We start from the raw sequence: 100,568 nt of genomic DNA, 5'->3' as shown, positions 1-100,568 counted from the left end.
CTGCGGGAACTTGGTGCGCACCGGGTATCAGGAGGGAGCGTCGGCGCCGGGTCGGTCGCGCAATCGGTAGCACGGCTGGCGAGAGCTGGAGACCCGGGCCCCAGCCGCGACACCTGCGCGAATGCAGCGCTAGCGGACGGGCAAGAACGCCGGCGGGGCGCGGGTCACCGCGCCACGTACTTACTTAGAGAGGCTCGGCCCCGCGCCCCGCTTCCCGCACTTCCTTTCAATGGCCAGACTGCAAAAGCAGGGCGTGGCGAGGACGGACCGCGCCCTGGGTATGCTGGCGTCTCGAAATCGCCGCCCTGTCCGCTTGCGTCAAATCCGCGCCTGCCCGATGCTGGGCGCCAACGACAAGCGACAATCAGGACAACGGGAGCCCCCTTCATGACCAACCACCTGCGCTTCTTCATCAATGGCGAATGGGTCGATCCGGTCGTGCCGGCGACGCTCGAGGTGATCGATCCGTCGACCGAAGAGGCCTATACAAAAATCTCCGTCGGCTCGAAGCCCGATGTCGACCGCGCGGTGGCGGCGGCCAAGGCGGCGTTCCCGTCCTTCTCGCAGACCAGCAAGGCGGAGCGGCTCGATCTGCTGAAGCGTATCCTTGCGGCCTACAACGACCGCTTCGAGGAGATCGCCCAGGCGGTGAGCCAGGAGATGGGCGCGCCGATCACCTGGGCGCGCGAGGCGCAGGCCTGGGCCGGTCGCGCCCATATGGAAGCCACCATCAAGGCGTTCGAGGACTACGACTTCACGGAGAAGCGCGGCACCACCATGGTGGTGAAGGAGCCGATCGGCGTGTGCGCACTGATCACGCCGTGGAACTGGCCGCTCAACCAGATCGTCTGCAAGGTCGCGCCGGCGATCGCCGCCGGCTGCACGGTGGTGTTGAAACCCAGCGAGATCGCGCCGATCAGCGGCATCGTCTTCGCCGAGGCGGTTGCCGCCGCCGGCACGCCGAAGGGCGTGTTCAATCTCGTCAACGGCACCGGCCCGGATGTCGGCCAGGTCATGGCCGGCCATCCGGACGTCGACATGGTCTCCTTCACCGGCTCGACACGCGCCGGCATCATCGTCGCCAAGACCGCGGCCGATACGGTCAAGCGCGTCGCCCAGGAGCTCGGCGGCAAGTCGGCCAACATCATCCTGCCCGACGCCGATTTCGCGGTCGCCGTGCAAAAGGGCGTCGAGGGCTGCTTCGGCAATTCCGGCCAGTCCTGCGACGCGCCGACGCGCATGCTTGTGCCGGCCGGCCGTCACGACGAGGCGCTGGCGATCGCCAAAAACGCGGCGGAAACCTTCAAGGTCGGCGACCCGCGCGCCGAGGACACGCAGCTCGGTCCCGTCGTCAGCCAGCTGCAGTTCGACAAGGTGCAGCGGCTGATCGACAGCGGCATCGAGGAGGGCGCGACGCTGGTGACCGGCGGCCCCGGCCGGCCAGAGCATCTCAACCGCGGCTATTACGTGCGCCCGACCGTGTTCGGCCATGTCCGTCCGGGCATGAGCATCGAGCGCGAGGAGATTTTCGGACCGGTGCTGTCGGTGATCTCCTACGAGGACGAGGACGACGCTGTGCGGATCGCCAACGACACGGTCTACGGGCTCGCCGCCTATGTGCAGTCGCAGGACATCGGCCATGCGCGAAAAGTCGCGGCGCGGCTGCGCGCCGGCCAGGTGTCGATCAACTATCCCGACTGGGACGTCTTCGCTCCCTTCGGCGGCTACAAGCAGTCCGGCAACGGCCGCGAATATGCCGACTGGGCGATCCACGACTTCCTGGAGATCAAGGGCATCGTCGGCTACGGCGAATGAGGCAGAGGATTCGCATCTTAAGGGAACAGTCAGCCCGTGTTGCGTTCCAGGCCCTCTCGTGCCCAGCGCCCTCGCGCATGGCGGGTAGCGGGGACCGGCGGCATGCGCTAGATACGGCGCTTTCCGTCTCGCGAGGAAAGACATGGCCGCCACCGCAGAGGACCTGATCGACCGCCGCAGACTGCGACGCAAGCTAACCTTCTGGCGCGTCGTGGCGCTGGCGATCGCGGCCATCGCGATCGTCGCCGCGGCGTCCGCCTATTACGGCGACGGCTTCGCCGGCAAGTCGGCCAGCCACATCGCCAAGGTCAAGATCGAAGGCACGATCCTGGAGGACGAGGACCTGATGGAGCGGCTGGACGACATCCGCAAGTCGTCGGCCGTCAAGGGCGTCATCCTGTCGATCGACTCGCCCGGCGGCACGACCGCGGGCGGCGAGGCGATCTTCGACGCGGTCAGGGCGCTTGCGGCGGAGAAGCCGGTGGTGGCGCAGGTCGGCACGCTGGCGGCGTCGGCCGGCTACATGATCGCCAGCGCCTCCGACCATATCGTGGCGCGGCAATCCTCGATCGTCGGATCGATCGGCGTGCTGGCGCAGTTCCCCAATTTCAGCGGCCTTATGGACAAACTCGGCATCACCCTCGACGAGGTCAAGTCGTCGCCGCTGAAGGCCGAGCCGTCGCCCTTCAACCACACCACCGAGGAGGAGAAGGCGATGATCCGCTCGATGATCCTCGACAGCTACGACTGGTTCGTCGGCCTCGTCTCGGATCGCCGCGGCATGTCGCGGGCCGAGGTGCTGACGCTCGCCGACGGCTCGGTCTTCACCGGCCGGCAGGCCCTGGAGAAGCGGCTGATCGACGGCCTCGGCGGCGAGAAGGAGGCGATCGCCTGGCTCACCGGCAAGGGCGTTTCGGAGAACCTTCAGGTGATCGAGTGGGAGCCCACCGACAGCGGCAGCGGGTTTCTGTTCGGCCGGGCCCTGACCGACGCGGCCGGCAGGGCGATGGGTTTCCCGGGCGCCGGTGCCGACCTGCTCAAGGAGACCGGAGCGGACCGCTTGTTCCTTGACGGCCTCGTATCGGTCTGGCACCCTTGACTGGTTTCCGGCCAGCCTAAAACATCAGCAAAATCATTCGCATGCTTTTGGATTCATCTGTTTGAAGGGGGACAGCTCATGATCAAATCCGAACTCGTGCAGATCATCCACGCCCGCAATTCGCACCTCTTCCTGCGCGACGTGGAGAACATCGTCAGCGCCATATTCGACGAGATCACCGAGACGCTGGCCGAGGGCAATCGCGTCGAGCTGCGCGGCTTCGGCGCGTTCTCGGTCAAGAACCGGCCGGCGCGCACCGGGCGCAACCCGCGCACCGGCGACACGGTCGAGGTGGAGGAGAAGTGGGTGCCGTTCTTCAAGACCGGCAAGGAACTTCGCGAAAGGCTGAACTCCCAGAAATAAGGACGGGACCAGCCGAACGGCAGCGGAAGATCATGGTCAATCGCCTCATCCTCGTCGTGGTCCTCGTGCCACTCGCCATCGTCCTGATCGCGCTCGCCGTCGCCAACCGGGGCCTGACACCGTTCACGCTGGATCCGTTCAATCCCGGCAATCCGGCGCTGACCGTCCAACTGCCGCTGTTCTTCCTGATGTTCGCCGCGCTGGCCGTCGGCCTCGTCATCGGCAGCTTCGCCACCTGGTTCAGGCAGGGCCGCTACCGCAAGCTGGCGCGGCAGCGCGGGCTGGAAGCGCAGGCGGCGCACGACGCCGCAAGCCGCCAGGCGCAGGCCGCCAGGGCCTCGGCGGCACTGCCCGGGCCCAGCCGCTAGAGCGAAATGCGATCCAGATGAAACGGCATTCTGCTCTATCTCTTTGTTTTGCCGCATGATCTTTGTCCGAAAAGTCTGCAACTTTTCGGGATCATGCTCCAGGATGGTGCGGTCCCAGGCGCAAGGAGACCGCGCATGCGCATGATTTCGGCCGAAGAGGTCGACCGCTCGCTCACCTTCCCGGGGCTCGTCGAGACGCTTCGGGACGCCTTCCGCGCCGGCGCGGTGCAGCCGGTGCGCCACCATCACACGGTCGAGCGGCCGGACGGCGCGGCCTCGACCCTGCTCCTGATGCCGGCCTGGACCGACTTCAACGCCGCAGGCACCTCGGACGGCGGCCATGTCGGTGTGAAGATCGTCACCGTCTCGCCCGACAACAACGCCATCGGCAAGCCGGCGGTGATGGGGCTCTACCTGCTGCTCGACGGCAGGACCGGCGAACCGCAGGCGCTGATCGACGGCCAGAGGCTGACGCAGTGGCGCACCGCCTGCGCCTCGGCACTCGCCGCCACCTACCTGGCGCGCGACGACGCCTCGAAGCTGCTGGTGGTCGGGGCCGGAGCGCTCAGCGCCTTCCTCGCCCGGGCGCATTCGGCCGTGCGGCCGATCCGCGACATCCGCATCTGGAACCGCACCCCGGCCAATGCCGGGAAGGCCGCGGAGGCGCTGCGGCGGGACGGTTTTGCCGCGGCCGCCGCCGCCGATCTCGACGCGGCGCTGGGCTGGGCCGACATAGTCACCTGCGCCACCATCTCGACCGAGCCGCTGGTCAAGGGCGCGCTTCTCAAGCCCGGCACGCATGTCGACCTCGTCGGCGGCTTCACGCCCTCGATGCGCGAGGCCGACGACGACGCCATCTCCCGCGCCAAGGTCTATGTCGATACCCGCGCCGGAGCGACCAAGGAGGCCGGTGACATCGTGCAGCCGCTGCAGTCGGGCGTTCTGAAGCCGAACGCCATCGTCGCCGACCTGCACGAGCTCGCCCGCGGCGAAAAACCCGGACGCGGTGGCGCCAAGGAGATCACGCTGTTCAAGTCGGTTGGGGCGGCGCTCGAGGATCTTGCGGCGGGCGTGGCGGTGTTCAGGGCAGCAAGCGCAGAATAGGCGGCGCCTAAGGTCAAGCCACCCTTGACGCATCAAAGGGTCGCGCGGGAACCTTGGCGCCGCACCAAGGTTCGGCATCATGACCCTCGGCTGGCCCCTTTTTCTCTGGTCGCTCCTGACCGCCATCGTCGCCGCGCTGAGCTTCGGCCCGTCCTTCGCGCATGTGCTGGAGTCCGTGCCCCGCATCCAGCTCTGGTCGCCGGAGCTGTGGCGCGAAACCACGGTCTTCAACCAGCAGTACCGCTTGTTCGCAGTGGTCGGCGCGCCGGTCGACCTCCTGGCGATCATCACGCCCGCCGTGCTCACCTTGATGCTGCGCGGCCAGAGCCCGGCCTTCGGCCTGGCGCTCGCCGCGACCGTCCTGTTCGCCGCCGCGCTCATTGCCTGGATCGCAATCGTCCTGCCCGCCAACAACATCCTCGCCACCTGGAAGCCCGGCCCGATGCCGGAGAATTTCGAGACGATCCGGCGGCAGTGGGAAACGGGGCACATGGTCGTGGCGGCGGCAAAGTTGGCAGGACTGGTCGCCCTGTTCTCCGCCCTGCTCACCATCCAGCGCAGCCCGTAGCCGCCTTTGTTGCGCCGTCCTGCCGGCTGTGGCAGAAGCGACGGCATCTTCCAGCGAGGCGATCGTTTGAAACCAGCGCGTCACAATCGCGGCGACGACCGGCGCCAGCAGGGGCAGGCAGTTCGCCCGCCCGAGCGGCAAGCAGAGGCACAGCCGCGCCCACGCCGCGAAGGCATGCTGCCGCCCGAGCGCCTGCCGGTGATCCTCGAAGTCCTGCCCAATGACGACTACGCGCTGCTCGATTCCGGCGATGGCGAGAAGCTGGAACAGTACGGCGCCTACCGTATCGTCCGCCCCGAAGGCCAGGCGATCTGGCGCAAGGCCTTGCCGGAGGGCGAATGGCGCAAGGCCGACGCGACTTTCACCGGCGACACCGACGAGGAAGGGCTTGGCCGCTGGCGCTTCCCGAAACAGCCGCTCGGCGAGACCTGGCCGATGCGTCACGACGGCATCGACTATCTCGGCCGTTTCACCTCGTTCCGCCATGTCGGCGTGTTCCCGGAGCAGGCCACGCATTGGGATCACATGGCCGGGCTGATCGGCGGCGCGAGGCGGCCGGTGAAAGTGCTCAACCTGTTCGGCTATACCGGGCTGGCCTCGCTGGTGGCGGCGAAGGCCGGCGCGGAGGTGACGCATGTCGACGCCTCGAAGAAGGCGATCGGCTGGGCGCGCGAGAACCAGGAGATGGCACGGCTCGGCGACAAGCCGATCCGCTGGATCTGCGAGGACGCCATGAAGTTCGCCGAGCGCGAGGAGCGCCGCGGCAGCCGCTACGACATCATCCTGTTCGACCCGCCCGCCTATGGCCGCGGCCCGAAAGGCGAGGTCTGGCAGCTCTTCGACGACCTGCCGAGGCTCGCCGACATCTGCCGGTCGATCCTGACGCCGAAGCCGCTCGCCGTCGTGCTCACCGCCTATTCGATCCGCGCCTCCTTCTTCGCCATCCACGCGCTGATGCGCGACACCTTCGCCGGCATGGGCGGCCGCGTCGAATCGGGCGAGCTGGTGATCCGCGAGAAGGGCGCCGGGCGGGCGCTTTCCACGTCATTGTTTTCCAGATGGGTTGCGGGATGAGTCGTTCACCCCTGAGCAGCGCCCCCTCCACCACGCTTCGCGTGGTCCCCCTCCCCCGCTTCGCAGGGGAGGAACCAGCGGCGCCGTTCGATCCTCCCCCGTTTACGGGGGAGGGGGACCACGCGAAGCGTGGTGGAGGGGGCGCATCATGACCGGCCAACTGCGTGTCGGGCGCGTCAAGGAAGTCACCAGCCTGTCCAACCCGCTGGTGAAAGACCTGAAGGCGCTGGCGCTGAAGAAGTTCCGCGACCAGCAGAACGCCTTCATGGCCGAGGGCCTGAAGCTCGTCATCGACGCGCTCGACCTCGGCTGGCGGGTGAAGACGCTGGTCTTCGCCAAATCCGCCCTCGGCAACCCGGCCGTCGAGAAGGTCGCGGCACGCACGGTGGCGGCCGGCGGCGACGTGCTGGAGGTCTCGGAAAAGATTCTCGCGGCGATCACCAGGCGCGACAATCCGCAGACGGTGGTCGGCGTGTTCGAGCAGCGCTTCCTGAAGCTGACCGACATCCGTCCGGCACCGGGCGACGTCTGGGTGGGGCTCGACCGGGTGCGCGATCCCGGCAATCTCGGCACCGTGCTGCGCACCGTCGATGCCGTCGGCGCCAAGGGCATCATCCTGGTCGGCGACACCACCGATCCGTTCGGGCTGGAGACGGTGCGGGCGACCATGGGCTCGATCTTCGCCGTGCCGGTGGCGCGGACGACGCAGGAGGCCTTTCTCGCCTGGCGCAAGGGCTTTGCCGGGCTGGTCGCCGGCACGCATCTCAAGGGCGCCGTCGATTACCGCAGCGTCGACTATGCGAAGAAGCCGGTGCTGCTGCTGATGGGCAACGAACAGCAGGGCCTGCCGGACGCGCTCGCCGAGACCTGCGACAAGCTGGTGCGCATCCCGCAGGCGGGCCGCGCCGATTCGCTCAACCTCGCCGTGGCGACCGGGGTGATGCTGTTCGAGATCCGGCGCGCCGCGCTGACGCTTGCAACGGACGAGGCCTGATGCGCGCACCTTCATGGCACATCTATGCGGGGATCGCCGCCGCCGGCATCGCCCTCGACCAGTGGATCAAATGGCTGGTGGAAACGCGGCTGGCCATGCACGACCCGGTGGAGTTGCTGCCGTTCCTGGCGCTCTACCGCACCTACAACACCGGCGTCGCCTTCTCGATGTTCTCCTGGGTCGGCGACCGCGGGCTGGTCGCCATCTCCATCGCCGTCATCGCCTTCGTGCTCTATCTCGCCCTGCGCTCCGACCCGCGGCAGGTGCTGGCGCGGCTGGGCTTCGCGCTGATCGTCAGCGGCGCCATCGGCAATGTGATCGACCGCGCCATCCACGGCCACGTCATCGACTACATCTTCTTCCATACCCCGGTCTGGTCGTTCGCGGTCTTCAACCTGGCCGACGCCTTCATCTCGGTCGGCGCCGCCGCGGTCGTGCTTCAGGAGCTGCTCTCCTGGCGGCAGGCGCGAAAGGAAGCTCCGTCGGACGATGGATCAGGCGGGCGCCAGACGTAACCGGCCGGCGGAAATGCTCGCGCCGCACCCTTAAAATGGCGGAACGCTAAAATGCGAGCGAATTGCAGAAAGCTTCGGGAACGACACCGGAGTAGAATAACCGGATGACGGCCCCCATCGTCCACAGCACCCTCGAAGGCAAGAGCATGGACGGCGGCGTCGAAGCGCCGGTCCTGCCGCAGGCCGCGCCTGTCGACCCGCTGGCCGGCTCGCTGCCGACCAAACCGCAGCTCGTCGTGCTGCAGACCGCCATCGTCATCGCCGCCCCCCTGCTCGCGGCAGCCGCCTATTTCCTGAATGCCCAGGCCGTCCTGGTCATGGGTTTTCTGGCGCTCGGCGCCGTCGGCCTGGCAGTGCTGGTGCGCGGCCTCGGCACCCGTCGGCGGCCGCAGGCGGAAGCGGCGGAGACGGCAACGCCCGCCCGCATCGAAAGCCTCGCCGACCGCATGTGGGAGATGCATGAGAGTGAGGAGCATTTTCTCGGCCTCATCGATGCGCTCGGGGACCTCGTCATCCATCGCGATCGCGACGGACGCATCGTCTATGCCAATCGCGTCTTCGCCGACCTGGTCAGGCGGCCGCAGGACGAGCTGGTCGGGATGCGGCTCGCCGATCTCGGCATCGAGGTCGGCATGGTCCCCGACGCCGCCTTCGCCGAGGGCGAATGCCTGAGCTCGACCGACGTGTCTATCCATACGCCCGCCGGAACGCGCTGGTTCTCCTGGATCGAGCTGTCGGTGCGCGATCTTGCCAGCGCGGCTGTGTCGCACCGGGCGATCGCCCGCGACATCACCGGGCGCAAGCGGGCCGAGGCCGCGCTGATCGGGGCGCGCGAGCGCGCCGAATATGCGAGCCTCGCCAAGTCGCGTTTCCTGGCGACGGTGAGCCACGAGATCCGCACACCCATGAACGGCATCATGGGCATGGCCAAGCTGCTCGCCGACACCAATCTCTCGGCCGAGCAGAAGACCTATGTGAGCGCGGTGTCGACCTCCGCCAGCGCCCTGCTGGCGCTGATCGAGGACCTGCTCGACTTCTCCAAGATCGAGGCCGGACGCTTCGTGCCGGAGCCGCAGCCGATCTCGCCGCGCGAGACGGTCGAGGGCGTGGTCGAGCTGCTGGCCTCGCGCGCCTTCGCCAAGGGCATCGGCCTCGGCTGCCATGTCGCGCCGGACGTGCCGCATACCATCACCGCCGATCCCGGCCGGGTGCGGCAGGTGCTGCTCAACCTCGTTGGCAACGCGATCAAGTTCACCGAAACCGGCGGCGTGCTGGTGACGGTGTCGCTGAAGCCCGGTCCTGACGGCATGGAGATGGTGCGCTTCGCGGTTGCCGACACCGGACCGGGGCTGCGCAAGGAGGACATGGACCGCATCTTCGAGGAGTTCGAGCAGGCCGACACCAGCTCGACGCGCGTCCATGGCGGCGCCGGGCTCGGCCTCGCCATATCGCGCCGCATCGTCGAGGCGGTGGGCGGCACGATCACGGTTTCCAGCGACTACGGGCTCGGCTCCGAATTCGCCTTCGAGCTCCCGGCGCTGGAGGCGACTGCCGGCCTGGCGCGCGGCCTGGTGCTGGAGGGCCACCGCTCGGTGATCCTGTCGAAGAACGAGGTGGAGTGCGACGCGATCGCCCGCACCATCCGCGCCTATGGCGGCACCGTCGACGTCGCCTATTCGATCGACCAGGCGCTGGAGCTGGCCGGACCCTGCGACGCGCTGCTGGTCGACGCGGCGCTGGAATCGCCGGACGGGCGCGTGCTGAAGCGGCTGAAGCAGGCGGGCTTCTCCTCGAGCCAGGCGATCACCCTGATCGCGCCGACCGACCGAGGCGCGCTGGGTGACTTCCGCGCCAGCGGCTACGTGACCTTCCTCGCCCGGCCGGTGCGCGGCGAGACGCTGCTGCGCGTTCTGCTGTCGGGCGCCGCCGTCGCCTCCAGCATCGCTCCCGCGTCCGTCGTCCGCAGGCCGGCCAAGGGCCGCAGCGCCCGGTTCTCAGGCCTGTCCGTCCTGCTCGCCGAAGACAACGAGATCAACGCGCTGCTCGCCCGCACCACGCTGCAGAAGGCTGGCCACCGGGTCGAGGTCGTCGGCAACGGCAAGGCGGCGGTCGAAGCCGTCACCAGCCCGCGCAAGGATCGGCACGACGTCGTGCTGATGGACCTGCACATGCCGATCATGGACGGGCTGGAGGCGATAGCCCTGATCCGCCGCCACGAGGAGGAGAACGACCTACCGCCGGTGCCGATCATGGTGCTGTCGGCGGACAGCCAGGAAAAGACCCGCCACGACGTGCTCGCCCACGGCGCCAGCGGCTTCGTGACCAAGCCGATCGATCCCGACGCGCTCGTCCATGCCGTCGAGCAGCGCATGGTCTGAAGCCGTCTCAACGACGGCCGAAGCCGGCGAAGATAACCTAAATGTCAGCGGCCATGAGCTTGAGCGCGTGCAGCCGTCACGGTACTTTCATACATCTGTTGCACAGCGCCAGTATCTCGAAGCCGTGCCGGCTGTTCGAAGGAGAATCACCCGTGCAAACAGCTGTTCCGTCGGTCGATGTCGCCATGGACGTGAAGGGGCTGGTTCCCGGCGTGGAGCCCCGGCCCGGCATTGCCGGCCGCACGCTCGGCCGCATCGGCCCGCTGGAGGCGCGGCTCGCCCGCGACGATGCCGAGATCGCCGCCGCCCAGGAGGTGCGCTATAGCGTCTTCTACGAGGAGCTCGGCGCCGGGAGCAACCGGCTGCAGGTGCTCGACCGCCGCGATGCCGACCGTTTCGACGCCGTGTGCGATCACATCCTGGTCTTCGACCAGTCGCTGCCCGGCCCGGAGCACAGGCGCATCGTCGGCACCTACCGGATGCTCAGGGAGGAGGGCGCAGCGCTGGCGGGCGGCTTCTACTCCGAGGACGAGTTCGATCTCGGAGGATTGATTAGCCGGCATCCGGGCAAGCGTTTCCTCGAGCTCGGCCGCTCATGCGTGCTGCCGCAATACCGATCCAAGCGCACGATCGAGACGCTGTGGCAGGCGATCTGGGCCTATGTGCTGCACCACGACATCGACGTGATGGCGGGCTGCGCCTCCTTCCATGGCAGCCTTCCGGCCACCCATGCCGAAGCGCTGTCCTTCCTGGCGCGGAACTGCCGCGCGACGCCGGAGTTCGACGTCAGCGCCCTGCCCGGCCGCTACGTCGGCATGGACCTGATGCCGGCCGAGGCGATCAACGCCAAATCGGCATTCTCGCGCATGCCGCCCCTGATCAAAGGCTATCTGCGGCTCGGCGCGCGCATCGGCGACGGCTGCGTCGTCGACCGGGATTTCGAAACGGTCGACGTCTTCGTCGTGCTGCCGGTCAAGGAAATCCAGCAGCGCTATATCAGCTACTATACCCAGGAGCCCGGCCGTCTCGCAGCGTGACCCGATCGAGGAGGATACGCTCGCACCCGCCTTAGTGCGGCTGCGCAAGGCGGCGGCCGCGCTTCCCGGCATCGTCGAAAGCACCTCCTACGGCACGCCCTCGCTCAAGGTCGGCAAGAAGTCGATCTGCCGGGTGAAGGACCCGCGGACGGTCGTCGTCATGTGCCCGCTGGAGGAGAAACCGGCGCTGATGGAAGCGGCGCCCGACATCTATTTCGAGACGGACCACTACAAGGGCTGGCCGGCCATCCTGGTACGCCTGGACGCCATATCCGATCGGGAACTCACGCATCGGCTGGAATGCGCGGTCAGGTTCCAGACACGGAAAAAGCGGTCCGGCCGGGGCTGACGCCAGTCGCGTTTCCCCCGCCATCGAAGCGTCATAGAAGTTTCATCGGGGCGACACCCGCCTGTCACCCGCAAGCCCGAGTTTCCGCGCGCCTGTTCAAAGCCATCCGGAGACAGCCATGAACCCCGTCAGCAAGAAAATCACCCGTCGCGCATTGTTGGCGACCACCGGAGCGGCCGGCCTGGTCGGCCTGTCGGGTCTGGCCATGCCCTATTACTCGCGCGCCAACCAGCGGCCGAGCTTCACGCACGGCGTGCAGTCCGGCGACGTCGACGTCAATTCGGCCATGATCTGGACCCGCGTCGACCGTCCCGCCAGCGTCGCGTTCGAGGTGTCCACCACCGAAAGCTTCGCCAACGCCGTAAAGCTGCCGCCACTCGGCGCCCTGCCGGAAAGCGATTTCGCGGTGAAGCGCCTGCTGACCGACCTCGCCTCCGACCAGGAGATATTCTACCGCATGGTCGCGGCCGACCTTTCCGACATCAATACCGTGTCCGAGCCGATCGTCGGCCGCTTCCGCACGGCGCCGGCCTCGAAGCGCAACGTCCGCTTCGCCTGGTCCGGCGACACGGTCGGCCAGGGCTGGGGCATCGACGACAAGGGCATGTACAGCTACGCCACCATCCTCAAGCATCAGCCCGACTTCTTCCTGCACTCCGGCGACACGATCTATGCCGACGGCCCGCTGAAGGAGGAGGTGGAGCTGAAGGACGGCACGAAGTGGGTGAACAAGGTCGTCACCGACGAGAAGCGCAAGGTCGCCGAGACGCTGGACGAATTCCGCGGCCAGTGGAAATACAATCTCATGGACGAGCATGTGCGCGCCATGAACGCCGCGCTTCCCACCTTCTTCCAGTGGGACGACCACGAGGTGACCAACAACTGGTCGGCCTCCAAGGACCTTTCCGCCGACGACCGCTACACGGAAAAGTCGGTGCCGCTGCTTAACGCGCGCGCCGCGCGCGCCTTTCACGAGATGACGCCGATCCGCTTTCAGCCGGCCGAGCCCGGCCGCGTCTACCGCAAAATCGCCTACGGCCCGCTGCTCGACGTGTTCTTCGTCGACCTGCGCTCCTATCGCGGTCCCAACGGTCCTGCCATGGAAGACGAGATGACGCCGGCCTCGCGCATCTTCGGAGAGGAGCAGATGCGCTGGCTGAAGCGCGAGCTCGCCAATTCGAAGGCCACCTGGAAGGTTATCGCCTCCGACATGCCGATCGGCATCATCGTGTGGGACAACGCCAAGGACAAGAAGGGCGCGGAAGCGATCGCCAACGGCGACAGCGGCGGTCCCAAGGGCCGCGAGCTGGAGGTGGCCGACCTGCTGCGCTACGTCAAGAACGCCAGCATCGACAACGTCGTGTGGTTCACCGCCGACGTGCACTACACCGCCGCGCATCACTACACGCCGGAAAAGGCGAAGTTCCAGGACTTCACGCCGTTCTGGGAATTCGTGTCGGGGCCGATCCATGCCGGCACCTTCGGGCCGGGCGAGCTCGACATGACCTTCGGCCCCGAGCTGAAGTTCGTGAAGGCGCCGACCGCCGAGCAGGGCCAGAACCTGCCGCCCTCGGCCGGCCTGCAGTTCTTCGGCCTGGCCGACATAGACGGCGCCAGCGAGCAGATGACGGTGCGGCTGATGGATCGCGACGACAACGAGCTCTACAAGGTGACGCTCGATCCGGTGCGGTCGGCGTAACGTCGCAGGCATAGCGGTTGGGGGGTAGACCCCACTCCGTTTAGCCTTTGGGTTCGCCGCGGTCCAACCGACGCGCAGGCCGGGCCACAGCGTCCTGGAGAAGACGCCGCAGGAGATCGTGCGACATAATCGATGCCGCCGCCGCAGGCGGCGTCGAGCGCCTGGATCGGCGGAACCGCCGCGCCTCTCAGGGACGCACTCCAGCACGGGTAGTTATTTGCACTCCGATCCGGAGGGCCAATTCTCGGCGGGGGCATCCAACAACTGGATTATTGCCGAGGCATAAGCACACGTATATCGTGCACAACGACGAGGTCAGCGCGCGAGCAGGCTCCCCGTTCAATGTCGCTTTTCTTTTAGGTTTTCCGGCTCGCGTCGCCATCAGTTTCGGTTCCGGGGAGATTCCTGTCATGTCCGTCAACGTAAGCTCGCTCATCCGGGTCTCGGTCGACGGCAGCGGCACGAGCGCCAACAACATCGCCACCGGCGGCGTGATGTCGGGCGACGGCCGCTTCGTCGTGTTCCAGAGCACCGCTACCAATCTGGTGGGCGGCGACGTCAACGGTTTCTTCGACGTCTTCCTGCGCGATACGCTGACCGGCACCACGACGCTGATCTCGTCCGCGACCGGCGGCACGCAGGGCAACAACGTCTCCAGCGTGGCGGCCATCTCCGATGTCGGCCGCTACGTGTTCTATAACAGCATGGCGACCAACCTTGTCGGCGGCGACACCAACGCCGCATTGGACATCTTCATGCGGGATATGTGGACGGGCGTGACAAGCCGCGTCTCGACCGCGTCGGACGGCAGTCAGGCAAACGGGGCCAGCCAGAATGTCAGCGTCACCGGCGACGGCGCCGTCATCGGCTTCCAGAGCACCGCCGACAACCTGGTGGCCGGCGACAGCAACGGCTTCAGCGACGCCTTCGTCAAGAACCTGTCGACCGGCCTCGTCACCCGCATCTCGGTGGCGAACGACGAGTCGCAGGCCAACGGCAACTCCCTGGTCGCCCGCCTGTCCGACGACGGCAACCGCGCCTCCTTCGTCAGTTCCGCCAGCAACCTGACGACCAACGATAGCAACGGCGCCGTCACCGACGTCTTCGTCCGCGATATCGCCGGCGGAACCACCACCCTGGTCTCGGCCTCCACCGGCGGCGGTTCGGGCGACGGTCAGTCTTTCGCCGCCTCGATCTCCGGCAATGGCCGCTACGTCGTGTTCGAGAGCAACGCGACCAACCTGGTCGCCGGCGACAGCCACGGCGCCACCGACATCTTCGTGCGCGACCTGCAGACCAACACCACCACCCGGGTCTCCACCGCCACCGACGGCAGCCAGGGCAACGACTTGTCCATCCAGGCTGTGATCTCCGGGGACGGCCGCTTCGTCGTCTTCATGAGCGCCGCCGACAACCTGGTGCAGGGCGACACCAACGGGCTGCGCGACATCTTCCTGAAGGACATGGTGACCGGCTCGGTGACGCGCCTGTCCGTCGCCGCCGACGGGAGCGAGCTCAACGACATTTCGAACACGCCCTCGATCTCGGCCGACGGCCGTTACGTCACCTTCCAGACGCAGGCGACCGACACCGGCGTGGGCGTCGACGGCAACGGCACCGGTTTCGACGTGTTCCGGGTTTCGCTGGTCGCGTCGGCGGGCGCCGACCGCATGATCGGCTCCGACGGCAACGACAGCATCGACGGCCTGGCGGGCAACGACATAATCACCGGAGGGTTCGGCAACGACGTTCTCATCGGCGGCGCGGGCGCCGACGCCCTCACCGGCGGCGGAGGCGTCGACACGGCCGACTATTCCAGCTCCGCCGCCGCGGTGATCGTCAATCTCGCCGCCGGCACCGGCACAGGCGGCGACGCCCAGGGCGACACGCTGTCGGGCATCGAGAACGCTATCGGCGCGGCGTTCGCCGACCGGTTGACCGGAACGGGGGCCGGCACGCTCGACGGCGGGGCCGGCAACGATGTCCTCGACGGCGCGGCGATCCTGAACGGCGGGGCCGGCAACGATACTTTGCTCGGCGGCGCGGCGGTCGAGACGCTGAATGGCGGGGCCGACGACGACACCGTCAGTTATACCGCTTCCTCGGCGGGCGTGACGGTCGATCTCGGCCAGGCCGGGCCGCAAGCGTCGTCCGGCGATGCCAGCGGCGACACGCTCTCCGGCATCGAGAATCTGAGGGGTTCGCTGTTCAGCGATACGCTCACCGGCAACGACGGCGCCAACATCCTGCATGACGGCGGCACCGGGCCGCTCCCCAACGACGGCGTGCCCGACACGCTGATCGGCAATGACGGCAACGACACCTACATCGTCTATGCCGCCGCCGCCCTGATCGTCGAGATCGCCGGCGAAGGCCACGACCGCCTCGCCGCCGGCGTCGATTTCGTGCTGGCCGCCGGCGTCAGCGTCGAATACCTCAACACCACCTCGCTCACAGCCACCTCCGCCGTCGACCTCACCGGCAACGAAATCCGCCAGTGGGTGCGCGGCAACAACGGCGACAACGTGCTCGACGGCGGCGGCGGCATCGACACGCTGTTCGGCATGGGCGGCGCCGACGCCTTCCGCTTCTCCACCGCGCTGGGAGCCGGCAATGTCGACCGCATCGCCGACTTCAGCGTTGCCGACGATTCCATCCATCTCGACGACGCCATCTTCACGGCGCTGACCACGCTGGGCACGCTCGACGCCTCGGCCTTCAAGGACATCGCGCTCGCAGCCAGGGACGCCGACGACCGCATCCTCTATAACTCCACCACCGGCTCGCTGTTCTACGACGCCGACGGCTCGGCCAGCGCCTTCGCCCCGGTGAAGTTCGCCGCGCTGTCGCCCGGTCTTGCGCTGTCGGCGGCCGACTTCGTGGTGGTCTGATGACGCATGGCCTTGAATCCGCCTCCGATGCGCAGGCGCAAGTCCCGCGTTGCAGCCACAACAGCCCCGGCACGGGCGCATAGGTTCCGCCACACCGCAGCATGGCAGGCCCCTTTCGCATTTGCGAAAAATCCGTTAAGAGCCGCGCCAATGAAGCACGGCGCCTGAACGAATTGCGGCGTGCCCCTTCCCGAGCAAGGTCTTTATGAAACTTCGCAACATCGCGATCATCGCGCACGTCGACCATGGCAAGACCACGCTGGTCGACGCGCTGCTGAAACAATCCGGCTCCGTGCGCGACAACCAGCGCGTCGCCGAGCGCGTCATGGATTCCAACGACCTGGAGAAGGAGCGCGGCATCACCATCCTTGCCAAGGCCACCTCGGTCGAGTGGAAGGACACGCGCATCAACATCGTCGACACGCCCGGCCACGCCGATTTCGGCGGCGAGGTGGAACGCATCCTCAACATGGTGGACGGCGCCATCGTGCTGGTCGATGCCGCCGAAGGCCCGATGCCGCAGACCAAGTTCGTGGTCGGCAAGGCGCTCAAGGTCGGCCTGCGTCCGATCGTCGCCATCAACAAGATCGACCGGCCGGACGCGCGCCATGTCGAGGTGGTCAACGAGGTGTTCGACCTGTTCGCGGCGCTCGACGCCACCGACGAGCAGCTCGACTTCCCCATCCTTTACGGCTCCGGCCGCGACGGCTGGATGGCCGAGGCGCCCGAGGGGCCGAAGGACGACGGCCTCGCGCCACTGTTCGAAATGGTGCTGCGCCACGTGCCCGCTCCCACCGTCCATGCCGGTCCGTTCCGGATGATCGGCACCATCCTGGAAGCCAATCCCTTCCTCGGCCGCATCATCACCGGCCGCATCGAGAGCGGCTCGATCAAGCCAAACCAGGCGGTGAAGGTGCTGCATCACGACGGCGGCCTGCTGGAAAATGGCCGCATCTCGAAGATCCTCGCCTTCCGCGGCATCGAGCGCCAGCCGATCGAGGACGCCCATGCCGGCGACATCATCGCGATCGCCGGCCTGTCGAAGGGCACGGTGGCCGACACCTTCTGCGACCCGGCCGTCACCGAGCCGCTGGCCGCCCAGCCGATCGACCCGCCGACCGTCACCATGTCGTTCATCGTCAACGATTCGCCGCTGGCCGGCACCGAGGGCGACAAGGTGACCAGCCGCGTCATCCGCGACCGCCTGCTGCGCGAGGCGGAAGGCAACGTCGCGCTGAAGATCGAGGAATCGGCCGACAAGGACTCCTTCTACGTCTCCGGCCGCGGCGAGCTGCAGCTTGCCGTGCTGATCGAGACCATGCGCCGCGAAGGTTTCGAGATCGCCGTGTCGCGCCCGCGCGTCGTCATGAAGAAGGACGACGACGGCCAGCTGCTCGAGCCGATCGAGGAAGTGGTCATCGACGTCGACGAGGAGCATTCCGGCGTCGTCGTGCAGAAGATGAGCGAGCGCAAGGGCGAGATGGTCGAGCTGCGCCCGTCCGGCGGCAACCGGCAGCGCCTGGTCTTCCACGCGCCTACGCGCGGCCTGATCGGCTACCAGTCGGAGCTTCTGACCGACACGCGCGGCACCGCCGTGATGAACCGCCTGTTCCATGCCTACGAGCCCTACAAGGGCGACATCGCCGGCCGGACCAACGGCGTGCTGATCTCCAACGAAGCCGGCGAGGCCGTCGCCTACGCGCTGTGGAACCTGGAGGATCGCGGCCCGATGGTCATCGACCCGGGCGTGAAGGTCTATCAGGGCATGATCATCGGCATCCACTCCCGGGACAACGACCTGGAAGTGAACGTGCTGAAGGGCAAGAAACTCACCAACATCCGCGCCGCCGGCAAGGACGAGGCGGTCCGGCTCACCCCGCCGGTGCGCATGACGCTGGAACGGGCGCTGGCCTGGATCCAGGACGACGAGCTGGTCGAGGTGACACCGAAGACCATCCGCCTGCGCAAGCTGCATCTCGACCCGAACGACCGCAAGCGCTTCGAGAAGCAGAAGATGAGCGGCGCGGCGTAGGGGGCCGGTCGGCAACCGACCCACTTGGCTTCGGTCGTTTTGGGAACGCGGCTATTCGCGTTCCCCCAAAACCGTCTCGTAGTCCATGGCGCCATGCAGCACATGGATGATTTCGATCCTGTCCTCCGTGCCACGATAGAAAATCAGGTAGTTGCGGTGTACCTTTCGCCGGAGTTTTCAGCGCTCGTATCCTACGACAAATGGATACGCACGCGGCCGCTGCCTGATCTCGCGAAAGCTCCGCAAGAACTCCTTCACGAGACGAGCCGCGGCTCGCGGATTATCCGTCGAGATATGGTCGGAAATTCGCTCGATATCTTCTTTCGCATCGTCGGTGACGACGAGCTTCATTCGCCGGCCATGCGAAGATATTTCTGCTCAAGACGGTCCAGGAATATCTCAGCATCCTCCACCCTCCCGGCATCGGCCGACGCAAGACCACGCTCTAGGGCGGCGTGAAGCGTATTGAGGCGCGCCTCGCGCTCCTGAACCAGCCGCACGCCTTCGCGCAGCACTTCGCTCTTGGAATTATAGCGCCCGGTAGCGACCAATTCAGTCACCACCTGTTCGAGCGTCTCACCCAGTTCAGCGCTGATCGCCATCAGGTTGCCTCCTGCTACCCAGACAGCCAATAACTATTATGGGTCGTTTTGGAGTTCAAGCGGGATCAGTATCGGCTGCTAAGCCGCCAGCGCCTCGCGCACGCTGTCGATGATGTAGCCCTGGTCGTCGGCCTCAAGATAGGGGTGCATAGGCAGGCTGAAGACGTCCTCGGCCACCCGGTCGCTGACCGGCAGGCCGTTGCCGGCGACCGGGAAATGCTTGTAGGCCGTCTGCCGGTGCAGCGGCTTCGGATAATAGACCGCCGTCGGCACGCCCTTGTCCTTCAGCCGCGCCAGCACGGCGCCGCGATCCTTGCCGCGGGCCCGGATCGTGTACTGCGCCCAGGTGGAGGTGCAGCCGTCGAGCACCGCCGGCACGACGGCGACGTCGCGCAGCCCGTCATTGTATGCTGCGGCGATGCGATTGCGCGCGACGATCTCGTCGGGGAATATCTTCAGCTTCTCGATCAGGATGGCGGCCTGCAGCGTGTCCAGGCGACCGTTCATGCCGATGCGGACGTTATCGTATTTGTCCGTGCCCTGGCCGTGGACCAGCAGCGAGCGCAGCACCGCATCCGTCTCGTCGTCGTCGGTGAAGATGGCGCCGCCGTCGCCATAGGCGCCGAGCGGCTTGGCCGGGAAGAAGCTGGTCGCCGTCATGGCGCCAATGGTGCCGACCTTACGATCGCGATAGGTGCCGCCGAAACCCTGCGCGGCATCGCTGATCAGCCACATGCCCTCGTTCGCCACGATCGGCTCGATCTCGGCATAGTCGGCCGACTGGCCGAACAGGTCGACGGAGATCACGCCGGCGAGCGACAGGCCGTCCTTCTTGGCCTGGGCGATCGCCGTCTTAAGGCTCGCGGGATCGAGGTTGAATGTATCCTCGTGGATGTCGACGAAGAACGGCGTGGCGCCGAGCATTGCGACGACTTCCGCCGTCGCGGCGAAGGTGAAGCTCGGACAGAACACAGCCTGCCCCGGCTTGATGCCCTTCGCCATCAGGCAAAGCGTGAGCGCATCGGTGCCGTTGGAGCAGCCGATAGAATGTTTCGCGCCGCAGAAGGCGCTGAGCGCCGCCTCGAATTCTGCGACCTCGGGGCCGAGGATGTAGGCGCCGTGGGAGAGCACGCGCTGGATCGCCGCGTCGACCTTCGTCTTGATCTTTTCCTGCTGGGCAACGAGGTCGATGAAGCGAAGCGGCTTTCGTGTCATGAAGAGTTCCGGACCGTGTTCGAATCGCACTGGCGGCCACCGGCTTGAGACGGCGCGGGCCGTCCTATCGCCGGTCTGCACCGCCAAGTCAAAACACGTGCATTTTCCGGCCGATACGTTGCGTGTAGGCGTGAGGACCGGTCGCACCGGGCCTGCGTTACGCCTTGACCACGTTGGCGGACGAGACGCCCTTGCGCTCGCAGACGTTGCGGGTGTCGACGACCAGCCGGCTTTCGGCGACCAGACGGGCGTAGTCGACCGCGTCGTGATCGGTCGCGATCAGCGTGAGGTCGTAGCCTGCGAAGGAGGCATCGGCGGCAACCGAGCCGCGGCCGGCATATTCGGGATGCTCGCGGGTCATAGTGATCTGCGGCACGTGCGGGTCGAGGTAATCGACTTTCGCGCCGCGCTCCTCCAGCAGCCGGATCAGCGTCAGGCCGGGGCTCTCGCGGATGTCGCCGACATTTTTCTTGTAGGCGAGCCCGACCAGCAGCACCCTGCCGCCCTTCAGCCCCTTGGCGAAGCGGGCGTTCAGTGCCTCCATGCAGACGGTGACGACGTGGCCCGGCATCGCCGTATTGATCTCGCCGGCAAGTTCCACCAGGCGGGTCGACATGTCGAACTCGCGTGCCTTCCAGGTGAGATAGAAGGGGTCGATCGGGATGCAGTGGCCGCCCAGCCCGGGACCGGGATAGAAGGGCATGAAGCCGAACGGCTTGGTCTTGGCCGCGTCGATGACCTCCCACACGTCGATGCCCATGGCGCCGTAGATCAGCTTCAGCTCGTTGACCAGCGCGATGTTGACGGCGCGAAAGATGTTCTCGGTGATTTTCACCGCCTCGGCGGCGGCGGTGGAGGACACCGGCACCGTCTTCACCACGATCTGGTCGTAGAGCGCGACCGCCAACTCCAGCGCGATGGGGTCGGCGCCGCCGACAACCTTGGGGATCGACTGCGTGCCGTAGTCGGGATTGCCGGGGTCTTCGCGCTCCGGGCTGAAGGCGACGAAGAAGTCGGTTCCGCTCTTCAGCCCGCTCTGCTCCAGCGCCGGAACCAGCAATTCCTGCGTGGTCCCTGGATAGGTCGTCGATTCCAGCACGACGAGCTGGTTATTGCGCAGATGCGGCACGATCGAGCGCGCCGTATTCGCCACATAGGAGAGATCCGGCTCCCGATGCTTGGTCAGCGGGGTGGGCACGCAGATGACGATCGCGTCGGCGCCGGCAACAGCGGAGAAGTCGGTCGTGCAGGCGAGCCGGCCCTCCGCGATTCTCCCGGCGAAATAGGCCGGGTCGAAATGCCGGAGATAGGCGACGCCCTCATGCAGCATGCGGATCTTGTCGGGATCGATGTCGATGCCGATGCCGGTGAAGCCCGCCTCGACCACCGCCTTGACCAGCGGCAGGCCGACATAGCCCAGTCCGATGACGGCGACGGTCGCCTGCCGGTCGCGGAAGGCCGAGAGAAGTGCGTCTGCCCGTTGCCGTGCCAATCCTAAGCCCTCCTGGGAGCCTGCCGAAACGCGCCTTCATGCTCGACTCGGCCCTGCGAGGCAAGGCCGCCGCCATCGTATCGTCTTCAATCTCCGGAGAGCAGCCGCGTCTTGAGCGATGCCGGTCGCCACGACGGCCGCGGTCGGCGGCCGGAGGAGCATGCCGAAACTTGCCCGTGCATGAGCCTTCGATCCAAGCTATGTGTCTGAAAAGATCAAAGATCGAAGTCCGGGAGAAATCAGCCAGATGCACGTCATGATCATCGGAGCGGCCGGTATGGTCGGCCGCAAGTTCGCCATGCGCCTTGCCCAGACGGGGCGGCTGGGCGGCACGGAGGTTGCGCGGATGACGCTGGTCGACGTGGTCGAGCCGGCGCTGCCCGGCGGCAACGTACCGGCCGTCGCAGCCGTCACCGATCTTTCGGCTCCCGGCGCGAGCGAGAAGCTGGTCTCGACCCGGCCAGACGTGATCTTCCACCTCGCGGCCATCGTGTCGGGCGAAGCCGAGACCGATTTCGACAAGGGCTACCGCATCAACCTCGATGGCACGCGTTTCCTGTTCGAGGCGATCAGACAGGAGGGGATCAAGGCGCCTTACCGGCCGCGCGTCGTCTTCTCCTCGTCCATCGCGGTGTTCGGCGCGCCGTTCCCCGAGGCGATCGGCGACGAGTTCTTCACGACGCCGGCGACCAGCTACGGCACGCAGAAAGCGATCGGCGAGCTGCTGCTCGCCGACTACAGCCGGCGCGGTTTCCTCGACGGCATCGGCATCCGCCTGCCGACCATCTGCATCCGGCCAGGTAAGCCGAACAAGGCGGCCTCCGGCTTCTTCTCCAACATCCTGCGCGAGCCGCTGGTCGGCGAGGAGGCGGTGCTGCCGGTTTCGGAGACGGTGCGCCACTGGTTCGCCAGCCCGCGCGCGGCCATCGGCTTCCTCGAGCATGCGGCGACGATCGAGCTTGCGCCGCTCGGCCAGCGCCGCAACCTCACAATGCCCGGCCTCTCCGCCACCGTGGGCGAGGAGATCGAGGCGCTGCGCCGCGTCGCCGGCGACAAGGCGGTGAAGCTGATCCGGCGCGAACCGAACGAGGCCATCGCCCGCATGGTGGCCGGCTGGCCGGGCCGCTTCGACGCGGGGCGGGCGGAGGCGCTCGGCTTCCGCGCGGAAACCTCGTTCGACGCGATCGTGCGCGCTCATGTCGAGGACGAACTCGGCGGCAAGGTCGGCTAGCGGCGGCAGGGCCGTTCCGTTCAACGGGTGCTCGCATGAAGAAAGTCGTCGCCATACTCGGCACCTTCGACAGCAAGGGCGTCGAATACGCCTTTCTCAGGCAGCAGGTCGAAGCGCAGGGCGTGGAGACGCTGACCATCGACGTCGGCGTGTTCGGACCTTCCTTCACGCCGGATGTCGCGGCGGCCGAGGTGGCGGCGGCCGGAGGCGGCGACCTCAAAACGCTGGCGGCGAAAAAGGATCGTGGCGAGGCGATGGCCGTGATGAGCAAGGGGGCCGCCGTCGTCGCGGCGCGGCTCGCCGCCGAAGGCCGTATCCACGGCATCGTCGCCATGGGCGGCGGCGGCGGTTCGTCGATCGCCGCGGCGGCGATGCAGGCGCTGCCGGTCGGCTTCCCCAAGCTGCTGGTGTCGACGCTGGCGGCCGGCGACACGCGCCCGCTGGTCGGCGTCAAGGACGTCACCATCATGCCGGCGGTCGTCGACATCTCCGGCATCAACCGGCTGTCGTCGCAAATCCTCGCCAATGCCGCCGGCGCCATCGCCGGCATGATCAACGCCGGGCGCACCGGACCGCGAGAGCAGAGGCCACTCATCGCCGCCACCATGTTCGGGGTGACGACGCCCTGCGTGACCAAGGCGCGCGAGATCCTCGAGCAGGCCGGCTACGAGGTTCTGGTCTTCCACGCCACCGGCACGGGCGGGCGCACGATGGAGGAACTCATCCACGCCGGCTTCATCGCCGGCGTGCTCGACATTACCACGACGGAACTGGCGGACGAGCTTGCCGGCGGCGTGCTCAGCGCCGGACCCGACCGGCTGGAAGCGGCCGGCGCGGCCGGTATCCCGCAGGTGGTGTCGGCCGGCGCGCTCGACATGGTGAATTTCGGCGCGCCCGAGACCGTTCCGACGAAATATGCCGGCCGCGCCTTCTACCGGCACAACCCGCTGGTGACGCTGATGCGCACGACCGCGGAGGAGAACGCAGAACTGGGCAGGAGAATCGCGGCAAAGCTCAACAAGGCCGAGGGCCCGACCGTCTTCATGATCCCGCGGCGCGGCGTGTCGTCCATCGACGTGGAGGGCAAGCCGTTCCACGACCCGGCCGCCGACGCCGCCCTGTTCGCCGCGCTGAAGGCCGGTCTGAGCGACACGGTGCGAGTGGTCGAGCTCGACACGGACATCAACGACGATATTTTCGCCACCGAGGCGGCGCGGCTGCTGATCGAGGCGATCGAGGCTCCGAGATCATAGCAGCCCCCCAGGCTCGGCTCGACCGTCCTACGGAATATCCTCCGGACGCCGGCCGGGCCGATTGCGGTAGGCCGGAATGCGCCAGCCGAACCACAGCGCGCCGCCGCGCACGGCGAAAGCCGTGGCGAAGGCGAGCAGCGCCGAGGCAACGTCGGGGAGGCCGCCGAGATCGGCGAGCGTGAAGACGGCGGCGCCGGCCAGGGCGGCGGTGACGTAGATTTCCGGGCGCAGCAGCACCGAGGGCTCGCCTGCCAGAAGATCGCGCAGGATGCCGCCCAGCGTCGCCGTCAGCATGCCCATGACAATGGCCACGATGGGCGATCCGGTGGCCGCGAGCCCCTTGGCAGCGCCGAGCGCGGCATAGGCAGACATGCCAACTGCGTCCAGCCACAGCAGCAGCCTGTAGCGCGACTCGAGCCGGTGCGCAGCGAAGAAGACGAGCACGCCGCTGCCGGCGCAGACGAGCACATAAGCGTGGTCGAGCACCCAGAAGACAGGGACGTCGAGGATGAGGTCGCGGACCGTGCCGCCGCCGATGCCGGTGACGCTGGCAAGGAACAGGAAACCGACGATGTCGAGCTGCTTGCGTGAGGCGGCCAGGGCCCCTGTCGCGGCGAACACGGCGACGCCGGCATAGTCGAGGACCTGAAGCCAGTTCATGCGATCTTGCTAGCGCAGCGGTGGCAGCCGCGCCAGATCAAGGAACGAATTGCGAAGCGAATAGCGAATAGCGAATAGCGAATAGCGACAGTCGTCTGTTGAAGCGAAGGGTCAATCCCTATTCGCTATTCCCTATTCCCTATTCGCTATTCGCTATTCGCTCGCTCACGCATCCTTCTCGGCCTGCTCGTTGATGGGCCCCGGCTCGGTCGCGCCTTCATTGGCGGCAGCGCGCGGGCCGCCCTTGGAGACGCCGACCATGGCGGGGCGCAGCACGCGCTCGCCGATCGAATAGCCGGGCTGCACCACCTGCACCACCGTGTTGGCGGCGATGTCGGGGTTCGGCACCTCGAACATGGCCTGGTGGAAATGCGGATCGAACTTCTCGCCCAGCGGCTCCAGCCTCTTCACGCCGTGACGCTCCAGCGTCGACAGCATCGAGCGCTCGGTCATCTCAACGCCCTCCACAAGGGCGGCGAGGCTGGGGTCGGCCGCCTTCGCCTCCGGCGCGACCGCCTGCAGGGCGCGGCTCAGATTGTCGGAGACCGAAAGCATGTCGCGCGCGAAATTGGCGGCGGCATAGGTCCGCGCGTCCTGAATCTCGCGCGCCGTGCGGCGGCGCAGATTCTCCATCTCGGCGGCGGCGCGCAGCGCGCGATCCTTCAGCTCCTCGTTCTCCTTCAGCAGCCGAACCAGCGCCTCGTAATCGCCATCCTGGCCAGCTGCCGGCGCCGCTTCGGCAGCCTGCTCGACCGCGACGCCTTCCTCGAGCACGCGTTCGTCTTTAGCCTGATCGCTCATTCTCTTTCCTGTTCCTGCAAACCGTTCGGATTTGCGCCGGATATCGATGCTGCCCGGGCAAAAATCAAGGGCTTATGAAAGCGTCAGGCGCAGCAGACCTGCTTCCGAGAAGGCCCGCAAGCCGCTTGCTGCCGGCAATTCGACTCAAATTTTACGCAATTTTTACCATGCCGGGAACGCAATCCTACATTGCAGGAACCATTCGAGACTGCACGGGTTCCTTTGCCAACAACAGGTTAGCGACGTCATGTTTGGCAAAAACGAAAAGAAACCCGGGGATGTGAAGTCAGAGTTCCGCCGCCAGATGCGGAGCGCCCAGCTGCGCCGCTTCGTCGGCACGCTCCCCACCTATGCCGTCGATCCCGAACTGCCAGAGCGCTTTGTAAAGCTCCTGCACCAGCTGGATCGAGCCGTCGAAGAGGCGGACGCCGGCCGGCCGACGCCGGCCGCCCAGCCTCAATGAGGAACGGCCGGCGGCCGTCATGCCGCCTTCGCGTCAGCCCCTGCTTCATGCGGCGCGGCGCGTGTCGGCCATCAGCACCTGCCCATGCGATATGTCCGTGCCGAGGACCTTCAGGCACTCGCGCATGAAGGCCGCGAGGCCCGTCCAGCCCTTGGCGGAGACGAGATTGCCGTCGACATGGGCTCCGGTCGGCGTCACGTCGATGTATTTGCCGCCCGCCAGCGTCACTTCCGGCTCGCAATACTGAAGCGCGGCGACCTCCTTGCCGCGCACCACGCCATCCACCGCGATCAGGATCTGGACGCCGTGGCAAATGGTGAAGATCGGCTTGCCCGTCTCGTGGAAGTGGCGGACGATCGCTTGCACTCTGCTGTCGATGCGGATGTATTCCGGGCCGCGGCCGCCGGCGCAATAGACGGCGTCATAGGCAGCCGGATCGACCTCGGCGAAGGTCTTGTTCAGATAGTAGTCGTGGCCGAGCTTTTCCGTATAGGTCTGGTGGCCCTCGAAATCATGCAGCGATGTTTTCAGCACCTCGCCCGCCTTCTTGTCGGGGCAGACGACGTGCACCGTATGTCCGACGGCGTGCATCGCCTGCTCGAACACGAAAATCTCGTACTCCTCGCTGAAGTCGCCAACGAGCATCAGTATTTTCTTGCCAGGCATCCTCATCCTCCCAGTCCGGCGCATTTACTTCGAGCATCGAAATAAACGGCATCATGGTATGTCGGGAAAATGCCGAATGCAATCTGGTCTGACCAGATTGCGACCATGAAGCTCGTCGACCTACAGAGATCGCTGCGGCGCCGATCCAGCCCGGATCAGCGCGACCGCCGCCAGGAGTACCCCGCACCCTTGGCGGGCGCCCCGGCCGGCGTGGCCGTCGGCTGGTAATAGAGGTCGAGGCCGCCGACGCGACCCTCCTCCAGCCGGCGGATCAGCACCGGATGGCTGATCTCGAATTCGTCGAAGCCGAGACGCAGCATGTGCGGCAACTGGTCTACCAGAACCTGGCCGGTCGCCCGGACCGCACCGGCAAAACGGTGGCGGCTGCGCAGCAGCTCGGCCTTGGAAAAGCTGCGGCCGTCGTTGAAGGCCGGGAAGGCCAGCGCCACCAGCGACAGGTCGTCCAGCAGCCCGGCGATCTTCTCCACCGGATCGGCCGGCATCAGCAATACGCCCAGCCGTTCCCTGGCCGATTTGCGCACCACCGGATCGAGGTCGAGGAACACTTGCAGCGGCAGGATGAAGCGGCCGTTGCCGGCAAGCGCCTCGGCGTTGTCCGCATGCTGCCACTCGTCCTCGCGGAACCCTTCGGGTGTCCACAGGCGCGGCACCGGCACGGCGGTCTCGTTCTTCGCTTCGGTCATCAGGGCGAGCATATGGCGTATTCTCGGCTTGGTTTCCAGTCTCGCCGAAGGACGAAACGGCCTGGCTGCAAGAGTTTCGGTTATCTTAGTGAGCCGCCGTCGTGAGCGCCTCGCCCAGGCCCGGCAGATGGATGCCGCACTCGGTCTTGCCCTGGCCGGCCCAGCGGCCGCTGCGTGCGTCCTCTCCCGGCTTCACCGGCTGAGTGCAGGGAAAGCAGCCGATGGAGAGATAGCCGTAGGCCACCAGCGGGTTCTCGCGCAGCGCATGCGCGCGCATGTAGTCGGCGAGATCGCTCGTGCCCCATTTCGCCAGCGGATTGATGCGGACGCGCGGCCCGACCGCCTCGAACGCCGGCAAGGCAGCGCGGGTCGCCGCCTGGAAGCGTTTTCTGCCGGTGAACCAGGCGCGGAAGGGCGCGACGCCGCGCGCCATGGGCTCGACCTTGCGGATCTCGCAGCAGCCGTCGGTGTCCGATTGGTGCAGCTTGCCGTCCGGATCGAGCCGGTCGAGCGCGGCCTGGTCCGGCGTGACGATGCGGATGTCGGTGAGCCCGAGATCGGCGGCAAGCGCGTCGCGGTAATCCAGCGTCTCGCCGAAATGCTTTCCGGTGTCGAGGAACACGACCGGCAGCGAGGCATCCACCTCGGCGATCATGTGCAGCAGCACGGCGGAATCCGCGCCGAACGACGACACCGCCGCGATGGCGCCGGGAAAGCCGTCGCGCGCCGACCAGGCGATGATTTCCTGCGGCGACAGCCCGCCGAAACGGGCATCGAGATCGGCCGCCTCGGCGGCCGCGATCTCGTCCTCAGGCTGCCTTGGCTTCGCCGCCATAGAGCGCCTCCTTGAACGGCGCCGGGCCAAGGCGGCGGTAGGCGTCGAGGAAATTTTCCGAACGGTCGAGCCTGTGGGCGAGATAGGTCTCGACCACGGTCTCGATGGCGTCGGTGATCTCGTCCGGGCCGAAGCCGCGGCCGATGATCTCGCCGACGGCGGTGTGCTCGTCGGCCGAGCCGCCCAGCGTCACCTGATAGAGTTCGGCGCCCTTCTTCTCGACGCCCAGGATGCCGATATGGCCGACATGGTGATGGCCGCAGGCGTTGATGCAGCCGGAGATCTTCAGCTTCAGCTCGCCGATGTCGCGCTGCCGCTCCAGCGACGCGAAGCGGTTGGAAATCTCCTGCGCCACCGAGATCGAGCGGGCGTTGGCCAGCGCGCAGTAGTCGAGGCCGGGGCAGGCGATGATGTCGGTGATCAGGCCGGAATTCGGCGTCGCCAGCTCGATCTCGACCAGCGCGTCGTAGACGGCCTTCAAATCGGCGCGCGCCACGTGCGGCAGGATCAGGTTCTGCTCGTGGCTGACGCGGATTTCACCGAAAGCGTATTGGTCGGCGATGTCGGCCACCGCCTCCATCTGGCTGTCGCTGGCGTCGCCCGGCGCCTCGCCGATGCCCTTGAGCGAAATCGTCACGGCGGCATAGTCGGGGTGGCGGTGGGTGATCACGTTCTGGTCGACCCAGTCGGCGAAGCTCTTGGAATCGAGCCGGGCGAGCTTCACGACCTCGTCTCCTTCCGGCCTCGCGGCGAGTGCCGGCGGCGCGAAATAGGCGTTGATCGCGGCGATGTCCGCCTCGGGCAGCGTCAGCTCCTGGTCCTTCAGCGCCGCCCACTCGGCCTCGACCTGGCGGGCGAATTCTTCCGTACCGGTTTCGTGCACCAGGATCTTGATGCGCGCCTTGTACTTGTTGTCGCGCCGTCCGTAGAGATTGTAGACGCGCAAGATCGCCGTCGCGTAGGAGAGCAGGTGCTTTTCGGGGAGGAAATCCCGGATCTTCTTGGCGACCATCGGGGTGCGGCCCTGGCCGCCGCCGACATAGACGGCAAAGCCCAATTCGCCCTCGGCGTTCTTCTTCAGATGCAGGCCGATGTCATGCGTCTGGATGGCGGCACGGTCGCGCTCTGCGCCCGTCACCGCGATCTTGAATTTGCGCGGCAAATACGAAAATTCCGGATGCACCGACGACCACTGCCGCAGAATCTCGGCATAGGGGCGCGGATCGGCGACCTCGTCGGCGGCCGCACCCGCGAAATGGTCGGCCGTCACGTTGCGGATGCAGTTGCCTGATGTCTGGATGGCATGCATCTCGACGCTGGCGAGATCGGCGAGGATCGCCGGAATGTCCGACAGCGCCGGCCAGTTGAACTGGATGTTCTGGCGCGTGGTGAAGTGGCCATAGCCCTTGTCGTACCTGCGGGCGATGTGGGCCAGCATGCGCAACTGGCCGGTGTTCAGCGTGCCATAGGGAATGGCGATGCGCAGCATGTAGGCGTGGAGCTGCAGGTAGACGCCGTTCATCAGCCGGAGCGGCCGGAACTGCTCCTCGGTGATCTCGCCGGCGAGACGCCGCTCCACCTGATCGGTGAACTCGGCGACACGGGCGTTGACGAAATCAGTGTCGAACTCATCGTAACGGTACATGGTCGTGCTTCCGTGGGCTCCTCGGCCCTGTCATGCGGCCGTTCTGGCCTGTTTTCCGAGGTCGAGGCGGTTGGTCGGGCCGGTGGCGCGGATGCGCTCGCGCAGGCGGACCGGGCGGATCAAGCCATCGACCAGCTCGACGTCGATCAACTCGACGTCGACGACCTCATTGTTGGCAAAGGCGGCCTTGCCGGCAGCCTCGAGTTCGGCTTCCCCGGCCTTGTCGCCGGCGACATCGGCCTCGGCGATGGTCTCGGCCCAGGTTTTTGCCGGGGAGAACCACACGGCCTCGCCGTCGGTCAGGCGGTTGGCGGTCAAGACCTTCATGACTGCACCTCCTCGACCGCGGCACTAGACGGAACGGGGCGGTAGGCCGCCAGTGGCTCAGAGCGCGAGAAATCGGCGCCGGCGACCGCGTCGCCGATGATGGTCATCACCGGGCCGCCGAGATCGTCGCGCGCTTGCAGCGACGGCAGGTCGGCCAGCGTTCCATGGAACCGGCGGCGGTCGCGCAGGCTGGCGTTCTCGACCACGGCGACGGCGGTATCCGGCGACAGGCCGGCATCCATCAGCCTTCCGGCCACGTCCGCAGCGACGGAGCGGCCCATATAGACGGCGACGGTGGCGCCGGAGATCGCCAGCTTCGCCCAGTCCGGCAGCGAATTGCCCTTGAGATCGTGGCCGGTGGTGAACACCATCGAGGAGGTCACGCCGCGCAGCGTCAGCGGCAGCTGGAAATCGGCGGCGGCGGCGAAGGCCGAGGTGACGCCCGGCACCACCTCGAACGAGATGTCCGCATCGCGCAGCGCCTGCATTTCCTCGCCGGCGCGGCCGAACACCAGCGGATCGCCGGACTTCAGCCGCACCACGCGCTTGCCTTCGCGGCCGAGCCGCACCAGCAGCGCGTTGATCTCGGCTTGCGTCTTGGAGTGACAGCCCTTGCGCTTGCCGACCGGCAGCCGCTCGGCGTCGCGCCGACCCATGGCGATCACCGCCTCCGGCACCAGCGCGTCATGGACGATGACGTCGGCCTCCATCAACAGGCGATGCGCCCGCAAGGTCAGCAGATCCTCGGCACCCGGACCGGCGCCAACCAGCGCGACGTGGCCGCAATCAGCGCCGCGCGCGGCCAGGAGCCGGCCGGCGGCCACGCGTGCCTCGTCCTCGCCGCCGGCTTCGAGCGCTTGGGCCGGCGCTCCGGAAAAGAAGGCATGCCAGAAGGAGCGGCGCGCCAGCCCCTTAGGGAACAGTTTTTCGGCCGCGTCGCGGAAGGATGCGGCAAGCGCCGCCAGTACGCCGAGAGTCGGCGGCAGCATGGCGTCGATGCGTGCCCGCACCATCTGGGCCAGCACCGGCCCGGCGCCTTCGGTGCCGACCGCCACCACCAGCGGTGCCCGGTTGACGATCGCCGGCGTGTAGAAATCGCAGAGATCGGGACGATCCACCGCGTTGACCGGGATGCCGAAGCGGCGTGCATCATCCGATATCCGGCGGTCCAGCGCCTCGTCGCCCGTGGCAGCAAAGACCAGTGCCGCGCCTTCGAGCCGCGCAGGGTCATAGCCGGCTTCGACGAGCTCGGCGCCGTTTTCGACGACCCATTGCCTCAGGGCAGGCTGGACATCCTCCGCCACCACGACGAGCCGGGCATTCGACTGGCCGACGAGCCGGGCCTTGGCGAGCGCCTCGTCGCCGCCACCGAGGACGATCACGCTGCGCCCCTCGACCCGCAGGAAGACGGGAAAGGCGTTGAGCTTGGCGAACGGCTGCGACATGGGCGCGAGGGTTTCCTGGCTGGAATTCAGACTTGTAGTCCCGGGCATCGGGTTTCTAAAGAAACACACTCGCGCGGCCATTTGCAGCAGGCAATCGCTTTTTCGCGACCGCGAAGAGAGGAAGAATATTTTTCCTCCACCGTGGGTTTTTGGCACGTTTTTGCGGAGAGGAACCTTGGCCGATGGGGTCGCGTTGCTCCACAGGGCGCATTTCGGCGCCTCGACCTATCGAAGGAGAAGCAGATGGCCGCGTCCAGACTGAAGCATGGTGCATGGGTGGTCGTAGCCGACGGCGAGAAGGCCTTGTTCCTGGAAAACAAGGGAGACGGGCTGCATCCGAACCTGGAAGTCATCCGTGAGGTCGCCGAGGCAAATCCACCGACGCGCGAGCAGGGATCCGACAAGCCAGGGCGCTTCAACGACGGTCCCTCTCCCCACCGCAGCGCCGCCGAGGATACCGACTGGCACAGAATGGCCAAGGAGCGCTTCGCCGACGAGATCGCGGAGAAGCTCTACAAGGCGGCGCATCGCGGCGATTTCGACGAAGTGATCCTTATCGCGCCGCCCTTCGTTCTGGGAGAAATACGCAAGAAGCTGCACAAGGAAGTGGAGACGATGGTGGTGGCGGAATATCCGAAGACGCTGACCAACCATCCGGTTCCGGAAATCGAAAAGATGCTGATGGCGGCGTGAGGACGAAGCTGGCCGGGCAGGATGCGCATTTTCTGAAACGAGGCGCAACATACAGTGAATGTTCGCGCAGGAACCGGGTTCCGGAGGGTTCGTTTCAGCCAATGACGCACCTACCAGGAGGCAATGATGAAAACGCTTCTATCCGGGTTGATGGCCACAGCCTTGGCTGCCTCATTCGCAGTAGCAGTGCCTGCGCCGACCAATGCCGCCACGGCATTCATTCCGATGGCGGAACAGGGGCGCACGGACGTGCACAAGGCGTCCCACACCTATCGTCACTGGCAGCGGCAGCAGCGTCGTGCAGAACGCCGTGCCTATCGACGGGCCGAGCGCCGCGCCTACCGGCGATACGCACGTGATCGTTGCTACTACTACGGCGACTGCTACCGCGGCCGGTACTACGGCCGCAGCTACGGATTCGGACCGCGCTACTATCGGCCGGGCATTTCGCTGCACTTTGACCTCTGACGGGCAGCGACTTGGCTAAACCGACCAGGAGGGAGGAGGCCAGAGCCGCGCAACGCGCGTTGCGCGGCTCCCGTTGACAATCCCGGTTCCGATACGGGACGTAGCCGCCAGGCCGTGCTTGGCGAGGCACCGCGTTCGTCGAGACATGGCCGCGGTCCAAATTCGCGCATCGGCTCGACGCCGTCGCGCAAAAGCGATTCTCATACAGAATTAGCATTCCTCATGCGAAATTCGGCAAAAGCGACTCTCAAGGGTTGCACACCAGCCGATCTGCACACCATATTGGAAACGTGGCGCTTTCGGCGCTTCTCCCCCATTGATCTCGCCCAGAAAGGCCCACCTCGCCGATGCCACATGACACGCCCCTGATCGCCACCATCGTCGCAGGTCTGGGGCTTGCATTCGTCTTCGGCGCCATCGCCAACCGGTTCAAGGTTCCGCCGTTGGTGGGCTATCTCATCGCCGGCGTTCTGGTCGGGCCGCACACGCCGGGTTTCGTCGCCGATCGCGAGCTGGCGCTGGAGCTCGCCGAGATCGGCGTGATCCTGCTGATGTTCGGCGTCGGCCTGCATTTCTCGCTGAAGGACCTGCTCTCGGTACGCGCCATCGCCGTGCCCGGCGCGGTGGTGCAGATCGGCTTCGCCACGGCGCTCGGCGCCGGGCTGGCGTGGATGATGGGGTGGACGCTGGGTGCGGGCCTAGTCTTCGGCCTAGCACTCTCGGTGGCGAGCACCGTGGTCCTGCTCAAGGCGCTGCAGGACCGGCGCATGATCGAGACCGAGCGCGGGCGCATCGCCGTCGGCTGGCTGATCGTCGAGGACCTCGCCATGGTGCTCGCGCTGGTGATCCTGCCTGCCATCGCCGGCCTGCTCGGCGGCAACGGGCCGGAAACCGACCACAGCCTGCCGGCGGCGGCGCCGCTGTTTTCCGGGCTCGGCGTCTGGGGCACGCTCGGCATAACGCTCGCCAAGGTGGCCGCCTTCGTCATCGTCATGCTGGTGGTCGGGCGCCGGGTCATTCCCTGGCTCCTGCACTACGTCGCCCATACCGGCTCGCGCGAGCTGTTCCGGCTTGCGGTGCTGGCCATCGCGCTCGGCGTCGCCTTCGGCGCGGCCAAGCTGTTCGGGGTGTCGCTGGCGCTCGGCGCCTTCTTCGCCGGCATGGTGATGAGCGAATCCGAGCTGTCGCACCGCGCGGCGGAGGAATCGCTGCCGCTCAGGGACGCCTTCTCGGTGCTGTTCTTCGTCTCGGTCGGCATGCTGTTCGATCCGCTCAGCCTGCTGCGCGACACCTGGCCGATCCTCGGCACGCTGTTCATCATCGTCATCGGCAAGTCGATCGCCGCCTTCCTGATCGTCGTCGTCTTCCGCTATCCCATCGCCACCGCGCTGATTATCTCGGCCAGCTTGGCGCAGATCGGCGAATTCTCCTTTATCCTCGCCGAGCTCGGCGTCAGCCTCGACCTGCTGCCCGAGCAGGGCCGGGATCTGATCCTCGCCGGCGCGATCCTGTCTATCCTGCTCAATCCGCTGGTGTTCGCCGCCGTCGATTATCTGAAACCCTGGATCGAAAGCCGCTTCCCGCCCCGAACCGGCGCGGCAGAGGCAAAGGCGGCGGGACCTGCCACCGAGGCAGGCCAGCTTGCGACCCCTTCGGCCAAGGAAGACGACGGTCCGCCGCCGCAGACGCAGCTCACCGACCATACGATCCTCATCGGCTACGGCCGCGTCGGCAGCCTGGTCGGGCAGTCGCTGCGCGAGGCCGGCCTGCCCTTCCTGGTCGTCGAGGACGGTGACAAGACCATCGCCCGGCTGCATGCCGACGGCGTCGAGGTGGTGGAAGGCAACGCCGCCAATGCCGAGGTCTTCGCCGCCGCCAACCCGGCCGGCGCCAAGCGACTGGTGCTCGCCATTCCGAACGCCTTCGAGGCCGGCCAGATCATCCTGAGGGCGCGTGCCGCCAATGCCGGCATCGTGGTGATCGCCCGCGCTCATTCCGACGCCGAGGTCGAGCACCTGAAGGGCCTCGGGGCCGACACCGTGATCATGGGCGAACGTGAGATCGCCCGCGGCATCGTCGAGCTCATCGTCGAGGGCAGCGCGCCGCGACCGCCCCTGCCGGGCGACGAGACCGGCGCGGATTCGCCGGTGCCGGACGCAGCCGGCGAAAAGACGGACGACGATCCGGCGCCGGGGAAGAAAGGCGAGGGCCCGATCACATCTTAGGCATCCTAGGGTGGAATGAACGGGATGGGCCATCCATCCCGGCCCAGTTCTATCGGGCATGATCCTGTCTCAAAGACCACCATTTTCGGATCGCGGTTCAAGCATGGTGGCGGGTTGTTCGATCGAGACCCCTCACTACGACAGCGATCAGGGAGGGCTGCCGTGTCCGAAGCGAAGCAGGACCACTATGACGGCGGTTGCCTGTGCGGATCGGTGCGCTTTCGCGCCTACGGTCGCGCGGGCAAGCCGCACACTGCTCGTGCACGATATGCCAGCGGCACACCGGGGCACCGACCGCCGCCTGGGTAGAATTTCCGCGCGATGCGGTGACGTGGACGGGCCCCGGCGGCGCGCCGGCCACCTTCCGCTCCTCCGCCTATTCCAGCCGCGCCTTCTGCGTCCGGTGCGGCAGCACGATCGGCGCAATCGACGACGAGCCGGTGGTCGCGCTGCTGACCGGCGTATTCGACGAACCGGGGAACCCGGACCTCATGCCGGCGTCGCACAGCTATCCCGAAAGCCAGCCAGGATGGTGGCACGTCGAGGCCAAGCTGCGGGAAGACCGCTGAACCGGCCCGGATCGGGATCAGACCTCGACGGTCGCCAGGCGTCCAGCGATCACCGCGGCCAGCCGCCGCGCCACCTCCTGCTTGCTCATCTCCGGCCAATCGTCGACGCCGGATTTCGAGACGATGCGCACGCGGTTGCGGTCGCCGCCCATGGCACCGCCTTCCGCGCTGACGTCGTTGGCGACGATGAAGTCGGCGCCCTTGCGCTTCAGCTTGGCCTTGGCGTTGGCGACGAGATCCTGGGTCTCGGCGGCGAAGCCGACGACCAGATAGGGCCGACGCGCGTGGTGGCCGATGGTGGCGAGGATATCCGGGTTCTCCACCATGCGCAGCACCGGCGGGCCTTCGCCGGCGACCTTCTTGATCTTCTCGCCGGCGGCCGCGTCGCTGCGCCAGTCGGCGACGGCGGCGACGAACACGGCCGCATCGGCCGGCAGGGCGGCCTCGACCGCCTGCATCATCGCGCGCGCGGTCTCGACATGGACGGTCCGCACACCGGCCGGATCCGGCACGTTGACCGGGCCGGACACCAGCAGGACCTCGGCGCCGAGTCCGGCGAGCGCCTCGGCGATGGCGTGTCCCTGCTTGCCGGACGAGCGGTTGGCGATGTAGCGCACCGGATCGATCGGCTCGTGCGTCGGACCCGAGGTGACGATGATCTTTCTTCCGGAAAGCGGGCCTGGCGCCGACACCAGTACTGCCTCGACCGCAGCCACGATCTCCAGCGGCTCGGCCATGCGGCCCTCGCCCGCTTCGCCGCTCTCGGCCATCTCGCCGCGATTGGGGCCGACGAAGGCGACGCCGTCCTTCGCCAGTGTGGCGCGGTTGCGCCGCGTCGCCGGATGATCCCACATCCTCGGGTTCATCGCCGGCGCCATCAGCACCTTCTTGTCGGTGGCGAGCAGCACGGCGGAGGCGAGGTCGTTGGCGAGGCCGGTCGCCAGCTTCGCCATCAGGTCGGCGGTGGCGGGGGCGACGACGATCAGCTCGGCCTCGCGCGACAGGCGGATATGGCCGACGTCGTGCTCGTCGTCGCGGTCGAACAGGTCGGTGAAGACGCGGTCGGCCGTCAGGGTGCCGACCGAAAGCGGCGTGACGAATTGCTGCGCCGCCGCCGTCATCACCGCCCGCACCGCGGCTCCGCGCTCACGCAATCGGCGGATCAGCTCGAGCGTCTTGTAGGCGGCGATGCCGCCGCCGACGATCAGCAGGATGCGCTTGCCGGAAAGGGTCATAGCGGTCCTCGCCCCGAATTCAGGCCGACTTCAGAGCCGGCTCGACATCGGTATGGATGAAATCGTCACCTTTGAACAGCAGCGGCAGGCGGCGGGTCCTGGCGAGCGCATAGGAAAAGCAGTCGCCCATGTTGAGGTTGGCCCGATGGCCGGAGCCGCGGCCGAAGCGGGAATAGGCCGACTTCGCAGCTTCGAGTTGCGTAGCGTCGAACGCGACGATCTCGGCTGCGATCAGGTTCACGATTCGCTCCAGCCTGGCGGCTCCTTGCGGTATCGACTCCCGACGCGCTACGCAAAAGCTCTCGTGAAGCGTCGCAGCACTTACGAAGCAAGAAGGCTCCCGATCGACGAAAGCCTTGTAGTTGTCGACATCGTGCTCGGCATTCAGGATGGCGATGTAAACGGAGCTGTCTATGACGTAGCCGTTCAACGGAAACTCTCGTTCCACATTTCATCCGTTACGGCTTTTTGGTCGAGCGCCTCCTCCGGCTTGACGCCAAGCTGCGTCAGCTCATCGAAGATCGATCTCTCCCGCGGCGTTCGCGCACGCTTCTCTTCCAGTATTTCGCGAGCCTTCTGCTCCATCGACATGCCTAGCCGAGCCGCGCGCTCCCGCAGCTTGCGTTTAGCCGTGTCATCCAGGTTGCGCACCGTCAGGGTCGCCATGCTTCATTCCTGTGATCGTGCCGGCCCGGGCTCATCGGCCATTTCCTCGCCTTCGGGCGGGAAGCCGCGCCGGTCGAACCCTTCCGTCGTAGACAGTCCGAGCGCGGCGGAAAGCACGTCGCGCGCTTCCTGCTCCATCGAGACGCCGCGGCGAGCGCCGCGCCCGCGCAGCCATTGCAGGGTGCTTTCGTCGACATTGCGGATCGTGATCCTGGCCATGGAGCGCTCCGTCAGCTCAAATATAGAGCCGCACCTGCGTGACTGCAATGACTGCGATGCAGTCATTGCAGTCATATTCCGAGACGCGTGCTGGCTGGACCTCTCGGCGGCCGCCTCAACCAAGCTCCCAGGCGATGACCACCAGCGCCGCCGCGATCACCCACAGCGCCACACGGCCCCAGCGGCTGTAGCGCGCCTCGGCCTTGCCTATGGCGCGCGCGGTCTCGGCATCGAAACGCAGGCCGTTCTCCGCCATCGCATCGATCTCGCGGGTGAGGCGTTCGGCCCGCTCGGCGAGGTCGGGGGCCTGCCTGGCCAGCGACAGCAGGGCGGAAGCGCCCTCGCGGGCGTCGTCGAGCAGGCCGCGCGGCCCGAGATTCTGGCGGATCCAGTCGCCGACGACGGGCTCGGATGTCTTCCACATGTTGAAGGCCGGATCGAGCTTGCGCGCCACGCCCTCGACCACCACCATGGTCTTCTGCAACAGGACCAGCTCCGGCCGGGTCTCCATGTCGAAAAGCTCGGTGACCTCGAAGAGCAGGGTCAGGAGCTTCGCCATTGAGATCGTCTCGGCGGACTGGCCGTGGATCGGCTCGCCGATGGCGCGGATCGCCTGGGCGAACGCCGAGACGTTGTGCTTGCGCGGCACGTAGCCGGCCTCGAAATGCACCTCGGCGACGCGGCCGTAGTCGCGTGTGATGAAGCCGTAGAGGATTTCCGCGAGGAACCGCCGCTGCTTCTTGCCTAGACGGCCGGTGATACCGAAATCGACGGCGACGATGGTCCCGGACGCATCGACGAACATGTTGCCCGGGTGCATGTCGGCATGGAAGAAACCGTCGCGCAGCGTGTGGCGCAGGAAGGACTGGACGAGGTTCGCCGCGATCGCCTGGAGGTCGTGCCCGGCGGCACGCAGGCTGTCGATGTCGCTGAGCTTGATCCCGTCGATCCACTCCGTGGTCAGCACGTCGCGGCCGGTGCGCTCCCAGTCGACGGCGGGCACGCGAAAGCCGGGATCGTCCTTGGTGTTCTCGCCAAGCTCTGAATAGGCGGCCGCCTCCAGCCGGAAATCCATCTCGACCTTGGTGGTCTGGGCGAGCGTCTCGGTGACTTCGACCGGACGCAGCCGGCGCGCCGAGGGGATGTAGCGCTCCTGCAGCCGCGCGGCGAGGAAATAGCTCTCGAGATCGCGGAAGAAGGCGCGCCGCACCCCCGGCCGTATGACCTTCACCGCCACCTTGACCGGTTCGCCGCCGCGCATGACCTCGGCGGGGTGGACCTGGGCGATCGACGCCGCCGCCACCGGCTCGCCGAAGGAGACGAACAGGTCGTCCACCTTCCGCCCCAGCGAGCCTTCTATGGCCGCTCTCGCCTGGTCGGCCGGAAAGGTCGCCATGCGATCCTGCAGCTTGGCGAGATCGAGCGCGATGTCGTCGCCGACGACGTCCGGCCGCGTCGCCAGGAACTGGCCGAGCTTCACGTAGGAGGGGCCGAGCCGCGATACCGCCTCCGACAGTCGCTCGGTACGGCCACGCTTGCGGGCGCCGCGGCGCGTGAAGAACGTCGTCAGCCGCCAGGCGAGCCGCGGCGTGCCCGAAAGCTCGTCGCCCGGCAGCGCGGCGAACACGCCCTCGCGCGTCATCACCCAGCCTGCCCGGACCAGCCGGAAACCCGCTCCGATCGAACTCATGCGGGGAGGACCGTCAAAGCTTCCAGCCGGAATGCAGGGCGGCGATACCGCCGGAATAGTCGCGCCAGGTGACCCGGTCGAACCCGGCGCGCCGGATCATGTCGGCGAAATTCGCCTGATTGGGGAATTTGCGGATCGATTCGACCAGATAGGCATAGGGTTCGGCCTCGCCGGTCACCATCCTGCCGATCTGCGGGATCGCCCGGAACGACCACGCCTCATAGACGCGATCCAGCAGCGGCATGTCGACCTCGGAGAATTCGAGGCAGAGGAACCGGCCGCCCGGCTTCAGAACGCGATAGGCCTCGGCCAGTGCGGCGTCGATATGCGGCACGTTGCGAATGCCGAAGGCGATGGTGTAGGCGTCGAAATTTCCGCCCGGAAAGGGCAACTCCTCGGCATTCGCCTCGACGAAGTCGACGCTGTCCTCGAGGCCGCGCTTCTTCGCCCGTTCGCGGCCGACCGCCAGCATCGAGCCGTTGATGTCGAGCACGGTCGCCGCCGCCTGGTTGTGGGACGCCTCGACGATGCGGAAGGCGATGTCGCCGGTGCCGCCGGCGACATCGAGCACCGCCCAGCCGGGGCGGCGCGGCGGGTTGAGCCAGGCGACCATGGCGTCCTTCCACAGCCGGTGCAGGCCGCCCGACATCAGGTCGTTCATCACGTCGTAGCGGTTGGCGACGCGGTGGAAAACGGCGTCCACCAGCGGCTGCTTCTCGTCTTCGCCGACCTCCCGGAAGCCGTAGGAGCTTTCCATGCCCCCGGCGGCGGTTGTGCGCTGCTGTGCCATAAACTTGAACCGTTCTGCGGTTTAGGAACCATACCCGATGCACGTTGGGGGCGCTATTGTCCAGCCTGCGTGAAGACGCCGCGATTCGTTCGAAGGACCGGAGCATGCCGCTCACCGCCGAAATCCACTGCCACGTCGAGGGCGCCGCGGACCCGGGCCTGGTGATCCTGCAGGCGCGCAAATACGGCAAGGACGCCTCTCCCTACATCCGCGACGGATCGTTCGTCTGGCATGATTTCACCTCGTTCCTGCAAGCCTACGATTTCGCCGCGGACCTGTTCCGCACCGAGGAGGACTACGCCCGCCTCACCGAGCACTACCTGACGAGCCTGGCGCGGGACGGCGCCATCTATTCGGAGGTCTTCACCTCGCCCGACCATGCGCGGCGCGCCGGCCTATCGCCGGAGGCATATACCAACGCGCTCGGAGAAGGGATTTCGCGGGCGCGCGACAAGACCGGCATCGAAGGCCGCATGATCGTCACCGGGGTGCGGCATTTCGGCGTGGATGCCGTCGAGGCGGCGGCGCGCTTCGCCGCCAAGTGCGGCCATCCGCTGGTGACCGGCTTCGGCATGGGCGGCGACGAGCGGATCGGCGACCTCGAGGATTTCGTGCGCGCCTTCGAGATCGCCCGCGAGGCGGGGCTCGGCATCACCGTCCATGCCGGCGAGTTCGGCGGCTGGGAAAGCGTGGCTGCGGCGCTCGATCACATCCGGCCGGCACGCATCGGCCACGGCGTGCGCGCCATCGAGAATTCTGACCTTGTGCGGCGCATCGCCGCCGAAGGCGTGGTGCTGGAATGCTGCCCGGGCTCCAACATCGCGCTGAAGGTGTTCGAGGGCTTCGCCGCGCACCCATTCCCCGCCCTGCTCGCCTCCGGCTGCAAGGTGACGCTCAATTCGGACGACCCGCCCTATTTCTGGACGTCGCTGAGGAACGAGTACGATCTCGCCGCCCGACATTTCCGCATGACGGAAAAGCAGCTTTCCGCAGTGACCCGCACCGCGCTCGAGGCGGCTTTCGTCGACCGCAAGACGAGATCGGCGCTGCTGGCGAGGCTGGACGGCAGGGCAAGATAGCACCCGGCCGGGGAAATCGCGCGCTCCGGCATTTCTTCGGCGGGCGAGCCCCGTTAGTATTCCGCCCAGGCAAGCGCGGAAGGTTTTTGTCATGGGCGTCACGGTCGTCGATCACCCGCTGGTGCAGCACAAGCTCACCATCATGCGCAACAAGGAGACGTCCACGGCGAGTTTTCGCCGGCTGCTGCGCGAGATCTCCCTGCTGCTCGGCTACGAGGTCACGCGCGACCTCGAACTCACGACCATGACCATCGAGACGCCGATCGAGACCATGGAGGCACCTATCCTGGAGGGCAAGAAGCTGGTGTTCGCCTCGGTGCTGCGCGCCGGCAACGGCCTGCTGGAAGGATTGCTCGACCTCGTGCCGGCGGCACGCGTCGCCCATATCGGCCTTTACCGCGATCACGAGACGCTGGAGGCGGTCGAATATTTCTTCAAGGCGCCGAGCGACCTCGGCGACCGGCTCGTCATCGTCGTCGATCCGATGCTGGCCACGGCCAACTCGGCGATCGCCGCGATCGACAAGCTGAAGGCGCGCGGCGCCACCAATCTGCGCTATCTCTGCCTGCTCGCTGCACCCGAGGGCGTCGAGCGCTTCACCAGGGCACATCCCGACGTGCCTGTGTTCACCGCCTCGATCGACCGTCAGCTCAACGAGAAGGGCTACATCGTGCCGGGGCTCGGCGACGCCGGAGACCGGCTGTACGGGACGAAGTAGGCTCGGCGCAAATTAACCTCCGGTTCACGCAAGCGACAGGTTCATCGGGGCAAGGGCGCAGCAATTAAGGACGTGCTTCGGTTGTCGGCGTAAACAGGCAGCGTCAACCGGGCCTTCCGATGCTGCGCAAGACCCTTATCTTCGCCGCCTTATGCGTCGGCACGTCAGCCTCCGTGCCGCTGTTCCTTCAGGGTGGGCCTGAGACCATGAAGGCGCTGCTTCCACCGGAAGCTGAAGAGCCGGTGGCAGCGAGCGCATTGGTGCGGATTGAAACCAAGCCGACCGCCGTCCCGCTGCCTGCGTCACCCAGTGGGCGCAAGGTCGAGATCGCCGCGGACCCCCGCGGCCACTATCTGGCCGATTTCCGCATCAACGGCCGCAAGGTCGAGGCGCTGATCGATACCGGCGCGACGGCGATCGCGATGAACCTGACCACCGCACGGAGGCTGGGCGTCGCCCTGCGCCCGTCCGACCTGACAGGCGCCGTGAGCACCGCCAACGGCAAGGCGCGCGCCGCCGCCGCCATGCTGGAGCGCGTCGAGATCGGCCGCATCTCGGTGGAGAACGTCCAGGCGGTCGTGCTGGAGGACCGCGCCCTGGACACGGTGCTGATCGGCATGACCTTCCTCAACCGGCTGAGGACTTTTCGGGCCGACCAGGGCAGGCTGACGCTGGCGCAGTAGCGATCACCCCTCCGTCGGCGGAACCCGCCGGACCACCGGGTCCTTCATAGCCGGCTTGCCTGGACCGACGTCGTAGGCAGCGAGGATGGCCGCCGCCGCCGCCTCGGCCGCCGCCTCGGTGCGGGCATGCACGAGCGCGAGCGGATCGCCGGCGTCGACCTGTGCCCCGACCGGCAGCAGCCGCGTAACCCCGACGGCGTGGTCGATACCGTCCTCCGGCCGGGTGCGGCCGCCACCCAGCGCCACCACCGCCAGGCCGACGTCGCGCGTCGCGACATGCGCGACATGGCCCGCTTGCCTGGCGGCGACAACCTTCTCCACCGGCGCGCGCGGCAGGTGGTCCGCGGACCTCGACACGAAATCGGCCGGGCCGCCCAGCGCATGCACCATGCGGGCGAAGCGCTCGGCGGCGCTGCCGTCGCCGAGCGCGGCGCGCGCCCGGGCAAGACCGTCGGCCTGCGACGATGCCAGCCCGGCCAGCACCAGCATCTCGGCCGCCAGCGCCAGCGTGACCTTCTCCAGGCGCGCATCGCGCACGCGCCCGGTGAGGAAATCCACCGCGTTCGCCACTTCCACGGCATTGCCGGCGGCCGAGGCCAGCGGCTCGTTCATGCCGGTGATCAGCGCCGAGCTCTTCAGGCCGGCGCCGTTCGCCACCTCGACGAGGCTTTTCGCCAGCGCGGTGGCGTCGCGCGATCTTTCCATGAACGCGCCGTTGCCGACCTTCACGTCGAGCACCAGCGAGGACAGCCCGGCGGCGAGCTTCTTCGACAGGATGGAGGCGGTGATCAGCGGGATCGACTCCACCGTCGCCGTGACGTCGCGGATGGCGTAGAGGCGCTTGTCGGCCGGCGCCAGCGCCGCCGTCTGGCCGATGATGGCGCAGCCGGTGTTTCGCACCGTCTTGCGGAAAAGTTCGGTATCCGGCTGGCTGACATAGCCGGGGATGGCGTCCATCTTGTCGAGCGTGCCGCCGGTATGGCCGAGGCCGCGCCCGGAGATCATCGGCACATAGGCGCCGCAGGCGGCGACGATCGGTGCCAGCATCAGCGAGACATTGTCGCCGATGCCGCCGGTGGAATGCTTGTCGGTGACCGGGCCGGGCAGGTCGGACCAGTCGAGCACGGCGCCGGAATCGCGCATGGCGAGCGTGAGGGCCACCGCCTCGTCGCGGCGCATGCCGTTGAAGAACACCGCCATGGCGAAGGCCGCCGCCTGGCCCTCCGAGACCGCGCCGGAGGTGAGGCCGGCGATGAAGTCGGCGATCTCGGCCGGCGCCAGCACCTTGCCGTCGCGTTTGTGCCGGATGATTTCCTGGGGAAGCATCAGCGTCTCCCTCCCCATCGAGGGGAGGGTGGCCGCGAAGCGGCCGGGTGGGGTCGGTGCGGCAGCGCGCCAACGTTGCTTTGCGCCGGAGCACGGCCGCTTGTACCCCACCCGCCTCGCTTCGCTCGGCACCCTCCCCTCGAGGGGGAGGGAGACGCTGCGGCCATCACGGCAGCCCCTCCTCGAACATCTTGCGCAAAATCGTCGCCAGCCGCCTGCCGCCGAGCGGCGCCATCTCCTTGGTCTCCTCGTGCGACAGTTCGGCACCGGTCATGCCGGCAGCGAGGTTGGTGACGACCGAGCAGGCGGCGACCCGCAGGCCCAGGAAGCGCGCAAGAATCACCTCGGGCACGGTCGACATGCCGACGGCGGTGGCGCCCATGACGCGGGCCATGCGGATCTCCGCTGGCGTCTCGAAGGACGGACCGGAGAACCACATGTAGACGCCCTTCTCCAGCGGCGTGCCGGTCGCCGCGGCGGCGCGCACCAGGGCCGCCCGCAGGTCGGCGTCATAGGCTTCGGTCAGGCCGACGAAGCGGCGGTCGGTCGGCTCGCCGATCAGCGGATTGGCGCCGGCGAAATTGATGTGGTCCTCGATCAGCATGACCGAGCCGGGCGCAATGCGCGGATCGAGCGAGCCGGCGGCGTTGGTGAGGATGAGCGTATCGATGCCGATGGCGGCGAGCGTCTCCAGCGCCGGGCGCATGACGGCGGCGTCGCCATGCTCGTAATAATGGGCGCGGCCAGCGAGCAGCAGCACCTCGGCGCCGCCGAAGCGGCCGGAGACCAGCATGCCGGCATGGCCGGTGACGCCGCCCTTGGGGAAACCCGGCAGATCGCCATAGGGAATCTTCAGGGCATCCTCGACCTCGTCGACGAGATCGCCGAGGCCGGAGCCGAGCACCAGCGCGACCTTCGGCATGCGGCCGGCGAGCCGCTCGACCAGCGTGGCGACCGCGTCCGTCATTTCAGGATTTTTCCTTCGAAGCCATAGGGGAGCATCTGGCCGATCGTGACGGTCTCGACCACGCCGGCATCGTCGCAGAGATAGAGTTTTGCCTCTGCCCCGGCGAACTCGGCGAGGCGCTGGCGGCAGCCGCCGCAGGGCGTGATGCGGGCCATGCGCTCCGCAACCACGGCGATCTCGGCGATCTCGCCACCGCCGCCCATGATGTAGTGGCCGAGCGCGGTGGTCTCGGCGCACCAGCCTTCCGGATAGGACGCGACCTCGATATTAGCGCCGGCAAAGACGCGTCCGTCGGTCGTGCGAATCGCCGCGCCGACGGGGAATTTCGAATAGGGCGCGTAAGCCTTCGCCATCGCTTCGCGCGCGGCGAGGAAGAGGTCATGAGACATGGCGCGCGCCCGGCAAAAATGTCCGCAAAGCGCCCCCTCCACCACGCTTCGCGTGGTCCCCCTCCCCCGTAAACGGGGGAGGATCAAGCGGCACCGCCGGATCCTCCCCTGCGAAGCGGGGGAGGGGGACCACGCGAAGCGTGGTGGAGGGGGCAAAGAACAGCATCACCGCTCCTTCACATAAGGCACACCGCCGGCGCGCGGCGGGATCGCCTTGCCGATGAAGCCGGCGAGCAGGATGACGGTGAGGATGAAGGGCAGCGCGTTGATGAACTGCACCGGCACCCTGCCGACCAGCGGCCATTCGGCGCCCTGGAAACGGATCGACGCGGCGTCGAGGAAGCCGAACAGCAGGCAGGCATACATGGCCGGCACCGGCTTCCACTTGGCGAAGATCAACGCGGCCAGCGCGATGTAGCCCTTGCCGGCCGTCATGTCCTTCACGAAGCCGGCATTCTGCGCCACCGCCAGATAGGCGCCGGCGGCACCGGTGAGCACGCCGGTGAGGATCACGGCGCGATAGCGCAGCCAGGTCACCGAGATGCCGGCCGTGTCGACCGCCGCGGGGTTTTCGCCGACGGCGCGCAGGCGCAGCCCGAAGCGGGTCCGGAACAGCACCCACCAGGTGACCGGAACCATCAGGAAGGCGACATAGACCAGAAGAGAATGGCCGGACAGGAGCTCGGAATAGATGATGCCGAGCACCGGCACGTCGCGCAGCGCGTCGGCGCCGGGCAGGATGATCGGCTCGAAGCGAGCCGGCCCGGAGAGTGGCGGCGTCCGCCCGCCCTGCTGGAACCAGGCCTGGCCGAGGATGATGGTGGAGCCGGCGGCGATAAAGTTGATGGCGACGCCGGAGACGATCTGGTTGCCGCGATGGGTGATCGAGGCGAAGCCGTGGACCAGCGCCAGGAAGACCGCCGTGAGGATCGCCACAAGCAGCCCTACCCAGGCCGAGCCGGACACCGCGGCGGCGGAAGCGCCGGCGAAGGCGCCGGCGAGCATCTTGCCCTCCAGTCCGATGTCGAAAATGCCGGCGCGCTCCGAATAGAGGCCGGCAAGACAGGCGAGCAGCAGCGGCACCGAGACGCGGATGGTGGCGTCGAGAAGCTGGACGAGCGCGTCGATCATCTCAGGCACCCTTCCCCTTCGGCGCCGGAACGCCCATGCTGCGCGGGCTGATCGAGGCAAAGATGGTCTGGATGGCCGGGCGGAACATGTGCTCGAGCGCGCCGGCGAACAGGATGACCAGGCCCTGGATGATGACGATCATGTCGCGGCTGATGTTGGGCATCTCGAAAGCGAGCTCGGCACCGCCCTGGTAGAGCATGCCGAACAGGATCGCCGCCGGGACGATGCCGGCGGGATGAGAGCGGCCCATCAGTGCCACGGCGATGCCGACGAAGCCGGCGCCGGCGACGAAATCCAGCGTCATGTGATGCTGGTCGCCCATGATCGGGTTGAGCGCCATCATGCCGGCGAGCGCGCCGGAGATCAGCATGGCGACGATGATGATGCGGGCCTCCGATATGCCGGCATAACGCGCCGCCTTGGGCGAGAAGCCGAAGGTGCGCATCTCGTAGCCGAGCTTGGTGCGCCAGATCAGCACCCAGACGACCCAGGCCATCAGCAGCGCCAGCAGGAACGAGACGTTGAGCGGCGCGGAGCGCACCGACAGCCCCACGGCCTCCAGCAGCCAGGCGAGCTTCGGCAGCTGCGCGCCGTCCAGGAAGTCGCGCGTCTGCGGCGCCATCGAGCTGGCCGGCTTCAGCGGTCCGACCAGCAGGTAGACCATCACGCTGGCGGCGATGAAGTTGAACATGATGGTGGTGATGACGATGTGCGAGCCGCGCTTGGCCTGCAGGTAGGCGGGAATGAAGGCCCAGGCAGCCCCCATGGCGGCCGCGGCGAGGATCGCCAGCGGGAAGGTCAGCCACCAGGGGAGCACGCTGTCGAAGCCGAGCGAGACCAGCGCCACGCCGAGGCCGGCGATATAGGCCTGGCCTTCGCCGCCGATGTTGAACAGGCCGCAGTGGAAGGCGACCGCCACGGCAAGGCCGGTGAAGATGAAGTTGGTGGCGTAGTAGAGCGTGTAGGCGATGTTCTGGCCGGAACCGAAGGCGCCCTTGACCAGGATGCCGGCCGCTTCCAGCGGGTTCTCGCCGACCAGGAGCACGACCACGCCGGCGACGAGGAAGGCGACGAACAGGTTGATGACCGGGACAAGCCCGTAGTCGGCCCAGCGCGGCAGTCTTGCGAAGGGTGCGCTCATTACTCCGCCGCCTCCCGCTTCTCCACCCCGGCCATCAACAGGCCGAGCTCGCCTTCGCTGGCGTCCGGCCCGCGCTCGCCGACGACGCGTCCGGCGAACATCACCAGGATGCGGTCGGACAGCGAGCGTATCTCGTCGAGCTCGACCGAGATCAGCAGCACCGCCTTGCCCTGGTCGCGCAAGGCGATCAGCCGCTTGTGGATGAATTCGATGGCGCCGACGTCGACGCCGCGCGTCGGCTGGCCGACGATCAGCACGTCCGGATCCTGCTCGATTTCGCGCGCGAGCACGATTTTTTGCTGGTTTCCGCCGGAAAAATTGGCGGTTTTAAGCCGATCATTGGCCGGACGGATGTCATATTTGGCGATTTTTTCGCGCGCGTCGGCGTGGATCGCCTCGATATCGAGGAACGGCCCGCGCAGATAGTGCGGCTTGTCGTGATAGCCGAGGATGGAGTTCTCCGCCTCCTCGAAGGCGAGCACCAGGCCGACATGGTGGCGGTCCTCCGGCACATGCGCCAGGCCGCGGTCGCGCAATTCGCCAGGGTCGGCATGGCCGGTCACGTCGATCGGCCTGCCGTCGAGCAGCACGGTGCCCGATTGAGCCCGGCGCGTGCCGGCGATCGCCTCGATCAGCTCGGACTGGCCGTTGCCGGCCACGCCGGCGATGCCGACGATCTCGCCGGCGCGCACCTCGAAGGAGACGTCGTCGACCATGACGACGCCGCGCGAATCCTTCACCGTCAGGTTCTTCACCGACAGTTTTACGCCTGCCGGCTTCGCCTCGCCCTTCTCGACCCGCAGCAGCACGCGGCGGCCGACCATCAGCTCGGCCAGTTCCTCCACCGTCGTCTCGGCGGTCCTGCGGGTTGCGACCATAGTGCCCTGGCGCATGACCGAGACCGTATCGGTGATCGCCATGATCTCGCGCAGCTTGTGGGTGATCAGCACGATGGTCTTGCCCTCGTCCTTCAGCATTTTGAGGATGCGGAAGAGGTGGTCGGCCTCGGGCGGAGTCAGCACGCCGGTCGGCTCGTCGAGGATGAGGATGTCGCAGCCACGGAACAGCGCCTTGAGTATCTCGACACGCTGCTGCAGGCCTACCGGCAGCTCCTCGATCACCGCGTCGGGATCGACCTCCAGGCCGTAGTCGCGCTCCAGCCGCTGCAATTCGGAGCGCGCCTTGGCGATCGACTTGTTGAGCAGCGGCTCGCCCTCGGCGCCGAGGATGACGTTCTCGATGACGGTAAAATTCTCGACCAGCATGAAATGCTGGTGAACCATGCCGATGCCGGCGGCGATGGCGTCGTTGGGGGTGCGGATGGCGGTCGGCTGGCCGCCGACCCGGATCTCGCCGCTGTCGGCGTGATAGAAGCCGTAGAGGATCGACATCAGCGTCGACTTGCCGGCGCCGTTCTCGCCGATGATGCCGTGGATGGTGCCGCGTTCGACCTCGAGGTTGATGTCGCGGTTGGCCCGAACGGCGCCGAAGCTTTTGTTTATGCCGATGAGCTGGATTGCCGGCTCAGCCATCCACCTGTCCCGCCTCTTGATTTTTTATCGTTTGGTCAAATCGCTAGCACGCCCGTCGTCCCGTGCCAATCGCCCACCGTCCGCCTACTCTCGACAAATCGGCGGGGGGTTGTCAATTTCGGACGGAACTGGAGGGCCGGCCTGCATCGGCCATGCCTCCACTGAACCCCGCGGAGAGACCATCATGACAGGACGGGACGACCGCCTCACGGCGCTGGAAATCCGCGCCGCCGAGCAGGAACGGACGATCGAGGAACTGTCCGGCCAGATCGCCGGACAGTGGAAGGTCATCGATCGCATGCAGAAGACGCTCGACCGGCTGGCGGAGCGTTTCCTGGCGCTGGAGGAGCAGGTCCAGCCCGACGTGCCGGTGACCAAGCCGCCGCATTGGTAGGCGGTGGCTTGGCTTCCCTGTCCTCGTCGGCCGAGTGGACATCAACCACCCGCTCATCCCGCCGCCGGCTCCCACAATTCGATCGGGTTGCCCTCCGGATCGTGGATGCGGCAGAAGCGGCCGACCTCGGAGTTCCATTCCGCCCGCGTTTCGACGGCAATGCCGGCAGCCTTCAGATCGGCCATCATGGCGTCGAGGTCGTCGACCCGGAAATTGATCAACCACTGTTTCTCGCGGCCGAAATAGCCGGTGTCCTCGGCAAAGGGCGCAAAGATCGTATGGCCGGCCTGCTGCGTCCATACGGTTTTGGCGATGTCGTCCACGCCGAGATGCGTCTCGTACCAGGCGGCGAGCGCCTTCGGGTCGCGCGACCGGAAGAAGAAGCCGCCGATGCCGGTCACTTTCGTCATGCGTCCGCCTCCTTTGGCGCGGCCGCCCGCCGACGCGCCGCCCATGGAACCGCCGGGCCGGCTCGTTGTAAAGGGCATGGCCGGGCCGGCGCTTTTGCCGGCGCCTTCAAAGGCCTGTCACAGAGCCTCCGTAGACACGCGGTCAACGCGGACGAGCGATCACAGGAGAGGCATATGCAACGGCGTGACTTCCTCATCGGCAGCGTGATCGCCGCGGCGGGCGCGGCAACCATGCGGAGCGCGTCCGCGGAGACAGCCGCCCTGCCCGCGGCGGACCCGGCGACGCCGGCGACCGACGGCGCCTACTGGACCGCGGTGCGGGACCTCTACGAGGTCGACCGGTCGATCGCCAATCTGGAGAACGGCTATTGGGGCATCATGGCGCGGCCGGTGCTGGAGGCCTATCTGGAGAACACGCGGCGCGTTAACCGGGAAAACTCCTTCTATGCCCGCAGCGCCTTCGGCGCCGATTTCGAGACTGTGCGCCTGCGGGTCGCCGCCGCGGTGGGCGCCCAGCCGGAAGAGGTCGCGCTGACGCGCGGCGCGACGGAAGCCCTGCAGACGCTGATCGCCGGCTACAACAAGCTGCAGCCCGGCGACACGGTCCTCTACGCGGACCTCGACTACGACTCCATGCAGTATGCCATGAACGCGCTCCGGGACAGGCGCGGCGTCGAGGTGAAGAGTTTTGCCATTCCGGAGCCGGCGACCAGGGAGGCCGTGCTCGAAACGTATCGGACCGTGCTCGAGCAGACGCCGAAGGCCAAGCTGCTGCTGCTCACCCATCTTTCGCACCGCACCGGCCTGGTGATGCCGATCCGCGAGATCGCCGACATGGCGCGGGCAAAGGGCATCGCCACGATCGTCGACGCGGCCCATTCCTGGGGGCAGATACCGTTCGACGTTGCCGATCTCGGTGCCGATTTCGTCGGCTTCAACCTGCACAAATGGATCGGCGCGCCGGTCGGCATGGGCTTCTTCCACATCCGGAAGGACCGGCTGGCCGACATCGACATCCATCTGGCCGACCAGGACTGGCCGGCCGACGACATCCGCTCGCGCATCCATACCGGCACGATCAATTTCGCCGCGGCGCTGACCGTGCCGGCGGCGCTCGACCTGCACGAGAGGATCGGCGCGGCGGCCAAGAACGCGCGGCTCGTGCATCTGCGCAACTACTGGGTCGAGCGCATCCGGCCGATCGAAGCCTTCGATATCCTCACACCGGACGAGGCGGGCATGCATGCCGGCATCACCTCGTTCCGCGTCAGGGGCAAGACCTCAAAGGAAGACAACACCGCCCTGGTGGCGAAGCTGCGCGACGAATTCAAGGTGCTGACCGTGCGCCGCGCCGGCGTGGCCGCCGGCCAGTGCATCCGCGTGTCGCCGGCCCTCTACACGACCGAGGCCGAGGTCGACCGGCTGGTGGAGGCGCTGACGACGATCGGCGCTTCCTGAGGAACGGCTCCCCCGATCGCAAGGGACTTGGGCGGCCCGTCACGGCGTGGGCTGCCCGACCGCCTTGTCCATCAAGACCAGCGCTTCGCCGTCCACGCTCATGCGCTCGGCCACCCGCCATCCCAGGCGCGATAGAACGGCTCGGCCTCGTCCGTATAGAGATGCAGCGTGCGGCAGCCGACCTCCGCCGCATGGAACTCGACCGAACCAACCGCGGCCAAGCCCCCAAAAAGGGCCGCGCGACCACGAGTCCCGCGAGCCAGGGGCTCAGGTCGTGGAGGGAGCCGATCTCCTCGCGCACGAAAAGGCACGTGCCGACCGGCCGTCCGCCGCCATCCGCGACGAACGCCGCCTCGTAGCCGTCGCCGCCGAGCAGATCGAAGAGCCCGGCGACGTCCTCGTCCAGCGAGCGCTTGCCGTCGGCGAAGAAAGCTGCGTGCCTCAGCCCCGCGGCGGCCGGCACATCGGCGGAGGCGAGCCGGCGCACAAAGGGCCGGGAATCGAGATTCATGCGGAAAGCCTCGACGGATCAAAAGCAAACCGCCGGGTTTTCACCCGGCGGCTGTTGTCGGTCGAAACGATGGCCGATCAATACGGACAGGCGTTGTCCGACATGTAGTCGTGCACCTTGATGGTGCCGGCGATGATGTCGGCCTTGGCCTTCTCGGCGGCCGCCTTCATCTCGGCGGTCACGAGGTCCTTGTTGTTGTCGTCCATGGCATAGTCGACGCCGCCTTCCTTGAGGCCGAGATCGTTGAGGCCGGCGGTGAACTTGCCGTCCTTGGCGTCGGTGAAGGCGTTGTAGACCGCGACGTCGACGCGCTTGACCATGGAGGTGAGGATTTTTCCGGGCTGCAGGCCGTTCTGGTTGGAATCGACGCCGATGCCGAGCTTGCCGGCATCCGCCGCCGCCTGCAGCACGCCGACGCCGGTGCCGCCGGCCGCCGCGTAGATCACGTCGGCGCCCTGGTCCATCTGCGACTTGGCGATCTCGCCGCCCTTGGTCGGATCGTTCCAGGCCGCCGGCGTGTCGCCGGTCATGTTCTGGATGACGTCGGTCGCGCCGGCCGCCTTGGCGCCGCCGACATAACCGCAGCCGAAGCGGCGGATCAGCGGGATGTCCATGCCGCCGACGAAGCCGACCTTCTTCGACTGGGAGGCGAGCGCCGCGAGCACGCCGACCACATAGGAGCCCTCCTGCTCCTTGTAGACGACGGAGCGGACGTTCGGCTTGTCGACCACCATGTCGATGATGGCGAACTTGGTGTCGGGGAAGTCGGCCGCGACCTTCTCCAGCGCCGCCGCCCAGGAGAAGCCGGCCATGACGATCGGGTTGTTGCCGTCCTCGGCGAACTTGCGCAGAGCCTGCTCGCGCTGGGCGTCGTTCTGGATCTCGAAATCGCGGTACTCGATGCCGGTCTCGGTCTTGAACTTCTCGGCGCCGTTATAGGCCGACTCGTTGAAGGATTTGTCGAACTTGCCGCCGAGGTCGTAGATGATCGCCGGCTTGATGTCCTGCGCGAATGCCGGGACGGCATAGGCGGCTGCGGCCAGGAGGCCTATGAGAATACGCTTCATGTGGTCCACACCCTGTCGGTTTTTCTTTGGTTGACGCCGCCGAGGCCCTCCCGAACCCGGACGCCGCGGCGTGCGGCAGACGGAACCCCGTCCGCTTGGCGGCCACTCTGGCATGGCGCCGGGCAAAATTCACGAAGAATCTTGACCGTTTGGAAAACGTTGCGTCAGGGCCGCCGGGGCCGGTTCAGGCGGTCGTCCGCGGCATCGGGCAGGACACGCCGGTACCGCGCAGGTTGCAGTAGCCGTAGGGGTTCTTCGCCAGATATTGCTGGTGCTCCTCCTCGGCGAAATAGAACGCCGGGGCCGGCGCGATCTCGGTGGTGATCCTGCCGCCGCCGCCGGCGGCGAGCGCGGCCTGGTAGGCATCGCGCGATGCGGTCGCGGCGGCATGCTGCGCCTCGCCGAAGCTGTAGATCGCCGAGCGGTAGGTGGTGCCGACGTCGTTGCCCTGGCGCATGCCCTGGGTCGGATCGTGGTTCTCCCAGAACGCCTTGAGCAGGTCGGCATAGGAGACGATCTTGGGATCGAAGACGACCAGCACCACCTCCGTATGGCCGGTCAGCCCGGTGCAGGTCTCCTGATAGGTCGGGTTGGGCGTGATGCCGCCGGCATAGCCGACCGCCGTCACCCAGACGCCGTCCATCTGCCAGAACATGCGCTCCGCACCCCAGAAGCAGCCGAGGCCGAACAGCGCCGTCTCCAGCCCGTCGGGATAGGGACCCTTGAGCGGACGTTTCGAGACGTAGTGCCGGGTCGCTGTCGGTATCGGCTTCATCCGCCCCGGCAGCGCTTCGCCGGGTTTCGGCAGCGTCAGCTTCTTGTTCAGCATGTCGCTCAGGAAGAACATTCGGATCGTTTCCTTCAGGATGTGGTCAGACGGCCCAATCGGCCGTTGGTCGCCGCGGGCGGCGGCCGACGGCGTAAAGCAGCAGGGCGAGGACGGCGAAGACGACGAAGCCCGGCAGGCTGAGGATCGGCACGACCAGCACGTCCCAGACCAGCGGATGCAGGGTTTCGGCCACCCTCGCCTCGGCGGCGGCGAGGCTCGCCGGTGCGGCGGCGGCCCAGCTGGCCGCAAGCGGCGTCAGCACGAGCGCCGAGGCGGCAATGGAGCGCGTGGCGTCGAGCACTGCCAGGATCACCGCCACCGACAGCGCGAACATGGAAAACAGGCGGAACAAAAACCGTATCATGCTGGCCCGGGCATCGCTTGCACCGCAGAGATATTCCTCATCTCCCATGGCTTCAATGCGGCGCGACGGATTCACGCTGCCGGCATCGCAAAGAGGCGGCAGGGCCGACCGCGCCGGCGAATGCTCCTCCGCTCCCGGCCCGGAGCGACGGCGCCATCGGCCGTCGCGGTGCCCGGGAACCCGCCGGCTCCCGGGCCGCGCCGCCGCGTCATCGTGGCGGCACAACACGGCTTGGCATCGGCCGCGAGATCGACTAGATGAGCCCGGCGTCCGACCGGCTCAGCCGGCACGGCGCGGAGAGGTGGCCGAGTGGTTTAAGGCGCACGCCTGGAACGCGTGTATAGGGGAAACTCTATCGGGGGTTCGAATCCCCCTCTCTCCGCCAAGGGCACCGTGGGCCACCATAGCCAGATATGTCGCGGCTATGCCGCTCCGTCCGGACTGCACAGCTGACGCATCTTTTTCAAGTCGACCTCGGCCGCCGGATTATAGACCATCAGCTTGAGGTCGGGCCGGCCATCGATCGCGAAGGAAGAGAACTCGAAGGTGATCTCCCCCACCGCCGCGTGGCGGATCGTCTTCGCCCCTTCCCCGGTGGCCTGCACGTCGTTCTCTATCCACATGCGGGTGAATTCGTCGCTTTTGCCTGAAAGTTCGGCGACGAGCTCCGCGGCCCGCTCGTCCTCGCCCACGCGAGCGGTTTCCGCGCGGAAGGTTGCGACCAGAAACCGCGCCACAGGCTCCCAGTCGAGCTGGGCGGCGCGGGTCGCTGGATCGAGAAACATCCGCCGCAAGATGTTCCGCTCGCCGGGAGGCAGCGCTTCGTAGTCCGTGAGAGCGAGTTGCGCTGCGCGATTCCAGCCTATGATGTCCCAGGTCGAGGTCGCGACGGTCGCCGGGATCATCGGCATGGCGTCGAGGAATCGTTGCAGCCGCCACGAGATGCCCTCGCGCGCAGGGGCATGGGACTTCGGTGGACGACCGATGCCGACCAGGAACAGATGCTCGCGTTCCGCTTCGGTCATCATGAGCGCTTCGGCAAGGCTGTCGAGCACGCGCGGCGACGGTGCGCCACCGCGCCCCTGTTCGAGCCACGTGTACCATGTCGTGCTGATGTGAGCCCGTTGGGCGACTTCCTCCCGCCGAAGACCCGGTGTCCGGCGCCGGCCTCCGAAACCGAGCGCGGCGGCGTCAAGCCGCTGCCGACGATCCTTCAGGAACGCCCCTAGGCGTTTTCCGTCGTCGATGATGTTCAGCCTGTCAGTCATTATACCGGTATAAACACACATATTTTAACAGGATAGAGTTTGGCCGATATTCTCCCCCGGAACAAGAAGGAGATTGGCCATGAAAGTGTTCGTCACCGGCGCAACGGGATTTGTCGGCGCAGCCGTTGTGAGGGAACTGCTTGCGCATGGGCACCAGGTTCTGGGACTTGCCCGTTCCGACCGCAGCGCGGAGGGGCTCGGAAAGATAGGCGCGGAGGTCCTTCGCGGTGACCTCGAAGTGCCCGAAACGCTCCGTCAGGGCGCCGAGATATCGGATGCGGTCATTCATACGGGCTTCGTGCATGATTTCTCACGTTTTGCCGAAGCGTGCGCGATCGATCGAATCGCGATCGGGACACTCGGCGCAGCCATCGAAAACACGAATAAACCACTCGTCGTCACGGCCGGTGTCGCCTTCCTGGATGCGGCGGGTCCTGTCGCGGTCGAAGCCGATCCAGCTTTCCCGCCTTCGGACACTTATCCCCGGGCGTCCGAGGCGGCGGCCAGGGCTCTTTCTGATCGCGGCATCCCGACGAGCGTCATGCGCCTGCCTCCATCCGTGCATGGCAAGGGCGACCATGGCTTTGTCCCGATGCTGATCGACATCGCACGGCGGAACGGGCGATCGGCCTATATCGGAGACGGCGAAAACGCCTGGCCGGCGGTGCATGTGCACGATGCCGCCCGCGCCTTTCGGCTTGCTGTCGAACGCGGCGCGAGCGCCGAGACATACCACGCGGTGGCCGAACAGGGCGTCGCGTTTCGGAAGATCGCGGAAACGATCGCGAACGGGCTCGGCGTTCCCTGCGTGTCGTTGTCGGAAGAAGAGGCGCGCAAGCACTTCGACTGGTTCTTCGGCTTTGCATCCATAAACCAGCGCGCCTCCAGCGATTGGACCCGAGCCTGTCTCGGCTGGAGTCCCACAGGACCCGATCTTCTGACGGACATCGCGCAGGCGGGCTATTTCACAGTCGAAACCCGCTGATTTGGAAGATTGTCGTCATTCATGGAGGGCTAGGGCGTAGACGGAGTTCCGCGTTTCACCGTTTTCGGCCTGCCAGGGGCCGCCGTGTCCAGCCCGTTGAGAACGACTTCCGTCACCAAACGCCGCCAAGTTCGTCAGAAGGCCACCTTGGTGAGGTGTTGCGAGATGTCCCACAGACGTGCGGCGGCCGCGGTGTCTAGCGCCTGTGGCGGTATCTTCGCTGCGGCCGGATATCCCCGCCCTTCGCTCAGCCGGTCCGGGCCGTAATAGGCACCGCCTTTGGCGTCCGGCGACGTCGCGGCAAAGAGCGTGGGGAGAGCGCCCTGCGCTGCCGGCTGAAACAGGAACCACAGAAACGTGCGCGCCATGCCGGCGGCACTCCAGCGGCCCGGGGCGTTGTGGAGAAGATCGGTGCGGGAAAGGCCGGGATGCGCGGCGATGCCGGCGACGCCCCACCCGCCGGCCTCGCTCCGGCGTTGCAGCTCGAAGGAAAACATGAGGCAGGCCAGTTTCGACTGGCTGTAAACCGGCATCGGCCTGTAGGTCTTCTCCGCATTCAGATCGTCGAAGTCGATCGCCCCGTTCCGGGCAGCGATGCTCGAAAGCGTGACCACCCGCGCGGCCTTGCCGTTGCGCAGGAGCGGCAGGAGCTGGCCCGTAAGTGCGAAATGACCGAGATAGTTGGTGCCGAACTGCAGCTCGAAGCCATCCGAGGTCTGCTGCCGCGTGGGCGGCACCATCACGCCGGCATTGTTGATCAGCAGATCGAGACTGTCTCTTTCGCGCCGCAGCCTTTCGCCGAAATCCGCGATGGATTCGAGGTTCGCCAGGTCGAGCCTCTCGAAGCGCACATTCGCACCCGGTGCGTCATTCCGGATTTTCGCGACGGCGGTTGCGCCCTTCCCGGGGTTGCGGCCCGCGATGATGACCTCGCCGCCGGCGCGCGCCAATGCCAAGGCATCCTCGAACCCCAGCCCTCCGGTGCCGGTGACGATCGCCGAGCGGCCTTGCTGCGAGGGAATGTCGGATGTCGTCCACCTTGCCATGGTCTTGCCTTTTCATAAAATCGCACCTGGTGTAAAATTATTATCGCACTCAGTGTAATTTTTCAAGAGACTGATCGGATGAGGACAAACAGCCGGCCGGATGCTCCCTGCGAAGGATTGCGGGAGCGCAAGCGCCGCGAGACGCTGCAACGCATCACGGAGGCCGGAATTCGCCTGTTCATCGAGAAGGGCTATGAAGGAACGACGCTCGACCAGGTCGCGGCGGCGGCGGGCATTTCCCGGCGGACGTTCTTCTATTACTTCAAATCCAAGGACGAGATCCTGCTATCCCTGCAGAGTGGCGTGAGCGACATGCTGCTCGACGCGTTGCGGGACGTGCCTCGCGACAAGCAGCCTCTCGACGCGATCCGGGATGCGGCCGTGAAGGTCTGTGCCCTTGTTCCCGCCGACGACATGATCGCCATCGACCGTCTGATGCGTTCCAGCGACGCCGTTCAGGCTCGAAAGCAGGCCAGCTATGTCCAGCAGGAGAAGGCTCTTTTTTCGGCCTTGCGGGAAAGATGGCCGGCCCCGGAGCGGGAAACCGGCCTCAGGCTCGTTGCCATGCTCGCGATCGGGGCGATGCGCCTGTCGACCGACGCCTTCAGTCGGGAAGGCGGTCGGCGCCCGATCGTGGATCTGCTGCACGAAGCGTTTGACGCCCTGGAGGCCGAAATTCGCCGTTTGCCGCAGTAGATGGCCGACTTCTGCCGGGCCAAACCTGCCGTGCGCCGCCATGCCCAACGCCACGGCGGCTGCGCCCGCCTGATACGGAGATCATGACTCCCCGGCGCGGGCGTCCCAGCCCAGCATCGCCAGTTCGGCCACCGCTTCCAGTTCGCCGCGGCTGGCGCCGTCGCGGGCGAGGATCGACATGCCGTTCTGGACGGTCTGCACGAAGCGGGCGAGCGCGTGGATGTCGGTCGAGGCGGCAATCTCGCCTTCCGATATCGCCTGCTGCAGGCGCGCCTTCAGCCGGTCGAGCGTTTGCGCGCGGGCGGTTCTCACGAGGTCGCCGAGTTCCGCATGACCCTCGCTGCCGACCGCCGAGAGGGTCACCATGCAACCGCGCGGGATGTCGGCGAGACAGCCGGTCAGGGCCGCGGCCGAATCCATCAGAAGCGACCTTACCGCTTCGCGGGCGGTGCCGGCGGAGCGGAAATTCGCCCACGCAAACGTATCGTAGTTCTCGCGGTAGTGCCGCAACGCCTCGGCATAAAGCGCCTCCTTCGAGCCGAATGCCGCGTACAGGCTCGGTGATCCGATGCCCATCGCCTGGGTGAGGTCGGCGATCGACGTCGCCTCGAAGCCCTTGCTCCAGAACAGGCGGGTTGCCCGCGCCAAGGCCGCCTCCCGGTCGAAGCCGCGCGGCCTGCCGCGGCCGCGGGTGGAGGCGGCCTCTCCAGTCTGTCGTGTCTCGTCCGATTTCTGCATCAATCGATATATAAATCCATTGACGCCGCGCGGCAACGTTCCTAGCTATTTCTGTGTCAATTGATACAGAAAGGCTGATCATGACCGACCTGAATGGAAGACGCGCCCTCGTAACGGGGGCCTCGCGCGGCATCGGTGCCGCCATCGCATTGGCACTTGCCGACAAAGGCGCGGATGTCGCCATAACCTACGAGCGCTCGGCCGATCGCGCCGCCGAGGTCGTCCGGGCGATCGAGGAGAAAGGCCGCAAGGCCCTTGCCATCCAGGCCGACAGCGCCGATCCGGCGGCCGTCAAGCGCTCGGTCGAACAGGCCGCCAAGGCGCTCGGCGGCCTCGACATTCTCGTCAACAATGCCGCGATCGCGCTTTACGACGCGATCGCCGACGTCAGCGTGGATCGCATCGATGCGCTGCTGAACGTCAACGTGCGCTCGCCCGTGCTCGCGTCGCAGGCCGCCATCCCGCATCTCAAGCAAGGCGGGCGCATCGTCACCATCGGCTCGGCCGGCGCCGAACGCATCGTCGGCGACACGGGCACGGTGTACTACATGACCAAATCCGCGCTGCACTCGTTCACGCGAGGCCTCGCGCGCGAACTCGGGTCGCGCGACATCACCGTGAACCTGGTCCAGCCGGGATCGACCGATACCGACATGAACCCGGCCGACGGCGCCTCCGCCGACTTCCAGCGCTCTCTCAGCCCGCTTGGCCGCTATGGCCAGCCGGAGGACATCGCTGCCGCCGTGGCCTTCCTTGCAAGTCCCGCCGCGCGCCACATCACGGGGACCGTGCTCACCGTGGATGGCGGCCAGACCACCTGAGCGCTTGCCGTCCAGGCAGTTCCGCGGCGGGTAAGGAGGCCGATGCCGGCTTGCGCCTTCCGGCACGGTGGAGGTCGGCCGGCGCTTCGGGCTGCCGGACCTGCCATCGTCCGAAATCGTGCTGCACTCCACGCTCACCGACACCAGATCGCGCGAGGCGTTGCGCACGCTAGCGGCGGCATTCCGCGAGCATCGCGGTGCCGCCTCCCGACGACGGATCGCCGGCGGACGAGTTCACTTTCCCGGCAGCTCCGCCGCCGGCCGAGGCCTTCCTAAAGATTATGTTACTCGATCGTGCGGGCCCTATCATGCGATAAGGTCCGGCCACCTACGCAGTCGTCCGGGGAGACCCATTGGACCCACTCTCAGACGTGCTGTCGCTGCTGAAGCCTCACAGCCATCTGTCGGCCGGTTTCGACGCGGGCGGAGAATGGTCGATCCGGTTTTCCGATCAGCACGACACGATCAAATGCTACGCCGTCGTCTCCGGCGGCTGCTGGCTGTCGGTGGAGGGCGTTTCGGAGCCGGTGCGCCTGGAAGCGGGAGATTGCTTCGTTCTGCCGAGCGGGCGACCGTTCCGCCTCGCCAGCGACATGGCACTGGCCCCGGTCGACGCCAAGACGGTCTTTCCTCCCCGGCGGCCCGGCGGCGTCGTCACGGTGAATGACGGCGGCGGATTGTTCCTGGCCGGCAGCCGTTTCGCCGTCCGCGGCAATCACGCGGGAATCCTGCTGCGGATGCTGCCGCCCATCGTGCACATCCGCAGACAGTCGGAACAGGCGGCGCTGCGCTGGTCCGTGGAGCGGATGATGCAGGAGATGCACGAACAGCAGCCCGGCGGCTACCTGATCGCGCAGCACCTCGCCCACATGATGCTCGTCCAGGCCCTGAGATTGCATCTGGAAAAAGGCTTGAACGGCGGCTCCGGATGGTTCGCCGCCCTGGCCGACAGGCAACTCTGCGCGGCGATCACCGCGATCCACACCAATCCGGCACATCGCTGGACGTTGCGGGAGCTGGCCGGGCGAGCCGGCATGTCGCGGTCGATCTTCGCCCTGAAATTCAAGGAGATGACCGGCGAAACCGTGATGGAGTATCTGGCGCGCTGGCGAATGCTGCTGGCGGGGGACAGGCTGGAAAACTCCGGCGAACCGGTTTCCACGATTGCCTTGTCCCTCGGCTATGAATCCGAAAGCGCCTTCAGCACCGCCTTCAAGAGGGTGATGGGGTGTACGCCGCGGCAATACGGACATGGTCGTAAGATGCCCGCGCCGGTCTCCGTGAACGGCAGCGACGCGGGCTCTCGCCACCTGAATCACCTGAACAGCTGATTTCGGGACCGCGGCCCTGGCGGGCTCGCCTTCCCGGGGAGCAAGAGGCACGCTCAGCCGGGATCGTGTCGGACCGCCGGCAGCGCGAGAACGTCTCGGCGCCGGTAAGGCGAAATTCCGGACGATCGCGAAGAAAAGCCAGACGTTGCAGAATTGGTCGTGCGGCACCGTGCCCCTATCGTGGGCCGCGTTGATTTTCCGCGAGCGATGCCTTGCCTGATGAACCATCTGCCTACGGCGATACCCGCGCCATGCCCGGGAGCCAAGCAGGCATGCCGCCAACCGCCGCGGCCGCGCTCCCGACGCCTCTCGCGCCGCGCCGATGGTTCCGGACACCACGATGACCGTCGGCATGCCCGATGCGGCCCGGCGCGCGGCGATCATCGCCTATCTCGAAAGCCGATAGCCCAAAGCCAACAGCTTCAAGGAGACGCATTCATGACCGCGTTCACGATCAACGGCCGAAAGGTCGACGTCGCCGCCGAGCCCGACACGCCGCTTCTTTGGGTGATCCGCGAGCATCTGAAGCTCACCGGCACCAAGTTCGGCTGCGGCATCGCGCTTTGCGGCGCCTGCACCGTTCATGTCGACGGAGCGCCGGTTCGCTCCTGCCAGACGCTGCTGCAGGATGTCGCCGGCAGCCAGGTGACGACGATCGAAGGGCTCTCGGCGGATGCCAGCCATCCGCTGCAGCAGGCCTGGATCGCCGAGCAGGTGCCGCAATGCGGCTACTGCCAATCGGGCCAGATCATGCAGGCGGCCGCGCTTCTGGCAAGCAATCCGCAGCCGACCCGCGAAGAGATCGTCGAGCACATGGACGGCAACATCTGCCGGTGCGGAACCTACGGGCGGATCATCAGCGCCATCGAGCGCGCCGCGCAGGAGGCCTGAGCGATGACGAAACCATTCGAACTCCGCACCACCGCCCTGTCGCGGCGCAGCTTTCTGCTCACGGTCGGCGGCGCCGGCATCGCAGTGGCATTCGGCGGCCTTCCCTCGCCTAGCCTCGGCGCCGAAACCGCGGCGGCGGCGGGCGGCTTCAAGCCCAATGTCTGGGTGACTGTCGGCGCCGACGGCATTGTCACCATCATCTGCCCCGCCTCGGAGATGGGTCAGGGCGTCATGACGTCGCTGCCCCTGCTCATCGCCGAGGACATGGACGCCGACTGGGACAAGGTCCGCATCGTCCAGGCGCCGTCCGACGCGGAGAAATACGGCAATCCCGGCTTCTACGGCATCCAGCTCACCGGCGGCAGTGAGACCATGCGCGGCTATTACCAGCCGCTGCGCCTGGTGGGCGCGCAGACGCGCAAGATCATGCTGACGATCGCCGCCTCCCGGCTGAACGTGCCGGCGGGCGAGCTCACCACCGAACCGAACAGGGTGGTGCATACGCGGTCGGGACGCTCGCTGGGCTATGGCGAGATCGCCGCGACCGGCGAGCTTCCCGATCCGCTGCCGGAGGCGACAGAGGCCGACCTGAAGCCCATCGACCGGTGCCGTTACATCGGCCGCATGGATATCGGCCGCATCGACGTGCCGGCGAAGGTCGACGGCTCGGCACGGTTCGGCATCGATGTCGAGCTGCCGGACATGCTCTACGGCACGGTGCTGCGGGCGCCTGTTCCGGGCGAGCAGCCGGAGGCCATCGACGATGCCGCGGCGCGCGCCGTCAAGGGCGTCACCAAGATCGTTCCGCTACCTCACGGCGTCGGCATCATCGGCGAGAGCTACGACGCCGCCCGGCGGGCCAGGGACCTGCTCGAGGTCACCTGGAGCAATTCCTCGCGGGTCCGGCGCTACGACAGCCGCCGCCTCGCCGAGGCCTACCGCGACGCCGGCCGCGATCTCGCCCAGCCGGGCGTCGCCGCGCACAGCGAGGGAGACGCCGTCGCCGCGATCGCCGGCGCGGCGCGTGTCATCGCCGCCGACTACGTCACCGATCATGTCCACCACGCGACCATGGAGCCGATGAACGCCACCGCGCTGGTGGCGGGCGACACGGTGGAGGTCTGGGCACCGACCCAGGGACCGACCGCGACGCAGGGTTTTGCCGCCGAGGCAGCCGGGACGACGCCGGACAAGGTCAAGGTCCACACCACGCTGCTCGGCGGCGGTTTCGGCCGCAGGGCCGAGGCCGACTTCATCATCGACGCCGTGTCGCTTGCCAGGGAGGTCGAGGGCTGGCCGGTCAAGGTGATCTGGAGCCGCGAGGACGACGTCCGGCACGGCAAATACCGGCCGCTCGCGGCGCAGCACGTCGAGGTCGGCCTCGACGCGGCCGGCAACATCGTCGGCTGGCGCCATCGCGTGGCGGCGGACTCGATCTTCGCCCGCACCATGCCGGAGATGTTCGAAGGCGACGGCGGCCTCGACACGGTCGTCACCGACGGCACGATCTTCAACTACCGCGTCCCCGCGCATCTGGTGGAGTTCATCCGCCAGGACAATGGCAGGGACGTCGGCTTCTGGCGCGCCGTCGGCTATGGCCAGAACAATTTCGGCGTCGAATGCGTCATCGACGAGGTCGCCGCCGCCAAGGGTGTCGACCCCGTGGCCTTCCGCCTGGAACTGCTCGGCGACCAGCCGCGCGCGCAAAAAGTCATCGAGGCCGTCGCGGCGATGGCGGAGTGGGAGCGCCCGCGCGACGGCCGGGCGCTCGGCCTCGCCTATACCGACGCCTTCGGCGCGCATTGCGCGCAGGTCGCCGAGGTGTCGCTCGACCGGGAGAGCGGCGAGATCCGGGTGCACAATGTCTGGTGCGTCGTCGATCCGGGGGTGGCGGTCCAGCCGCTCAACATCGAGGCGCAGGTCGCCGGCGCCATCGTGCACGGCGCCAGCCACGCCCTCTACGAGCAGATCAACATCGTCGACGGAGAAGTCCAGGAATCGAATTTCGACACCTACCGGGTGATGCGCATGTCGGAGATGCCGCAGATCCACGTCAGGGTGACGCCGACCCCCGAGAACAGGCCGGCCGGCATCGGCGAGGTCGGGCTTCCGCCGACCGGCCCCGCAATAGCCAACGCCGTGGCGCGGCTCACCGGCGGCGTGCGGCTGCGGCACTATCCGTTCCTGCCGGAGAGGGTGAAGGCGGCGCTCGGCGCCTGATCCGTCCCGGCTCCTGCCTGTCCCGCGCGGCCGGCCGTCACGACGGCGTGACGTGACTTTCGACGCGAAAGCTGAAACACCCGTCGCCTCGAATCGACAACGGAGTCGGCAGATGCGGCGGTTTCTCTTCCTGACGGCGTTTTCGGCGATGCCGGCGATCGCCGCATGCACGGCCGACAGCGGCGCCGACATCTACGGTCCGCCCTGCGCCATCCGCGCCTACGAAGCCGGCTTCTGCCCGACCCCGGGCGCCCGCGTGCCGGTGACGGCGGAGCGGGGCCCCATATCGCGCACCGCCTTCGGCGGCGCCCAGGGCGAAAGGCATCGCAGCTACTGACGCTGCCTTTCGACCTCCGGTCCGGTGCCTAGTAGGTCTTGGCGCCGTTGACCATCAGGCGGACCATGTAGAGCGAGGTGGTGCCGCAGATGTAAAGCACGTTGCGCTTCTCGCCGCCGAACACGCAATTGGCCACCCCCTCCGGCACCTTGACCTTGCCGATCAGCGTGCCGTCGGGATGGTAGCAGTGGATGCCGTCGGCGGCGCTCGTCCAGATGCGGCCCTCGGTGTCGAGCCGGAAGCCGTCGAAAAACCCGGCGGTGCAGTCGGCGAAAACGGCGCCGCCGGAGACCTTCCCGGCGTCATCGACATCGAAGACGCGCATATGCGCCGGGTTCTCGTCACCATGGCTGCGGCCGGTGTCGACGACGTAGAGCTTGCTCTCGTCGGGAGAGAAGGCGATGCCGTTCGGCCGCACCATGTCGGTGATCACCGCCTCGACCTCGCCGCTCGCCGGGTCGACCCGGTAGACATGGCAGGCTCCGATCTCGCTCTCGGCCTTGTCGCCCTCGTAGTCGGTGTCGATGCCGTAGGTCGGGTCTGTGAACCAGATCGAGCCGTCCGACTTCACCACCACGTCGTTGGGCGAGTTCAGGCGCTTACCGCGCCAGCGGTCGGCGATGGTGACGACCGAGCCGTCATGCTCGGTGCGGCTGACGCGCCGGCCGGAATGCTCGCATGTGACCAGACGGCCCTGGCGGTCGACGGTGTTGCCGTTGGAATTGCCGCAGGGGCTGCGGAACACGCTGACATGGCCGTCGGTCTCGTCGTAGCGCAGCATGCGGTTGTTGGGGATGTCGGACCAGACGAGATAGCGCCCGGCGGCGAACCAGGCCGGACCTTCCGCCCAGCGGCAGCCGGTGAACAGCTTCTCCACATGGGCGCTGCCGTTGAACAGCCGCCGGAAGCGCGGATCGAGGATTTCGTAGTAGTCGCTGGCGGCCATGGTCTCCCTCCCCTTGTCGACGTCGGCCGCACCCTAGCAACGGCGCTTTCCGGAAGCGAGCCCACCCTTGCCGATATGCACATGGGCGGCCGTGTCACGGGCACGGCCTTCGCCCTGCGGAATCGCAGAGGGTGAGCGCGGTCGACCGCGTCTCCAGCGGATCGATGTCGAACCCGACAAGCCGCGACATCAGGATGCCGAAGACCAGGGCCATCAGAAGGACGACGGCAAGACGCAGAACAGGCATGGGACACTCCCCTCGAATGAGGAACCCATTGTCGGCCGGGGCGGCTGAACGGGAGCCCGCCGCCGCGTTCAGCATCGGTTCAAGGACATTGCCGAAACGTTAATCCAGCCTGTTCGCGCCGCTCGACTGCTCCCGCAGCCCTGAGCGGGAGGTGTCGGCGAATTGCCATTCCCACGAGCCGGTCCTATGTGTTGGAACCTTTTGGCTCGCTCGGTTCCGGACGCCCATGGCACGCGCCTTCCTCTTCGTTCTCGATTCTTTCGGCGTCGGCGGCGCGGCGGACGGCGCACGCTTCGGCGACGACGGCGCCGATACGCTCGGTCATATAGCGTGCGCCGCGGCCGCCGGCGGCGCGGACCAGCAAGGCCTGCGCAGCGGACCGCTGGCGCTGCCCGTCATGGCCTCGCTCGGGCTCGGCGAGGCAGCCCGCATCGCCAGCGGCAGCAATCCGTTCGAAGGGGCGCGGCTGCGCGACGGCGCCTTCCATGGCGCGGCGGAAGAAGTCTCGATCGGCAAGGACACCATCACCGGACACTGGGAGATCGCCGGCGTGCCCGTGCCCTTCGCCTGGGGCTATTTTCCCGAGACCGTGCCGGCCTTTCCGGCGGAGCTGACCGAAGCGATCGTCCGCGAGGGCGGGGTGCCCGGCATCCTCGCCAACCGCCATGCCGCGGGCACCCAGGTCATCGAGGATTTCGGCGAGGAGCACGTCCGCACCGGCAAGCCGATCTGCTACACCTCGGCCGATTCCGTGCTGCAGATCGCCGCGCACGAGACGCATTTCGGGCTGGAGCGGCTCTACCGCTTCTGCCAGACGGTGCGGAAACTGGTCGACCCGCTGAACATCGGCCGGGTGATCGCAAGGCCGTTCTTGGGTGAGACCGCCGCCACCTTCGAGCGCACCCCCAACCGCCGCGACTATTCGGTGCCGCCGCCGGAGCCGACCGTGCTCGACCGTCTCGTGGGGCGGGGGAGCAAGGTGATCGGCATGGGCAAGATCGGCGACATCTTCGCCCATCGCGGCGTCAGCGAAATGCGCAAGGCAGCCGGCAACCTGGCGCTCTTCGACAAGACGCTCGCGGCCATGGACGAGGCGGGCGACGGCGACCTGGTCTTCGCCAACTTCGTCGATTTCGACACCGATTTCGGCCATCGCCGCGACGTGCCCGGCTATGCCGCTGCGCTGGAAGCCTTCGACCGCCGCCTGCCCGAGGCATTCGCCAGGCTGCGGGCCGGCGACCTGCTGCTGCTCACCGCCGATCATGGCTGCGATCCGACCTGGCACGGTACCGACCACACGCGCGAGCGCGTGCCGATCTTCGGCCTGCTGCCGGGCGGCAAAGGCGGATCGGTCGGACTGCGCAAGACCTATGCCGACATCGGCGAGACCGTCGCCGCCCATCTCGGCCTGGACAAAGGTCCACACGGAACCCCCTTCGCGAAGGCTATCGCCGACCATGCCTGAACTGCCCGAGGTCGAGACGGTCCGGCGCGGCCTGCAGCCGGTGATGGAAGGCGCCCGCATCGCCAGCGTGGAGCTGCGGCGCGGCGACCTGCGCTTCCCCTTCCCCGAGCGTTTCGCCGAGCGCCTGGCGGGAAAGCGGATCGCCGGGCTCGGCCGGCGGGCGAAATATCTGCTGCTCGACGTCGAGGGCGGGCCGGCGGTGGTCTGCCATCTCGGCATGTCCGGCTCGTTCCGCATCGAATGCGACAAGGACGTATCGGTACCCGGAATATTTCATCACGAACGGTCGAAAGCGGCGGCGCACGACCACGTCGTCTTCCACCTCGACCCGCCCACGGGCGGGGCGGCGCGCGTGATCTACAACGACCCGCGGCGCTTCGGCTTCATGCTGCTCGCCGAGGATGGGGCCGCCGGCCATCCGATGCTCGCCGGCCTCGGTCCGGAACCGACCGGCAACGCGCTCGACGGCGCGCTGCTGCGCGAATTGCTGCACGGCCGGATCGCGCCGCTGAAGGCCGCACTGCTCGACCAGCGCACCATTGCCGGGCTCGGCAACATCTATGTCTGCGAGGCGCTGTGGCGCGCCGGCCTGTCCCCGCTGCGCGAGGCCGGCAGCATCGCCGGGCGCGGCAAAAAGGCGGCGGTGCGCACCGACACGCTCGCCGACGCGATCCGCGCGGTCATCGCCGAGGCGATCGAGGCGGGTGGCTCGTCGCTGCGCGACCATATCCAGACGGACGGCTCGCTCGGCTATTTCCAGCATTCCTTCTCCGTCTACGACCGCGAGGGCGAGCCATGCCGGCGGCCGGGCTGCGGCGGGCACGTAGAGCGCGTCGTGCAGTCGGGCCGCTCGACCTTCTATTGCCGCTCCTGCCAGAAGTAGGCTAACCCCCGGTCCATCAGAGAGGAGAGATCGCATGGCGTATGAAACGATCCTGGTCGAGACGCGGGGCAAGGTGGGTCTGATAACCCTCAACCGCCCGAAGGCGCTCAACGCGCTCAACACCGAGGTGCTGACGGAGCTGCTCGCCGCCGCCCGCGCCTTCGAAGCGGACCCGAGGATCGGCGCGCTTGTGCTGACCGGGTCGGACAAGGCCTTCGCCGCCGGCGCCGACATCAAGGAGATGCAGTCCCAGACCTATGTCGACATGTATCTCGGCGATTTCTTCAGCGGCTGGGAGGATTTCACCCGGCTGCGCAAGCCGATCATCGCGGCGGTCGCCGGCTACGCGCTCGGCGGCGGCTGCGAGCTCGCCATGATGTGCGACTTCATCATCGCCGCCGACACGGCGAAGTTCGGCCAGCCGGAGATCACGCTGGGCGTCATCCCCGGCATGGGCGGCTCGCAGCGGCTGACCCGCTTCGTCGGCAAGTCCAAGGCCATGGACATGTGCCTGACCGGGCGGATGATGGACGCGGCCGAGGCCGAGCGTTGCGGGCTGGTGTCGCGCCTGGTGCCGGCGGGCGAGCTGATCGAGGAGGCGCTGAAGGCGGCCGACAAGATCGCCGGCTTCTCGCTGCCGGCGGTGATGATGGCCAAGGAAGCCGTCAACCGCTCCTACGAGACGACGCTCGGCGAAGGCCTGCGCTTCGAGCGCCGGCTCTTTCACTCGCTGTTCGCCTTCGAGGATCAGAAGGAAGGCATGGCCGCCTTCGCCGAAAAACGCTCGGCGAATTTCCAGAACCGGTGAGTCGGGAGGCGGGCCGGAATCGGCGTTGACGGGGCGGCAAAGCTCCTCTATAAGCCGCGCCAGATGAGGGGGTGGCCTGGAGCCGCCCGGTTATTTTGTTGTCTAGGTGATCTTGCCGGACAACCATCACGAGATACGAGAGAGGCACCATGGCCAATACGTCTTCGGCCAAGAAAGCTACGCGCAAGATCGCCCGTCGCACCGCGATCAACAAGAACCGCCGGTCGCGTGTGCGTACCTTCGTGCGCAAGGTCGAAGAGGCGCTGGCCGCCGGCGACCAGGCCGCCGCGGAGGCCGCCTTCCAGGTCGCGCAGCCCGAATTGATGCGCGCCGCCACCAAAGGCGTGCTGCATCGCAACACGGCTTCCCGGAAGGTCTCGCGCCTGGCGCAGCGCCTTAAGACCCTTTCCGCCTGACCTCCACACACGCTTCGCGAGCATGCCGACCCGGCCGCTAAAGGCCGGGTTTTCGTTTGTCATCTAACATCCCGGATCACCCGCCGACCCCTCGTCGACGGGCGGCGCGACGTGCCGGATGCCGACGCCGCGGCGCGCGCGCGGCCGCTGCTGTTTGCCCCGCACCGCACAAAAATCGGCATCCCGTTGCGGCAGGCGTCGCAATTTGGTCAAAATCCAAAATCCAAGCGTTTTCAGCCTGTTAGTATGATATTATCCACAGGCTGTCCACCACCTGCGGGGATTTTCGGAGGTTTGGGCTATCAGGAAAAAAATTAAAAACTATTTCGCCGACACGCTCCTTCCGAAGACCGCCGGACGGAAGGTGATGATTCATAAGGTCTTGGCCGCGACTTTCGTCTCGGAACGGCCGGAATTCAGCACTTTCGTCGTCGGCTAACTTTAAAAAACAGTTGGCTCGGACCTTGCGGGGCGCCCCCCCGGTTTTGTAAAGTCTCCCTATTGAGAAGACAGGCCTGCGGCCGACCAATCCTAGCAAATGCGGCGGGATGCACAACGCGGAGCGATTCCGTGTTGAGGATGCATGCGTCTTCTCGAGCGACTGACGAGTGGGGTAGCCAACGCGTTTGGGAACGGGTGCGCTTCGGCCTCTGGCCGGAGGGTGCTGGTTGTTGCCCGAGAAGCAGGATCGGTGCGGACCGGTCCGCGCTGCGGTCGGGTTTCAGCACGAGAGCGGTCCGGGGTTCTGCCGCGGATCAAAATGCGGACATTCGTGCCGGCGCGGCGGGCCCCGGCGGCGATACGAGGAAGGAAAGTCGAGGTGGACAACATGCACGGCGGCGCTGGAGGAGAGGCCAAGTCGGGTTTCCTTCTCCCGACGAATCGAGCCGAAGACAAAGGCATGCTGGCAGCGGACGGCGCCGACAATGTCTTCGAACGGGTCAAGACCCAACTCAAGGCGCGACTGGGAAGCGAGGTCTATTCGAGCTGGTTCGGACGCATGAAGCTTGCAGAAGCTTCGAAGGGGCTCGTGCGCATTTCCGTTCCCACCGCCTTCCTCCGGTCCTGGATCAACGGGCACTATCTCGATCTTGTGTCCGACATCTGGAGGCAGGAGGACGCTAGCGTCCTGAAGGTCGAGTTCATCGCGCGCACCGCCACCCGGGCTGCGCTTCCCGCGCCGGAGGCCGACGCCCCGCGCAAGGCCGCGCGGCAGATCCACTCGGCACTGTCGGCCGGCACCACGGCCATGCCGGCCGCGGCGCGCGACCAGCCGCGCCGCCCGCTTTCGGACGCGGAAACCAGGTCGAGCGTGCTCGGCTCGCCGCTCGACCCGCGCTATACTTTCGAGTCTTTTGTCGAAGGCTCGGCCAACCGGGTGGCGCTGGCCGCCGCAAAGGCGGTCGCGGAATCGGCCTCGCGCTTCAATCCGCTGTTCCTGCATGCCTCGGTGGGGCTCGGCAAGACGCACCTGCTGCAGGCCATCGCCGCCGAGGCGGTGCGCCAGAACGGCAAGTCGCGCGTCGTCTATCTGACCGCGGAATATTTCATGTGGCGCTTCGCCACTGCCATCCGTGACAACAATGCGCTGACGCTGAAGGAGCAACTGCGCGACATCGACCTTTTGATCATTGACGACATGCAGTTCCTGCAGGGCAAGTCGATCCAGAACGAGTTCTGTCACCTGATCAACATGCTGCTGGACAGCGCCAAGCAGGTCGTGGTGGCGGCGGACCGGCCGCCCGCCGAGTTGGAATCGCTGGAGCCGCGCGTGCGCTCCCGCCTCGTCGGCGGGGTGGCGCTGGAGATGGCGGCGCCCGATTTCGCGATGCGTCTCGGCATGCTGAGGCTGCGCCGGGCCGCGGCCAGGACCGAGGACGGTGCCGGGGAAATCGGCGACGAAATCCTGGAGCATGTCGCCCGCACCGTCACCGGCAGCGGCCGCGAGCTCGAAGGCGCCTTCAACCAGTTGCTGTTCCGGCAGAGCTTCGAGCCGCAGATCACCATCGACCGGATCGACGACATCCTGCGCCACATGTACCGCTCCGGCGAACCGAAGCGGCCGCGCATCGAGGACATCCAGCGCATCGTCGCCCGGCACTACAACGTGTCGAAGACCGAGCTGCTGTCCAACCGGCGCACGCGCACCATCGTCAAGCCGCGTCAGGTTGCCATGTACCTCGCCAAGGTCATGACGCCGCGCTCGCTGCCGGAGATCGGCCGGCGGTTCGGCGGCCGTGACCACACCACGGTCCTGCACGCGGTGCGCAAGATCGAGGACCTCTCGGGCAGCGACAATTCGCTCGCCCAGGAGCTCGAACTGCTGCGGCGGCTGATCAGCGACCAAGCCTGAGCGCATCCGCGGCCGCGGCCGTTTTCCACACAAGCCCACGGAACGGCCGCCAGGCCGTTCCGCGGGCTTGCCATTGCGAGTCTTTTGCTGTCAGTCTGTTCCGGAGTCCCGCCATAACAGGCGGTTCGGCGGTGACCCTCCGCCGACTGTCAGTGTCAAGCAAATCGAGCCGGTTTCGTCATGCGCGTAGTTCTGGAACGCTCAAATCTCCTCAAGTCCCTCAACCACGTCCACCGCGTGGTCGAACGCCGCAACACGATACCGATCCTGTCCAACGTCATGCTCGCCACGGAAGGCAGCAGCCTCGAGCTGAAGGCGACGGACCTCGACCTCGAGATCACCGAGGCGACGGCGGCGCAGGTCGAGCAGGCCGGCGGCACGACGGTGCCGGCCCACCTGCTCTACGAGATCGTCCGCAAGCTGCCGGACGGTGCCGAGGTGATGCTGCGCACCGACGATGACGGGAATTCCATGTCGGTGGTCGCCGGGCGCTCCAACTTCCGCCTGCAATGCCTGCCGCAGTCGGATTTCCCGCAACTGACCGCGGGATCGTTCTCGCACTTCTTCAGGATGGATTCGGCGGCGCTGAAGAGGCTGATCGACAAGACCCAGTTCGCGATCTCCACCGAGGAGACCCGCTATTACCTCAACGGCATCTACCTGCATGCCGTGGAGGTCGACGGAAAGCTGAAGCTGCGCGCGGTGGCGACCGACGGCCACCGGCTGGCGCGCGCCGAGATGGATGCGCCGACCGGCACGGAGGGCATGCCCGGCATCATCATTCCGCGCAAGACGGTAAGCGAGCTGCAGAAGCTGGTCGACACACCGGACGTGGTGGTGACGACCGAATTGTCGGATGCCAAGATCCGCTTCACCATCGGCGGCGTCGTGCTCACCTCCAAGCTGATCGACGGCACCTTCCCCGACTACCAGCGGGTGATCCCGATCGGCAACGACAAGCGGCTGATGATCGACCGGGAGAGTTTCGCCCGCGCCGTCGACCGCGTGTCCACCGTCTCCTCGGAGCGCGGCCGGGCGGTCAAGATCTCGATCGCCGACGCCCTGGTGACGCTGACCGTCAACAATCCGGATTCCGGCAGCGCCACCGAGGAGCTGGCCGCGGACTATTCGGCCGACCCCATGGAGATCGGCTTCAACGCCAAATATCTGCTCGATGTCGCAGCGCAGCTTTCCGGCGAAAACGCCCGCTTCATGCTGGCGGACGCCGGTTCGCCGACGCTGATCCACGACACGACGGATGACGATACGCTCTACGTGCTGATGCCGATGCGGGTGTGAGCCGGACCGACCTGTCGCCTCCCATGTCCGACCATCCGGCGCCGGTCCACCTGACCAGGCTGCGCCTGACCGATTTCCGCAATTACGAGACGCTCGACCTGCCGTTCGAGCCGCGATCGGTGGTGTTTTCCGGCGACAACGGCGCCGGCAAGACCAATCTGCTCGAGGCGATCTCGATGCTGGCGCCCGGGCGGGGCCTGCGCCGCGCCACCTACGAGGAAATGGCGCGCGAGGGCAGCGAGGGCGGCTTCGCCGTCCATGCGGCGCTCGACGGCCCTTTCGACACCGTCGAGATCGGTACCGGAACCGTCGGCGCGGCCGGGTCCGACGGCGGGCGGCGCATCCGCATCAACGGGGCGCCGGCGAAATCCGCCGAAACCCTGCTCGAATGGGTGCGGGTGGTCTGGCTGACGCCGGCGATGGACGCGCTGTTCACCGGGCCGGCGGCGGACCGCCGGCGCTTCTTCGACCGCATGGTGCTGACGGTCGATCCGGGCCACGGCCAGCGCGCGCTCGCCTTCGAGAAGGCCATGCGCGGCCGCAACCGGCTGCTGGCCGAAGGCGGCCGCGACCAGGGCTGGCTGACGGCGATCGAGGCGCAGATGGCGGAAGCCGGCGTGGCGATGGCGGCGGCGCGGCTGGAGCTGCTCGGCCTGCTCGAGGCGATGATCGGACGCATGCCCGGCTCCGGACCGTTTCCGCAGGCCGATATCGGGCTTTCGGGAACACTCGAGGATGAGATCGCCAAGCGCTCCGCGACCGACGTCGAGGAAAGCTACCGCGAAAGCCTGGCGGTGGCGCGTATGCGCGATCAGGCGGCGGGCCGAACGCTCAAAGGCCCGCATCGCTCCGACCTGCTGGTACGGCACCGGCAGAACGCCATGGCCGCCGAATATTGCTCCACCGGCGAGCAGAAGGCGCTGCTCGTCGGCATCGTGCTGTCGCATGCGCGGCTCGCCGCGGACATGGCGGGCCAGGTGCCGCTGGTGCTGCTCGACGAGATCGCCGCGCATCTCGATCTGCGCCGTCGCGCCGCGCTGTTTTCGATCCTCGATGACATAGGCTGCCAGACCTTCATGACCGGAACCGAGTCCGCCCTGTTCTCGGCCCTTGACGGCAAGGCGCAATTCCTGAGCGTCGAGAAGGGCAGGGTAAGCGAGCGCGGATAGCACGATGCCCTCAGGCCAGGAAAGCCGGCGGCACGTTTGGGCGTTCGCTAATATCGGTCGGGCTGCTAAACCGGGGTCGGGGTGATTCGCGACGGGGAACTGCGTATGGAGCGCCTGTCGGGGCGTTTTATTCTGCTCTGGGGCTGGCGCCGTGCGCTGGCGGCGTTCCTTGCCGGCGCGTTCGCGGTGCTGGCGCAGGCTCCCTACGATTTTTTCGCCGCCGGTTTCGTTTCCTTCCCGGTGCTGGTCTGGTTGCTGGACGGTGCGTCGCCGCCTGTCGGGGCCACCTTCCTGCGCCGCCTGCGCCCGGCCTTCGCAATCGGCTGGTGGTTCGGCTTCGGCTATTTCCTCGCCGGCCTGTGGTGGATCGGCAGCGCCCTGCTGGTGGAGGCCGAAAGCTTCGCCTGGGCCCTGCCCTTCGCGGTGCTCGGCGTACCGCTGCTGCTGGCCTTCTTCTACGGCTTCGCGACGGCGCTGGCGCGGCTGCTGTGGAGCGAGGGCATCGGCCGCATCGCCGCGCTCGCCTTCGGCTTCGGGCTCGCCGAATGGCTGAGGACGTTCCTGTTCACCGGCTTTCCGTGGAACGCGATCGGCTACGCCGCCATGCCGGTGCCCGTGCTGATGCAAAGCGTCACCGTGGTCGGCCTTGTCGGCATGAACGCGCTCGCCGTCTTCGTCTTCGCCATGCCCGCCCTGCTTTCCGGCGCGCGCCACCGCAGGATAGGGCTGGCGCTCGCCCTGTCGTTATGCGTGCTGCATGCCGGCTTCGGCATTTACCGCCTGTCCACGGTCGATCGGCCCGACCAGCAAAAGCTTGCGGTCCGGGTCGTCCAGCCCTCGGTGGACATGACCGTGAAATGGAACCCGGAAGAGCAGGACAAGGCTTTCTCCGACCTGCTGCGCCTGAGCGCCGAGCCTGCCGCCGCCGGGCGCGACAGGCCCGTGCTGATCGTCTGGCCGGAGACCTCGGTGCCGTTCCTGTTCACCGACAGACCCGACGCGCTGGCTGCCATCGGCGACACGCTGGCGGACGGACAGATGCTGCTTGCGGGAGCCGTGCGCACCGAAAGCGACGGGACGCGCCGGATGGCGATCGACTACAATTCCGTCCTGGCGATCGATTCCTCCGGAGAGATCGTCGACGCCGTGGACAAGGTGCATCTTGTTCCCTTCGGCGAATACCTTCCCTTTGCAGACTTCTTTGAGCGCATCGGCCTCAAGCAAATCGTCGCCGGCCCCATGAATTTCGCACCCGGAACCTTGCGAAAGGCCATCGACATTCCCGGCGGGTTGGCTGCCGTGCCGTTCATTTGCTATGAAATCATCTTTCCGCAACTGGTAGCAGTTGACGTTACGTCAGCGAATATTATTGTGAACGTCACGAATGACGCATGGTTCGGAGACACGCCTGGGCCCTATCAGCATTTCAGGCAGGCGCAACTCCGCACCGTCGAAACGGGACTGCCACTCGTGCGCGCAGCAAATACAGGCATTTCCGGCGCCGTCGACCAATACGGCCGAGTGATCGACGCCCTTGCGATCAATGCTCGTGGATACTTTGATATAGACCTTTCCATAGCCGCGCAGGCCGTTCGGCCGGCGCTTCCGGCCGCTACCATCGGCCTCGCCATTGTTGCCCTATTCGGCCTGCTTGCGGCAGGCACCTCCGCCAGCCGCCGCTGGCTGCCGAACTGATCCGCAGGCAGACGGACCAACTGCAGACTCGACACCGTATAAAAACCTTAAGTCGCTAACCAGCGAGGGGAAAAATGAACGGGAGAGACAGCAAGAAAAAGCCGAATCCAACGGATATTCACGTCGGAAGCCGTATCCGGCTCCGCCGGAACATGCTTGGAATGAGCCAGGAAAAGCTCGGCGAGACGCTGGGAATAACATTCCAGCAGATCCAGAAATACGAAAAGGGCACCAACCGCGTCGGCGCCAGCCGCCTGCAGGCGATCTCGGAGGTCCTCGGCGTGCCGGTGTCCTTCCTGTTCGAGGACGCGCCAGGCCAGGACGGGACGGTGCGCGGGCTGGCGGAAGACGCTTCGGCCACCCTCGCCCTGGATTTCGCCACCAGCACCGAAGGCCTCCAGTTGAACAGGGCCTTCGTGAAGATCAGCGACGCCAAGATCCGCCGCAAGATCATTGACTTGGTCAAGGCTCTGGCCGCCGGCGAAAGCGAGTGATCGAAGGCTCGCGGAGCGGCCCGGGCGGCGCCGGCAAGGCAGGTAGTTTGTCGCGCGGGCTTGACGCGCCACCGGTTGCTTCGCTATCCGTCGCCCGCTGAAGCATCCTCCCGATGCAGCTTTCAAGAGGGGACACCCGTGGCGCGCCAGAACTATCTCTTTACATCGGAATCTGTTTCCGAAGGACATCCCGACAAAGTTTGCGACCGTATTTCCGACGAAATCGTCGATCTGGTCTATCGTGAAGCCAAGAAGGCCGGCATGAGCCCCTGGGACGTGCGCGTGGCCTGCGAGACGCTGGCGACGACGAACCGGGTGGTGATCGCCGGCGAAGTGCGCGTCCCCGAGACGCTGCTGAAGAAGGACAAGGACGGCAAGGTGGCGAAGGACGCCGCCGGCAATCCGCTGGTCAATCCGTCGAAGTTCAAGGCGGCCGCCCGCCGCGCCATCCGCGACATCGGCTACGAGCAGGACGGCTTCCACTGGAAGCATGCCAAGATCGACGTGCTGCTGCACGGCCAGTCGGCCGACATCGCGCAGGGTGTCGACAAGGCCCAGGATTCCAACGCCGAAGGCGCTGGCGACCAGGGCATCATGTTCGGCTATGCCTGCCGCGAGACCCCGGAACTGATGCCGGCACCGATCTATTACAGCCACAAGATCCTCGAGAACCTGTCGACGGCCCGCCGCGCCAATTCCAGCGACGCCGGCAGGCTCGGCCCGGACGCCAAGAGCCAGGTGACGGTCCGCTACGTCGACGGCAAGCCGGCCGACGTCACCCAGATCGTGCTGTCCACCCAGCATCTCGACGCCAACTGGGATTCGGCCAAGGTGCGCAAGGTGGTCGAGCCCTACATCCGCGAAGCGCTGGGTGATCTGAAGATCGCCGAGGACTGCAAGTGGTACGTCAACCCGACCGGCAAGTTCGTCATCGGCGGCCCCGACGGCGATGCCGGCCTCACCGGCCGCAAGATCATCGTCGATACCTATGGCGGCGCGGCCCCGCATGGCGGCGGCGCGTTCTCCGGCAAGGACACCACCAAGGTCGACCGTTCGGCGGCCTATGCGGCCCGCTACCTCGCCAAGAACGTGGTGGCCGCAGGGCTGGCCGACCGCTGCACGATCCAGCTCTCCTACGCCATCGGCGTTGCCCAGCCGCTGTCGGTCTATGTCGACCTGCACGGCACCGGCAAGATCGAGGAAGGCAAGCTGGAGGCGGCGCTGCGCGAGGTCATGGACCTGTCGCCCAGCGGCATCCGCAAGCATCTCGACCTCAACAAGCCGATCTACGCCAAGACCACGGCCTACGGCCATTTCGGCCGCAAGCCCGGCCGTGACGGCTCGTTCTCGTGGGAGAGGACGGACCTGGTGAAGGCGCTCAAGCAGGCTGTCGCCTGACATCCTTGCAGACGTCCTCATGACCGCAACCGGACCGCGCAGCCGCTCGACGGAAGGTTTTTTCGGGCGGCGGCGCGGCAGGCCGGTGCGGTCGCATCAGGCCACCGCGCTCACCGACGGGCTGGAACGGTATCGGCTGGATCTTTCGGTCCCTGCTCCGGCCGATCCGCGTGACCTGTTTGTCGAGCCGGTGTCGTCGGTGCGGCTGGAGATCGGCTTCGGCGGCGGCGAGCACCTGCTGCACGCGCTCGAAGCCGAACCCGGCGTCGGTTTCATCGGTATCGAGCCGTTCGTCAACGGCATGGCCAAGCTGATGATGCGGGTCGAAGAGACGCGGCCCGCCAACCTGCGCGTCCATGACGACGACGCCATCCAGGTGCTGGATTGGCTGCAGCCCGGAGGGCTGGAGCGGATCGACCTCTTCTATCCCGATCCCTGGCCGAAGAAGAAACACTGGAAGCGGCGCTTCGTCAGTCCGCAGAATCTCGATCGATTTGCCCGCGCGCTCCGAGGCGGAGGCATTTTTCGCTTCGCGTCCGACATCGACACCTATGTCGACTGGACGCTGCTTGCCTGCCGGGCGCACCCCGCGTTCGAATGGCTCGCGGAGGAAGCAGCCGACTGGCATCGGCCTTTCGACAACTGGCCGGGCACGCGCTACGAGGCCAAGGCGATCCGCGAAGGCCGGCGACCGGCCTATCTCGCCTTCCGGCGGCGCTGATCAGGCAAGCGGCCACCGGCGCTCTGGCTGCTGCCGACAGTCGCGTTACCCCGCGCCCGCTACAAAGGCTGCGCGCTGCCACCATGTGCTTGTCAGAAGTGCTTGATCTCGCGGAACCGCTCGGGATCGATTCCGAGCGCGCGCAGGTCGCGGGCGTTGGGCTGGCGGCCATGGTTCACGGCGGAAGCGGCGGCGATGGCGCTGCCGAAGATGCCAATCAACTCGCCGAAAGTGCTACGGCTACGGGTCGACATTGTCCTGTCCTCTGGCATTGTGCAACGCAACATAGATAGGAGGATGCCGGCCGCGGCGCCAGCGAATGGCGCGCAGGGGAGCCATGCGGCGCGCGCATTGCGTGAGAGCCGGGACAGCTGAAGCAATTCTAGCAAAAGTGTGGGCGTGGCTAGTGGGTCAGTTGAAATCCAACTTGGGCCCCGGCACCTACGGTGCCATAGTGAGGGCATGAGGGTTTCGCTCGCCATTCGAATTACGTTGTCATACGTTTTTGGCGTGGTTGGAAGTTTGCTGGCCGTGTCGAGCCCTTCGCCGCAACTTCTTTGGTCGGAGACGTTCTCGTTGTTCGCCGTTTATGTCGCGGCTGGCTTCATAGTGTCTTGGCCGCTGTATCTGGCGGCAGTTGTTGCAGCTTTCGCCTTTCCAATCGCCCTCACTGCAAGGCCGGGAGTGTGGACTTTAGCGGCAGTTTTTGTCGCAGCTAGCTTTTCTTTCCTTACTCTCCCATATATAACGGGCACTTCAGATCATTTGCTACACTCGGGGCGCTGGCCGCTGTCCTCGCCGGGATTTGTTTCTACTGCATCAGTTTGACGAAACCGGTGGGTCAGAGTTCAAATTGACCCACTGCCGTTTTGCGTCCGGAGTTGAAAAAAACCAGGAAAGTTAGAGTAGCTCCGGTGAATCGAAGAAAATACTCAAACCGCCGCGAAAACTATGGGATGACATCCTTGATCCGCCGCAGCGGGGCAATGAGCGTTTCGTCGAGCGCGTCCTTGGCCCAGTTGGCGAAATCCTGCGCGTCCTTCACCCGCTTCCCGATCGCGTCCGCCAGGGCTGCGGGCTCCGACTCCGTCTCGCCCTTGCCCTTGTCCACCCGAAGCCTCGCCTTGGCCTTGTAGGTGTCGCTCGCGTTCACCGCGGCGACCACGGCGTCATAGGCGGCCAGCCAGTCCTTGTCGCCCGGCCCGACCTTGCGGTCGACGACGAACTTCGCCGCCTTGAACGCCGCGTCGTAGATGGCGCCCCCCGCCTCCTGTCTGCCGAGCAGCACGTGCTCGACCATCGCCCCGGCGATGAAGGCGTCCGCTTCGAAATGCGTTACCATCCCTCTGGCGTCGCGGAAATCCTGGATGAGATGCGTCACCTCATGGACGATCGTCATGGCCCGGTCGGTTTGCGAGAGGCCGGCATAGACGACGAGAATGTTGTAGCCCGAATGATATTCGCCTTGCGCTTGCGTCAGCATCGAAAGGCCGCCGACGCGGGCCTCGGCGCAGGTGACCTTGCCTGCCTCGACCAGCTTGCGCACCGACAGGTAGTCGATCGGCATGTAGGAGACGCCCGTCTTCGGGCTCTTGAACGCAATCTTCAGGATCGCCGGTCCCGAAAGCGCCTCGAAGACGGGCGCCAGCGCCGCCTCGCCGACCAGAGGCTCCAGTTCGATACCTCCGAACTCCTCGGCCAGTCGTACGTAATAGGTGAGGCGGGCGCGGATGGGATCCACGTCCTTCAGGTCTCTCTTGGTGCCTTTGACGACCTCGGCGATCGCGTTGGCCTGTTTTTCCGTTATCTTCTTCCGGCCCCTCATCATCGGCGCGATGATCGCGTCGATGTCCCAGGCGCGCAGCTTGTAGTCGGCCTTTTCCTTCGTCCTTGCCTTCCAGCGGTCCGCAATGCCCCGGTCGAACGCAGCTATCCTGTCGTAAAGCTCACCCATTCGAGAAACATCCTTCTCTCGCGCCGATGCCAGCAAGCAACACTACAACGAAAATGAGGCGTTTTCTTTTTCCGTTATGGAAAATACTTTTGTAAACCCCGGCATATTCACTGCTCGACATCGGGACGGCCGAGCCGGCCGAACTGCATTCCTTCGCAACACTGCGCAGGGCTTCATTCGCCGCACGGCACTTGAAAAGCCGCGGCCGCTAGGCTATCTGGGGTACAAATTCTTGGTCGGTATGGCGAAGAGTGGGTCCACCCGGTCCCGCTCTTTTTTGTTACCCGACCCGGTGGAGCACAAATGACGGCCGAAAACGGCGTACAGGACGACCGCATCATCCGCGAGAGCGGGACCGAGGCACGGATCGCGACGATCATCGCGCCGGTGCTGCGCGCCATGCAGTATCGGCTCGTGCGGGTCCGCCTGACGGGGCAGAACGGGCTGACGCTGCAGATCATGGCGGAGCGCGAAGACGGCACCATGACGGTCGAGGACTGCGAAGAGGTGAGCCGGGCGGTATCGCCAGCCCTCGATGTCGACGATCCGATCGACAAGGCGTATCATCTGGAAGTGTCGTCGCCGGGCATCGACCGGCCGCTGGTGCGCAAGTCGGATTTCGCGACCTGGAAGGGCCATCTCGTCAAGGTCGACACGTCGGTCCTCGTCGCCGACCGCAAGCGTTTCCGCGGCAGGATCGAGGAGACGGACGAGGACGGCATCGTTATCGCCCGCGACCAGCCGGCCTATGGCGACGAGCCGACCGCGCGGATACCGTTCGAGACGATCGCCGAGGCGCGGCTGATCCTGACCGACGATCTCGTCCGCGACGCGCTGAGCAAGGACAACAGGGCCCGCAAGGAGGCGCGCAAGCGCCAGAGCGAGGCCGACCAGGACAACGAAACAGAAGAGTGAATGGACGGCCGGCGGATCCGGCACGGTTCAGGGAGACGACAAAATGGTAGTCAGTGCGAACAGGCTCGAGCTGCTGCAGATCGCCGACGCTGTCGCGCGCGAGAAGTCGATCGACAAGTCGATCGTCATCGCCGCCATGGCCGACGCGATCCAGAAGGCGGCGCGCTCGCGTTACGGCCAGGAGACCAACATCCGCGCCGACATCAACGCGAACACCGGCGAGATGAAGCTGCAGCGACTGATGGAAGTGGTCGAGACGGTCGAGGATTATGCGACGCAGATCGCGCTGTCGTCGGCGCGCGAGCGCAATCCCGACGCCGAGATCGGCGACTTCATCGCCGAGCAGCTGCCGCCGATGGATTTCGGCCGCATCGCCGCCCAGTCGGCCAAGCAGGTGATCGTGCAGAAGGTGCGCGAGGCCGAGCGCGACCGCCAGTACGACGAATACAAGGACCGCATCGGCGAGATCGTCAACGGCACGGTCAAGCGCGTCGAATACGGCAACGTCATCGTCGACCTCGGCCGCGGCGAGGCGATCATCCGCCGCGACGAGCTGATCCCGCGCGAGAACTACAAATATGGCGACCGCGTCCGCGCCTATGTCTACGACGTGCGCCGCGAGCAGCGCGGCCCGCAAATCTTCCTGTCGCGCACCCATCCGCAGTTCATGGCGAAGCTGTTCACCATGGAAGTGCCGGAGATCTATGACGGCATTATCGAGATCAAGTCGGTCGCCCGCGACCCGGGCAGCCGCGCTAAGATCGCGGTGATCTCGCGTGATTCCTCGATCGACCCGGTCGGCGCCTGCGTCGGCATGCGCGGTTCGCGCGTGCAGGCGGTGGTGGCCGAGTTGCAGGGCGAGAAGATCGACATCATCCCGTGGTCGCCGTCGGCCGCCTCCTTCATCGTCAACGCGCTGCAGCCGGCGGAAGTCGCCAAGGTGGTGCTCGACGAGGATGCCGAGCGCATCGAGGTGGTGGTGCCCGACGACCAGCTGTCGCTGGCGATCGGCAGGCGCGGCCAGAACGTGCGGCTCGCCTCGCAGCTCACCGGCTGGGACATCGACATCCTCACCGAGCAGGAAGAGAGCGAGCGGCGCCAGAAGGAGTTCGTCGAGCGCTCGAACCTGTTCATGGAAGCGCTCAACGTCGACGAGATGGTCGGCCAGGTGCTGGCCTCGGAAGGCTTCACCAGCGTCGAGGAGGTCGCCTATGTCGATGCCGACGAGATTTCCTCGATCGACGGCTTCGACGAGGACACCGCCAGCGAGATCCAGGCTCGCGCCCGCGACTATCTTGCGAAGATCGAGGCCGAGCACGACGAGAAGCGCAAAACACTCGGCGTCGAGGACGAGCTGCGCGAGATCCCTGGCATGACCACCGCCATGATGGTGACGCTGGGCGAGGACGGCGTGAAGACGATCGAGGACTTCGCCGGCTACGCCGTCGACGATCTGGTCGGCTGGAAGGAACGCAAGGACGGCGAAACCAAGACCTATCCAGGCGTGCTCGCGGCGCATGAGGTGTCGCGCGCCGACGCCGAGAACATGGTGCTGGCGGCCCGGCTCAAGGCCGGCTGGATCACCGAGGACGAGGCCGCCGTCGAAGAAGACGCCGTGGCGGCGGACGCGTGAGGTGACCCATCGCCAGGCAACCCCTTCTCGACGAGATGAACGATCGCACCTGCATCGTTTCGCGCGAACGGCGCGAGCCGGATGAGCTGATCCGGTTCGTCGTCGCTCCCGACGGCACGGTCGTACCCGATCTCAAGAGAAAACTGCCCGGCCGCGGTTGCTGGGTGAGCGCCGATCGCCTACATGTGGAGAAGGCGGTCGCGAAGAACCTTTTCGCGCGCGCCTTCAAACGGCAGGTCGGCGTCCCTCCCGCCCTCGCGGATATGGTGGACGGCCTTCTTGCCCAATCGGCGCTCGGGGCTGTCGGGCTCGCTCGCAAGGCGGGGGCGGTTGCATTGGGTGCCGCGAAAGTCGACAATGCGGTGCGCAGCGGCGAAGCGCTGCTCGTGCTGCATGCCACGGATGCCTCTCCGGACGGTGTCCGCAAGGTAACCCAGGCCAGGCGAGCGACCGCCCATCTCGGCGGACCGGAAATCCGTGCCTACAAACTTTTCTCGGAAGCCGAATTGGGTTTGGCATTGGGCGGCACAAATGTGATACATGCTGCCGTTCTCGCGCAGGAAGCGGGAAGAGCGGCTGCACGGCGCGTGGCGGCGCTCGACCGCTACCGGGGCGGATCCCCGGATGATGAAGCGATGTTTGCGGCGATCGCCGAAGACGAGACAGCCGCAGAGGATATGGAATGAGCGATACGAAATCCGGCGACGACAACACGTTGACCGTCAACACCAAGAAGACGCTGAGCCTGAAGCCGGCCGGCGTCACGCAGGGCACCGTGCGCCAGAATTTCTCGCACGGCCGCACCAAGCAGGTCGTCGTCGAGACCAAGAAGCGCAAGTTCTCGATGCCGGGCGAGCGTGCGGAACCGCATCAGCAGGCACCCGTGTTCACGCCGCGCCCGCAGACGCCGTCCGCCCCGCCGCCGCAGGCGCGTCCGCAGGTCGCGGCGCCGCAGCCCGCCGCGCCGCAGGCCGTTGCGCCCGCTCCCCAGAGCCCGCCGCGGCCGCAGCCGGCCCCGCCGCCGCGCGAGGCGCCGCGCCCGCAGCCCGAGCGCAGCGGCATGGTTCTGAACGAACTCTCGATCAGCGAGATCGAGGCACGCCGCCGCGCGCTCGAGGGCTCCAAGGCGCGCGAGCAGGAAGACCGCCACCGGGCGCTGGAGGAAGCACGCCGCCGCGCCGAGGACGAAGAGCAGCGCAAGCGCGAGCGCGAGGCCTCCGCCCGCCGCCAGGCCGAGGAAGAGGCGCGGCTGCAGAAGGAAGCCGAGGCGCGCAAGCGCGCCGAGGAGGAAGCGCGTCGTCGCGCTCCGCAGTTGGAGACCGCCAGCGACGACGAAGAGCCTGCGGCTCGTCCACGTCTCGGCATCGGCGCCGGCGCGGGTGCCGCGCGCGGCGCTCCGGTTCGCCGGCCGGTCACGCCCGAAGTCGCCAAGCCCACCAAGACGCGCGGCGACGACGACCGGCGGCGCGGCAAGCTCACCGTCAGCTCGGCGACCGGCGACGAGGATGCGCGCGCGCGCTCCCTGTCGGCGATGCGCCGGCGCCAGGAGAAGTTCAAGCGCGCCATGCACCAGGAGCCGCGCGAGAAGATTTCGCGTGAGGTGGTGCTGCCCGAGACGATCACCATCCAGGAACTGGCGCAGCGCATGTCCGAGCGCGCCGTCGACGTCGTCAAGTACTTCATGAAGCAGGGCCAGATCCTGAAGCCCGGCGACGTGCTCGACGCCGACACGGCCGAGTTGGTGGCGTCCGAGTTCGGTCACACGGTCAAGCGCGTCGCCGAAGGCGACATCGAGGAAGGCTTCTTCGGCGGCCCCGACAACCCGGAGGACCTGCGGCAGCGTCCGCCGATCGTCACCATCATGGGCCATGTCGACCACGGCAAGACCTCGCTGCTCGATGCCATCCGCAACGCCAACGTCGTCTCCGGCGAGGCCGGCGGCATCACCCAGCACATCGGCGCCTACCAGATCGAGAAGAACGGCCAGAAGATCACCTTCATCGACACGCCGGGCCACGCCGCCTTCACGGCGATGCGCGCCCGCGGCGCCAACATCACCGACATCGCGGTGCTGGTGGTGGCGGCCGACGATTCGGTCATGCCGCAGACGATCGAGTCGATCAGCCATGCCAAGGCGGCCGGCGTGCCGATCATCGTGGCGATCAACAAGATCGACAAGCACGAGGCCGATCCGCAGAAAGTGCGCAGCGAGTTGCTGCGCCACGAGGTGTTCGTCGAATCGATGGGCGGCGAGGTTCTCGACGTCGAGGTTTCGGCCAAGACCGGCCAGGGCCTCGACAAGCTGCTGGAAGCGATCCTGCTGCAGTCCGAACTGCTCGACCTCAAGGCCAATCCGGACCGCACCGCCGAGGGCGTGGTCATCGAAGCCAAGCTCGACAAGGGCCGTGGCCCCGTGGCCACCGTGCTCGTGCAGACCGGCGACCTGCTGGTCGGCGACATCATCGTGGCCGGCAACGAGTGGGGCCGCGTCAGGGCGTTGCTCGACGACCGCGGCGATCAGCTGGAGGGCGCCCTGCCCTCGCAGCCGGTGGAGGTTCTCGGCCTGCAAGGCACGCCGATGGCCGGCGACCGCTTCGCGGTGGTCGACTCCGAGGCCCGCGCCCGCGAGATCACCGAATATCGCCAGCGCAAGGCGCGCGACAAGGCCGTCGCTAAGCATGTCAGCCAGCGCGGCTCGCTGGAACAGATGATGTCGCAGCTTCAGGCGACCGGCATCAAGGAGTTTCCGCTGGTCATCAAGGGTGACGTGCAGGGTTCGGTCGAGGCGATCATCGTCGCCCTCGACAAGCTCGGCACCGACGAGGTTCGGGCCCGCATCGTGCACAGCGGCGCGGGAGCGATCACGGAAAGCGACATCTCGCTGGCCGATACGTCGGGCGCGGCGATCATCGGCTTCAACGTGCGCGCCAACCCGCAGGCCCGTCAGGCGGCCGAACACGCCGGCATCGAGATCCGCTACTACAACATCATCTACAATCTGGTGGATGACGTGAAGGCGGCGATGTCGGGGCTGCTGTCGCCGGAGCGCCGCGAGACCTTCCTCGGCAATGCCGAGATCCTCGAGGTGTTCAACATCACCAAGGTCGGCAAGGTCGCGGGCTGCCGCGTCACCGAGGGTCGCGTCGAGCGCGGTGCGGGCGTGCGCCTGATCCGCGACAACGTGGTCATCCACGAGGGCACGCTGAAGACGCTCAAGCGCTTCAAGGACGAGGTGCCCGAGGTGCCGGTCGGCCAGGAATGCGGCATGGCCTTCCAGAACTACGAGGACATCCGCCAGGGCGACATCATTGAGTGCTTCCGCGTGGAGATGGTGACGAGGACGCTGTAACACGATGCAGTTGGGTTATACGCCTGACTACGCTGAAGCGATTACGGCGAGCCGCATAGCGGCTCGCCGTATTTTCAGCCCATGGCAGCGCTACTGGTGCTGGCCGTACTATGTCGTTGTAGCCATTGCTTCCATTGCAGTGGGATATGCCGTGGGCGATTCACTACGATCCACTATCGGCGGCCACATGGCGGGCATCCTAACCATGTGTACGATCGTGGTTCTTTACGTTGTAGGCGCGGTGATCGGCGTGCGTCTCGGCCGTCGCCTGACAGCGCACTGGCTCCGGCAGAATAACCCCGAACGTCCGACGCAGTTCTCTCTTGAACCGGACGGGCTCCAATGGCGCAAAAGCCAGACCTTTGCCCAGCTCGGCTTCTTGGACATAGATAGAATCGTTGTGACCCCCGACCTAGTCGGTTTTCTTTCCGGTGCCCATGTTTTGTATATCCCCTACCGTGCGTTTGATAGTGCGGAGCAGATCAGGACGCTAGTAACAACGGTTTTCGACCGGTTGTCGGAAGAAGCCAAACAGCGTTCGCTGAAAGATGCCGAGATCAGATCAATGGTTGCCGCCTGACCCTTTTTACAGTCGGCCTTGATCTTGTCGGCATACACTCGCAGGCTTTGAGCCTGAAACTCCATATTCGAAAGGCGTAGATGTCACAACAAAAAGGCCCCTCCCAGCGCATGCTGCGCGTCGGCGAGCAGGTGCGCCACGCGCTTTCCGACGTGCTGCAGCGCGGCGAGGTGCGCGACGACCTGATCGAGACGACGGTGATCTCGATCTCGGAAGTGCGCATGTCGCCCGATCTCAAGATCGCCACCGCCTTCGTGGCGCCGCTGGGCGCGGCCGACGACGAAGCCGTCATCGCCGCGCTCAACCGCAACGCCCGCTTCATCCGCGGGCGTGCGGCAGCCGCGCTCAGGCAGATGAAATACATGCCGGAATTCCGCTTCCGGCTCGACACCAGCTACGACAATTTTTCGAAGATCGACCGCCTGCTGAAGTCGCCCGAGGTGGCGCGCGATCTGGACAAGGACGAGGAATGATTGACGCCGACATGCTCTCCCCCCTTGCGGGGGAGATGGCTGCGAAGCAGCCAGAGGGGGTAATCGCGGCAGCGCGGGACGTATTGATCGGGTCCAGCCCTTCCGGGGCGACCCCTCCCGGCCGCTTCGCGGCCACCTTCCCCTCGAGGGCAGGGCTATCGCATATGGAATTACCCCCACCCCTAACCCCTCCCCACAAGGGGGAGGGGGACCGGCTGGCTCTCCGCCAGGCACAATCGCCGGCGATTTCGCGTTGCACAACGGCCGCGAAGTCCCCCTCCCCCATGTGGGGAGGGGTTAGGGGTGGGGGTGCGGGCCGGGCAGCAGTCGCTGAAATCCGATATGCGGCCACCCTGCCCTCGAGGGGGAGGGACTGATGGCCCGTCGCGGCAAGAAGAAGGGCCGGCCGGTCTCCGGCTGGCTGGTTTTCGACAAGCCGGTCGGCATGGGCTCGACCGAGGCGGTGTCCAAGATCAAATGGCTGTTCCAGGCCGAGAAGGCGGGCCATGCCGGCACACTCGACCCGCTGGCGTCGGGCATGCTGCCGATCGCGCTCGGCGAGGCGACCAAGACCGTGCCCTATGTGCAGGACGGCGCAAAAGTCTACCGCTTCACCGTCGCCTGGGGCGAGGAGCGCTCCACCGACGACCTCGAAGGCCCGGTGACGAAAACCTCGGACAAGCGGCCCGGCGAGGCGGAGATCCGCGCGCTGCTGCCGAACTACACCGGCGTGATCATGCAGACGCCGCCGCAGTTCTCCGCCATCAAGATCGCCGGCGAGCGCGCCTACGATCTTGCCCGCGAGGGCGAGACGGTCGACATCCCGGCACGCGAGGTCGAGATCGGGCGGCTGGAGCTGATCGAGACGACGCCGGAAGGCAATTCCGTCTTCGAGATCGAGTGCGGCAAGGGCACCTATGTGCGTTCGCTCGCCCGCGACCTCGGCCGCGATCTCGGTTGCTACGGCCATATCGCCACGCTGCGCCGCACCGAGGTCTTTCCGTTCACGGTCGACGACCTCGTGCCCCTCGACGCACTGGAGGCCGCCGCGCCCCAGCGCGAGGAGGCTGCGCCGGAAGGCGGCCGCCCGTTCGCGGCGCAGGGCGAGCGCTTTGTCGCCCTCGACGCCTTCCTGCTCGACACCGGCGAAGCGCTCGACTGCCTGCCGCAGGTGGCGATCACCGACGACGCGGCGGCCAAGCTCCGGCTCGGCAATCCCATCATCCTGCGCGGCCGCGACGCGCCGGTGCAGGCCGACGAGGCCTGCGCCACCGCGCGCGGCAAGCTGGTGGCGATCGGCGAGATCGAGGCGGGCATGTTCAAGCCGAAGCGGGTTTTCGCGGGGTAGCTGAGAATGTCGCCGGCGTCGGCGACGAACACCTGCGCCGATTTTCTACGAGGCCCGGTCATCCCGTTCCGCACCGCCGGAGCACTTCGCTGGAGTTCCGGCATGGATCCTATGGTCTCCGCGACGGCCTTCGGCCTGCTCCGCCATAGGATGACGAAGGCAAAAGGGGTTTACCGCTAGTCTCCGACGTCGGCGATTGGCGGAGACGTCCGACGAATTCGTCATCCTAGGGCGGAGCCGGAGCGAAGCGGAGGCGGAGACCCTAGGATCCATGCCGTACCGGTGGCGAAGTGCTCCGGCGGTGCAGAAGCCCCGCATCTCCGCCGCATTTCGGCTCGCTCGACGACGGAGACGACCTGGATAAAAGGGGATAGTTTTCTTTCCTTCCGCCGAAAAACGTTGCCGCTTCAAAGCCGGCGCGAACCAGAAAAGCGAAATTCCTCCGGCACTTGGCCGTTTCCGCTGCCTCGGGCGAACAGACCGGCGGCAGCGACTTTATCCCCTCCCTTCCCGCCTCCCCTATACTTGGCCTCGAAAGCCGCGCCCTTGCGGGAATCTGGTGCGCACCGGGTATCAGGAGGGAGCGTCGGCGCCGGGTCGGTCGTGCAATCGGTAGCGCGGCTGGCGAGAGCTGGAGACCCGGGCCCCAGCCGCGACACCTGCGGAAATGCAGAGCTAGCGGACGGGCAAGAACGCCGGCGGGGCGCGGGTCACCGCGCCACGTATTTACTTAGAGAGGCTCGGCCCCGCGCCCCGCTTCCCGCACTTTCCTTTCAATGGCCAGACTGCGATGCAGGGCGTGGTGAGGATGGAGCTTGGCTACAGGGGACAGTTTACTTTCTTTCGGCAGAAAGGCCGTAGCAGTCCAGAGGTCGCGCGGGCCGAAAAAAGGTAACTGTCCCCGGCGCCCGCGCTCGTTCCAGCCGTGGCGGAAGCCATGCGGCAGCGTCCCAGGTGCCTCCACGCCGGCGCATCACAAACGCTATGGCTTTTGTGCGGGAATTGCCCTATATGCGCGCCATCGCATGCAAACGAGCGATGAAAACGGCCCCTGCTGGACGACATCCCGGCTGTGGGCGTCCCGTTTCCTCCAACCATCAAGGAAAAACGCGATGTCGATCACTGCTGATCGCAAGAAAGAACTGATGACGGAATACGCGACCAAGACCGGCGACACGGGTTCGCCGGAAGTGCAGGTCGCCATCCTGTCGGAGCGGATCAAGAACCTCACCGAGCACTTCAAGGGCCACGTGAAGGACAACCACTCCCGCCGCGGCCTGCTTGCTCTGGTGTCGCAGCGCCGTCGCCTGCTCGACTATCTGAAGGGCAAGGACGAAGGCCGCTATTCGACGCTGATCGAGAAGCTCGGCCTGCGCCGCTGACGAACTGACCGGCGGGCCTTCCCTCGAAGGTCCGCCGGTCGCGCATTCGGGCATGCGCCAGGCGCTGCCCGCGGAGCGCGACAGGCCGAAGCGGCCCTGGCGCTCCACCGGCCCGATCCCACAGGCAGGATCGGAGCCGCCCATGGACCGGTCATGGGGCAGGATTGCAGGATGCCCGGAGGCGCACGACGATGCGCCGACGATCCGGACCTCCCGCTGTCTTGCCCGTGGCTCGTCCGAACCGAAGCCAATAGGGGAGGCGCTGCCGGCGGAAGCCGACGCGGCGCCGCCCGCACAGCAAGGACAAGACATGTTCAATCATCACAAAGTAGAAATCGAATGGGCCGGCCGGCCGCTGATCCTCGAGACGGGCAAGATCGCCCGCCAGGCTGACGGCGCCGTGCTCGCCACCTACGGCGAGACCGTGGTTCTCGCCACCGTCGTCTCGATGAAGGAGCCGAAGCCCGGCCTCGACTTCTTCCCGCTCACCGTCAACTATCAGGAAAAGACCTATGCGGCCGGAAAAATCCCCGGCGGCTATTTCAAGCGCGAAGGCCGCCCGAGCGAGAAGGAGACGCTGGTCTCCCGCCTGATCGACCGCCCGATCCGCCCGCTCTTTGCCGACGGCTACAAGAACGACACCCAGATCGTCGTCACCGTGATGCAGCATGATTTGGAAAACGATCCGGACGTTCTGGCGATCGTCGCCACGTCGGCCGCGCTCACGCTCTCGGGCGTTCCCTTCATGGGTCCGATCGGCGGCGCCCGCGTCGGCTATATCGGCGGCGAGTACAAGCTCAACCCGCATATCGACGAGATGGGCGAGTCGAAGCTCGACCTCGTCGTCGCCGGCACGGGCGAAGCGGTCCTGATGGTCGAATCCGAGGCGCAGGAGCTCCCCGAGGACGTCATGCTCGGCGCCGTCATGTTCGGCCACAAGGGTTTCCAGCCGGTCCTCGACGCGATCATCCAGCTCGCCGAGCTGGCCGCCAAGGATCCGCGCGATCATGTCGTTCCGGACCTGTCCGAGCTCGAATCCACCATGCTCGGCCTGATCGAGGACGAGCTGCGCACCGCTTACAAGAACACGGTGAAGCAGGAGCGCTACGCCGCCGTCGACGCCGCCAAGGCCAAGGTGAAGGCGGTGCTGCTGCCGGAAGGCGCGGAGGAGACGAAATGGTCGGCCGAGCAGGTCGGCTCGGTGTTCAAGGAACTGCAGGCCAAGATCGTCCGCTGGAACATCCTCGACAGCGGCAGCCGCATCGACGGCCGCGACCTGAAGACCGTCCGCAAGATCGTCTCGGAAGTCGGCATCCTGCCGCGCACCCACGGCTCGGCGCTGTTCACGCGCGGCGAGACGCAGGCCGTGGTGGTGGCGACGCTCGGCACCGGCGAGGACGAGCAGTATGTCGACTCGCTCACCGGCATGTACAAGGAGACCTTCCTCCTCCACTACAACTTCCCGCCCTACTCCGTCGGCGAGACCGGCCGCATGGGTTCGCCGGGACGCCGCGAGATAGGCCACGGCAAGCTCGCCTGGCGCGCCATCCGTCCGATGCTGCCGACGGTCGAGCAGTTCCCCTACACGCTGCGCGTCGTCTCGGAGATCACCGAGTCGAACGGCTCGTCGTCGATGGCGACCGTGTGCGGCACCTCGCTGGCGCTGATGGATGCCGGCGTGCCGCTGGCGAAGCCGGTGGCCGGCATCGCCATGGGCCTGATCAAGGAAGGCGAGCGCTTCGCGGTGCTGTCGGACATCCTCGGCGACGAGGACCATCTCGGCGACATGGACTTCAAGGTGGCCGGCACCTCTAACGGCATCACCTCGCTGCAGATGGACATCAAGATCGCCGGCATCACCGAGGAGATCATGAAGGTGGCGCTGGACCAGGCCAAGGGCGGGCGCCAGCACATCCTCGACGAGATGGCCAAGGCGCTGTCGGAAGGCCGCAAGGAGCTCGGCGAGTTCGCGCCGCGCATCGAGGTCATGAACATCCCGACTGACAAGATCCGCGAAGTGATCGGCTCGGGCGGCAAGGTGATCCGCGAGATCGTCGAGAAGACCGGCGCCAAGATCAACATCGAGGACGACGGCACGGTGAAGATCGCGTCGGCCAACGCCAAGGAGATCGAGGCGGCGAAGAAGTGGATCCACACCATCGTGGCCGAGCCGGAAGTCGGCGAGATCTACGAGGGCACCGTGGTCAAGACCGCCGATTTCGGCGCCTTCGTCAACTTCTTCGGCCCGCGCGACGGCCTCGTTCACATCTCGCAGCTCGCCAGCGACCGCGTGCAGAAGACCACCGACGTCGTCAAGGAAGGCGACAAGGTGTTCGTCAAGCTGATGGGCTTCGACGAGCGCGGCAAGGTCCGCCTGTCGATGAAGGTCGTCGACCAGAAGACCGGCAAGGAGCTCGCCCGCGAGAAGAGGCAGGACGGCGAAGAAAACGCCGCCTGATCGGGCGCTGCATCTGGACTCGAGACGGGCGCGGTGAAAGCCGCGCCCGTTTTAATATGAACGATCGAGCCAGCGGAAAAAGACGTCGAGGGGGTTTTCATGACCGGGCGACGTAGGGTGTCAGGCCCTCAGACATTGGCATTCTTCGCATGAAGGAGGCCCTGAAAACCCTGCTCCACCCCTTCGAGGCGGATGCTATCCCGGTACCTGGGAACGGCCAGCGCGTGCTCTTCCTCGGCGCGGAACCGGGTTTTCGGCCGCCGTCGGACTTCTCGACGGACATCGTCGCCATCCAGGGTTTTCGCCCGCTCCATCTCGCCCTGCAACGCGAGGGCCGCACCGTCCACCCCGCTCCCGAGGGAAGCGATTTCGACGCGGCGCTGGTGCTCGCCGGCCGCCACCGCGGCGAGAACGAGTTGCGCATCGCCGAAGCCATCACCCGCACCAAGCCCGGCGGATTGATCGTGGTTGCAGGCAGCAAGGATGACGGCATCGCCAGCCTGCGCAAGCGGATGGATGGTCTGGCGGCGATCAACGATCATCTGTCGAAGTATCACGGCGTCGCGTTCTGGTTCCGGCGAACGGAAGCGGCCGCAAACGCCGCCAGCGTTCTTCGCGCCGCAAATCCGCCGACGCTGGTCGAAGGCCGTTTCCGCACCGCGCCCGGCATGTTTTCGCACGACCGCATCGACCCCGCCTCAAAATTGCTCGCCGAAAGCCTGCCCGACAATCTTTCCGGCCATGTCGCGGATTTCTGTGCCGGCTGGGGTTATCTCGCAGCCGAAGTCGCCGCGCGCTGCGCGCGGGCCAAATCGATCGACCTCTACGAGGCCGATTTCGCCTCGCTCGAGGCGGCAAAGGCCAATCTGGCGGAGATCGCCGTCCCGACCCGCTTCTTCTGGCACGACCTCGCCGGCGAGCCGGTTTCGGAGCGCTACGACGCCATCGTCATGAACCCGCCCTTCCACACCGGCCGGCAAGCCGAACCGTCGCTCGGGCAGGCGATCATCAAGACGGCCGCTGCCGCGTTGAAATCGGGCGGACGGCTTTTTCTGGTCGCCAACCGCCAGCTTCCTTACGAAAGAACGCTGGCAGACGTGGTTTCGGAGTTCAAGGAAATCGCCGGCGACAGAACCTTCAAGGTGATCGCCGCGCGGCGGTAAGTCATTGCCCGGCGTCGCTCCGCTTCAGCTCGTCCAGCGTCGGCATCGAGACGATATGGTAGCCGGAATCGACATAGTGGATCTCGCCGGTGACGCCCGACGATAAATCCGACAGCAAATAGAGCGCAGAGCCGCCGACCTCATCCAGCGTCACGGTGCGCCTGAGCGGCGAGTTGCGCTGCTGGTAGGAAAACATGTAGCGGGCGTCGGAGATGCCGGCGCCGGCCAGCGTGCGCACCGGACCGGCGGAGATGGCGTTGACGCGGATGCCGCGCGGGCCGTAGTCGTTGGCGAGGTAGCGCACGCTCGCCTCCAGCCCGGCCTTGGCGACGCCCATGACGTTGTAGTTCGGCATGATGCGCACCGAGCCGGCATAGGTCAGCGTGACCATCGAGCCGCCCTCCGTCATCAGCGCGGCGGCGTGGCGCGCCACCTCGGTGAAGGAATAGCAGGAGATCACCATGGTGCGGATGAAGTTCTCGCGGCTGGTGTCGGCGTAGAGGCCCTTCAGCTCGTTCTTGTCGGAGAAGCCGATGGCGTGGACGATGAAGTCGAGCTTGCCCCATTCGTTGCCCAGCGTCTCGAAGACGCTGCTGACCGAGGCACTGTCTTCCACGTCGCAGGACAGCACCAGCGAGGCGCCCACCTTGTCCGCCAGCGGCCTCACCCGGCGGCCGAAGGCCTCCCCCTGATAGGTGAAGGCGAGCGACGCGCCGTGCTCGGCCAGCTTCTGCGCGATGCCCCAGGCGATCGAATGATCGTTGGCGACACCCATCACGAGGCCGCGCTTGCCTTGCATAAGTGGGGTCATCGTGAAGGGTCCTTGATGAATAGAGCGAATGGGAGTAGCGAATAGAATCGCGAATCTACTCGCTATTCGCTACTCCCTATTCGCTATCCACTAATCGCTCAGTTGTATCGCTGGAACACCAGCGTCGCGTTGGTGCCGCCGAAGCCGAACGAGTTGGACAGCACGGCATCGATCTTGGCGTTGTCGATGCGCTTGCGCACGATCGGCATGCCCTCGAATTCCGGATCGAGGTTTTCGATATGGGCGCTCTCGCCGATGAAGCCGCCCTGCATCATCAGGATGGAATAGATCGATTCCTGCACGCCGGCGGCACCCAGCGAATGGCCGGTGAGCGACTTGGTCGAGGTGATCGCCGGCATCCTGTCGCCGAACACCTCGCGGATCGCCGCCATCTCGCGCGAATCGCCGACGGGGGTCGAGGTGCCGTGGGTGTTGATGTAGTCGATCGGGCTCTCGACGGTGGCAATCGCCTGCTTCATGCAGCGCACCGCCCCCTCACCGGAGGGCGCGACCATGTCGTAGCCGTCCGAGGTGGCGCCGTAACCGACGACCTCGGCATAGATCTTCGCGCCGCGCGCCCTGGCATGCTCGAGCTCCTCCACCACCAGCACGCCGGCGCCGCCGGCGATGACGAAGCCGTCGCGGTTGACGTCATAGGCGCGCGAGGCGGTGGCGGCGCTGTCGTTGTATTTCGACGACATGGCGCCCATGGCGTCGAACAGGTTCGACATGGACCAGTCGAGGTCCTCGTGGCCGCCGGCGAAGATGATGTCCTGCTTGCCCCACTGGATGAGCTCGTAGGCGTTGCCGATGCAATGCGCCGAGGTCGAGCAGGCCGACGAGATCGAATAGTTCACGCCGTGGATCTTGAACCAGGTGGCGAGCGTCGCCGAGGCCGTCGACGACATCGCCTTCGGCACGGCGAACGGTCCGATGCGCTTCGGGCTGTTGTTCTTCAACGTGGTCTCGGCTGCCTCGACAATGGTCCTGGTCGACGGACCGCCGGAGCCCATGATGATGCCGGTGCGTTCGTTGGTGATGTCGCTCTCTTCCAGCCCGGCATCGGCAATCGCCTGGCTCATGGCGACATGGTTCCAGGCGCCGCCCTTGTGCAGGAAGCGCATGGCGCGGCGGTCGACAAGCTCCGTCGGGTCGAGCGTCGGCTTGCCCCACACCTGGCACCTGAAGCCATGCTCAGCGAAATCTTCGGAACGGGTGATCCCGGATTTCGCGTGGCGCAGGGAGTCTTCCACTTCCGCGGCATTGTTGCCGATCGAGGACACGACACCGAGGCCTGTCACAACGACTCGTCTCATACTGCGCTCCTCGTATTGTCTTGGCGGCGTCCGTCAGGCAGCAGGTTGCTTGGCGAGGCCGACTTTCAGGTCGGATGCCGCATAGATGGGTTCGCCATCGGCCTTCAACCAGCCATCCGCGATGCCGAGCACCAGACGACCACGCATCACCCGCTTGAAATCGACGCCATATTCGACCTTCTTGACCGAGGGCGTGACCATGCCCTTGAACTTCACCTCGCCGGTCGACAGCGCCATGCCCTTGCCGGGCTCGCCCAGCCAGCCGAGGAAGAAGCCGGTCATCTGCCACATGGCATCGAGGCCGAGGCAGCCGGGCATGATCGGATTGCCGATGAAATGGCAGCCGAAGAACCAGAGGTCCGGCTTGATGTCGAATTCGGCGCGGATGAAGCCCTTGTCGAAGGCGCCGCCGGTCTCGCTGATTTCGGTGATGCGATCGAACATCAGCATCGGTGGATAGGGCAGCTGCGCGTTGCCGGGACCGAACAGCTCGCCGCGCGCGCAGGCCAGCAGGTCTTCGTAGTCGTAGCTCGATTTCGCCACCGCAGTCAGGTCTCCGCGCTCAGTTTCGAAGTCCGGCGCCCGGCCGTACCCCTGCATCCGGCCGCACCGCTATCACGAAGCGTTTCAGGCCAGAAACTCGACGTTAGCGCTTATCCTGCCGGCCCCGCCCGGTCAATGCGCTGTCGGCTTCGGACACATGCCGGAGCGCCCGCGAAAGCGGCGGATGCGCGTTTTTTCACCGCAAACCGCGACCCCCGGAATCGTCGGGAGCCTTGCATTCGCGGCTCGATCAACCCCGCCGCATCGGACTGCGGGCGTCGGTGCGGCCACCCGGCCAGCTTCCGTCGGCCCACATGGAATCGAGGGCGACGCGGTAATCCGGATAGCGAAAACCATAGCCGGCCTGGCGCATCAGCGCATTGGAGACGCGCTTGTTTTCGCCGTAGAACGAGCGTGCCATCGGCGTCAGCTCGGCCGTTTCGAACGGAATTTCGGGCGGCGGCTCGACGCCCATTTTCGCGGCTGCATGGGCCACAACGTCCTGCGGCGGCGCCGGCAGGTCGTCGGTGACGTTGAAGACGCCGGCGAGATCGCGCTGCGCAAGGTGCCAGAGCGCGCCGGCGATGTCGGCGACGTGGATGCGGTTGAACACCTGGTCCTTTTTGACCAGTCGCCGCGCCGTGCCGTCGCGCAGGTAGACGAAGGCGTTGCGGCCCGGCCCGTAGATGCCGGACAGCCGCAGGACGGCGACAGGCAGGCCTCCTTTTTCGCGCCCGAGCGCCAGCCAAGCCTGCTCGGCTTCCAGCCGAAGGCGCGAGCGCGCCGAGAACGGCCGGCATTCGGACGCCTCGTCGACCCAGGCGCCCTTGTGGTCGCCATAGACGCCGACGGTCGACAGGTAGCCGATCCAGGCAAGCCGCGGCATCTTTTCGCGAAGGAGGTCGCCGAACAGGTTGAGAACCGGATCGCCGCCCTCGTCCGGCGCAATGGAGACGATCAGGTGGGTGGTATCAGCCAGGGCGCCGGCGATCTCGCCGGAGATGCTGGCGCCGTCGAACCGCAAGGGCACGATGCCGGCCGCTTCCAGGGCGCCGAATTTTTCGGCCGACCGCGTCGTGCCGGCGATCGCGATTGCAGCCTCGGGCCTCGCGGCGGCGAATGCCTTTCCGGAATAGCCGGCGCCGAAGATGAAGATGTTCATGCAGTCTCCGAAGATGACGGAACGGGGGACGGGCGCGCAGGAACGGCGCCGGGATGCTGCTCGTCAGGCGTTTTCGACCTGGCGTTCCGCAGCCTCGACCGCCGCCCGCAATTCGTCAAGCACGAGCGGATCGGCGTCGGTCCTGTCCCGCATGAGATCCAGCAGGACTTCAGCCTCCAGCAGCCGGCCCAGGGCCCAGACCGCGGCGCCGCGGACCAGCGGCGAGGCATCGTCGAGCAGGCCCGTGCATGGCGCGATCAGCGAAGCGTCGTCAGAATTGCCGGCTGCGACCAGCACGTTGCGCAGGAATCGATCCCGGCCGATGCGCTTGACCGGCGAGCCGGAGAACAGCGTGCGGAACGCCGCGTCGTCGAGCGCCAGCAGGTCGGCAAGCTTGGGCTCGCGCAGGTCCTCGCGCGCCCGGAGCTTGGCCTCGGAGGCCTCGCGCGCGAACTTGTTCCAGGGACAGACGGCAAGGCAGTCGTCGCAGCCATAGATGCGGTTGCCGATCTTCTCGCGGAATTCGCGCGGGATCGGCCCCTTGTTCTCGATGGTCAGGTAGGAGATGCAGCGGCGCGCATCGAGCCGGTAGGGGGCCGGAAAGGCGTCGGTCGGGCAGGCGTCGAGGCAGGCGCGGCAGGAGCCGCAATGGTCGGTCTCCGGGCGGTCGGGGGCGAGCGCGGCAGTGGTGAAGATCGTGCCGAGGAACAGCCAGGAGCCGTGCTCGCGACTAACCAGATTGGTGTGCTTGCCCTGCCAGCCGATGCCGGCGGCCTGCGCCAGCGGCTTCTCCATGACCGGCGCGGTGTCGACGAACACCTTCACGTCGCAGCCGGTCCTGGCGGCGAGCTTGCCGGCGACGCCCTTCAGCCTGCCCTTGACGACGTCGTGGTAGTCGCGGTTCTGCGCATAGACGGAGATGGCGGCGCTGTCCTTCTGCTCCAGCACGGCCAGCGGATCATGTGCCGGGCCGTAGTTCATGGCCAGCATGACGATCGAGCGCACCTCCGGCCACAGCGTGCGCGGATCGCCGCGCCTGGCGAGCTTCTCCTCCATCCACGCCATCGAGCCGTGGAGGCCCTCGCGGACGAAATCGGCCAGCCGTTCCGCCGCGAGCGGAATCGCGTCGGGGGACGTCACGGCAACGCAATCGAAGCCGGCAAGTTTCGCCTCGCGCTCGAGGAAGCGGCGGACGGAGGCCGGAGCCTCAGAAGTCGAGGTCCGCATAGTGGGACACCGGCGACAGGCCGCGCACCCTATCGTTGAGCAGCGACCGGAAGGACGGCCGCGACTTCATGCGCGTATACCATTCGCGCGCCGCGTTGTGCTCGCGCCAGTCGATCTCGCCGAGATAGTCGAGCGTCGAGATGGCGGCGGCGGCGGCAAGATCGGCATAGGTCAGGCGCGTGCCCGCGAGCCAATGGCGGGTGCCGGCCATCCAGTTGATGTATTTGAGGTGCTGGCGGATGTTGGCGCGCGCCGCGCGGATCGCCGCCGAATCGGGCGCGCCGCCGCCGAGCGTGTCCGGCATCATCGGCTTCAGCACGCGCTCGCGCACCAGATGCCGCGTCACCTCGCTTTCCATCTTGGTCAGGAACCAGTCGACGAGGCGGCGGATCTCGGCGCGCTGCATCGGGTCCTCGGCGAACAGCCGGCGCTCGCGCTTGAGCACGCCGCGCGTCTCGTCGATATATTCGCTGATCACCTGCGCGCCGACGATCGGCACGTCGCCTTCCGCCAGCAGCACCGGCAGCGAGCCGGCCGGGTTGAGCGACAGGAACTCCTTGCGCCGGGTCCACGGCTTCTCCTCGATCAGCGCCAGCTCCTCGCCATATTCGCCGAAGGCGAGACGGACGAAACGGCACGAGGCGAGCATGGGGTGATGAAAAAGCGTCAGCATGGTCCTGCGAGGATTGAACGGACTGGCGGAGTGAGGTCTGCGCGGATAGAAGCGTCGCCGGCCTTCGTCAACAGGGCGTTAAGGCGCAAGACCTATAGGAGGGTTGCCGCGCCGTGACAAGCAACCGCATCGCTTGAAGCCGGGTGCGCGACTCAGATAGTGCCACCCGAACCGCCTTCGCCGGCTTCGCTCCTGGCGCCGAGCCGGAACACCATCGAAGAATGTCCTGACGCGCACCGGAAACCGTTCATGGAAAACCAGACGATCGTCGACGCCCTGATGCTCGGGCTGCTCGAGGGCTTGACGGAATTCATCCCGGTCTCGTCCACCGGCCACATCCTGCTCGCCGGCCATTTCCTCGGCTTCCAGTCGACCGGCAAGGCCTTCGAGGTGCTGATCCAGCTCGGCGCCATCCTCGCCATCCTGTCGGTCTATTCGGCGCGCCTGCTGAAGATCGCCGCCGCGCTGCCGCACGATCCTTCGGCGCGCCGCTTCGTGATCGGCATCCTCATCGCCTTCCTGCCTGCCGCGGTGATCGGCGCGCTGGCGCACGGCTTCATCAAGTCGGTGCTGTTCGAGACGCCGAAGCTGATCTGCATCATGCTCATCCTCGGCGGACTGGTGCTGCTTGCCGTCGACCGCATGGCGCTGAAGCCGCGCTACGACAAGGCGATGGATTTTCCGCTGTCGCTCTGCCTGAAGATCGGATTTTTCCAGTGCCTCGCCATGATCCCCGGCACGTCGCGTTCGGGCGCCACCATCGTCGGGGCCCTGCTGATGGGCGCCGACAAGCGCTCGGCAGCGGAATTCTCCTTCTTCCTCGCCATGCCGACCATGGCCGGCGCCTTCGCCTACGATCTCATGAAGAACCGCGACATCCTGTCGGCGGCCGACCTGCCGATCATCGCGACCGGCTTCGTCGCGGCGTTCGTGATGGCGGTCATCGTCGTGCGCTACCTGCTCGACTACGTCTCGCGCCACGGCTTTGCCCTGTTCGCCTGGTGGCGGCTGATCGTCGGCACGCTGGGGCTGGCGGCGCTCTACGCGTTCGGGTGAGCTTCTTCTCCCGCTGGCGGGGGCAATCGCATATGAGTTGTATAGGAGCGGCGGACAGCTCTGAGTCGTCATTCCGGGGCCGCGCAGCGGAACCCGGAATCCAGAGTGCCGACGCTGCT

The 100,568-nt window shown here is 66.6% G+C and carries 98 protein-coding genes, 1 tRNA gene and 2 pseudogenes; 59 read left to right on the top strand and 42 right to left on the bottom strand.

Going from position 1 to position 100,568, the window contains the following annotated elements:
• Positions 1-387: 387 nt before the first annotated feature.
• The 15 genes from AC5JDC_RS09210 (at position 388) to typA (ending at position 18,286) form a co-directional block, all read left to right on the top strand.
• Positions 388-1,815: an aldehyde dehydrogenase family protein gene (locus AC5JDC_RS09210; protein ID WP_495841066.1), complete on the top strand. Its 1,428-nt coding sequence runs from the start codon at positions 388-390 to the stop codon at positions 1,813-1,815.
• A gap of 142 nt (positions 1,816-1,957) precedes the next feature.
• The gene (gene sppA, locus AC5JDC_RS09205; protein ID WP_495841064.1) at positions 1,958-2,914 is read left to right on the top strand and encodes a signal peptide peptidase SppA; all 957 of its coding nucleotides are present in this window, start codon (positions 1,958-1,960) and stop codon (positions 2,912-2,914) included.
• 78 nt (positions 2,915-2,992) lie between these two features.
• Positions 2,993-3,277, top strand: a complete 285-nt coding sequence (locus AC5JDC_RS09200) for an integration host factor subunit beta (RefSeq protein ID WP_106774488.1) — start codon at positions 2,993-2,995, stop codon at positions 3,275-3,277.
• A 32-nt stretch (positions 3,278-3,309) separates the two neighbouring features.
• Positions 3,310-3,645, top strand: coding sequence for a LapA family protein (locus AC5JDC_RS09195; protein ID WP_495841061.1), 336 nt, complete (start codon positions 3,310-3,312; stop codon positions 3,643-3,645).
• A 135-nt stretch (positions 3,646-3,780) separates the two neighbouring features.
• Positions 3,781-4,749, top strand: a complete 969-nt coding sequence (gene lhpI, locus AC5JDC_RS09190; protein WP_495841059.1) for a bifunctional Delta(1)-pyrroline-2-carboxylate/Delta(1)-piperideine-2-carboxylate reductase — start codon at positions 3,781-3,783, stop codon at positions 4,747-4,749.
• A gap of 79 nt (positions 4,750-4,828) precedes the next feature.
• Entirely contained in the window at positions 4,829-5,317 is a 489-nt protein-coding gene (locus AC5JDC_RS09185; protein ID WP_495841057.1) for a DUF1772 domain-containing protein, read from the top strand.
• A 66-nt stretch (positions 5,318-5,383) separates the two neighbouring features.
• On the top strand, positions 5,384-6,391 hold the full coding sequence (locus tag AC5JDC_RS09180; protein ID WP_495841055.1) for an RsmD family RNA methyltransferase: 1,008 nt from the start codon (positions 5,384-5,386) through the stop codon (positions 6,389-6,391).
• Positions 6,392-6,539: 148 nt separating this feature from the next.
• Complete coding sequence (locus AC5JDC_RS09175) at positions 6,540-7,385, top strand: TrmH family RNA methyltransferase (protein ID WP_495841053.1); 846 nt, start codon at positions 6,540-6,542, stop codon at positions 7,383-7,385.
• A complete protein-coding gene (lspA, locus tag AC5JDC_RS09170; protein WP_495841051.1) occupies positions 7,385-7,900 on the top strand; it encodes a signal peptidase II in 516 nt (171 codons plus the stop codon). The genes AC5JDC_RS09175 and lspA overlap by 1 nt, the downstream gene beginning before the upstream one ends.
• A 104-nt stretch (positions 7,901-8,004) precedes the next feature.
• Complete coding sequence (locus AC5JDC_RS09165; protein WP_495841049.1) at positions 8,005-10,278, top strand: response regulator; 2,274 nt, start codon at positions 8,005-8,007, stop codon at positions 10,276-10,278.
• Between the two features lie 185 nt (positions 10,279-10,463).
• A complete protein-coding gene (gene olsB / locus AC5JDC_RS09160; RefSeq protein WP_495841076.1) occupies positions 10,464-11,315 on the top strand; it encodes a l-ornithine N(alpha)-acyltransferase in 852 nt (283 codons plus the stop codon).
• A 34-nt stretch (positions 11,316-11,349) separates the two neighbouring features.
• A complete protein-coding gene (locus AC5JDC_RS09155) occupies positions 11,350-11,664 on the top strand; it encodes an MmcQ/YjbR family DNA-binding protein (protein WP_495841047.1) in 315 nt (104 codons plus the stop codon).
• Positions 11,665-11,782: 118 nt separating this feature from the next.
• Entirely contained in the window at positions 11,783-13,363 is a 1,581-nt protein-coding gene (locus AC5JDC_RS09150; RefSeq protein WP_495841045.1) for an alkaline phosphatase D family protein, read from the top strand.
• 410 nt (positions 13,364-13,773) lie between these two features.
• Complete coding sequence (locus tag AC5JDC_RS09145) at positions 13,774-16,254, top strand: beta strand repeat-containing protein (RefSeq protein WP_495841043.1); 2,481 nt, start codon at positions 13,774-13,776, stop codon at positions 16,252-16,254.
• A 205-nt stretch (positions 16,255-16,459) separates the two neighbouring features.
• On the top strand, positions 16,460-18,286 hold the full coding sequence (gene typA / locus AC5JDC_RS09140) for a translational GTPase TypA (protein ID WP_106774499.1): 1,827 nt from the start codon (positions 16,460-16,462) through the stop codon (positions 18,284-18,286).
• Between the two features lie 51 nt (positions 18,287-18,337).
• On the opposite strand, the pseudogene AC5JDC_RS09135 reads toward typA, so the two are convergent.
• The 4 genes and pseudogenes from AC5JDC_RS09135 to AC5JDC_RS09120 form a co-directional block, all read right to left on the bottom strand.
• Positions 18,338-18,637 (bottom strand): annotated as a pseudogene (locus AC5JDC_RS09135) (type II toxin-antitoxin system RelE/ParE family toxin).
• Entirely contained in the window at positions 18,634-18,888 is a 255-nt protein-coding gene (locus AC5JDC_RS09130) for a type II toxin-antitoxin system ParD family antitoxin (RefSeq protein ID WP_106774501.1), read from the bottom strand. The pseudogene AC5JDC_RS09135 and the gene AC5JDC_RS09130 overlap by 4 nt, the downstream one beginning before the upstream one ends.
• Before the next feature lie 78 nt (positions 18,889-18,966).
• Positions 18,967-20,103 carry a DegT/DnrJ/EryC1/StrS family aminotransferase gene (locus AC5JDC_RS09125; protein WP_495841040.1) on the bottom strand — a complete coding sequence of 379 codons (1,137 nt, stop codon included), beginning with the start codon at positions 20,101-20,103 and terminating at the stop codon, positions 18,967-18,969.
• A gap of 157 nt (positions 20,104-20,260) precedes the next feature.
• Positions 20,261-21,595: a nucleotide sugar dehydrogenase gene (locus AC5JDC_RS09120; protein WP_495841038.1), complete on the bottom strand. Its 1,335-nt coding sequence runs from the start codon at positions 21,593-21,595 to the stop codon at positions 20,261-20,263.
• A gap of 247 nt (positions 21,596-21,842) precedes the next feature.
• Here AC5JDC_RS09120 and denD point away from each other — a divergent pair, with 247 nt between their 5' ends.
• Both denD and AC5JDC_RS09110 read left to right on the top strand, forming a co-directional pair.
• Positions 21,843-22,826 carry a D-erythronate dehydrogenase gene (gene denD / locus AC5JDC_RS09115; RefSeq protein WP_495841036.1) on the top strand — a complete coding sequence of 328 codons (984 nt, stop codon included), beginning with the start codon at positions 21,843-21,845 and terminating at the stop codon, positions 22,824-22,826.
• Between the two features lie 35 nt (positions 22,827-22,861).
• Positions 22,862-24,079: a Tm-1-like ATP-binding domain-containing protein gene (locus AC5JDC_RS09110; protein ID WP_495841034.1), complete on the top strand. Its 1,218-nt coding sequence runs from the start codon at positions 22,862-22,864 to the stop codon at positions 24,077-24,079.
• A gap of 27 nt (positions 24,080-24,106) precedes the next feature.
• Here AC5JDC_RS09110 and AC5JDC_RS09105 read toward each other — a convergent pair whose 3' ends face one another.
• Together AC5JDC_RS09105 and grpE are read right to left on the bottom strand one after the other, a co-directional pair.
• Positions 24,107-24,739 (bottom strand): trimeric intracellular cation channel family protein, encoded by a 633-nt coding sequence (locus AC5JDC_RS09105; protein ID WP_495841032.1) that lies wholly within the window; start codon positions 24,737-24,739, stop codon positions 24,107-24,109.
• 165 nt (positions 24,740-24,904) lie between these two features.
• Positions 24,905-25,540, bottom strand: a complete 636-nt coding sequence (grpE, locus tag AC5JDC_RS09100) for a nucleotide exchange factor GrpE (protein ID WP_495841030.1) — start codon at positions 25,538-25,540, stop codon at positions 24,905-24,907.
• A gap of 46 nt (positions 25,541-25,586) precedes the next feature.
• Between grpE and AC5JDC_RS09095 the strand changes: the two genes are divergently transcribed.
• Positions 25,587-26,003 (top strand): hypothetical protein, encoded by a 417-nt coding sequence (locus AC5JDC_RS09095; protein ID WP_495841028.1) that lies wholly within the window; start codon positions 25,587-25,589, stop codon positions 26,001-26,003.
• A 45-nt stretch (positions 26,004-26,048) separates the two neighbouring features.
• On the opposite strand, the gene AC5JDC_RS09090 is transcribed toward AC5JDC_RS09095, so the two are convergent.
• From AC5JDC_RS09090 to cysG, 6 genes are all read right to left on the bottom strand, one after another.
• Positions 26,049-26,669 (bottom strand): DJ-1/PfpI family protein, encoded by a 621-nt coding sequence (locus AC5JDC_RS09090; RefSeq protein ID WP_495841026.1) that lies wholly within the window; start codon positions 26,667-26,669, stop codon positions 26,049-26,051.
• 155 nt (positions 26,670-26,824) lie between these two features.
• Positions 26,825-27,373: a DUF934 domain-containing protein gene (locus AC5JDC_RS09085; RefSeq protein ID WP_495841074.1), complete on the bottom strand. Its 549-nt coding sequence runs from the start codon at positions 27,371-27,373 to the stop codon at positions 26,825-26,827.
• Positions 27,374-27,458: 85 nt separating this feature from the next.
• Positions 27,459-28,208 carry a phosphoadenylyl-sulfate reductase gene (locus AC5JDC_RS09080; RefSeq protein ID WP_495841023.1) on the bottom strand — a complete coding sequence of 250 codons (750 nt, stop codon included), beginning with the start codon at positions 28,206-28,208 and terminating at the stop codon, positions 27,459-27,461.
• Positions 28,183-29,853, bottom strand: coding sequence for a nitrite/sulfite reductase (locus AC5JDC_RS09075; RefSeq protein WP_495841021.1), 1,671 nt, complete (start codon positions 29,851-29,853; stop codon positions 28,183-28,185). The genes AC5JDC_RS09080 and AC5JDC_RS09075 overlap by 26 nt, the downstream gene beginning before the upstream one ends.
• A 30-nt stretch (positions 29,854-29,883) precedes the next feature.
• Positions 29,884-30,180 (bottom strand): DUF2849 domain-containing protein, encoded by a 297-nt coding sequence (locus AC5JDC_RS09070; protein WP_495841019.1) that lies wholly within the window; start codon positions 30,178-30,180, stop codon positions 29,884-29,886.
• A complete protein-coding gene (gene cysG / locus AC5JDC_RS09065; RefSeq protein ID WP_495841017.1) occupies positions 30,177-31,625 on the bottom strand; it encodes a siroheme synthase CysG in 1,449 nt (482 codons plus the stop codon). Before cysG ends, AC5JDC_RS09070 begins: the two co-directional genes overlap by 4 nt.
• Positions 31,626-31,868: 243 nt before the next feature.
• Between cysG and AC5JDC_RS09060 the strand changes: the two genes are divergently transcribed.
• From AC5JDC_RS09060 to AC5JDC_RS09045, 4 genes are all read left to right on the top strand, one after another.
• On the top strand, positions 31,869-32,318 hold the full coding sequence (locus AC5JDC_RS09060; RefSeq protein WP_495841015.1) for a baeRF12 domain-containing protein: 450 nt from the start codon (positions 31,869-31,871) through the stop codon (positions 32,316-32,318).
• A 126-nt stretch (positions 32,319-32,444) separates the two neighbouring features.
• Positions 32,445-32,786 carry a hypothetical protein gene (locus tag AC5JDC_RS09055; RefSeq protein WP_495841013.1) on the top strand — a complete coding sequence of 114 codons (342 nt, stop codon included), beginning with the start codon at positions 32,445-32,447 and terminating at the stop codon, positions 32,784-32,786.
• Between the two features lie 347 nt (positions 32,787-33,133).
• Positions 33,134-35,011: a cation:proton antiporter domain-containing protein gene (locus tag AC5JDC_RS09050; protein WP_495841011.1), complete on the top strand. Its 1,878-nt coding sequence runs from the start codon at positions 33,134-33,136 to the stop codon at positions 35,009-35,011.
• Positions 35,012-35,214: 203 nt separating this feature from the next.
• Positions 35,215-35,580, top strand: coding sequence for a GFA family protein (locus tag AC5JDC_RS09045; RefSeq protein WP_495841009.1), 366 nt, complete (start codon positions 35,215-35,217; stop codon positions 35,578-35,580).
• A gap of 17 nt (positions 35,581-35,597) precedes the next feature.
• Here AC5JDC_RS09045 and coaBC read toward each other — a convergent pair whose 3' ends face one another.
• The 6 genes from coaBC to ubiE form a co-directional block, all read right to left on the bottom strand.
• A complete protein-coding gene (gene coaBC, locus AC5JDC_RS09040) occupies positions 35,598-36,815 on the bottom strand; it encodes a bifunctional phosphopantothenoylcysteine decarboxylase/phosphopantothenate--cysteine ligase CoaBC (RefSeq protein ID WP_495841007.1) in 1,218 nt (405 codons plus the stop codon).
• Positions 36,816-36,834: 19 nt separating this feature from the next.
• On the bottom strand, positions 36,835-37,263 hold the full coding sequence (locus tag AC5JDC_RS09035; RefSeq protein WP_495841005.1) for a type II toxin-antitoxin system VapC family toxin: 429 nt from the start codon (positions 37,261-37,263) through the stop codon (positions 36,835-36,837).
• On the bottom strand, positions 37,242-37,481 hold the full coding sequence (locus AC5JDC_RS09030) for a FitA-like ribbon-helix-helix domain-containing protein (protein WP_495841003.1): 240 nt from the start codon (positions 37,479-37,481) through the stop codon (positions 37,242-37,244). Before AC5JDC_RS09030 ends, AC5JDC_RS09035 begins: the two co-directional genes overlap by 22 nt.
• Before the next feature lie 3 nt (positions 37,482-37,484).
• Positions 37,485-37,700, bottom strand: coding sequence for a FitA-like ribbon-helix-helix domain-containing protein (locus AC5JDC_RS09025; RefSeq protein WP_495841001.1), 216 nt, complete (start codon positions 37,698-37,700; stop codon positions 37,485-37,487).
• A 115-nt stretch (positions 37,701-37,815) separates the two neighbouring features.
• Entirely contained in the window at positions 37,816-39,390 is a 1,575-nt protein-coding gene (gene ubiB / locus AC5JDC_RS09020) for a 2-polyprenylphenol 6-hydroxylase (protein WP_106774517.1), read from the bottom strand.
• Between the two features lie 13 nt (positions 39,391-39,403).
• Entirely contained in the window at positions 39,404-40,180 is a 777-nt protein-coding gene (ubiE, locus tag AC5JDC_RS09015; RefSeq protein WP_495840998.1) for a bifunctional demethylmenaquinone methyltransferase/2-methoxy-6-polyprenyl-1,4-benzoquinol methylase UbiE, read from the bottom strand.
• Between the two features lie 104 nt (positions 40,181-40,284).
• Between ubiE and AC5JDC_RS09010 the strand changes: the two genes are divergently transcribed.
• The 3 genes from AC5JDC_RS09010 (at position 40,285) to AC5JDC_RS09000 (ending at position 42,660) form a co-directional block, all read left to right on the top strand.
• Positions 40,285-41,259 (top strand): adenosine deaminase, encoded by a 975-nt coding sequence (locus AC5JDC_RS09010; RefSeq protein WP_495840996.1) that lies wholly within the window; start codon positions 40,285-40,287, stop codon positions 41,257-41,259.
• A 91-nt stretch (positions 41,260-41,350) separates the two neighbouring features.
• Complete coding sequence (gene upp, locus AC5JDC_RS09005) at positions 41,351-41,977, top strand: uracil phosphoribosyltransferase (protein ID WP_495840994.1); 627 nt, start codon at positions 41,351-41,353, stop codon at positions 41,975-41,977.
• 119 nt (positions 41,978-42,096) lie between these two features.
• Positions 42,097-42,660 carry a retropepsin-like aspartic protease family protein gene (locus AC5JDC_RS09000; protein WP_495840992.1) on the top strand — a complete coding sequence of 188 codons (564 nt, stop codon included), beginning with the start codon at positions 42,097-42,099 and terminating at the stop codon, positions 42,658-42,660.
• A gap of 3 nt (positions 42,661-42,663) precedes the next feature.
• On the opposite strand, the gene deoA is transcribed toward AC5JDC_RS09000, so the two are convergent.
• The 6 genes from deoA to AC5JDC_RS08970 form a co-directional block, all read right to left on the bottom strand.
• Positions 42,664-43,986, bottom strand: a complete 1,323-nt coding sequence (deoA, locus tag AC5JDC_RS08995) for a thymidine phosphorylase (protein ID WP_495840990.1) — start codon at positions 43,984-43,986, stop codon at positions 42,664-42,666.
• Positions 43,987-44,152: 166 nt separating this feature from the next.
• A complete protein-coding gene (locus AC5JDC_RS08990) occupies positions 44,153-44,953 on the bottom strand; it encodes a purine-nucleoside phosphorylase (protein WP_106774523.1) in 801 nt (266 codons plus the stop codon).
• The gene (cdd, locus tag AC5JDC_RS08985) at positions 44,950-45,342 is read right to left on the bottom strand and encodes a cytidine deaminase (protein WP_495840988.1); all 393 of its coding nucleotides are present in this window, start codon (positions 45,340-45,342) and stop codon (positions 44,950-44,952) included. Before cdd ends, AC5JDC_RS08990 begins: the two co-directional genes overlap by 4 nt.
• Before the next feature lie 165 nt (positions 45,343-45,507).
• Positions 45,508-46,473, bottom strand: coding sequence for an ABC transporter permease (locus AC5JDC_RS08980; protein ID WP_495841072.1), 966 nt, complete (start codon positions 46,471-46,473; stop codon positions 45,508-45,510).
• A 1-nt stretch (position 46,474) separates the two neighbouring features.
• Positions 46,475-47,614, bottom strand: a complete 1,140-nt coding sequence (locus AC5JDC_RS08975; protein WP_495840986.1) for an ABC transporter permease — start codon at positions 47,612-47,614, stop codon at positions 46,475-46,477.
• Entirely contained in the window at positions 47,614-49,146 is a 1,533-nt protein-coding gene (locus tag AC5JDC_RS08970) for an ABC transporter ATP-binding protein (RefSeq protein ID WP_495840984.1), read from the bottom strand. Before AC5JDC_RS08970 ends, AC5JDC_RS08975 begins: the two co-directional genes overlap by 1 nt.
• 184 nt (positions 49,147-49,330) lie before the next feature.
• Between AC5JDC_RS08970 and AC5JDC_RS08965 the strand changes: the two genes are divergently transcribed.
• Positions 49,331-49,540, top strand: a complete 210-nt coding sequence (locus AC5JDC_RS08965) for a SlyX family protein (protein ID WP_106774528.1) — start codon at positions 49,331-49,333, stop codon at positions 49,538-49,540.
• 53 nt (positions 49,541-49,593) lie between these two features.
• On the opposite strand, the gene AC5JDC_RS08960 is transcribed toward AC5JDC_RS08965, so the two are convergent.
• Positions 49,594-49,950 (bottom strand): VOC family protein, encoded by a 357-nt coding sequence (locus AC5JDC_RS08960; protein WP_495840982.1) that lies wholly within the window; start codon positions 49,948-49,950, stop codon positions 49,594-49,596.
• A 174-nt stretch (positions 49,951-50,124) separates the two neighbouring features.
• On the opposite strand from AC5JDC_RS08960, the gene AC5JDC_RS08955 reads away from it, so the two are divergent.
• A complete protein-coding gene (locus tag AC5JDC_RS08955) occupies positions 50,125-51,408 on the top strand; it encodes an aminotransferase class V-fold PLP-dependent enzyme (RefSeq protein ID WP_495840980.1) in 1,284 nt (427 codons plus the stop codon).
• A gap of 98 nt (positions 51,409-51,506) precedes the next feature.
• On the opposite strand, the gene AC5JDC_RS08950 is transcribed toward AC5JDC_RS08955, so the two are convergent.
• Positions 51,507-51,629: a hypothetical protein gene (locus AC5JDC_RS08950; protein WP_495840978.1), complete on the bottom strand. Its 123-nt coding sequence runs from the start codon at positions 51,627-51,629 to the stop codon at positions 51,507-51,509.
• A gap of 53 nt (positions 51,630-51,682) precedes the next feature.
• Here AC5JDC_RS08950 and AC5JDC_RS08945 point away from each other — a divergent pair, with 53 nt between their 5' ends.
• Positions 51,683-52,027, top strand: coding sequence for a hypothetical protein (locus tag AC5JDC_RS08945; RefSeq protein ID WP_495840976.1), 345 nt, complete (start codon positions 51,683-51,685; stop codon positions 52,025-52,027).
• On the opposite strand, the gene AC5JDC_RS08940 is transcribed toward AC5JDC_RS08945, so the two are convergent.
• The 3 genes from AC5JDC_RS08940 to AC5JDC_RS08930 all read right to left on the bottom strand — a co-directional run bounded on the left by AC5JDC_RS08940 (position 51,997) and on the right by AC5JDC_RS08930 (position 54,179).
• Positions 51,997-52,986, bottom strand: a complete 990-nt coding sequence (locus tag AC5JDC_RS08940) for a BMP family lipoprotein (protein WP_106774531.1) — start codon at positions 52,984-52,986, stop codon at positions 51,997-51,999. The genes AC5JDC_RS08945 and AC5JDC_RS08940 overlap by 31 nt on opposite strands.
• 184 nt (positions 52,987-53,170) lie before the next feature.
• Positions 53,171-53,833, bottom strand: a complete 663-nt coding sequence (gene msrA, locus AC5JDC_RS08935; protein WP_106774532.1) for a peptide-methionine (S)-S-oxide reductase MsrA — start codon at positions 53,831-53,833, stop codon at positions 53,171-53,173.
• A 25-nt stretch (positions 53,834-53,858) separates the two neighbouring features.
• Complete coding sequence (locus tag AC5JDC_RS08930) at positions 53,859-54,179, bottom strand: hypothetical protein (RefSeq protein ID WP_106774533.1); 321 nt, start codon at positions 54,177-54,179, stop codon at positions 53,859-53,861.
• A 295-nt stretch (positions 54,180-54,474) separates the two neighbouring features.
• On the opposite strand from AC5JDC_RS08930, the gene AC5JDC_RS08925 reads away from it, so the two are divergent.
• Positions 54,475-54,564 (top strand) — tRNA-Ser (locus AC5JDC_RS08925).
• Positions 54,565-54,601: 37 nt separating this feature from the next.
• Here the strand turns inward: AC5JDC_RS08925 and AC5JDC_RS08920 are convergent.
• Complete coding sequence (locus AC5JDC_RS08920) at positions 54,602-55,447, bottom strand: helix-turn-helix transcriptional regulator (protein ID WP_495840973.1); 846 nt, start codon at positions 55,445-55,447, stop codon at positions 54,602-54,604.
• 79 nt (positions 55,448-55,526) lie between these two features.
• Between AC5JDC_RS08920 and AC5JDC_RS08915 the strand changes: the two genes are divergently transcribed.
• Positions 55,527-56,432: an SDR family oxidoreductase gene (locus tag AC5JDC_RS08915; RefSeq protein WP_495840971.1), complete on the top strand. Its 906-nt coding sequence runs from the start codon at positions 55,527-55,529 to the stop codon at positions 56,430-56,432.
• A gap of 134 nt (positions 56,433-56,566) precedes the next feature.
• Here the strand turns inward: AC5JDC_RS08915 and AC5JDC_RS08910 are convergent, their stop codons facing one another.
• Positions 56,567-57,478 carry an SDR family oxidoreductase gene (locus AC5JDC_RS08910; protein ID WP_495840969.1) on the bottom strand — a complete coding sequence of 304 codons (912 nt, stop codon included), beginning with the start codon at positions 57,476-57,478 and terminating at the stop codon, positions 56,567-56,569.
• A 78-nt stretch (positions 57,479-57,556) separates the two neighbouring features.
• Here AC5JDC_RS08910 and AC5JDC_RS08905 point away from each other — a divergent pair, with 78 nt between their 5' ends.
• Positions 57,557-58,174, top strand: a complete 618-nt coding sequence (locus AC5JDC_RS08905) for a TetR/AcrR family transcriptional regulator (RefSeq protein WP_495840967.1) — start codon at positions 57,557-57,559, stop codon at positions 58,172-58,174.
• 81 nt (positions 58,175-58,255) lie between these two features.
• Here the strand turns inward: AC5JDC_RS08905 and AC5JDC_RS08900 are convergent, their stop codons facing one another.
• A complete protein-coding gene (locus AC5JDC_RS08900) occupies positions 58,256-58,912 on the bottom strand; it encodes a TetR/AcrR family transcriptional regulator (protein ID WP_495841070.1) in 657 nt (218 codons plus the stop codon).
• Between the two features lie 80 nt (positions 58,913-58,992).
• On the opposite strand from AC5JDC_RS08900, the gene AC5JDC_RS08895 reads away from it, so the two are divergent.
• From AC5JDC_RS08895 to AC5JDC_RS08870, 6 genes and pseudogenes are all read left to right on the top strand, one after another.
• Positions 58,993-59,733, top strand: a complete 741-nt coding sequence (locus tag AC5JDC_RS08895) for an SDR family NAD(P)-dependent oxidoreductase (protein WP_495840965.1) — start codon at positions 58,993-58,995, stop codon at positions 59,731-59,733.
• Positions 59,734-59,776: 43 nt separating this feature from the next.
• Positions 59,777-59,929: pseudogene (locus AC5JDC_RS08890) on the top strand (LysR family transcriptional regulator); the annotation flags it as partial.
• A gap of 157 nt (positions 59,930-60,086) precedes the next feature.
• Positions 60,087-61,064, top strand: a complete 978-nt coding sequence (locus AC5JDC_RS08885) for an AraC family transcriptional regulator (protein WP_495840963.1) — start codon at positions 60,087-60,089, stop codon at positions 61,062-61,064.
• Positions 61,065-61,502: 438 nt separating this feature from the next.
• Positions 61,503-61,955 (top strand): (2Fe-2S)-binding protein, encoded by a 453-nt coding sequence (locus AC5JDC_RS08880; RefSeq protein ID WP_106774539.1) that lies wholly within the window; start codon positions 61,503-61,505, stop codon positions 61,953-61,955.
• Between the two features lie 3 nt (positions 61,956-61,958).
• Positions 61,959-64,175, top strand: coding sequence for a xanthine dehydrogenase family protein molybdopterin-binding subunit (locus AC5JDC_RS08875; RefSeq protein WP_495840961.1), 2,217 nt, complete (start codon positions 61,959-61,961; stop codon positions 64,173-64,175).
• 112 nt (positions 64,176-64,287) lie between these two features.
• Positions 64,288-64,512, top strand: a complete 225-nt coding sequence (locus AC5JDC_RS08870) for a hypothetical protein (protein WP_106774541.1) — start codon at positions 64,288-64,290, stop codon at positions 64,510-64,512.
• A gap of 28 nt (positions 64,513-64,540) precedes the next feature.
• On the opposite strand, the gene AC5JDC_RS08865 is transcribed toward AC5JDC_RS08870, so the two are convergent.
• Together AC5JDC_RS08865 and AC5JDC_RS08860 are read right to left on the bottom strand one after the other, a co-directional pair.
• Positions 64,541-65,458: an SMP-30/gluconolactonase/LRE family protein gene (locus AC5JDC_RS08865; protein WP_106774542.1), complete on the bottom strand. Its 918-nt coding sequence runs from the start codon at positions 65,456-65,458 to the stop codon at positions 64,541-64,543.
• A 94-nt stretch (positions 65,459-65,552) separates the two neighbouring features.
• On the bottom strand, positions 65,553-65,705 hold the full coding sequence (locus AC5JDC_RS08860) for a hypothetical protein (RefSeq protein WP_165816180.1): 153 nt from the start codon (positions 65,703-65,705) through the stop codon (positions 65,553-65,555).
• A gap of 226 nt (positions 65,706-65,931) precedes the next feature.
• On the opposite strand from AC5JDC_RS08860, the gene AC5JDC_RS08855 reads away from it, so the two are divergent.
• The 11 genes from AC5JDC_RS08855 to trmB all read left to right on the top strand — a co-directional run bounded on the left by AC5JDC_RS08855 (position 65,932) and on the right by trmB (position 78,406).
• Entirely contained in the window at positions 65,932-67,170 is a 1,239-nt protein-coding gene (locus AC5JDC_RS08855) for a phosphopentomutase (RefSeq protein WP_495840958.1), read from the top strand.
• Entirely contained in the window at positions 67,163-68,053 is an 891-nt protein-coding gene (mutM, locus tag AC5JDC_RS08850; protein WP_495840956.1) for a bifunctional DNA-formamidopyrimidine glycosylase/DNA-(apurinic or apyrimidinic site) lyase, read from the top strand. Before AC5JDC_RS08855 ends, mutM begins: the two co-directional genes overlap by 8 nt.
• Positions 68,054-68,087: 34 nt before the next feature.
• Positions 68,088-68,861, top strand: coding sequence for an enoyl-CoA hydratase (locus tag AC5JDC_RS08845; RefSeq protein ID WP_495840954.1), 774 nt, complete (start codon positions 68,088-68,090; stop codon positions 68,859-68,861).
• 149 nt (positions 68,862-69,010) lie between these two features.
• Entirely contained in the window at positions 69,011-69,277 is a 267-nt protein-coding gene (rpsT, locus tag AC5JDC_RS08840) for a 30S ribosomal protein S20 (protein WP_495840952.1), read from the top strand.
• Positions 69,278-70,178: 901 nt separating this feature from the next.
• Positions 70,179-71,630, top strand: a complete 1,452-nt coding sequence (gene dnaA / locus AC5JDC_RS08835; RefSeq protein WP_495840950.1) for a chromosomal replication initiator protein DnaA — start codon at positions 70,179-70,181, stop codon at positions 71,628-71,630.
• Positions 71,631-71,810: 180 nt separating this feature from the next.
• Positions 71,811-72,929, top strand: coding sequence for a DNA polymerase III subunit beta (gene dnaN, locus AC5JDC_RS08830; protein ID WP_495840948.1), 1,119 nt, complete (start codon positions 71,811-71,813; stop codon positions 72,927-72,929).
• Positions 72,930-72,952: 23 nt separating this feature from the next.
• Positions 72,953-74,098 carry a DNA replication/repair protein RecF gene (recF, locus tag AC5JDC_RS08825; protein ID WP_495841068.1) on the top strand — a complete coding sequence of 382 codons (1,146 nt, stop codon included), beginning with the start codon at positions 72,953-72,955 and terminating at the stop codon, positions 74,096-74,098.
• Between the two features lie 105 nt (positions 74,099-74,203).
• Entirely contained in the window at positions 74,204-75,793 is a 1,590-nt protein-coding gene (gene lnt, locus AC5JDC_RS08820) for an apolipoprotein N-acyltransferase (protein WP_495840946.1), read from the top strand.
• A 74-nt stretch (positions 75,794-75,867) separates the two neighbouring features.
• Positions 75,868-76,287: a helix-turn-helix domain-containing protein gene (locus tag AC5JDC_RS08815; protein ID WP_106774551.1), complete on the top strand. Its 420-nt coding sequence runs from the start codon at positions 75,868-75,870 to the stop codon at positions 76,285-76,287.
• Between the two features lie 138 nt (positions 76,288-76,425).
• Positions 76,426-77,685 carry a methionine adenosyltransferase gene (gene metK / locus AC5JDC_RS08810; RefSeq protein WP_106774552.1) on the top strand — a complete coding sequence of 420 codons (1,260 nt, stop codon included), beginning with the start codon at positions 76,426-76,428 and terminating at the stop codon, positions 77,683-77,685.
• Between the two features lie 19 nt (positions 77,686-77,704).
• Positions 77,705-78,406, top strand: coding sequence for a tRNA (guanine(46)-N(7))-methyltransferase TrmB (gene trmB / locus AC5JDC_RS08805; RefSeq protein ID WP_495840943.1), 702 nt, complete (start codon positions 77,705-77,707; stop codon positions 78,404-78,406).
• Positions 78,407-78,498: 92 nt separating this feature from the next.
• Here the strand turns inward: trmB and AC5JDC_RS08800 are convergent, their stop codons facing one another.
• Together AC5JDC_RS08800 and AC5JDC_RS08795 are read right to left on the bottom strand one after the other, a co-directional pair.
• Positions 78,499-78,660: a hypothetical protein gene (locus AC5JDC_RS08800; RefSeq protein WP_165816181.1), complete on the bottom strand. Its 162-nt coding sequence runs from the start codon at positions 78,658-78,660 to the stop codon at positions 78,499-78,501.
• Positions 78,661-79,355: 695 nt separating this feature from the next.
• Complete coding sequence (locus tag AC5JDC_RS08795) at positions 79,356-80,360, bottom strand: hypothetical protein (RefSeq protein WP_495840941.1); 1,005 nt, start codon at positions 80,358-80,360, stop codon at positions 79,356-79,358.
• A 303-nt stretch (positions 80,361-80,663) separates the two neighbouring features.
• Here AC5JDC_RS08795 and rimP point away from each other — a divergent pair, with 303 nt between their 5' ends.
• The 10 genes from rimP (at position 80,664) to AC5JDC_RS08745 (ending at position 93,661) form a co-directional block, all read left to right on the top strand.
• Positions 80,664-81,275 carry a ribosome maturation factor RimP gene (gene rimP / locus AC5JDC_RS08790; protein ID WP_495840939.1) on the top strand — a complete coding sequence of 204 codons (612 nt, stop codon included), beginning with the start codon at positions 80,664-80,666 and terminating at the stop codon, positions 81,273-81,275.
• Positions 81,276-81,318: 43 nt separating this feature from the next.
• Positions 81,319-82,908, top strand: a complete 1,590-nt coding sequence (gene nusA, locus AC5JDC_RS08785; protein WP_106774556.1) for a transcription termination factor NusA — start codon at positions 81,319-81,321, stop codon at positions 82,906-82,908.
• Between the two features lie 35 nt (positions 82,909-82,943).
• A complete protein-coding gene (locus AC5JDC_RS08780) occupies positions 82,944-83,594 on the top strand; it encodes an RNA-binding protein (protein WP_495840937.1) in 651 nt (216 codons plus the stop codon).
• On the top strand, positions 83,591-86,257 hold the full coding sequence (infB, locus tag AC5JDC_RS08775; protein ID WP_495840935.1) for a translation initiation factor IF-2: 2,667 nt from the start codon (positions 83,591-83,593) through the stop codon (positions 86,255-86,257). Before AC5JDC_RS08780 ends, infB begins: the two co-directional genes overlap by 4 nt.
• Positions 86,258-86,261: 4 nt before the next feature.
• Positions 86,262-86,837 carry a hypothetical protein gene (locus AC5JDC_RS08770; protein ID WP_495840933.1) on the top strand — a complete coding sequence of 192 codons (576 nt, stop codon included), beginning with the start codon at positions 86,262-86,264 and terminating at the stop codon, positions 86,835-86,837.
• An 80-nt stretch (positions 86,838-86,917) separates the two neighbouring features.
• Complete coding sequence (gene rbfA, locus AC5JDC_RS08765; RefSeq protein ID WP_495840931.1) at positions 86,918-87,310, top strand: 30S ribosome-binding factor RbfA; 393 nt, start codon at positions 86,918-86,920, stop codon at positions 87,308-87,310.
• A 376-nt stretch (positions 87,311-87,686) separates the two neighbouring features.
• Positions 87,687-88,658 (top strand): tRNA pseudouridine(55) synthase TruB, encoded by a 972-nt coding sequence (gene truB, locus AC5JDC_RS08760; protein WP_495840929.1) that lies wholly within the window; start codon positions 87,687-87,689, stop codon positions 88,656-88,658.
• A 1,025-nt stretch (positions 88,659-89,683) separates the two neighbouring features.
• Positions 89,684-90,040, top strand: coding sequence for a 30S ribosomal protein S15 (rpsO, locus tag AC5JDC_RS08755; protein WP_280954241.1), 357 nt, complete (start codon positions 89,684-89,686; stop codon positions 90,038-90,040).
• A gap of 310 nt (positions 90,041-90,350) precedes the next feature.
• Entirely contained in the window at positions 90,351-92,498 is a 2,148-nt protein-coding gene (pnp, locus tag AC5JDC_RS08750) for a polyribonucleotide nucleotidyltransferase (RefSeq protein ID WP_495840927.1), read from the top strand.
• Between the two features lie 149 nt (positions 92,499-92,647).
• Positions 92,648-93,661 carry a class I SAM-dependent methyltransferase gene (locus AC5JDC_RS08745; protein WP_495840925.1) on the top strand — a complete coding sequence of 338 codons (1,014 nt, stop codon included), beginning with the start codon at positions 92,648-92,650 and terminating at the stop codon, positions 93,659-93,661.
• Position 93,662: 1 nt separating this feature from the next.
• Here AC5JDC_RS08745 and fabI read toward each other — a convergent pair whose 3' ends face one another.
• The 6 genes from fabI to AC5JDC_RS08715 all read right to left on the bottom strand — a co-directional run bounded on the left by fabI (position 93,663) and on the right by AC5JDC_RS08715 (position 99,393).
• A complete protein-coding gene (gene fabI / locus AC5JDC_RS08740) occupies positions 93,663-94,472 on the bottom strand; it encodes an enoyl-ACP reductase FabI (protein ID WP_495840923.1) in 810 nt (269 codons plus the stop codon).
• A gap of 98 nt (positions 94,473-94,570) precedes the next feature.
• Positions 94,571-95,788, bottom strand: coding sequence for a beta-ketoacyl-ACP synthase I (gene fabB, locus AC5JDC_RS08735; RefSeq protein ID WP_495840921.1), 1,218 nt, complete (start codon positions 95,786-95,788; stop codon positions 94,571-94,573).
• Positions 95,789-95,821: 33 nt separating this feature from the next.
• Positions 95,822-96,388 (bottom strand): 3-hydroxyacyl-[acyl-carrier-protein] dehydratase FabA, encoded by a 567-nt coding sequence (gene fabA / locus AC5JDC_RS08730; RefSeq protein ID WP_495840919.1) that lies wholly within the window; start codon positions 96,386-96,388, stop codon positions 95,822-95,824.
• 193 nt (positions 96,389-96,581) lie between these two features.
• Positions 96,582-97,493 (bottom strand): SDR family oxidoreductase, encoded by a 912-nt coding sequence (locus AC5JDC_RS08725; protein ID WP_495840917.1) that lies wholly within the window; start codon positions 97,491-97,493, stop codon positions 96,582-96,584.
• A gap of 63 nt (positions 97,494-97,556) precedes the next feature.
• Positions 97,557-98,720, bottom strand: a complete 1,164-nt coding sequence (queG, locus tag AC5JDC_RS08720) for a tRNA epoxyqueuosine(34) reductase QueG (RefSeq protein WP_495840915.1) — start codon at positions 98,718-98,720, stop codon at positions 97,557-97,559.
• Positions 98,701-99,393 carry a glutathione S-transferase family protein gene (locus AC5JDC_RS08715; RefSeq protein WP_106775689.1) on the bottom strand — a complete coding sequence of 231 codons (693 nt, stop codon included), beginning with the start codon at positions 99,391-99,393 and terminating at the stop codon, positions 98,701-98,703. The genes queG and AC5JDC_RS08715 overlap by 20 nt, the downstream gene beginning before the upstream one ends.
• Positions 99,394-99,642: 249 nt before the next feature.
• Between AC5JDC_RS08715 and AC5JDC_RS08710 the strand changes: the two genes are divergently transcribed.
• The gene (locus AC5JDC_RS08710; protein WP_495840913.1) at positions 99,643-100,449 is read left to right on the top strand and encodes an undecaprenyl-diphosphate phosphatase; all 807 of its coding nucleotides are present in this window, start codon (positions 99,643-99,645) and stop codon (positions 100,447-100,449) included.
• Positions 100,450-100,568 lie beyond the last annotated feature (119 nt).

Source organism: Kumtagia sp. (genome assembly GCF_059502445.1).
Note: the sequence above shows the minus strand (reverse complement) of the source record. Positions and strands in the feature narration are given on the sequence as shown.

Coding starts and splice junctions, on each gene's coding strand:
- grpE (WP_495841030.1), bottom strand. CDS start 25,540: ATGAGCGATCAGGCTAAAGACGAACGCGTGCTCGAGGAAGGCGTCGCG.
- AC5JDC_RS08795 (WP_495840941.1), bottom strand. CDS start 80,360: ATGGGTGAGCTTTACGACAGGATAGCTGCGTTCGACCGGGGCATTGCG.
- AC5JDC_RS09085 (WP_495841074.1), bottom strand. CDS start 27,373: ATGACCGAAGCGAAGAACGAGACCGCCGTGCCGGTGCCGCGCCTGTGG.
- AC5JDC_RS08715 (WP_106775689.1), bottom strand. CDS start 99,393: ATGCTGACGCTTTTTCATCACCCCATGCTCGCCTCGTGCCGTTTCGTC.
- AC5JDC_RS08815 (WP_106774551.1), top strand. CDS start 75,868: ATGAACGGGAGAGACAGCAAGAAAAAGCCGAATCCAACGGATATTCAC.
- deoA (WP_495840990.1), bottom strand. CDS start 43,986: ATGCTTCCCCAGGAAATCATCCGGCACAAACGCGACGGCAAGGTGCTG.
- nusA (WP_106774556.1), top strand. CDS start 81,319: ATGGTAGTCAGTGCGAACAGGCTCGAGCTGCTGCAGATCGCCGACGCT.
- AC5JDC_RS08855 (WP_495840958.1), top strand. CDS start 65,932: ATGGCACGCGCCTTCCTCTTCGTTCTCGATTCTTTCGGCGTCGGCGGC.
- AC5JDC_RS08870 (WP_106774541.1), top strand. CDS start 64,288: ATGCGGCGGTTTCTCTTCCTGACGGCGTTTTCGGCGATGCCGGCGATC.
- typA (WP_106774499.1), top strand. CDS start 16,460: ATGAAACTTCGCAACATCGCGATCATCGCGCACGTCGACCATGGCAAG.
- AC5JDC_RS09175 (WP_495841053.1), top strand. CDS start 6,540: ATGACCGGCCAACTGCGTGTCGGGCGCGTCAAGGAAGTCACCAGCCTG.
- truB (WP_495840929.1), top strand. CDS start 87,687: ATGGCCCGTCGCGGCAAGAAGAAGGGCCGGCCGGTCTCCGGCTGGCTG.
- AC5JDC_RS09050 (WP_495841011.1), top strand. CDS start 33,134: ATGCCACATGACACGCCCCTGATCGCCACCATCGTCGCAGGTCTGGGG.
- recF (WP_495841068.1), top strand. CDS start 72,953: ATGTCCGACCATCCGGCGCCGGTCCACCTGACCAGGCTGCGCCTGACC.
- pnp (WP_495840927.1), top strand. CDS start 90,351: ATGTTCAATCATCACAAAGTAGAAATCGAATGGGCCGGCCGGCCGCTG.
- infB (WP_495840935.1), top strand. CDS start 83,591: ATGAGCGATACGAAATCCGGCGACGACAACACGTTGACCGTCAACACC.
- AC5JDC_RS08800 (WP_165816181.1), bottom strand. CDS start 78,660: ATGTCGACCCGTAGCCGTAGCACTTTCGGCGAGTTGATTGGCATCTTC.
- AC5JDC_RS08915 (WP_495840971.1), top strand. CDS start 55,527: ATGAAAGTGTTCGTCACCGGCGCAACGGGATTTGTCGGCGCAGCCGTT.
- AC5JDC_RS09195 (WP_495841061.1), top strand. CDS start 3,310: ATGGTCAATCGCCTCATCCTCGTCGTGGTCCTCGTGCCACTCGCCATC.
- dnaN (WP_495840948.1), top strand. CDS start 71,811: ATGCGCGTAGTTCTGGAACGCTCAAATCTCCTCAAGTCCCTCAACCAC.
- AC5JDC_RS08905 (WP_495840967.1), top strand. CDS start 57,557: ATGAGGACAAACAGCCGGCCGGATGCTCCCTGCGAAGGATTGCGGGAG.
- AC5JDC_RS08910 (WP_495840969.1), bottom strand. CDS start 57,478: ATGGCAAGGTGGACGACATCCGACATTCCCTCGCAGCAAGGCCGCTCG.
- AC5JDC_RS08900 (WP_495841070.1), bottom strand. CDS start 58,912: ATGCAGAAATCGGACGAGACACGACAGACTGGAGAGGCCGCCTCCACC.
- fabA (WP_495840919.1), bottom strand. CDS start 96,388: ATGCAGGGGTACGGCCGGGCGCCGGACTTCGAAACTGAGCGCGGAGAC.
- AC5JDC_RS09210 (WP_495841066.1), top strand. CDS start 388: ATGACCAACCACCTGCGCTTCTTCATCAATGGCGAATGGGTCGATCCG.
- AC5JDC_RS09090 (WP_495841026.1), bottom strand. CDS start 26,669: ATGCCTGGCAAGAAAATACTGATGCTCGTTGGCGACTTCAGCGAGGAG.
- AC5JDC_RS09060 (WP_495841015.1), top strand. CDS start 31,869: ATGGCCGCGTCCAGACTGAAGCATGGTGCATGGGTGGTCGTAGCCGAC.
- AC5JDC_RS08845 (WP_495840954.1), top strand. CDS start 68,088: ATGGCGTATGAAACGATCCTGGTCGAGACGCGGGGCAAGGTGGGTCTG.
- AC5JDC_RS08920 (WP_495840973.1), bottom strand. CDS start 55,447: ATGACTGACAGGCTGAACATCATCGACGACGGAAAACGCCTAGGGGCG.
- rpsT (WP_495840952.1), top strand. CDS start 69,011: ATGGCCAATACGTCTTCGGCCAAGAAAGCTACGCGCAAGATCGCCCGT.
- trmB (WP_495840943.1), top strand. CDS start 77,705: ATGACCGCAACCGGACCGCGCAGCCGCTCGACGGAAGGTTTTTTCGGG.
- AC5JDC_RS08780 (WP_495840937.1), top strand. CDS start 82,944: ATGAACGATCGCACCTGCATCGTTTCGCGCGAACGGCGCGAGCCGGAT.
- fabB (WP_495840921.1), bottom strand. CDS start 95,788: ATGAGACGAGTCGTTGTGACAGGCCTCGGTGTCGTGTCCTCGATCGGC.
- rbfA (WP_495840931.1), top strand. CDS start 86,918: ATGTCACAACAAAAAGGCCCCTCCCAGCGCATGCTGCGCGTCGGCGAG.
- AC5JDC_RS09145 (WP_495841043.1), top strand. CDS start 13,774: ATGTCCGTCAACGTAAGCTCGCTCATCCGGGTCTCGGTCGACGGCAGC.
- AC5JDC_RS08865 (WP_106774542.1), bottom strand. CDS start 65,458: ATGGCCGCCAGCGACTACTACGAAATCCTCGATCCGCGCTTCCGGCGG.
- AC5JDC_RS09030 (WP_495841003.1), bottom strand. CDS start 37,481: ATGGCGACCCTGACGGTGCGCAACCTGGATGACACGGCTAAACGCAAG.
- AC5JDC_RS08860 (WP_165816180.1), bottom strand. CDS start 65,705: ATGCCTGTTCTGCGTCTTGCCGTCGTCCTTCTGATGGCCCTGGTCTTC.
- AC5JDC_RS09130 (WP_106774501.1), bottom strand. CDS start 18,888: ATGGCGATCAGCGCTGAACTGGGTGAGACGCTCGAACAGGTGGTGACT.
- AC5JDC_RS09150 (WP_495841045.1), top strand. CDS start 11,783: ATGAACCCCGTCAGCAAGAAAATCACCCGTCGCGCATTGTTGGCGACC.
- AC5JDC_RS08975 (WP_495840986.1), bottom strand. CDS start 47,614: ATGAGCGCACCCTTCGCAAGACTGCCGCGCTGGGCCGACTACGGGCTT.
- AC5JDC_RS08895 (WP_495840965.1), top strand. CDS start 58,993: ATGACCGACCTGAATGGAAGACGCGCCCTCGTAACGGGGGCCTCGCGC.
- AC5JDC_RS08955 (WP_495840980.1), top strand. CDS start 50,125: ATGCAACGGCGTGACTTCCTCATCGGCAGCGTGATCGCCGCGGCGGGC.
- coaBC (WP_495841007.1), bottom strand. CDS start 36,815: ATGACCCTTTCCGGCAAGCGCATCCTGCTGATCGTCGGCGGCGGCATC.
- AC5JDC_RS09075 (WP_495841021.1), bottom strand. CDS start 29,853: ATGTACCGTTACGATGAGTTCGACACTGATTTCGTCAACGCCCGTGTC.
- sppA (WP_495841064.1), top strand. CDS start 1,958: ATGGCCGCCACCGCAGAGGACCTGATCGACCGCCGCAGACTGCGACGC.
- AC5JDC_RS09200 (WP_106774488.1), top strand. CDS start 2,993: ATGATCAAATCCGAACTCGTGCAGATCATCCACGCCCGCAATTCGCAC.
- cdd (WP_495840988.1), bottom strand. CDS start 45,342: ATGTCTCATGACCTCTTCCTCGCCGCGCGCGAAGCGATGGCGAAGGCT.
- AC5JDC_RS09000 (WP_495840992.1), top strand. CDS start 42,097: ATGCTGCGCAAGACCCTTATCTTCGCCGCCTTATGCGTCGGCACGTCA.
- msrA (WP_106774532.1), bottom strand. CDS start 53,833: ATGTTCTTCCTGAGCGACATGCTGAACAAGAAGCTGACGCTGCCGAAA.
- AC5JDC_RS08880 (WP_106774539.1), top strand. CDS start 61,503: ATGACCGCGTTCACGATCAACGGCCGAAAGGTCGACGTCGCCGCCGAG.
- AC5JDC_RS09125 (WP_495841040.1), bottom strand. CDS start 20,103: ATGACACGAAAGCCGCTTCGCTTCATCGACCTCGTTGCCCAGCAGGAA.
- AC5JDC_RS08725 (WP_495840917.1), bottom strand. CDS start 97,493: ATGAACATCTTCATCTTCGGCGCCGGCTATTCCGGAAAGGCATTCGCC.
- AC5JDC_RS08940 (WP_106774531.1), bottom strand. CDS start 52,986: ATGAAGCGTATTCTCATAGGCCTCCTGGCCGCAGCCGCCTATGCCGTC.
- AC5JDC_RS09070 (WP_495841019.1), bottom strand. CDS start 30,180: ATGAAGGTCTTGACCGCCAACCGCCTGACCGACGGCGAGGCCGTGTGG.
- AC5JDC_RS08770 (WP_495840933.1), top strand. CDS start 86,262: ATGCAGTTGGGTTATACGCCTGACTACGCTGAAGCGATTACGGCGAGC.
- olsB (WP_495841076.1), top strand. CDS start 10,464: ATGGACGTGAAGGGGCTGGTTCCCGGCGTGGAGCCCCGGCCCGGCATT.
- AC5JDC_RS09105 (WP_495841032.1), bottom strand. CDS start 24,739: ATGAACTGGCTTCAGGTCCTCGACTATGCCGGCGTCGCCGTGTTCGCC.
- AC5JDC_RS09010 (WP_495840996.1), top strand. CDS start 40,285: ATGCCGCTCACCGCCGAAATCCACTGCCACGTCGAGGGCGCCGCGGAC.
- AC5JDC_RS09110 (WP_495841034.1), top strand. CDS start 22,862: ATGAAGAAAGTCGTCGCCATACTCGGCACCTTCGACAGCAAGGGCGTC.
- AC5JDC_RS08745 (WP_495840925.1), top strand. CDS start 92,648: ATGAAGGAGGCCCTGAAAACCCTGCTCCACCCCTTCGAGGCGGATGCT.
- AC5JDC_RS09080 (WP_495841023.1), bottom strand. CDS start 28,208: ATGGCGGCGAAGCCAAGGCAGCCTGAGGACGAGATCGCGGCCGCCGAG.
- AC5JDC_RS08960 (WP_495840982.1), bottom strand. CDS start 49,950: ATGACGAAAGTGACCGGCATCGGCGGCTTCTTCTTCCGGTCGCGCGAC.
- lspA (WP_495841051.1), top strand. CDS start 7,385: ATGCGCGCACCTTCATGGCACATCTATGCGGGGATCGCCGCCGCCGGC.
- denD (WP_495841036.1), top strand. CDS start 21,843: ATGCACGTCATGATCATCGGAGCGGCCGGTATGGTCGGCCGCAAGTTC.
- AC5JDC_RS08930 (WP_106774533.1), bottom strand. CDS start 54,179: ATGATACGGTTTTTGTTCCGCCTGTTTTCCATGTTCGCGCTGTCGGTG.
- AC5JDC_RS08980 (WP_495841072.1), bottom strand. CDS start 46,473: ATGATCGACGCGCTCGTCCAGCTTCTCGACGCCACCATCCGCGTCTCG.
- cysG (WP_495841017.1), bottom strand. CDS start 31,625: ATGTCGCAGCCGTTCGCCAAGCTCAACGCCTTTCCCGTCTTCCTGCGG.
- AC5JDC_RS08970 (WP_495840984.1), bottom strand. CDS start 49,146: ATGGCTGAGCCGGCAATCCAGCTCATCGGCATAAACAAAAGCTTCGGC.
- mutM (WP_495840956.1), top strand. CDS start 67,163: ATGCCTGAACTGCCCGAGGTCGAGACGGTCCGGCGCGGCCTGCAGCCG.
- upp (WP_495840994.1), top strand. CDS start 41,351: ATGGGCGTCACGGTCGTCGATCACCCGCTGGTGCAGCACAAGCTCACC.
- AC5JDC_RS09165 (WP_495841049.1), top strand. CDS start 8,005: ATGACGGCCCCCATCGTCCACAGCACCCTCGAAGGCAAGAGCATGGAC.
- AC5JDC_RS08965 (WP_106774528.1), top strand. CDS start 49,331: ATGACAGGACGGGACGACCGCCTCACGGCGCTGGAAATCCGCGCCGCC.
- lnt (WP_495840946.1), top strand. CDS start 74,204: ATGGAGCGCCTGTCGGGGCGTTTTATTCTGCTCTGGGGCTGGCGCCGT.
- AC5JDC_RS08710 (WP_495840913.1), top strand. CDS start 99,643: ATGGAAAACCAGACGATCGTCGACGCCCTGATGCTCGGGCTGCTCGAG.
- lhpI (WP_495841059.1), top strand. CDS start 3,781: ATGCGCATGATTTCGGCCGAAGAGGTCGACCGCTCGCTCACCTTCCCG.
- rimP (WP_495840939.1), top strand. CDS start 80,664: ATGACGGCCGAAAACGGCGTACAGGACGACCGCATCATCCGCGAGAGC.
- AC5JDC_RS08990 (WP_106774523.1), bottom strand. CDS start 44,953: ATGACGGACGCGGTCGCCACGCTGGTCGAGCGGCTCGCCGGCCGCATG.
- AC5JDC_RS09095 (WP_495841028.1), top strand. CDS start 25,587: ATGCTGCCCGGGCAAAAATCAAGGGCTTATGAAAGCGTCAGGCGCAGC.
- AC5JDC_RS08875 (WP_495840961.1), top strand. CDS start 61,959: ATGACGAAACCATTCGAACTCCGCACCACCGCCCTGTCGCGGCGCAGC.
- AC5JDC_RS09185 (WP_495841057.1), top strand. CDS start 4,829: ATGACCCTCGGCTGGCCCCTTTTTCTCTGGTCGCTCCTGACCGCCATC.
- queG (WP_495840915.1), bottom strand. CDS start 98,720: ATGCGGACCTCGACTTCTGAGGCTCCGGCCTCCGTCCGCCGCTTCCTC.
- ubiB (WP_106774517.1), bottom strand. CDS start 39,390: ATGAGTTCGATCGGAGCGGGTTTCCGGCTGGTCCGGGCAGGCTGGGTG.
- AC5JDC_RS09055 (WP_495841013.1), top strand. CDS start 32,445: ATGAAAACGCTTCTATCCGGGTTGATGGCCACAGCCTTGGCTGCCTCA.
- dnaA (WP_495840950.1), top strand. CDS start 70,179: ATGCTGGCAGCGGACGGCGCCGACAATGTCTTCGAACGGGTCAAGACC.
- AC5JDC_RS09025 (WP_495841001.1), bottom strand. CDS start 37,700: ATGGCCAGGATCACGATCCGCAATGTCGACGAAAGCACCCTGCAATGG.
- rpsO (WP_280954241.1), top strand. CDS start 89,684: ATGCAAACGAGCGATGAAAACGGCCCCTGCTGGACGACATCCCGGCTG.
- fabI (WP_495840923.1), bottom strand. CDS start 94,472: ATGACCCCACTTATGCAAGGCAAGCGCGGCCTCGTGATGGGTGTCGCC.
- ubiE (WP_495840998.1), bottom strand. CDS start 40,180: ATGGCACAGCAGCGCACAACCGCCGCCGGGGGCATGGAAAGCTCCTAC.